Here is a 114,382-nt window from a genome sequence, read left to right as displayed (position 1 = left end):
CTAAAACCACCGGGTTACCCCATTCTCCCCAAAACCTCTGCAATCAGCCAGATCGCCCGATATTCTCCGCGCACAGAAACCGGGCACGCCCGAAGCGAACAGAAGAAAAGCGCTCGTGATCCGGCAGTGGTAGGCGGCATGAACGACCGGAAACGAACTCCCATCACACTTGCCATATACCGTGACCTACGGGTCGGCATGGTGATCATTACGCTGATGCTCGGGGTAGCCATCTTGATCGAACAGTTATCGGCAACCTGCTGGCAATTCGCCATCAGCGCTTACTATTACACCTCCGCGCACAGCATCATGATCGCCGCGCTACTGGCGCTGGGCACGCTACTCATCATGTACAAGGGCAGCAGCGACACCGAGGATGTGTCCTTGACTCTGGCCGGCGTCTCCGCGTTGATGATCGCGATGGTGCCGCAGGGTCGACCCACGAACTTGTGTGGGCGAAATGATCTGCCGCCCCAATTCGAGCCCGCGATTGAGCCCAATGTCTGGGCGGTCGTGGTCGCGCTGATCGTGGGCTGGTTGGCGATGACCGTGCTGCACTGGCGCAACCACACTCGGCATAAGAGAAGCCTGCTGGGAACGCTGGGGCTGTGGATTTTCTGGCCGATAATGGCGCTCGGCTTTATCGCCCTTGTCTTTTTCCCGGGCTGGTTCAATGCGCATGTCCACGGCATTGCCGGTTTCCTGTTGCTCGCGTCCTTCATCATCACCGTGTTCTGCGCCGCATACGTCGTCGGGCGAGAGGATATTGTGAAGTCACCGCATCGGGACCGCTATAAGTGGTGGTACCGGGTGATTGCCTGGGCGATGGTGGGCACGTTAATTGCAGTTGTCGCACTGCATCTGAGGCATCCCGGGTGGGAGCTCTGGGTCCTTTTGATGGAAGGGCTGGTGATCATCGAGTTCGCGCTTTATTGGGCGGTTCAAACCGTCGAACTGTGGGACTCACCAGACCGCAAGGAGCGGCTACCCGACGACGTCCAACGGTGGATCGAGGAAGAGCGGACTGCGGGTGGCGGATTCGCCAGGATGAGATCCGAGCTGTCCGAACGACACGATGATCGTCAAGGTGGAAGGCTGCTGCCGCTTCTGTAGTGCGGGCCGGTCGCGGATGCGGCCAAGGAGCGCGCCAATCATCCACTCACGCAAGCACGGTCGTGAGGAGCGCCAATCGGCGGGGCCGGCAACCCAGCCCGGCGATGCACCCGTGGCGAAGATGCATCGTTTCGCAACCACGCAGGCGCTAGGGTCAATCATGCCGAAACTCGCCAAGGGACGGTTGGCCCACCGATTCATCGCTGCAGCCGCGGCCGGCCTGACAATCGCCGCCCTACCCGCGTGCGACAAGCACAGTCCGACGCAGCCCGGAGCCAACCCCCGCCAGGTCACGGTTGTGGGAACCGGCCAGGTTCAAGGCGTCCCGGACACCCTGACCGCCGACGTCGGCATCGAATTCACCGCACCCGACGTGACCTCGGCGATGAACCAGACCAACGACCGGCAACAGGCGGTCATCAACGCGCTGACCGGCGCCGGCATCGACCGTAAGGACATCAGCACCACCGAGGTCACGCTGTCGCCGGAATACAACAACCCCGCGCCCAGCGGCACGGCCGCCATCACCGCGTACCGCGCCACCAACGCCGTCGCGGTCAAGATCCACCCGACCGATGCCGCGTCGCGGCTGCTGGCCCTCATCGTCGGCACGGGCGGCGACGCCACCCGGATCAAGTCCGTCCGCTACTCGATCGCCGACGATTCACAACTGGTGAAGGACGCCCGATCGCGGGCGTTCAACGACGCCAAGAGCCGCGCCGAGCAGTACGCCCAGCTGTCCGGGCTCCGGCTGGGCCGGGTGCTGTCCATTTCGGAGGCCACCGGCAACACCCCGCCGCCGGTCGGGGCGCCGCGAGCCATGCCGTCCATGGTCCCGCTGGAACCCGGCCAGCAGACCGTGAACTTCTCGGTGACCGCGGTATGGGAGCTGGACTGAGCCCGACGACTCGGGGCCCAAACTATTGCTGGTAGACCCTGGGGTCCAGGGTGCCGATGTAGGACAGGTCGCGGTAGCGCTCGTCGTAATCGAGGCCGTAACCGACGACGAAGTCGTTGGGGATGTCGAAGCCCACGTAGGCGATCTCGACGTGGGCGCCCTGCGCGTCGGGCTTGCGCAGCAGCGTGCACACCCGCAGCGAACGCGGGTGCCGCGTGGTGAGGTTTCGCAGCAGCCAGGACAGGGTCAGACCCGAGTCGACCACGTCCTCGACGATCAGCACATCGCGGCCCTGAATATCGCGGTCCAGGTCCTTGAGGATCCGCACCACGCCGGATGAGGACGTCGATGACCCGTAGGAGCTGACGGCCATGAATTCGAACTGGGTGGGCACCGGAATCGCGCGGGCCAGATCGGTGACGAAGATCACAGCGCCCTTGAGCACGGTGATCAGCAGTAGGTCCTGTCCGGTTTCGGTCGCGACGTCGCGGTAGTGCTGCCCGATTTCGCGGCCGAGTTCGGCGATTCGCGCCTGAATTTGCGCAGACGTCAGCAGGACAGACTTGATATCCCCGGGATACAGCTCCGCGGGTTGGGCTGGGGTGATCGCCGAGGAGATCTGGGCCACGCCCACAGAGTGCCACGACGGCGGGCGAATAACCAACGGCAGCCCCGAAATTGCGGCTACCCGCCCGGCTTGCCGACCGGCTCACGCCACAGCGTGAGCACACCGTCGCGGCGGCCCGCGAACAATCGTTCGTCCGGCACCGAGGAACCCACCGCCACCCCGCCCTGCCCGTGCCAGCCGGTGACCAGGGTGTCCACCCCCCGGATCTGCTTGTCGGTCAGGCCCGTCGCGCCGCCCGCCAGCAGCCAGGCCCGAATGACCCTGCGCCGGACGGGCGCGTCCAGCACCTCCAACGCCGGCACCCGTAGGCCGGAGTCCGCCGCGGCCCCGGGCAGCGCCCGGGCGGCCAGCGTGTCGATCAATTCGGAGTCCTCACGCAACGCGGTCGCGGTACGGGCCAGCGCCTCGGCCACGCCGCCGCCGAGCACGTCCTCCAGCAATGGCAGCACTTCGGTGCGCAGCCGGGTGCGGGTGAACCGCCGGTCGGCGTTGTGCGGATCCTGCCAGGGCGTCAGGCCCAGCTCCCGACAGGCGGCGTGCGTCACGGCGCGCCGCACCTCCAGCAGCGGCCGGCACCACGGCGGATCGTAGGGACGCATCCCGGCGATCGAGCGCACTCCGGACCCCCGGCCCAGCCCCAGCAGCACCGTCTCGGCCTGGTCATCGAGCGTGTGGCCCAGCAAAACCGGGCCGCTGTGATAGGCGCTCAACGCGGCGTAACGGGCGGAGCGCGCCGCCGCCTCCGGTCCGCCCCGGTTGCCCACCTGAACCCGAACTACTTGAGCCGCAACGCATCCCAATGATATGGCCTGCGCCCGGGCGGTGTCGGCGGCGGCAGCCGAGTCGGGTTGCAGGCCATGGTCAACGACCACGGCGGTGGTGGGCCGCAGTTGGGCCGCCACCGCGGTGAGCGCCAGGGAATCCGGGCCGCCGGACAGCGCCACGCACCACTGTTCGACGGTCGCGAGGTGGGTCCTGATGAACGCCTCGACGGCCGCACGCAGCTGGCCTACAGCACCCTGTCGATCCATCGCTGGGGTTCTTCGATCTCGCTGGGCAGCGGCAGCGTTTCGGGGCCCGTCCAGATGGCGTTGAACCGCGCCATGCCCACTTGGCCGACCACGTGGTCGACGAACGCCTTGCCGCGGGTGTATTGGCTGAGCTTGGCGTCGAGCCCAAGCAGCGCGCGCAACAACCGCTGCACCGGCGGCTGCTTGCGGTGGCGGCGCTCGTCGAACCGGCGGCGGATGGTGGCCACCGACGGCACCGCTATCGGCCCGACGGCGTCCATGACGTGGTCGGCGTGGCCCTCCAGCAGGGTGCCCAGCACCAGCAGTTGGTCCAGCGCCCGTCGCTGCGGTTCGGACTGCACCGCGCGCACCAGACCGAGAATCCCCGAGCTGTTGGCGTCGGGTTCCGGCCCCCCGCGGTTGCGCGCGTATTCGGCGAGCCGGCCGATCACCTGTCCCATGTCCTCACCGGTGTCGCGGGTCAACAGGCCCAGCGCCTGCGACATGTAGCCGGGCAGCCACGGGTTGGCGGTGAACTGCACGCGATGGGTGACCTCGTGCAGGCACACCCACAGCCGGAAATCCGACGGCTCGACCCGAAGCTGCCGCTCGACGGCGATGACATTCGGATACACCAGCAGCAGGCAGCCCGTCTTGGCGCCGTTGGCAGTGGCGAACGGGTCGTACTGGCCGAGAATCGCCGCTGACACGTAGGCCAGGACCGCGCCCGTCTGCGCCCCGGTGACGCGACCGGTGAGAAATCCGCGCGGCTTCTCGGCGCCGTTCATCATCACCCGCATCGACTCGGTGGCCGCGCCGATCCAATCCGGGCGGTCAACGATGCGGGCGGCCGGCACCGCGCCGTCGGTGACCAGGCCGGTGACGTCGCGCACCAACGGCTCGGCTTTGGTCGAGGCACTGGCCAGCTCGTCGATCACCTGGCGCTGGGTGTACTCGCTGGACGGCGGTCCCGGCCGAGCGAGCCGCCGACCGACCGTGGCCGCGAACTGCCAGTCGACGGCGGTACCGAGCGTCAGGTCCGGCGTCGACGTCATGAGCACCCGCAGGACCACAGCCGGGTCGCCAGCGCGTCCATCACGTTCCGGCCGTTCGGCCCGGCGTTGTTGGACAGGAACGCGAAGGTGAGCACCCGGCCGCTACGGTCGGTGAGCACCCCCGCCAGGGCGTTGATGCCGGTCAGCGAGCCGGTTTTGGCCCGCAACCAGCCGGCGGGGCCCTGGGCCGTCGAGGCGTCGGTGAAGCGGTCGGCCAGCGTCCCGCTGCCGGCGGCGATCGGGAGCAGATCCAGCAGCGCCCGCAGCGACGGCTGGTCGGGCCCCGCCGCGGCCTGCAGCACGCCGTCAAGCGTCTTGGCGGTCAGCCGGTCGTCGACCGAGAGCCCACTGGAATCCAGCAGCGCCACCCCCGCGGTGTCGACGTGGGCGGTGGTCAACCGGTTGCTCACCGCGTCGGCGGCGCCGGCGAAGCTGCGCGGCCGGTTGATCGCGGCCGCCACCTCGCGGGCGATGCTTTCGGCCAGCACGTTGTCGGAGTGGTCCATCATCTCGGACAGCCGCTGGACCAAGGGCGCCGACTGCACGACCGCCAGCTGCCGGGCCCCCGACGGGGCGTTGGCGATCGTCACCGCGTTCGGGTCCAGGCCCAGCGCCTTGGCCAGCTCCCGGCCGGCGTCCAGCGCCGGGGTGTGGGACCGCCGCGAGTTGACCGTGCTGGGCTGGATGCGGCCGGCGTCGATCATCACCGATTCGATCGGCGCGATGTCGCCGTTGTCGATGTCGGCCAGGTCCCAGCCCTGCGCGATCGTCGGCCCGCTGAACGCCGAGGTGTCCACCTGCACCCCGGTGGGCGTCACGCCGCTGCGGCGGATCTGTTCGACGAGATCGCTGATCCGCGCCGACCCCCGGTACCAGGTGTCCACGCCGGGCGGCGCCGCCGACAGCGCCGGATCCCCCGCCCCGACCAGCACGACGGGTCCCTGGGCGTTCTGGCTGCCGGCCACCACGCGCGTGCTGATCCGGGCCTGACGGTCCAGGGTCAGCAACGCCGCGGCCGCCGTGAGCACCTTGTTGGTCGACGCCGGCACCAGCGGCATGTCGTCCGCCACCTGCCACAGCTCTTTCCCGGTGATGGCGTCGGTGACCCGACCGCCCAACCGGCCCAGGTTGGGGTCGCCCGCCACCGCCGCCAGCATCGCGCCGACGCCGGGTCCGCTGGGTAGCTCGGCGGTATCGCTCACCGGGACCATCCCCGGCTTCACGGTCGGGGCGTGCGGGGGCGGGATCGGGGCATGCGCGCTGTTGGCGCCGTGGCCGCTCGTGGTGAAAAACGTTGCCGCCACCACTACCGCGGCGACAAACGCCAGCACGCCCAACCCGATGAACACGGGGGTGGATTTTTGCCAGCGAGTACCGGCCATCACTCTCCTGACTGTCTCCAGCCCATTCTGCCGAATCGGCGGCGATGCCCTCGACTAGGGTGTAGCAGAGCAAAATTGGCCTGCCCAAACAGCGCCTTCCTCAACAGACAAGGAGCCGACGCGGTGGAATTCGACGTGACCATCGAGATCCAAAAGGGCCAGCGGAACAAGTACGAGGTCGACCACGAGACCGGGCGGCTGCGTCTGGACCGCTACCTGTACACCGCGATGGCCTACCCGACCGACTACGGCTTCATCGAGGACACGCTCGGCGAGGACGGCGACCCACTGGACGCGATGGTGCTATTGCCGCAATCGGTGTTTCCCGGCGTGATCGTGGAGGCCCGTCCGGTGGGCATGTTCCGGATGACCGACGAAAAGGGCGGCGACGACAAGGTCCTGTGCGTGCCGGCCGGCGACCACCGCTGGGACCACGTCCAGGACATCGGGGACGTCCCGGAGTTCGAGCTAGACGTGATCAAGCACTTCTTCGTTCACTACAAGGACCTGGAACCGGGCAAGTTCGTCAAGGCCGCGGACTGGGTCGGCCGCGACGAGGCCGAGGCGGAGATCCAGCGTTCGATCGAGCGGTTCAAGGCCCAGGGGCACTGACGCTTAGGGTGTAACCGCGCCGGCGCCGCCGCGGGATTCTCGGTGGCATCCTGGCGATGTGAACCCGGTGCTGCATTTCGCCGCCAATTTCTGGTGGTTGGTGTTTCCGCTGGGCGGTGCGATCGGCGGCGGCCTTCGGGCCATCGCCGCGGCCAACGAGCGTCGCGCCGAGCGCCGGATGGAGCGGTACCGGTTGAAGCAGCAGGCCAAGATCGCGGTGGCCGAGGCAACCGGGCGCGGGCGGGCCAACGAGGAACACGACCGCCGAGAACTCACCAAGCTCGTTGCCGCGCATGACCGTACCGACGCCCGGTGGTTCGACTACGAAGTCGACATCGCCAAGCTGCTGGACTTCCCGATGATGACGAACATGCGCGACCCGCTCACCATCGCCTTCCACAAGGCGAAGCGGCACGCCGATCTGCTGCGGCCGGAACCGCCCGACGCCCTGGTGGGCAACCGGGATGCGCTACTGGACTACCGCGATGCCGTCCACGAGTACCTCAACGCGTTCGAGATCGCCGAGGCCGAGGCGATCCGCCGGCGACGCAGCGACTTCTCGGCGGACGATCAGCAGCGGCTGGCGCGCGCCCAGCACCTGCTGCACTTGGCGCACGACGATGCGGCCACGCGTGAGGAACGCCAGAACGCCTACGCGCGGGCGACCAAAGAGCTCGACGGCCTGATCGTGCTTCCCGCGCCCGCCCGGGCCGCGATCGAACGGCGCATCGCCGGGCAGATCGAGGCCTAGCGAGGTCGTGTCACGCCCCGGCGCGCGTCGCGGCGGTTGCGCAGGACGCTCCAGCCCAGCGCCGCCGCGATGAACACCACCCCGACCGAGGCGGTGACCGGCTCGGGAACGTCGAATCGCGGCTCGATGGAGAACAGCATGATCACGGCCAGCGCCCCGATCGCCCAGTGCGCCCCGTGTTCCAGATACACGTACCGGCCCAGCGCGTCCTGGCGGACCAGGTAGATGGTGATGGACCGGACGAACATCGAACCCACCAGCCCCAGCCCCAGCGCGATCACGATGGGGTCCGAGGTGATGGCGAACGCGCCGGTGACGCCGTCGAACGAGAACGCGGCGTCGAGAACTTCGAGATAGAGGAACAGGGTCAGGCCGGCCCAGCCGGTCGCCGCGCCGGCTCCGGATTCGACGTCGGCTTCGGTGTCGGATGGCCGAAACGCCCGGCTCAATCCGTTGACCACGAGATAGGTGACCAAGCCCAGCAGTCCGGCGGTCAGCACCGTGGCTGCCTCGTCGGCCGAGTGCGTCAACCGCGTGCCCACCAGGACCAGCACCACACCAGTCACCACCAGCGACACCTGCCCCAGCCGGCCGATGCGGGCGAACGGGATCTCAATCCACTTGAGCCACTTGATGTCTCGGTCATAGAAAACGAAATCTAGAAACAGCATCAAGAGGAAGATCCCCCCGAACGCCGCGATCTGGGGGTGGGCCACGATGACGAGCTTTTCGTAGCTGGGCGAGCCGTCGGGAAACTCCAGCGCGCCGTGCGGCGGCGGATGCAGCGCCAGCTCCATCGCCCGCACCGGGTCGAGGCCCGCGGTCGCCCACACGATGAGCAGCGGAAAGAGCAACCGCATGCCGAACACGGCGACGAGGATCCCGATGGTCAGGAACATCCGCTGCCAGAACCGGCTCATCCGTTTCAGGACCGCCGCGTTGATGATGGCGTTGTCGAACGACAACGACACCTCGAGGGCGGCCAGCACCACCAACAGATAGAGGTCTTTGAAACCGCCGTAGGAATATCCGAGGGCGAGCGCCGCCGCGGTGACCACGAGCGAGATCGCGAAGGTACGCAAAGCGGACATGGATCCTTCCCGACGGCCAGCTCACACTAGCGAACCGCGTCGCCGCCGGGGACGCCCGCCGCGGGCCGCATAGAATTTTCAAATTGTGGCGATACATCGGGGAAGCGGGCCGAAAGCGTCGCCGCCCCGATGACCGAGATCAGTGCCTCACAGGGGCCGGTGGCGCGCGGCAGCATGGCCCGGGTCGGCACCGCCACCGCCGTGACGGCGCTGTGTGGCTACGCCGTCATCTACCTGGCCGCTCGTGACCTGGCGCCGAGCGGCTTTTCGGTATTCGGGGTGTTCTGGGGGGCCTTCGGTCTGGTCACCGGCGCGGCCAACGGCCTGCTGCAGGAAACCACCCGGGAAGTCCGCTCGACGCCTTACATCAGCGACCTGGCCGCGCTGCCGGTGCCCGGCGAGCCGCGTACCCACCCGATGCGCGTCGCCATGCTGGTCGGGGTGGCCGCGGCCGTGCTGATCGCGGGCAGCTCGCCGTTGTGGAGCGGGCGGGTGTTCGTCGAGGCGCGCCTGTTGTCGGTGGTTCTGCTCAGCGTCGGGCTGGCCGGCTTCTGCCTGCACGCCACCCTGCTGGGCATGCTGGCAGGCACCAACCAGTGGACCCGCTACGGCGCGCTGATGGTGACCGACGCCGTCATCCGGGTGACGGTGGCCGCGGCGACCGTCACGCTCGGCTGGCGCCTGGTCGGATTTCTGTGGGCGACGGTGGCGGGCGCGGTCGCCTGGCTGATCCTGCTGGTGGCCTCGCCGGCGACCCGGGCGACTGCCCGCCTGCTGACCCCGGGCGGGACCGCGACCTTCCTGCGGGGCGCGGCGCATTCGATCACCGCGGCCGGTGCCAGCGCCATACTGGTGATGGGATTTCCGGTGCTGTTGAAGCTGACCAGCGCCGAGCTCGGCGCACAGGGCGGGGTGATCATCCTGGCCGTCACGCTGACCCGCGCGCCGCTGCTGGTGCCGCTGACGGCCATGCAGGGCAACCTGATTGCTCATTTTGTCGACGAGCGCAGCAATCGGATTCGCGCGCTGCTCGCCCCGGCGGGCATCGTCGGGGCGATCGGCGCGGTCGGCGTGCTGGCCGCGGGCGTGATAGGCCCGTGGCTGTTGCGGGTCGCCTTCGGGCCGCAGTACCACGCCAGCAGCGCGCTGTTGGCGTGGCTGACCGCGGCCGCGGTGGCGATCGCGATGCTGACGCTGACCGGCGCCGCGGCGGTGGCCGCGGCGCTGCACCGGGCCTACTCGCTGGGTTGGGTGAGCGCCACGGTCGCGTCGGGATTGCTGCTGCTGTTGCCGCTGTCCCTGCAGACCCGGACCGTGGTCGGGTTGCTGTGCGGCCCGGTCGTGGGGATCGGCGTCCATCTGCTCGCGCTGTCCCGCGCCACGCGCTCTACCGGCTGATATGACCTGCACAGGCGTGTACCTTGTGGGCTTAGATGGGTACTGAAACGCATTATTCGGTCGTCTGGGTCGTCATTCCCGCCTTCAACGAAGCAGCTGTCATCGGTGAGGTGGTCGCCGATGTGCGCTCGGTGTTCGACCATGTCGTCTGCGTGGACGACGGCAGCGCCGACGACACCGGGGAGATCGCCCGGCGGGCCGGGGCTCACCTGGTGCGGCATCCGATCAACCTCGGGCAGGGCGCGGCCATCCAGACCGGCGTGGAGTACGCCCGCAAGCAGCCCGGGGCCGAGGTTTTCGCCACGTTCGACGCCGACGGGCAGCACCGCGTCAAAGACCTGGTGACGATGGTCGACCGGTTGCGCGCCGGCGACGTCGACGTGGTGATCGGCACCCGCTTCGGCGCACAGCACGGTGCCCGGCCACCGTTCGTGAAACGGATCGTGTTGCAGACCGCCGCGCGGTTGAGCCGGCGCGGCCGCCGACTCGGCCTGACCGACACCAACAATGGGCTGCGGGTGTTCAACAAGAAGGTCGCCGACGGGCTGGACATCACCATGAGCGGCATGAGCCACGCCAACGAGTTCATCATGTTGATCGACGAAAACCATTGGCGCGTCGCCGAAGAACCCATCGAGGTGCTCTACACCGCGTACTCGAGGTCGAAGGGGCAACCCCTGCTCAACGGCGTCAACATCATTTTCGACGGATTCCTGCGAGGGCGGATTCCGAGATGAAAAGGGTTGGAATATGAACTGGATTCAGGTACTGCTGATCGGATCGATAGTCGCGCTACTGGTGTATCTGCTGCGGTCGCGCCGCAACGCGCGATCCCGGGCCTGGGTCAAGGTCGGCTACGTGGTGTTCGTGCTGGGCGGTATCTATGCCGTGCTGCGGCCCGACGACACCACGGTGGTGGCGCAGTGGTTCGGGGTGCGCCGCGGCACCGACCTGATGCTCTACGCGCTGATCATGGCGTTCTGTTTCACCACGCTGAGCACCTACATGCGGTTCAAGGATCTGGAGCTGCGCTACGCGAGACTGGCCCGGGCGGTGGCGATGGAATCCGCACAGGCGCCCGTCACCGAAATCGACGCTGGCGCGGGAAGGTTCGAGTAGGCCGCACGCTGACGTCGATCTCGACGCCCGGTCAGCCGGCCTGCGCCTGACGGAAGTATTCCACCGTGCGGGCCACCCCGTCACTGAGTTCAACCCTGGGCTTCCAGCCCAAAACCTCTGCGGCCAAACCGATGTCGAGGCAGGAACGTTTGAGGTCGCCCAACCGCGGCGGCGCAAACTCCGGGTCGTCGGGTCCCCCGACCGCGGCGGCCACGGCCGAATGCAGTTGGCGGTCCGAGGTTTCGATTCCGGTGCCGATGTTGAAACGCTGCCCGCCGCCGTCGTCACCGGATGCCTTGACGAAGGCGTCCACGACGTCGTCGACGAAGACGTAGTCGCGGGTGTTGCCGCCGTCCCCGAATACCTTGGTGGGCTTGCCCGAGAGCAGGGCGCGGGCGAAGATCGCCACTACCCCGGCCTCACCATGCGGGTCCTGACGGGGGCCATAGACATTCGCCGGAGCGATGTGCGAGCAGTCCAGCCCGTACAGGTGGCGGAAGGTGTTCAGGTAGATCTCGCCCGCCACCTTGCCCGCCGCATACGGCGACGCGGGGTCGGTCGGCACGGTCTCGGGCGTGGGGTACCGCGGTGGGGTGCCGTAGATGGATCCGCCCGAGGAGGTGTGCACGATCTTGCGGACCTGCGCCTTGCGGGCCGCCTCGGCCAAGCGCACCGTGCCGATGACGTTGACCGAAGCGTCGAACTGCGGGTCGGCCACCGAGTGCCGCACGTCGATCTGGGCGGCCAAGTGGAACACCACCTCCGGGCGGTGCTCGTCGAGGATGGCCTCCAGGTCCGCGGTCACGATGTCGGCCTCGACGAAGACATGCGCCGGATTGTCGGCCAGATGCTCGAGGTTGGTCGCGCGGCCCGACGCGAAGTTGTCCAGCCCCACCACCGCATGACCGTCGGCTAACAGACGGTCGACTAGCGTCGAGCCGATGAATCCGGCTGCCCCGGTGACCAGTGCGCGCACCGGCCCACCATACATAGCGGTCGCGGCCGCCGCGCTCATCGCGGTGCAGCTGGCGGTGCGCGGGGTGCTGGCGTTCGGTGGCTACTTCTATTGGGACGACCTGATCCTCATCGGCAAGGCCGGCACCCACAACCTGCTCGCGCCGTCGTATCTGTTCGACGACCACGACGGGCACGTCATGCCCGGGGCATTTTTGGTCGCGGGCACCATCATCCGGCTGGCGCCACTGGACTGGACTTGGCCGGCGGTCAGCCTGCTGGTGCTGCAACTGCTGGCGTCGCTGGCCTTGTTGCGCGCGCTGTACGTCATCCTCGGCTGGCGGCCGGTGCTGCTGATCCCGTTCACGTTCGCGTTGTTCACGCCGTTGGGGGTGCCCGGCTTCGCGTGGTGGGCGGCGGCGCTGAACTCGCTGCCTATGCTGGCCGCGCTGGCCTGGGTGTGCGCCGACGCCATCCTGCTGGTGCGCACCGGCAAACGTCGCTACGCGGTGACCGGGGTGCTGGTCTACTTCGGCGGGCTGCTGTTCTTCGAGAAGGCCGCGGTGATCCCGTTCGTCGCGTTCGCGGTGGCCGCGCTGCTGAGCCACGTGACCGGCGATCGGAGCCTGGGGTCGTCGCTGGCGACGGTGTGGCGGGCCGGCCTGCGATTGTGGATCGGCGCCCTAGCCCTGACCGCCGCCTGGATCGCGCTGTATCTGGCGGTGGTCAATCAGCAGCGGTGGAGTTCCGACCTGGCGATGACATGCCGGCTGCTGGTGCGCTCGATCACGCACGGCATCGTGCCGGGTCTGGCGGGCGGGCCGTGGCACTGGGACCGGTGGGCGCCGGCCTCCCCCTGGGCGACGCCCCCGCCGGCGGTGATGGCGCTGGGCTGGCTCGTGCTGGTCGGGATCCTGGCGGTGTCACTGGTTCGCAAGGAGCGCATCGGGCCGGTGTGGCTCGTCACCGTCGGCTATGCCGTGGCCTGCCAGGTGCCGATCTATCTGATGCGGTCGTCGAACCAGACCGCACTGGAGCTCGCGCAGACCCTACGCTACCTGCCCGATCTCGTCGTGGTGCTGGCGCTGCTGGCCGCCGTGGCACTGAGCGCCCCCAATCGGCGGGCCGGCCCGCAATGGCTGGACGCTTCGCCGAAACGCACCGCGGTGACCGCGGGTGTGGCAGTGCTGTTCGCGGCCAGCAGCCTGTATTCGACGGCCACGTTCTTGACCAGCTGGCGCGACAACCCCGCCCAGCCCTATCTGCAGAACGCCCGGGCCGCCCTGGCCGAGGCCCACACGGCCTCGGATGCGCCGCTGCTGGATCAGGAGGTCGACCCGTTCGTGCTGCAACGGGTGGCCGCCCCGGAGAACCTGGCCAGTCACCTGTTCGCCCTGCTGCGGGATCGACCCGAATTCGCGCCTGCGACAACGCAATTGCGCATGTTCGACAACTCGGGCCGGCTGGTCAAGGCGCGCGTCACCTGGGTACGGACCATCGCGCCCGGGCCGATTCCGCGGTGCGGCTACTTCGCCCAGCCGGACAATCCGGCGCGCCTGGTCCTCGACGGCCCGCTGCTGCCCGCCGACTGGACCGTCGAGCTGAACTACCTGGCCAACAGCGACGGTTCGATGACGTTGTCGATGACGCAAGGACCCGAGGTCAAGGTGCCGGTGCATCCCGGGCTCAACCGGGTCTATGCCCGGTTACCGGGTGCCGGGGACGCGATCACCGTGCGGGCCAATACCACCGCGCTGGCGTTGTGCCTCGCATCGGGCCCGGTGGGGTTCGTCGCGTCCGCCTAAAACTATGGAGCCGCCTGGGGGAATCGAACCCCCGACCTATTCATTACGAGTGAATCGCTCTACCGACTGAGCTAAGGCGGCATACCCGCACGCCGGGCGGCACGAGTCTACGGCAGGCGGCCCGACACCACGAAATCAGGATTGCGCCCGCTCCTCCTCACACGGCAACGCCGTCTGCATCGTCGCCGGGCGATCAATCGCGCAGTTCCTGGCCGATGGTGGCGACCATGGCGTCGACGGCGAACTTCGGCTTGACGTTGATCGCCAGCGCCTCGCGGCACTCAAGCACCGCCTCGATGCAGCGCAGCAGCCGCGCGGGTGGGGCGTGGGCGGCCAGCGCCGCGACCCGCTCGGCCATATCGGGATGGTTGGCCCGCACCGCCCCGGCATTCGCGGAGACCATCAGCGCGTCCCGGAAATACGTCGCCAAGTCGATCAGCGCGCGGTCCAGCGCGTCGCGCGAGGCCCGTGTCTGACGCGACTTCTGCCGTCGCTCAAGGTCCTTCATCGCCCCGGCCGCGCCGCGCATCGCGCCCGCGGTGCCCTTGCCGGTGCCGCCGGCGCCCAGGGCCGTGCGCAGCTCTTCGGTCTCGGCCTCGGCGCGGTCCGCGGTCAGCACCACGGCCTCGGCTTCGGCCGCGGCCACCAGCTCCTCGGCGGCGGCGTAGGCCCGCGACGGGGTCGCGGCGTCGCGCACCAGCGTCAGCGACCGCTCCCGGCGCGACCGGGCCTCGGGGTCGGTCGCCAGCCGCCGGGCCCGGCCCACATGGCCGCCGCTGACCGACGCGGCCCAGTTCGCCGTGTCGGGGGTCAGGCCGTCGCTGTCGACCAGCACGCGTGCGATCGCCTCGGTCGGCGGGGTCACCAACGCCACGTGCCGGCACCGCGACCGCAACGTGATGGCGATGTCCTCGGGGTCCACCGACGGCGCGCACAGCAGGAACACCGTCGACGGCGGCGGTTCCTCCACCACCTTCAGCAGCGCATTGGCGGCGCCCTCGGTCAGCCGGTCGGCATCTTCGATCACCACGATCTGCCGGTGCCCGGTGGCCGGGCGCCGCGACGCGATCTGGACGATCGAACGCATCTCGTCGACACCGATGGACAGGCCTTCGGGAATCACGCGCCGCACGTCGGCGTGGGTGCCGCCCATGGTCGTCGTGCACGCGTGGCAGCGTCCGCAGCCCGGCTCTCCGTCGGACGTGCACTGCAAGGCGGCGGCGAAGCACAACGCCGCCACCGAGCGGCCCGAACCCGGAGGCCCTGTGATCAGCCATGCATGTGTCATAGTCCCGGCGCCGGCCCCGCTGTGGCCTGAGTCACCACGGGCGGCTCTGGCGGCGGCCAGCAGCTCGGCCGTCACCGCGTCCTGGCCTACCAGCCGCGTAAACACCCCGGACATCACCGGTAACAGTAGTGGCGCCGCCGACAGATACCGAACGGCCACCGTACCGCGACCATTCCGTTATCTTCGGCGCGCTCGACGCGCCCTGAGCGACCTGCCGAGATCGATATTAAGTTTCCGAGACGTCACTGCCGACCGATACGGTGGGTTAGTGACAACGGCGGCGGCACTACCGGGGCGGATCAGCGCATTCGTCCGCTGGGTGATGCGCACGCCGTGGCCGTTGTTCTCGCTCAGCATGCTGCAGGCCGACATCATCGGCGCGCTCTTCGTGCTCGGCTTCCTTCGCTACGCCCTGCCGCCCGAGGACCGCATCCAGTTGCAGGACCTACCGGTCCTGAACCTGGCGATCTTCGCCACCGCGCTGGTCGTCGTGTTCCTCACCGGTTTGGCCGTGACACTGCGGCTGCTGATGCCGGTATTCCGGTGGCAGCGCCGCGACAACATGCTCGCCGAGGCCGACCCGGCCGCCACCGAACTGGCCCGCAGCCGCGCGTTGCGAATGCCGTTCTACCGCACCCTGATCAGCATCGTGGCCTGGGCCATCGGCAGCGTGGTGTTCATCATCGCCAGCTGGTCGGTGGCCCGCTTCGCCGCGCCCGTGGTGGCGGTGGCCACCGGGCTCGGCGCCGCGGCCACCTCGATCATCGGCTACCTGCAGTCCGAGCGGGTGCTGCGGCCGGTGGCGGTGGCCGCCCTGCGCAGCGGGGTGCCCGAGAACGTCAAGGCGCCCGGCGTCATCCTGCGGCAGATCCTGACCTGGATGCTGTCCACCGCCGTGCCGGTGCTGGCGATCGTGCTGGCGGTAGTGGCCGACAAGACCTCGCTGCTGCATGCCACGCCGGAGAAGTTGTTCACCCCGATCCTGTTGCTGGCGGTGGCGGCGCTGGGTATCGGTCTGATCAGCACGCTGCTGGTGGCCATGTCGATCGCCGATCCGCTGCGCCAGCTGCGCTGGGCGCTGTCGGAGGTGCAGCGCGGAAACTACAACGCGCACATGCAGATCTACGACGCCAGCGAGCTCGGCCTGCTGCAGGCGGGCTTCAACGACATGGTGCGTGACCTGTCCGAGCGGCAGCGGCTGCGTGACCTGTTCGGCCGCTACGTCGGTGAAGACGTGGCCCGCCGGGCGCTGGAGCGCGGAACCGAATTGGGCGGCCAGGAGCGCGATGTCGCGGTGCTGTTCGTGGACCTGGTCGGCTCCACGCAGCTTGCCTCGACCCGGCCGCCCGCCGAGGTGGTCCACCTGCTCAACGAGTTCTTCCGGGTGGTCGTGGACACGGTCGGCAAGCATGGTGGTTTCGTCAACAAGTTCCAGGGTGACGCCGCGCTGGCTATTTTCGGCGCGCCGATCGAACACCCCGACTCGCCCGGCGGGGCGCTGGCCGCCGCCCGGGAACTGCACGACGCGCTGCTGCCGGTGATCGGGTCGGCGGAGTTCGGCATCGGGGTGTCATCCGGGCGGGCCATCGCCGGCCACATCGGCGCGCAGGCCCGCTTCGAGTACACCGTGATCGGCGACCCGGTCAACGAGGCCGCCCGGCTGACCGAGCTGGCCAAGCTGGAACCCGGCCACGTGCTCGCGTCGGCTATCGCGGTCAGCGGCGCGCTCGACGCCGAAGCCCTGTGCTGGGATGTCGGCGAGGTGGTGGAGCTGCGCGGCCGCCGAGCGCCGACCCAGCTGGCCCGCCCGGTGCACCTGGCCGGAACCACCGATTCGCAGCCCAACCAGGCGCGGGCCGAAGAGATGTCCGGCGAGTCCATCGGCCCCGGCTACTGAACCCGGCTAGCTCCGCTTGGCGGCCTTTTTCGCCGCCGTCTTCCTGGCCGGCGCCTTGCGGGCGGCCTTCTTGGCGGGACGCTTCGCCGGACCACGCGCCCGGCGGTCGGCCAACAGTTCGGCGGCGCGCTCGTCGGTGATCGAGGCCACGTCGTCGCCCTTACGCAGGCTGGCGTTCGTCTCACCGTCGGTGACGTAGGGGCCGAACCGGCCGTCCTTGATCACCATCGGCTTGCCCGTCGCCGGATCGATGCCCAGCTCACGCAGCGGCGGCGCGGCGGCGCCCTGCCGGCCCCGGCGTTTGGGCTCGGCGTAGATCTTCAGCGCTTCCTCGAGGGTGATGTCGAACATCTGCTCCTCGGTCGCCAGTGACCGAGAATCGGTGCCGCGCTTCAGGTATGGGCCGTAGCGGCCGTTCTGCGCAGTGATCTCCTCACCGGAGGCGGGGTCGACACCGACCACTCGGGGCAGCGACAGCAGGCGCAGCGCATCCTCGAGCGTGACGGTCTGCAGGTCCATGGTGCGCAGCAGCGAGCCGGTGCGCGGTTTGGGACCGGTGGGCTTCTTGCCCTTCTTCGCGGGCGCGGCGCTGCCGTCGTCGTCGCCGGGTGGCGGCTCCGGCAGCACCTCGGAAACGTATGGCCCGTACCTGCCGTCCTTGGCGACGATCTCGTGCCCGGTTGCCGGGTCCACCCCCAGCACGCGGCCCTCTTGCGGGGTGGCGAACAGTTGCTCGGCCACCTCCAGCGTCAGCTCGTCAGGGGTCAGTGAGTCGTTGAGGTTGGCCCGCTGCGGCTTGGGCTCACCGTCGTCGCCGGTCACCATGCGTTCCAGGTAGGGCCCGTTCTTGCCCACCCGGACGTAGACCGGTCGGCCCTGCTCGTCGTCAAAGAGCTTGATGGAGTTGACTTCTCGAGCGTCGATGCCTTCCAGGTTGACGCCGACGAGTTTCTTCAGACCACCGGAGCGGGCCACCGAGTCGGCCACCCCGTGCTCGCCACCGAAGTAGAAGTTGTTGAGCCAGTCGGTGCGTCGCTCCTGACCCGAGGCGATCGCGTCGAGCTCGTCTTCCATCGCGGCGGTGAAGTCGTAGTCGACGAGGCGACCGAAATGCTGTTCCAGTAAACCGGTTACGGCGAACGCCACCCAGGAGGGCACCAGCGCGCTGCCCTTCTTGTGCACATAGCCACGGTCCTGGATGGTCTTGATGATCGACGAGTACGTCGACGGGCGGCCGATGCCCAGCTCCTCGAGCGCCTTGACCAGCGACGCCTCGGTGTAGCGCGCCGGCGGGTTGGTGGCGTGGCCGTCGGGCGTGAGCTCGATGGCGTCCAGCCGCTGGCCCTGGGTCAACTGCGGCAGCCGGCTCTCGGCGTCGTCGGCCTCGCCGCCGGCCAACTCGTCCACCGTCTCCACGTAGGCCTTCAGGAAGCCCGCGAACGTGATGGTGCGACCGCTGGCCGAGAACACGACTTCTCTTCGGGCCCCGGCCGCCGTTGATTGGCCGTTGATCCGCAGGCTCAGCGTGGTGCCGCGGGCATCGGCCATCTGCGAGGCCACCGTGCGTTGCCAGATCAACTCGTAGATGCGGAATTCGTCGCCGTCGAGTTCGCGGCGCACCGCGTCCGGGGTCGCAAACGTCTCCCCCGCGGGGCGGATCGCCTCGTGGGCCTCCTGGGCGTTCTTGACCTTGCGGGTGTACTGGCGCGGCGATGGGGAGACGTATTCGGCGCCGTAGAGCTGGCGGGCCTGGGTACGCGCAGCGTTGATCGCCGACTCCGACAGCGTGGTGGAGTCGGTACGCATATAGGTGATGTAGCCGTTTTCGTAGAGCCGCTGGGCGATGCTCATCGTGCGCTCGGAGGAGAACCGCAACTTGCGGCCGGCCTCCTGCTGCAGCGTCGAGGTCATGAACGGCGCATAGGGGCGCCGGGTGTAGGGCTTTTCCTCCACCGACGCGACGTTGAGCTGAGCGCCGCGCAGGCCCGCGGCCAGCTGGGTCGCACTCGCCTCGTCGAGGACGGTCACCTCGTCGGCCTTACGCAATTGCCCCAGCGAGTCGAAGTCGCGGCCGGCGGCCACGCGCAGGCCGTCGACGCCGGTCAGGCGGGCGGTGAAGGTGGGCGGCGAGGCTTGCGGGTCGGACACGCTCGCATCGAGCTGGGCCACGATGTCCCAGTAGGACGCGCTGCGGAACGCCATGCGGTCGCGTTCGCGCTGGACGATGATCCGGGTGGCCACCGACTGGACCCGGCCCGCGGACAACTTGGGCGCGACCTTCTTCCACAGCACGGGGCTGACCTCGTAGCCGTACAGCCGGTCCAGGATGCGCCGGGTCTCCTGCGCATCGACCAGGTCGATGTCCAGGTCGCGTGGATTCTCGGCGGCCTCCAGGATCGCCGGCTCGGTTATCTCGTGGAACACCATCCGCTTGACCGGAATGTTCGGCTTGAGGGTCTCCAGCAGATGCCAGGCGATGGCCTCGCCCTCGCGGTCACCATCCGTGGCCAGGTACAGCTCGTCGACGTCCTTGAGCAGGCCCTTGAGTTCGGTGACGGTGCTCTTCTTCTCGGGGCTGATGATGTAGAGCGGTTCGAAGTCGTGATCGACGTTGACCCCAAGCCGTGCCCAGGGCTCGGATTTGTACTTCGCGGGCACGTCGGCGGCGGCCCGAGGCAGGTCGCGGATGTGGCCGCGCGACGATTCGACGATGTACCTGGAGCCCAGGTAACCGGCCAGTTTGCGCGCCTTGGTGGGCGACTCGACAATCACGAGTCGCCGGCGGCTGCCATTCCCGCCGCTGCTGGTGTCCTTTAGTTTCGGGTCAGCCAACTGCCCTTACGCTCCATCCCTGATTGGTCCCCCCTGCGAGACCACCTGCAGGAAGAATGACAGGTCGGCTTCGAAAATTCCGGTGAAATTCAGGTACGCGACCGTTCCTTCGCCCTGCGGCATCTGACAATTTCGCACCCTTGGGCGGGCCTGCGCAAACTGACATTCGCGGAAACGGCGCAAAGCCGACGCGATTCCGGACGTTACCTCCTGGCTAAACTCGCGGCCACCGCGACAACGCCTCGGCGCCGTCGGGCGGTTCCCCGACGTTCTCTACCAGGCGCGATAGCCTCCGGCGTCCGGTGATCCGCAGCGCGGGCCGGCCGCCGCGGGTGCCGATCAGGGTGGGCGCGATCCCGACGCGCATCAACGCCGACGCCAGCGGCGAGTGGGTGTCCGGCGCGTGCGGGTCCAGCGCCAGCAGGTAATGCTCGCCCTCCGGGTTTCCGGCCGCCAGCGTCCAGGCCCGCAACTCGCGGGGCCCGGGCAGCCAGCGCGGCGGCACCGTCTTGACCGCCCCGCGCGTCCATTCGGTGGCCAGGGTGCTCAGGGAGGGGTCCACTGCCGTCCGCACCAGCGGGGTGTCCTCGTCGGTCCGGCTGATCTCGGCCACCAGACCCGCCTCCCGGATCATCTCCGCGAGCGCCGAGGCCCGCCAGGCATGATCCACGACCACCGACAGCCGGGCGCCGGCCACGCGACTTTCACCGGTAGCACCGACGGTGACGATCTGCCCGGACGCCGCCAGCACCCCGGAAAGATCGGTGGCCGCGGGCGGCACCGACTCCGCTGTAAAGAAGGAAAGCTGGCTCACGCCCCCGACAGTAGGCCAGGGGGGCCGCCCGCGTCTTGAGGTGACCGGCGCGGCGTCCGGGGCCGGCCGGGATGCAGACCTGGTGGCGGCAGTAAATGAGGAAACCCCCCGGCTCAACCCGCTGGGCGGGTTTGCACGGGGGGTTATCCGTTCAGGTCTGCTCTTCTTTACAGCGAGCGGACTCCGGTGGCCTGGGGGCCCTTAGGGCTATGGCCGATCTCAAACTCGACCTTCTGGTTCTCTTCGAGGGTGCGGAAGCCCGAACCCTGGATCTCCGTGTAGTGGACAAACACATCGGCGGAACCGTCTTCGGGGGCAATGAACCCGAAGCCCTTCTCCGCGTTGAACCACTTCACAGTTCCCTGTGGCATCTCTCGATCTTTCCTTTTCTTCTGGGTGCGGGGCATCGCCTTTCGATGCCCCGGGCCTGGTACGACCGCCATACCTCGCTGAGTCGCCGGAACTTCACCCGACCGATTAACCTCGCAGGAATTGCGGCCGCAACGTCGATCCTGCGAAAGTTTGACACGAACACAGAAGCTGCGACCGCAAATAGTCAACCATGTTCATCGCGTCGGCGACAGACTTGTGTCTTCGGCCGATTCGAAGGCTGATTCCGCGGCCGACGTGAAGGCCGATTCACAACGGATCCACCGAAGGGGTGAGATGGCGAGTTTCGGCAGTGACCTGCTTGCCGCCGCACTCGCCGGAACCGCGCCAGACGAGCGTCCGCTGCGTCATGTCGCCGAATTGCCACCGCGCAGCGGCCGGCCGCACGAGTGGCCGGCCTGGGCCGAGCCCGACATCGTCGGCGCGTTCGCCGGCCGCGGGATCACCGCACCGTGGTCGCATCAGTTCGCGGCCGCCGACCTGGCGCATTCGGGCCGTCACGTGGTGGTCAGCACCGGTACCGCGTCGGGCAAGTCACTGGCCTATCAGCTTCCGGTCCTCAACGCGTTGGCGACCGATCCGCGGGCACGCGTGCTGTACCTGTCGCCGACGAAAGCGTTGGGCCACGACCAATTGCGAGCCGCGCACGCACTGACCGCGGTCATCCCGCGGCTTCATGACGTCGCACCCACGGCGTACGACGGCGACAGCCCGACCGAGGTCCGACGATTCGCGCGGGAACGTTCGCGGTGGCTGTTCTCCAATCCCGACATGATCCATCTGTCGATATTGCGCAATCACGCCCGTTGGGCCGTCCTATTGCGCGGTCTGCGATTCGTGGTGGTCGACGAATGTCATTACTACCGTGGGGTATTCGGGTCCAACGTGGCGATGGTGCTGCGCCGGCTGCTGCGGTTGTGCGCCCGCTATTCCTCCTCGCCGACGGTGATCTTCGCCAGCGCGACAACGGATTCGCCGGGCGCGACGGCCGCCGAGCTCATCGGGTTGCCGGTCGAGGAGGTCAGCGAGGACGGTTCACCCCAGGGCGCCCGGACCGTGGCGTTGTGGGAGCCCGCGCTGCGGGCCGATCTGACCGGTGAGAACGGCGCGCCGGTGCGCCGCTCCGCCGGTGCGGAGGCGGCACGCGTCATGGCGGATCTGATCGCCGAGGGCGCCCAAACGTTGACGTTCGTGCGGTCGCGGCGGGCCGCGGAATTGACCGCGCTGGGCGCCCAGGCGAGGTTGGACGACGTCGCTCCGGAGTTGTCCCGCACGGTGGCGTCGTATCGTGCCGGTTACCTCGCGGAGGACCGCACCGCGCTGGAGCGTGCGCTGGCCGAGGGCCGGTTGCGGGGCCTGGCCACCACCAATGCGCTGGAGTTGGGGGTGGACATCGCCGGACTGGACGCGGTGGTGCTCGCCGGTTTCCCCGGCACGGTTGCGTCGTTCTGGCAGCAGGCCGGCCGGTCCGGGCGACGCGGCCAGGGCGCGCTGGTGGTACTGATCGCCCGCGACGATCCGCTGGACACGTATCTGGTGCACAACCCGGCCGCGTTGCTGGACAAGCCGGTCGAGCGGGTCGTCATCGACCCGGCCAATCCCTACATCCTGGGTCCGCAGCTGTTGTGCGCGGCAACCGAACTGCCGCTGGACGAGGCCGAGGTGCGCACCCTCGGCGCCACCGAGGTGGCGGACGGCCTGGTCGACGACGGCCTACTGCGGCGACGTGCCGGCAAGTACTTTCCGGTGCCCGGACTGGAACCGCATGCCGCCGTGGACATCCGGGGCTCGGCGGGCGGCCAGATCGTCATCGTGGAGGCCGACACCGGCAGGTTGCTGGGCAGCGCCGGCGCCGGTCAGGCACCGGCCACCGTCCACCCCGGCGCGGTGTACCTGCATCAGGGCGACAGCTACGTGGTGGACTCGCTGGACACCGAGGAAGGCATCGCGTTCGTACACGCCGAGGACCCGGGCTACGCGACGTTCGCGCGGGAGATCACCGATATCGCCGTCACCGGCGCGGGCGAGCGCCTGGCGTTCGGGCCGGTCACGTTGGGCCTGGTGCCGGTCAGGGTCACCCACCAGGTGGTGGGCTTCCTGCGCCGCCGGCTCTCCGGGGAGGTGATCGACTTCATCGAATTGGACATGCCGGAACACACGCTGGCCACCACGGCGGTGATGTACACCATCACCGAGGATGCGTTGCAGCGCAAGGGCATTGAGGCGACGCAGATCCCGGGAGCGTTGCACGCCGCCGAGCATGCGGCGATCGGCCTGCTGCCGCTGGTGGCCAGTTGCGATCGCGGGGACATCGGCGGCCTGTCCACCGCGGTCGGGCCCGATCCGCGTGGGCTGCCCAGCGTCTTCGTCTACGACGGCTATCCGGGCGGCGCGGGATTCGCCGAGCGGGGCTTTCGCCGGGCCCGCACCTGGCTGGGTGCGACGGCCGCCGCCATCGAGGCGTGCGAGTGTCCCTGGGGGTGCCCGTCGTGCGTGCAGTCCCCCAAGTGCGGCAACGGCAACGACCCGCTTGACAAGGCGGGCGCCGTGCTGGTGCTCAAGCTGGTTCTCGCAGAGTTGGCGCAGGGGCCGCGGGAGAACGATCCGCGTGGATGACGACCCGTCGATCCACCGCCACCGGCGGTGAGGGTGTCGACGACCCGTCCTCTCACCGTAAAATCGGCCCCATGGCCCACGACTGGTTGCTCGTGGAGACACTCGGCGGAGACCCCACCGTTGTGTCGCAGGGCCGCCAGCTCAAAAATCTCGTCCCTATCACCACGTTCCTGCGCCGCAGCCCCTATCTCGCCGCTGTTCGCACGGCCATCGCCGAGTCGGTGCAGACCGGCCAGGCGTTAACCAGCATCACGCCCAAACGCGACCGCATCATTCGCACCGAGCCGGTGGTGATGTCCGACGGCTTCATCCACGGCGTGCATGTCTGGACCGGCCCCGCGGACACCGACCCGCCCGAGCGGCCGATCCCGGGGCCACTGAAGTGGGACCTGACCCTCGGGGTGGCCACCGACACCCGCGAATCGCTGATCAACAGCGGCAAGAACCCCGAAGTCGAAGTCACCTTCGGCAGGGCCTTCGCCGAGGACCTCCCGTCCCGTGAACTCAACCCGAACGAAACCAAAGTGCTGGCCATGGCGGTCAAGGCCAAGCCCGACCAAACGCTGTGCAGCACTTGGGATCTCACCGACTGGCGCGGAGAGTCGATCCGGATCGGTTTTGTCGCGCGCACGATCCTGGAACCGGGACCCGACGGCCGGGAGCACTTGGTGGCGCGGGCCATCAACTGGCAGTCCGAATTGAAGGGCCCAGAGGTGTCGACCGACGATCTGGCGCAGCGGATCCTCAGCGGCCTCGCCCAGGCCGGGGTTCATCGCGCGCTGATCGACCTCAACACCTGGACCCTGCTGAAATGGCTCGACGAGCCCTGCACCTTTTACGACTGGCGCACCATCGAGGCGGGCAAGCCCCGGGTTCACCCCGATGACCAGGACTTGATGTCCACCATGACAAGGGAATTCAGCGGGGGCGCCACCAGTCGCGTGTTGCGGTTGCCCGGGCACGACGGAGATTGGGTGCCAGTGCACGTCACCGTCAACCGCATCGAGCTGGAAACGGACACGTACGCCGGGCTGGTATCGCTGCGCTTACCCACCGACGAGGAACTGGCCACCGCGGGTTTGTCGCCACCCCCCGACGCAGCGCCCTAATCCGATGCCCCGGTCGCCGGGCCCGCCCGCGCGGCGGCCCTGGCCGCGCCGCCGAAAGCGACCGCCACCCGCGCCGTGATGACGACATCGAGACCGTCGACCACGCAACGGATATCGTCGACCCGCATCCGGCGGGCCACGCCCGCGGCGACCGCGCAGGCCGCCGCCCCCCCGGAGCTCAGCCGGGCGGCGGCGGCCAAGGCGGCCAGGTCGGCCACCGCCTGCGCGCGGTGGCGTGCCACCACCGCCGAGCCCAGGTACGCGCCGGCCCCGGTCGCCGTCAGCAGCACCACGACCATCCAGGCGGCGACCAGAGTGGCGGAGCCTCGATCATCGCGACGGTTCGGCCGCCGAGACGGCTTTGGCCGCAATATCGATGGTGGGCAATAACTTCGAATGCGCGACGACGGTAGCCACCAGGAAATCCCCGTCGCGGCGCAGGTCGACCCGCGCACGGGCGGGCGCGAGCCGGCGGGCGGCGGACACCGCGGAGCGCTCGTCGCCGCGGGCCGCCAGCCGGGCAGCTTCGCGGGCGGCGTCGACACAGCGCACCTGCATCGATATCGCGGTGATCCCGGCCAGGCACAACACCAGCACCACGACGAGCGCGGCGATGCCCAGTGCCGCCTCGACGGTGCTGGCACCGGCTACACCTTGGTGTTGAGCGCACGACCGATGATGTTGGTCAGCGCCGAGACGATGGAATCGCCGGTGACGACGGTGTAGAGCACCGCGCCGAAGGCGGCCGCCGCGATGGTGCCGATGGCGTACTCGACCGTCGACATGCCCGACTCGTCGGCGGCCAGCAAGGCGACCCGCGCAGAGAATTCGCGAAACATGTTGATCATCAATGGCTTCCTTTCGTTTCACAGCAGGCCCGACTGCAGGACATCACCGGCCAGGCCGGCTACGACCGGGACGATGCCCAGGCAGACGAACGCCGGCAGAAAGCACAGGCCCAGCGGCCCGGCGATTAGTACGCCGGCCCGTTCGGCGGCCGCCGTCGCCGCGTGCGCGGTGTCCTGCCGAGATTCCTCCGCCAAGTCGGCGACGCCACCGGCCAGCGCCGCACCCGAGGACGCCGATCGCCGGGCCAGCCTCAGCAACGCATCGATCTGCGGGTCGGCCGGATTTTGCGGTCCGGACGGAATGGACCATGCGACAGCGGGATCGGCGCCCAGTGCGAGCAGGTCGGCGGCGCGGCGCAACACCCTGGCCAGGTTCGGCGGTGCGGACGGCGCGGCGGCCGCCGCGGCGGCAGACACGGCCATGCCCGCCTCCAGACACACGGCCAGCACGTCGAGACAGGAGGCGACCGCCAGCGGGTCAAGGCCGCGCGCCGGCGCCGCGCGCCGCCGCAGCCGGCCGCCACGCGCCGGCATCCCTGCGCGGCTTCGCACCAGCGCAGGACCGGGACCGATCCACAGCGCCACGGCCAGGAGCGCCGCCGCGCTTTGCATCGTCGCCGCCGCACTCACGACGCCACCCGATCGGCGATGCGGTCGGACCACAGCAGACCGACGCAGGCCAACGTCGAGCCGATGAGCAACAGCCACCCGCCCGCGTGCCCGCTCAGCAAGAAGCCCAGCGGCCGGGCCCCGATCAGTTGCCCCAGCAACACGCCGAGCAGCGGCAGCGCGGCCAGTATCGCCGCGGTTGCGCGCGCGCCGGCCATGCTCGAGGACACCTGAGCCGAGAACCGTTGCCGCGCAGCGATATCGCGCTGGGCGGCGCGCATCAGGGTGGCTATTCCCAGCCCGTTGTCGCTGGCCAGTCGCCAGCACAGCGCGAGCCGCTCCCAATGGGTGGGCAGCGCCGAGGAGCGGCCCGCCGCGGCCAGGCCGGCCGCGACGTCGGCACCCAGCCGGGCCCGCGCCGCCACCGAACGCAGCGATACCGCTACCGCGCCGCCGGTGTCGTCGGCGGCGACGCAGAACGCGCGCACCGGATGCGAGCCGGCCCGCAATTCACCGACAAGCACCTCGAGCGCGGTGTGCAGTGCGTGACCCTCGGTGGCCGCGCGCCGGATACGTCGGCGCCGCCGGTAACGCAGGCCCACGGTCGCGCCCACGACCGCGACGCACAGGACAGCGGTCAGCGGCAGCGCGATGGCGGTGGCGCAGCCGATGCCCGCGGCGACGCAGGCCGCCCCACGAGCCCCGGTGGCCGGTGAGAACCGGCGCCGTCGTGACGCCGATAATCGTCGTCGCGGCGAGGGCCGAACGACGACGAGCGCGAGCGACAACAGCAGCGCCCCGGCTAGCGGGCCGTTCACGCCGGCATCCGGCTGTTCAGCAGATTCCGCAGCCGCGGCGCGGCGTCCGTCATCCCGCGATCCGCATGCCATACGGTGACCGCCCGCACCCGGCCTTGATCATGTTGCAGCGCAGCGATTTCGCTGAGTCGCCGCCGCCCGGCGCGGTCACGCTCGACGTGCAGCAGCACCTGCACGGCGGCGGCGAGTTGGCTGTGCAGTGCGGCCCCATCGAGGCCGCCGAGTGCACCCAAGGCCTCCAGGCGGGCGGGAACCTCCCCGGGGCTATTGGCGTGCACGGTGCCCGCGCCGCCGTCGTGCCCGGTGTTCAGGGCGGCCAGCAGATCCACCACTTCGGCGCCCCTGACCTCGCCGACCACGATGCGGTCGGGCCGCATCCGCAGCGCCTGCCGGACCAGCTGGCGCACCGGAACCTCGCCGACGCCTTCGACGTTGGCGCACCGCGCGACCAGCTTCACCAGATGCGGGTGCCGCGGCGCGAGCTCCGCGGCATCCTCCACGCAGACGATCCGTTCGGCCGGCGATACGGCACCCAGCATCGCGGCGAGCAGTGTCGTCTTGCCGGCGCCGGTGCCGCCGCTGACCAGGAACGCCAATCGCGCGCCGATGATGTCGGTGACCAGCGCGGCGGCCGCCGGCTCGATCGCACCGGCGGCGGTCAGGGCCGACAGATCCTGGCTGGCGGGCCGTAGGACACGCAGCGACACGCAGGTGCCCGCGGCCGCCACGGGCGGCAACACCGCATGCAGCCGCACCGCGGACCCGCCGGGGCCGATGCCGGTCAGCTCGCCGTCCACCCAGGGCTGCGCGTCATCGAGGCGCCGTCCGGCGGCCAGCGCCAGCCGCTGCGCCAACCGCCGCACCGACGCCTCGTCGGGAAAACGAACCTCGGTGCGCCGCAGACCGGTGCCGTCGTCAACCCACACCGCATCCGGTGCGGTGACCAAGACGTCGGTCGTCCCGTCGGCGCAGAGCAGCGGATCGAGGATGCCGGCGCCGGTGAGTTCGGTCTGCAGCACCCGGAGATTGGCCAGCACCTCGGTGTCGCCGAGCATCCCGCCGGACTCCGCCCGGATCGCGGCGGCCACCACCGAAGCCGCCAACGGGGCCCCCGGCGGGCCGGCTTCGCCGGCCAGTCGCTCGCGGACACGTTCGATCAGCGAACCGCTCACGCCGCCCGGCCGTTCTGCCCCGCCCGCCGCCGCGCCGCGCCGGGTGGCAACACGGCAAGCACCTGCCGGGCCGCCACCCCGAGCGCCGTGCGCCGCCCCAACCGCAGGCCGCCCCGGTCGGCCTGCTCCGCCAGTTGCGGCTGGGCTTTGATGGTGGCCAGCAATGACAATCCGGCGATCTCGGCGATCTCGGCGGCCCGCAAGCCGCCCGGCGAGGGGCCCCGCACCACCAGGCCGACATTGGGATTGAGGGACGCCAAGGCCGGCGCCAGTGCCCCGGTCGCCGCGCACGCGCGCACATCGCAGCGACTGACGACGACGACCAGATCCGCCGCGCTCAGCGCCGCCTGGGTCGCGTCGGTGAGTCGGCGGGGGAGGTCGCAGACGACGGTGACCGCCCCGCGGCGGCCGGCGTCGATGACGGCGTGCACCGGCCCGGCGTCCAACTCGTATCCGCGCCGGGTGCCGGACAGCACGCTGACTCCGCGGTGGCGCGGCAGCGCATCGCGTACCGCCGACCAGTTGAGCCGCCCGCCCTGCAACGCAAGGTCCGGCCAGCGCAGCCCCGGAGTGGATTCGCCGCCCAGCAACAAGTCGAGCCCGCCGCCCCACGGGTCGAGGTCCACCAGCAGCGCGTTGGTTGCGCCCTGGGCCAGGGCGACCGCGAGCAGGGAGGCGCCGGCTCCGCCGCATCCCCCGATGACGGCGACCGCGTGGCCACGGGACCCGTCGTCGCGCGCCGATTCGGCCGCTTCGGCCAGGGCGCCGACCAAGTCCGCTTCCTGCCCCGGCAGTTGCAACACATGCTCGGCGCCGACCCCGACGGCAGCCGCCCACGTTGCCGTCTCGGGTTCGGTGACGGTCAGGACGGTCACGTGATCACGGCGCGGCAGCGCCCATCGCCCGCACCGGGCCGCGGCCCGCGCGTCGAGCACGACGGCCGCGGCCGCCGCCCAACTCTTGCGGCTGACCGGAGCCACATCGCTGGCATGGACCACCCGCACGCCGGCGGCGGCCGCCACCCGGTCCAACTCGGCGCGCATGTCGGACTCCGCCAGCACCGCCAACACACCAGCCGAACCCGTCGCGTCAACTCCGGAGCCGCTTGTCATCCGACCACTGTGCGGGGCCGTGACCTTGGCACAACAGTCCCAAATGCGGATTTGTGGATAGAGACGCGAGTGTGCACAAACGCGTCGCGGGACCACGCCGCCAGCGACGACGGACACAGTTTCCCGCAACGCATCGGGAGCCGAGCCCGGTGCCGGGAGGCGAGGAAAACCCGCCGTAGAAAAGGGACGACCCCCGCCAGGGGGGGAGGAGGCGAGGGTCGTCGTGTATCAGCCCCGGGGGGTCGGGCTGATACACCCTCGGCTCAGGCCGAGTAATGCTTACTATACACATGACAAGCCGGAGTAACGCAAGAAGATCTTTTACTGAAAAAACAGCTTGAGCCGCGTAAACACTCTTCCATCCGGACCCCGAACCGCCCTGAGCGGCCATTTTCGGTGCGGGATCACGGCCTCGCGAGACACCCGACCTATGCTGGGTCGGTGACCGTCTTCGACCCCACCGCGGAGCAGTCAGCCCCGGAGCAATCAGCGGCAACCACCAGTCCTCACGCCCGCACGGCGGCCTTCTTCGACCTGGACAAGACCATCATCGCCAAGTCCAGCACCCTGGCGTTCAGCAAACCGTTTTTCAACCAGGGCCTGCTCAACCGCCGCGCCGTGCTCAAGTCCAGCTACGCGCAGTTCATCTATCTGCTCTCCGGTGCTGATCATGACCAGATGGATCGGATGCGCGCCCACATGGCCAACATGTGCACCGGTTGGGACGTCGAGCAGGTCAAGTCGATCGTCAACGAGACGCTGCACGACATCGTCACGCCGTTGGTGTTCGCCGAGGCCGCCGACCTGATCGCGGCCCACAAGTTGTGCGGGCGTGACGTCGTGGTGGTGTCGGCATCCGGGGAAGAGATCGTCGCCCCCATCGCCCGGGCCTTGGGCGCCACCCACGCGATGGCAACCCGGATGGTCGTCGAGGACGGTCGGTACACCGGCGAGATCGCGTTCTACTGCTACGGCGAGGGCAAGGTGCAAGCGATCCGGGAGCTGGCCGCGCGCGAGGGCTACCCGCTGGAACACTGCTACGCCTACTCCGACTCGATCACCGATCTGCCGATGCTCGAGTCCGTCGGCCACCCCAGCGTGGTGAATCCCGACCGCGGGTTGCGCCGGGAAGCCCTGGAGCGCGGGTGGCCCGTGATGTCGTTCTCCCGGCCGGTGTCCTTGCGCGACCGCATCCCGGCACCCTCGGGTGCCGCGATCGCCACGACGGCCGCGGTGAGCATCAGCGCGCTGGCGGCCGGCGCGGTCACCTATTCGTTGATACGCCGCTACGCATTCTGAGCCCAGCGGCGCGCGGCAGCAAACTCCTTAAACGCGTAATCCGAACCGGATTCGGGACTACTCGCGAATTGACCCTTGCTGTGCTAGGGGTCTAGTAGTACAAAGGAACCACGGAAGCCTGGTGAGGCCTAGATCGATCCGGAAGAGAAGGTTCGTTCTCCCGACCCGGGCGCCCAGCATGGTGCTCGGCACCCACGCGGAGTCATAGCCGCGAAGATGGCAGAAGTGTTGCGGGCCTGCGAAATTGCGAAAATGCGGAAGGTATCGACGACCCTTTGGGTGGGGTTGCAACCACAAGCGTCGTGAGATCGCCGAGGCCAACCCACGCAACCCCGAAATGCACGCTTGGTAACCGAGTACCGTGCTAGCGGGCGGCGGACCGAACATTCGGAACGTCGCCCGCTCTACATTTTTGCGGCCCATTTCCGGTGACATTTTACGGGCCTGTGGCTACCGCTTCAGCTATCGGTTCGACATCGAGTCGGCGATCGACACAGCCTCTTGCGCACCGGCTTTCATTGCGCGGCAACACAGCACCAGCCAGGCTCCCACGCCCTCCGGCGTACCTTCGGCGAATCCCTGCGCCGCGTCGCGGTACGCGGCGGGTTGACGCATCCAGCTGACCTCGGGGACACCCAGCCCGTGCGGGTCCAGCCCGCTGGCGATGGTCACCAACCTCGACACCGCCCGCGCCACCACACCGTCGGAGCTGCCGAACGGCTTCAGCGTCAGCAGCTCGCCGTGGGCGACCGCGGCAAGCACCGGCGCCGGCACCCGGGTGCGCCCGTTCACCAGGTCCGCCAACAATTCCAGTCGCGGCCCCACCCCGGCATCGGCCCGCGGGCGACCCAACCGCTCGTCGTCGACCCGTTCCGCCGCGGCCAGCACGTGCAGACGGGCCAGCGCCTGCAGCGGTGCCCGTCGCCAAATGGCGACGACGGGGCCCTCGCCGCCCTCCAGCGCCTGGGCCACCCGAAGCGCGCCCGCAAACACCGGATCACTGATCTGCCCGGCATCGGCGAGATCCTCCAGCCGCACGGGGCCACCGTCCAGGACCGACGACGCGCGCGCGGCCCGCAGCGCCGCCTCGGCGGCGGTCACGGGCCAGCCCCGCAGGTTGGCGCGGTGGCGGTGGGCACGACCCAGCGCGTCGCGGGCGCGGTCACTGGCCTCGGCGACGCCGGGCAGTTCCATCAGGGGGGCCAGCGGATCAGCCGTCACAACCTCACAACCTATCCCCGCCGGATTCCAGCGGGTGCGGGATGGCGTCCAGCAACTGCCGGGTGTATTCGTGCCCGGGGTCGCTGAACAGCTGCCCGGTGGGCCCGTGCTCGACCACCCGGCCCGCCCGCATCACCAGGACGTCGTCGGCGATCTGCCGGATCACCGCCAGGTCATGGCTGATGAACAGGTAGGCCAAGCCCAGTTCGGCCTGCAGCTCGGCCAGCAGGTCAAGGATCTGCGCCTGCACCAACACGTCGAGCGCCGACACCGCCTCGTCGCAGACCAGCACCTCGGGCCGCAACGCCAGCGCTCGAGCGATCGCCACCCGTTGCCGTTGCCCACCCGAGAGCTCGCGCGGCAACCGGTCCAGCACCGACGACGGCAGCGCCACCTGCTCGATGAGGTCGTGCACCGCTTGTGCGCGCTGCCCGCGGTCCCCGACGCGGTGAATGCGCAGCGGCTCCTCGATGGCACGAAACACCGAGTACATGGGATCGAGGCTGCTGTAGGGGTTTTGGAACACCGGCTGTACCCGGCGGCGGAATGCCAGTTGCTTGTCCCGGGGCATCGCGCCGTCGATCCGGACGCCGTCGAATTCCACCGTGCCCGAGGTGGGCGGTAGGAGTCCGAGCACCATCCGCGCCACGGTGGATTTCCCGGACCCCGACTCCCCGACAATCGCCAACGTGCTCGCGCGGCGCAGCCGAAACGACACCGCGTCGACCGCTCGGAATTCGGTGCGCCGCCACGGCGCCCCGTGCGCTTCCCGGTAGACCTTGGTCAGCGCGGCGGCGACGAGGATGCCCTCGGGGTGTTCGGTTTCCGCAGTCGCGCGGGGCCGCGCAGGGCCTCGGATCGTCAGCGCCGGCGCCGCGGCCACCAGCCGTCGCGTGTACTCGTGTTGCGGGCTGCACAAAATCGACCGTGCCGCACCGGATTCCACCACGACCCCGCGATGGACGACGACCACGGACTCGGCGCGTTCGGCGGCCAGCGCGAGATCGTGGGTGATCAGCAGCAGCGCGGTGCCGAGTTCGGCGGTGAGCCGCTGCAGATGGTCGAGGACCTGCCGCTGCACGGTGACGTCCAGCGCGGACGTCGGTTCGTCGGCGATCAGCAGCCGCGGGCGGCCCGCCAGCCCGATCGCGATCAGCGCACGCTGACACATGCCGCCGGACAACTGGTGGGGGTAACGGCCGGCTTGCCTTGCCGGATCCGGCATGCCCGCCGCGGCGAGCAGTTCCACCGCCCGCTGGCGGGTGCCTCGATCGGTTGTGTTGGCCCGCAAGGCTTCCCGGATCTGAAAGCCGACCTTCCACACCGGGTTGAGGTTGGTCATCGGGTCCTGCGGGATGTAGCCGATCTCGCGCCCCCTGATCGAGCGAAGCGCCCGGCGATCAGCGGCCGAGATGTCGACGCCGTCGAACATGATGCGCCCGGCCGTGATTCGCCCGCCGGGTGGAAGGAGCCCGAGTATCGCGGCGGCGGTGGTGGACTTGCCCGAACCCGATTCACCCACCACCGCGACGGTCTGGCCGGGCAGCACGCTCAGATCCAGCCCGCGCACCGCGGCGTGGTCGCCGAAGCCGACCTCCAGACCCTCGACCGACAGCAGCGGCGAAACCGTACCGCTCATGCCCGCCACGCCCTCGACGCCGGATCCAGGGCATCGCGGAGCGCGTCACCCATCATCATGAACGCCAGCACTGTCGTGGCCAAGGCGCCGGCGGGATAGAACAGGATGGGTGAGCCCGCCCGCAGCCGCGTCTGGGCGAGGTTGATGTCGCCGCCCCACGACACCACCGACGGCGGCAGCCCGACACCGAGGTAGGACAGGGTGGCCTCGGTGACGATGAAGGCCCCCAATGCGATCGTCGACATCGCGATCACCGGCCCCACCGCGTTCGGCAAGGCGTGCCGCAGCAGCGTTTGAAACCTGCTCATCCCCAACGCTTTGGCGGCAAGCACATAGTCGCTGCCGCGCACCTCCAGCACGGCGCCGCGAGCGATCCTGGCGATCTGCGGCCAGCCGAAGATGGCCAGGATGGCGATCACGGTCCACACCGTGCGATGGTGCAGAACCTGCATGAGCACGATCGCGGCCAGCAGCAGCGGCAGCCCGAAAAAGATGTCGGCGACACGAGAGACGACGGCGTCGAGCCACCCGCCGTAGAAGCCGGCCAGCGCGCCCCACATCCCGCCGACGACGAACACCAGCAGCGTGGCGCCCAACCCGACCGTCACCGACGCCCGCGCCCCGTAGATGGTGCGGGTGTAGATGTCGTGGCCCTGCAGGTCGGTGCCGAACCAGTGCGCCGCCGACGGGCCGCGCAGGCTTTGGCCGGGATCGGCGTAGCCGGGGTCGGCGTGGGTGAACAACGCGGGAAACAGTGCGACGAGAAGGATGAGGACGATCAGCACGCCGGCGACGACGAACTTCGGGCGGCGGTGCAGTTTTCGCCAGGTTTCGCCCCAAAATCCTGAGTGCTCAGGCATAGCGGATCCTTGGGTCCAGGGCGGCGTAGAGCAGGTCCACCATCAGATTGGTGACGAGATAGATCAGCACCAGCACCGTCACGACCGACACCACGGTCGGCGCTTCCTGCCGGGTGACCGCCTGGTAGAGCACGCCGCCGACACCATGGATGTTGAAGATGCCTTCGGTCACGATGGCCCCGCCCATCAGCGCTCCCAGGTCGGCGCCCAGAAAAGTCACGACCGGGATCAGCGAGTTGCGCAGGATGTGCACGGTCACCACCCGGGGCCGCGCCAATCCCTTGGCGGTGGCGGTGCGGACGTAGTCGGCGTGCGCGTTGGCGGCCACCGCCGATCTGGTCAGCCGGACGATATACGCGAATGAGACTGAGCCCAGGACGATTCCGGGAAGCAGCAGGCGCGCGAAGGTCGCCCGTTCGCCGACGGTGACCGGCGCGATGCCCAGCTTGACCCCGAACAGGAATTGGGCCAGGAAGCCCAGCACGAAGATGGGGGTCGCGATGATGATGAGTCCGGTGATCAGCACCGTGGCATCGAATAGTCCCCCTTGGCGCAGACCGGACATCACGCCGAACCCGATGCCCAGCACCGCCTCGACGACCAGGGCGATCAACGCGAGCCGGATCGTGACCGGAAACGCGTGTGCGAGAACGGCACTGACCGGCAAACCGGAGTAGGCACGGCCAAGGTCGCCGCGCACGACGCCGCCCAGGTAACGCAGGTACTGCACAATGAACGGGTCGTCGAGGTGGTAGCGGGCGCGCAGCGCGGCGGCCACGGCCGGGGTCAGCGGCCGATCGCCGGCGATCGCGGCCAGCGGGTCTCCAGGCAACAGGAAGACCATGCCGTAGATCAGCAACGTGGCGCCCAGGAAGACGGGCACCATGACGGCGATCCGTCGCGCGATATACCAGCCCATGTCCTAGCCCTTGACCAGATTCTCGTAGTCGGGCAGCCCGTTCCAGGTGACCTTGACGGCGCCGACTTGCGGTGACCATCCGATCACGGCGATGTAATACCACAGCGGTACGGCGGGCATGTCGTGCAAAAGGATTCGTTGCGCGACGTTGACCAGGACGTCGGCCTGCCGTAAGTCGGGAGCCGCCTCGGCGGCGGCCAGGCCGGCGTCGAACTCGTGACTGGAGTATCCGACGTCATTGGAGCCCGCACCGGTGGCGTACAGCGGGGCGAGGAACTCGATCATCGACGGGTAGTCGCCGATCCAGCCGGCCCGGAACGCGGTGTCGATCGTCCGGTTGGTGATCTGGGTGCGAAACCCGGCGAAGGTGGGCTGCGGCGCACCGACGGCATCGATGCCCAGCACGTTCTTGATGCTGTTGGCCACCGCGTCCACCCACTCCTGATGGCCGCTGTCCGCGTTGTAGGCGATGGCGTACCGGCCGCTCCACGGCGATATCGCGTTTGCTTGGGTCCAAAGTTGGCGTGCCCGTTCGGGGTTGAAGTCCAACGCGTCACTGCCGACGATGTTGGGGTCGAATCCCGGCAAGGAACTGGCGGTGAAGTCGCGGGCCGGGCTGCGGGTGTTGTTGAAGATCTGCTGACAGATCTGCGGACGGTTGATGGCCGCCGACAACGCCGACCGCCGCAGTCGACCTTCCTCACCCCCGAAGTGCGGCAACCGCAGCGGCGTGTCGAGTGATTGGCTGACGGCGACGGGTCCGCTGGCGGCGTTGCCGCCCAGGTCGCGCTGGAAGACCGTCAACGCGCTGGACGGAATCGTGTCCAGCACATCGAGGTTGCCGGACAGCAGGTCGGCGTAGGCGGTGTCCAGGTTGGAGTAGAACTCGAACCTCAGCCCCTTGTTGTGCGGCTTGCGGTTGCCGTGATAATTGGGGTTGGGCCGCAAGTCAATTCGGACGTTGTGCTCCCACGCGGGCCCGTCGGGGCCGTCCGCAAGTGTGTACGGGCCGTTGCCGATCGGGTGCTGACCGAAAGCGTTCATGTCCCGAAAGGCCGCCTGCGGCAAGGGATAGAACGCGCTGTGCCCCAGTCGCAACGTGAAGTCGATGGTGGGTGCCTTCAGCCGGACGGTGAACTCCCGGTCGTTGATCACCTGCAGGCCGGACATGGTGGTGGCGGTCGGCTTGCCGCCGCCGGTCAGCCCGGCGACGGCTTCGAAGCCGTCGATGGGACTGAAAAAGCTCTGCTGCAGTTGGGCATTGGTGCTCAGCGCCCCAAAGTTCCAGGCGTCGACGAAGGAATGGGCGGTAACCGGCGACCCGTCGGTGAACGTCCAGCCGGGTTTGAGGGTGATCCGGTAGTTGACGTTGTCGGTGGTGTCGACCGACTGGGCGACCTCGGGCGACGGATTGCCGGCGGCGTCGTAGGACATCAACCCGGCGAAGAGCCTATCCAGGATCCGCCCGCCGAGGCTGTCGTTGGTGCCGGTGGGGATCAACGGGTTGGGCGGTTCCCCGCCGTTGACCACCACCAGGTCTGGGCTGAGGACGCCGCCACCGCAACCGGCCAGCGAGGCGACCATCAGCATCGCGGCGGCAACCGGGGCCAGCAAGGCCACCGGGGTCCGCATCCGACGCATGACACCCGACCCTAGGGCCTGCAGCCGCGCGGCGGTGAAGTGCCCGGTACGGGTTCCCAATTTAGAATCCGGTCGTGACCGTGGCGTATCTGGCCTCGCATGAATCGGGTGTGCGAGCAGGCTATTTGATGTTCTGGCTCGGTGTGCCCGCAATTGGATTGGTCTGCCTGGTCATTGGGCTGGTGGAGCGCTCGCGCAGCCGTCGACGGGCTCCCGGCTACCCGCCGCAGTACCCCCCGGGCTTTCCGGTCCACCCCGGTTACCCCTACCCGCCACCGCCGGGCTATGCCGCTGCGCCGTATCCCGGCTACGCACCCGGCCATCCGCCGCGGCCGCGGGCGCCGAAGTCGGCTACCGCGCTCATCACCATGGGCGCCGTGCTGCTGACGTTGGGCGGGCTGGGCATCCTGGGCAACGCGGCGCGCGTCCTGGCCGGGCTCGGCGCCAGCGCGATCGGCGACACGTCCCTGCGGGTGGGCGATTGCATCAGCGAAAGCGACTACAAGGCACAGCATTTCAATTCAAGCTCGAGCGGCGGCTGCACCGACCCGGCGGCGACCTACGAACTCGCTTCCAGGAGCGGCGCCGGCGACACGTGCCCCGACGGAAAACGAGAGCACTCCGTCTATGACCGCTTCACCAACGACTCGACGATCCTGTGCTTTGCGGTCAACCTGAAAGAGGGCCAGTGCTATCAGATGATTAGTGATGGCGACGCGATGACGCTCAGGTTGGGCGACTGCGACAAGCCGGGTCGGGCGCAAGTCAAGGTCAGTCAGCGCATCGACGGCAGCTCGGACAAGTCCCAGTGCCCGTCCGACAGCAGGGGCATCGCCTACCCCATCCCCGCCCGGGTCTACTGCCTGGTCAGGGCCGACTGACGCCGGTCAGACCGCGGTGATCGGGTGCACCTGCAGCGCGCAGGCGTCGATGGTCGCCGCTACGGTGAGCACGATTTCGGTGTCGGGCGGGTTGACGCTCAGCTCGGTGTAGGTGGGGCACGGGGCACCGTCGGCGTCCACGGCCATCCCCTCCACGATGGCCTGCCCCTGCGTCGATATCGACAGCAGGACGGCGGGCGGGACATCGACGCCGTCCGGCAGCCCACCCATGTAACCGCGCAGCGTCGGCAGGGCATGAATCAACGGCCCACCGGCGCCCGAGTCGACCCCGGCGTATCCGGTGAGCGTGCACGGGTCGGCCCCGCCGGCGAGGCTGAACATCAGGGCCAGCCCGCGGTGCCCCACCGCGCCTTGTGCCGGGGAGACGTTCACGGCGACCTGCTCCGACCGGCACGGTGTGGCCTGGTCGCCCTCAATCGGCACGGCCGATACCGGCCACCCCAGCGCGGTGGCCGCCGCGTAAATCGTTGCGGCCGCGGCAAAGCTGGGGATTAGTCGGCGGAGGCCCCGCCCATGTCCCGGCACACCGGTGATTATCCGGCATGCGGGCACGCTTTGACCTCGATTTCACGCGTCGCATTTCACCTTGTAGGGCTAGGCTCTCTGACGGTTGACGAGCCTCGACACAGGAGAGAACCCAGTGACAGCCACCAACACCGCAGGCCCCTCGTCGTATCCGCCGCCGGCGCAGTTCACCGAGCAAGCCAACGCCGGCGAGGAGGTGTACCGCGAGGCCGAGCAGGACCGGCTGGCGTTCTGGGCCAAGCAGGCCAATCGTCTGACGTGGGCGACGCCGTTCACCGAGGTGCTGGACTGGTCGGAGGCTCCGTTCGCCAAGTGGTTCGCCGACGGCAAGCTCAACGTCGCCTACAACTGCGTCGACCGTCACGTGGAGGCCGGCCTGGGGGATCGGGTCGCCATCCATTGGGAGGGCGAACCCGTCAGCGATCACCGCAGCCTGACCTATTCCGATCTGCAGGCCGAGGTGTGCAAGGCGGCCAACGCGCTGACCGACCTCGGTCTGGTCGCCGGCGACCGGGTCGCGATCTATCTGCCGCTGATCCCGGAGGCGGTGATCGCGATGCTGGCCTGCGCACGGCTGGGGCTGATGCACAGCGTGGTGTTCGCCGGCTTCACCGCCAAGGCCCTGCAGGCGCGCATCGCCGACGCGCAGGCCAAGCTGCTGATCACCAGCGACGGCCAGTTCCGCCGCGGCAAGCCCGCGCCGTTGAAGGACGCGGCCGACGAGGCCGTCAACGGCGACAGCCCCGTCGAGCACGTACTTGTGGTGCGGCGCACCGGGATTGACGTGTCCTGGAACGACGACCGCGACCTGTGGTGGCACGATGTCGTCGACGCCGCGTCGCCCGAACACACCCCGGAGCCCTTCGCCGCCGAGCAGCCGTTGTTCCTGCTGTACACCTCGGGAACCACCGGCAAGCCCAAGGGCATCGTGCACACCAGCGGCGGCTATCTGACCCATGCGGCCTACACGCATTACTACGTCTTCGACATCAAGGCCGAATCCGACGTGTTCTGGTGTACCGCCGACATCGGCTGGGTCACCGGGCACACCTACGGGGTGTACGGTCCGCTGGCCAACGGGGTCACCGAGGTCCTCTACGAGGGAACGCCCGACTCGCCCAGCCAGCACCGGCATTTCGAAATCATCGAAAAGTACGGCGTCACAATCTATTACACCGCCCCGACGCTGATTCGCACGTTCATGAAGTGGGGACGCGAGATCCCCGACGCGCACGACCTGTCCAGCCTGAGGCTGTTGGGGTCTGTCGGCGAACCGATCAATCCCGAAGCGTGGCGCTGGTACCGCAAGGTTATCGGCGCGGACCGCCTTCCGATCGTCGACACCTGGTGGCAGACCGAGACGGGCGCCACGATGATCTCCCCGCTGCCGGGAGTGGCTGCGGCCAAACCGGGTTCGGCGATGCGGCCGCTACCGGGTATCTCGGCCAAGGTCGTCGACGACCACGGTGACCAGCTGCCGCCGGGCAACGACGAGGGTGAGCACGTGGCCGGTTACCTGGTGCTGGATCAGCCGTGGCCTTCGATGCTGCGCGGCATCTGGGGCGATCCGGAACGATTCGTCGAGACCTACTGGTCGCGGTTCGCCGAGCACGGCTGGTATTTCGCGGGCGACAGCGCCTATTACGACGCCGACGGCGACATCTGGGTGGTGGGCCGCATCGACGACGTCATGAACGTGTCGGGGCACCGCCTGTCCACCGCCGAGGTGGAGTCGGCGCTGGTCGGCCACGTCGCGGTCGCCGAGGCGGCGGTGGTCGGGGCGACCGACGAGACAACGGGCCAGGCCATCTGCGCGTTCGTGGTGCTGTGCGCCGATTTCCACGTGCACGACGGGATCGTCGACGAGTTGCGCGTTGAGGTGGCCCGGGAGATCTCCCCTATCGCCCGCCCGCGGGAGGTGCACGTGGTGCCCGAGCTACCCAAGACCCGCAGCGGCAAGATCATGCGCAGGCTGTTGCGTGACATCGCCGAAAACCGCGAATTGGGTGACACGTCGACGCTGCTCGATCCCGGCGTCTTCGACGCGATCAAGGCGGCGAAGTAGCCGGTGCCGTCAGCCCGGCAGCGGGCTGAACCCCGCACCGGGCCGATGTTTGGTGTTGATGTCGGCCAGGACCGCGTTGAACGACACCACCACCGCCGGCGTGTGCAGCGGGATGTATTTGATGACGCAGGTCGGCAGGTTGTCGCTGAACGCTCCGTGGATCATCCCGACCAGCTGATTGTTGACCGTGACCGGCGCGCCGGAGTCGCCCGGTTGGCCGCAGACCTGCATCACGATGGTGCCCGGATTCTGCCCGGGCCCCCAGGTGACGCCGCACGAGTTGCCGGTGGTGCGGCCCTGCTTGCAGGCGATCTCACCGAAGGCCGGTTCCGGCCCGATGCCGCTGATCAAAAAGCCGTTGAAGTTGGCCACCGGTGTCACCTTGGCGGGATCGAACTTGATCACCGCGTAGTCCAGGTTGTCGTTGCCGGCCACCATGGTGCCCAATACGCCCGCGTTCTCGGCACCTTCGGCGGCGACCTGCGCGCCCGGACCCCCGCAATGCGCCGACGTGAAACCGATCAGCTCGCCGGCGGCGTCGCCGCCGATGGTGGTCAGGGTGCACATGGTGTCGCCGTTGATGACGATGCCCGCACCACCGCCGATCGGGATCCGGACGTCGGCCGCGGCGGCGCGGGCAAGCGAACCCATCGCGGTCACGAGCAGGGCGACCATCGCCACCAAGAAGCACCGGTGCGCTCTCCGCACAGCCCCACTCCCATCGGTCGGCCGGACATCGAGACCGGCTTGGCCGAGTGTAATCGGCCGGGGTGCGATGTACGCGCCGCAGAGCCCGCTCGCCCCGCGGCGTCACCGACCGCCTGCCGTTCCGAACCGAACTGCCCGTCGGGCGAAACGACCCGGTGCTCGAACCCGGCGGCGCGGGCTCGGCTGGCCTCGTCTGGCTTCTTCTATCCGGGCGCCACATGGCAACATAAACCGCGACGACAAGCGAGCCGGGTGACGACGAAAGAGGACCGTCTGTGAGCAAAGCCGATGGCAAGAACGGTGTGCCCAGCACCCTGACCACGATTCCGTTGACCGACCCGCACGCCAAACCCGCCGAGCCGTCGATCGGTGATCTGATCAAAGATGCGACCACCCAGGTCTCCACGCTGGTCCGTGCCGAAGTCGAATTGGCTCGCGCCGAGATCACCCGGGACGTCAAGAAGGGTCTCACCGGCAGCGTCTTCTTCATTGCCGCGCTGGTGGTGCTGTTCTACTCGACCTTCTTTTTCTTCTTCTTCGTCGCCGAGCTGCTCGATACCTGGCTGTGGCGCTGGGTGGCGTACCTGATCGTGTTCGGGATCATGGTGGTGGTCGGCGCCTTGCTGGCGCTGCTGGGCTTCCTCAAGGTGCGCCGGATCCGGGGGCCGCGGCAGACCATCGAATCGGTCAAGGAGACGCGTACCGCGCTGACACCGGGCCACGTCAAGGCCCCCGGCCCCGCCGCGCAGCTCCCCGAGCACCACGGCAGGCACGCGAAGCCCGGCAACGGCGGTGCCGCCGATCCATCGGGTTGGTAGATGGCGCCGCCCGATCCGTCGGTAACCCGCATCGACGGGCCGTGGCGCCATCTCGATGTGCACGCCAACGGCATCCGCTTCCACGTCGTCGAGGCCCTGGGCGATGTCGACGGCCCGCCTCCGACGGCACGCCCACTGGTGATGCTGCTGCACGGTTTCGGATCGTTCTGGTGGTCCTGGCGGCATCAGCTGCGCGGACTGCGCGGGGCGCGGGTGGTGGCCGTCGACCTGCGCGGCTACGGCGGCAGCGATAAGCCGCCCCGCGGCTACGACGGCTGGACGATGGCCGGCGACACGGCCGGACTCATCCGGGCGCTGGGGCACTCCACGGCGACCCTGGTGGGCCACGCCGACGGAGGCCTGGGATGCTGGGCGACGGCCTTGCTTCATCCGCGGCTGGTGTCCGCAATCGCGCTGATCAGCTCGCCGCACCCGGCGGCGTTGCGGCGATCCACGTTGACGCGACGCGACCAGGGTTATGCCCTTTTGCCGACGCTGCTGCAATACCAGATTCCGTTGTGGCCCGAGCGCTTGTTGACCCGGGACGACGCCGCCGAGATCGAGCGACTGGTCCGCAGCCGTAGCTGCGGCAAATGGCTTGCCTCCGAAGACTTTTCCGAGGCCATCAGCTATCTGCGCACGGCGATCCAGATCCCGGCGGCCGCGCACAGCGCATTGGAATACCAGCGTTGGGCCGTGCGCAGCCAACTGCGTGATGAAGGCCGACGCTTCATGAGGTCGATGAGCCAGCAGCTCAGCGTGCCGCTGCTACACCTGCGCGGCGAGGCGGATCCCTATGTGCTGGCCGACCCGGTCGACCGTACGCAGCGCTATGCGCCGCAAGGACGCTACGTATCCATCGCGGGCGCAGGGCATTTCAGCCACGAAGAGGCGCCCGAAGAAATCAACAGGCACCTGACTAAATTTCTCGAGCAGGTGCACCTGACCCGAGCGAGGTGAGCCCGGCGGCTCAGCCGACGCAGGACCCGGTGCCCACGAGTTGGCTGTCTCCAACCCTGGCGAGCTGACTGGCGACCTCGTCGGCGGTTAACACGAACCCGGTGTCTGGATCGTCGACCGCTGCGCCGAACACCACACCGAGCACGTGACCGTCGAGATCAATCAGCGGTCCACCCGAATTGCCTTGCTCCACACTGGCTCTGATCGTGTAGACGTCACGCGTGACCGGAGCCGGATCCCGATAGATGTCAGGTCCGCTCAACTTGATGAAGCATCCCGGGTTTCATGCACCCTCGGGGTTCTGTGAGCCGGCCGGTTGGTCGGTCACGTGTTGGGAATAGTACTGGGCTTCGGCTTCGGCGGGTGGGACTCGGCCGAGGCGGTGCATGAGGCGCTGCTGGTTGTACCAGGCGACGTAGTCGGCGGTGATGTACTCGACGTCACCGACCGTGGTGAGCGGCCCGCGACGGAACGGGGAATCAGGCCGGATGCACTCAGTCTTGTAGAGTCCGATCGTGGTCTCGGCCAGAGCATTGTCATAGGCATCGCCGACACTGCCGACCGAGGGTCGGATGCCCGAAAGGGCAAGTGTTTCACCGAATCTCACGCTGGTGTACTGCGATCCTGCGTCGCTGTGGTGGATGGCGTCCTCGATCGGGTGACCCTGACGCGACCGCAATGCGACGGCCTGACGGATCGCCGATTCGACGAACTGGGTCTGCTTGGAGGCGCAGGCCTCCCATCCCACGATCGCCCCGGCGTAGGCGTCGATGACGAATGCGACGTAGACGAACACCCCCGTGACGAGCTTGACGTAGGTGAAGTCCGCAACGAGCAGCTGGTTGGGTGCGCCCACCCCGAACTGGCGATCCACCAGATCCGGTGGCCTCACCGCCGCCGGGTCGGCGATCGTGGTGCGCACGGCCTTCTGGCGGCGTACGCCCTGCCACCCGTTTCGGCGCATCAGGCGTTCCACCGTGGACTTCGCCACCGGGATGCCTTTGCGCTGCAGATGTGCCCACATCTTCACCGACCCGTACAGCGACTCGGGCTTGCGCCGGCCGTGCTCATCGGGTTCGTAGTAGCCGGCCAAGACCTCGCTGATGGTGGCGTCCCACAGGGCTCGCTTCGACGGTGCCCGCTTGACCCAGGCGTAGAAGGTGCGTGGGGCGATCGGCACACCGTGCTCGGTGAGCACGCGGCAGATCGGAGCGACCCCGAAGCGGTGCCTGTGTTTGGCGATGAACTCGCAGACCGAACTGGTCAGCGGCGGTTGCGCGGGTCGCTCTCCCGCACGAAGAAAGACGTTGCCGCCTTGAGGATTTCGATCGTCTGCTCGAGCTCGGCGTTGCGCCGCTTGAGGGCGCGGATCTCAGCGGCCGCCGCCGAGGAGACACCGTCACGATCACCGTCGTCGACCTGCTGCTGACGGATCCAACTACGCAGCGTCTCGGCCGTCATCCCCAACCGCTTGGACACCGCCGTGATCGCCGCCCACTCACTTGGGTAGTCAGCACGGTGCTCCAACACCAGACGGACCGCCTTGGCCCGCGTCTGCGGGTCGTACTTGCTCGGCATGACATGCACCTTCCCAAGGAAGGAGGTGCGCATCAAACGCGGGATGGTTCATGATGAGTTCGCGGATCCTGGCCGGGGTCGCGGTGAAGTTCCCGCCGCCCGGATAACCCAGAACCACAACGCTCGCACCGGTTTTCGCGTCGGCCTGGGCAAAAGTCAAAGGGGGCGGAGGCAAGTTGGGGACGGCCAGGATCGCGATGTCGACCGCCGGATCGTAGGACACCACGGTGGCGTCGAGGGGATTGCCGCTGGCGTAGATCTGCACACTGTTGGAACCGGCCACCACGTGCGCATTGGTCATCACCCGGTCCGGTGCGATCACGAATCCGCTGCCCTCCAACACTTTCTGGCAGCTGGGGGCCAGGCTGCGGACCTTGACCACACTGGGCGCGGTGGACTGCACCACCGGATTGGCGGCCAGCTCGGGATCGGGAGAGGCGACCGGAATGACCGGGGTGCGGCTGAACGGCTCCAGCACCGCGGGCAGACCGGAGGTGTTCAGCAGCGCGGAAAGTCGCTTGGGCACCGTCTTGAGCCAGGGCGGCGCCAGCTCGTTGACCTGGGCCAACACTCGCGAACCGCGGACCGCGGCGGCAAGTTCGGGCTGGTCCTTGGACTGGGTCAGCGGCGTCGCCAACAGCCACGCCGCGGTAAGCACCACGACCAGCTGGACCGCCACCCCGATGACAGAGTCGACCGTCCGGATGGAACGGCTGCGGATCGCGCCGCGGACGGCGCGTCCCAGCACCACACCGGCGACCTCGCCGATGACGACCAGCGCGAGGATCAAGAACAGTGCGGCAAACAATTTCGCGCGCGGCGCGGCGATGTGGCTGACCAGGTGGGGTGCCAGCAGCACCCCGGCGATCGCGCCGAGCAGCACGCCGACGAACGACAGCAACGAGCCCAGCGCGCCCGAGCGCCAGCCCGAGATCGCCGCGATGAAGGCGACCGCCAGGACGGCGACATCCAGCCACTGCGACGGGGTCATGGAATTCATCGAGACCCGCCTTCGCCGACCAGCGCCATCGCCGCGTCCAATTCCCGCTCGTCGGTGGTGTCCCACGGCTGGGCCCAGCCGGCGACGTCGAGCAGCGCGGAGATCACCTGGCCAGTGAATCCCCAGACCAGCATCTCGTTGAGCAGAAACGCCGGGCCGGCCCACCGGCGCCCAAGGTCGCCGCGGTAGACCATCAGCCGGTTGGCCGGGTTGATGAAGGCGCGCACCGGAACTCGGGCCACGATCGCCGTTTCGGCCTCATTGACGACGGCCACCGGGCCGGGATCCGGCGAGTAGGCCAGCACCGGGACGACGTGAAACTGCGACGGCGCGATGAACATCCGCTCCATCGTGGCCAGCGGATGCAGCCTGCTGACGTCGATCCCGGTTTCCTCGCGGGCTTCGCGCAGCGCGGTGCCCACCGGTCCGTCGTCGGTGGGATCGGAGGCGCCGCCGGGAAACGCCGCCTGACCGGCGTGGTGGCGAAGGGTCGACGCCCGCACAGTGACCAGCAGGTCGGCGTCGTTGGGGATACCGCCATCGGGTGGCCCGGACTGCGGACCGGAGAACAGCACCAGGACGGCGGCTTCGCGGCCGCCGCCGCGCAGCGTCGTGACCGCCGATGCGGCCGTGCCGGTGATCATCGCCAGCACGTCGGCCGGCAGGCGGCGCCGGGCCGCGTCGGGAACGTCATCGACGTTGTCGACCAGCGGACGCAGCCAGGGTGGGCTGGCGTCAGGCCTCAGCGGAACGGTCCCGCGCGCGGGGGCGGGGTCCCCATTCCGCAGGGGTGAACCCCCAGCACTCACGGCCCCTCCAGTCGGTTCAATTTTTCCGCTTATCCCCTGTCGTTGCCGATCGCAGCCGCGATCTCATCGGCAGTGTTGAAAGCTCGTGGCAGCGTCTGGGCAACGCTACCGTCCGGCCGGAGAACCACCGTCGCGGGCATCACATTTGCCACCCGCAGCGCGGCCGCGACCCGGCGACGACCGTCCTGCAGGGTCGGCAGGCGCACGCCGAGCTCGGCCAGCCGCAGCAGGGCGGCCGTCTCGTTCTCGTCTTGATGCACCGTCACCACCGTCACGTCCGAACCGGCCCGACGTTGATACTCGGCCATGGCGGGCAGTTCGGCGGCGCACGGCGCGCACCAATACGCCCACAGGTTGAGGACGACCCGGCGCCCGGCCACCGCGCGGGCGACGTCGACAACCGAACCGTCGGCGGCGCAATCCGCCGTCACACCGCGCAGCGCCTCGGGGCCCGGACCGCTTCCGGCGCCAGGGCACGGCGGCAGGTTGGCGCGTTGCCGCGGACCCGCCAACGCGGCGGGCGTGTCGGCGTCGCGGTGGTCCCGGCCGGCCGCCGGCCGGCCGCTCGCGGGCGACCCCGTGGTGCTTGAGTCATCGCGCAGCTGGGCGACCAGCGCCGCGATCAGCGTCGCCACCACCGCCAGAATCGCAATGTGCCACCGAGCCTTCCGGGTCAGCGTCGGCATTGCGGTCCCTGTGCGCGTCGGTCGCGGGCTGGCTTACAGGCCGGCCAGGGCGAGCAGGTGCTCGGTTTCCGGGCCCTTCACCAGCGGCGCGGCCAGCGCCGCTTCGGTGGGGCCCAGGCCGAAGGAGGGGCAGTCCTTGGCGATCAGGCAGACACCGCAAGCCGGTTTGCGCGCGTGGCACACCCGGCGGCCGTGGAAGATCACCCGGTGGCTCAACATGGTCCACTCCCCGCGTTCGATGAGCTCACCGACGGAGTGCTCGATCTTGACCGGATCCTTGTCCGCGGTCCAACGCCACCTGTGCACCAGCCGCGCGAAGTGAGTGTCGACGGTGATGCCGGGGATCCCGAACGCGTTGCCCAGGATGACGTTGGCCGTCTTGCGTCCCACTCCGGGCAGCGTGACCAGTTCGGCCATGGTCGACGGCACCTCGCCGTCGAACCGTTCGACGAGGGCCTGCCCCAGGCCGATCAGCGAGGACGCCTTATTGCGGAAAAATCCGGTCGGACGGATGAGGTTTTCCAGCTCGTCGCGGTTGGCCTGCGCGTAATCCAGCGCCGACGGATACCGCTTGAACAGTGCCGGCGTCGTCAGATTGACCCTCTTGTCGGTGCTCTGCGCCGAAAGGATCGTGGCGACGGTCAGTTCCAGCGGCGTGGTGAAGTCCAGCTCGCAGTGTGCGTCCGGAAACGCCTGTGCCAGTGCACGATTCATCCGCCGCGCCCGTCGCACCAAGCCGACTCGGGTTTCTTCGGACCAGCGCCGGGCATCACCGCCGCCGGGCGGGGCCGGAGTCGATTTCGAACGCCCGGACGACTTAGCCGCTGTCACCTACGACAGAGTACTGATTTCGTGATCTCGCTGAGACCCGGTGTTGATTCAAGGCCATGTTTACTCTTCTGGTGTCGTGGTTGCTGGTGGCCGGTGTTCCGGCGCTGCTGATGCTGGCGGCGCTGGGTCTTGGGCGGATCGAGTCCGAGCTGGCCCCGGACACCTTGGCGGTGGCCGACGTCGATGAGTTCCTCGAACGTGCCGGCGGTGTGGACATGCACACGCTGGCGTCCGAAGGCATGCCGGAGGCGCTGGAATACCTGCATCGGCGCGAGATTCAGCAGCTGGCCGAGGCCCCGGCGAACGGGCGCGGCGGCGGGCCGCGTCACGCCGCGCCGTCGTTTGCGATCGGCTTCGTTGACCGCGACGAGCTGACATTGCCAACCCGGATACACGGCCATTCGCACGTCAATCCGCAGTTTAAGGCACCTCGACACGCCAATCGTGTGTAGCGTTGGCACGTTAGACACACTGGCGTACCTCTAGACTCGTCACGCGAGCAAGGGGTTAGCCTGCCCGTATCACACTAATTTTTCTGGGAAAGTTGAAGAGGCAACGTGGACGAGATCCTGGCAAGGGCAGGAATCTTCCAAGGGGTTGAACCCGGCGCAGTCACAGCGCTGACCAAGCAGCTGCAACCCGTCGACTTCCCCCGTGGACACACGGTCTTCGCCGAGGGTGAACCCGGCGATCGGCTGTACATCATCGTCTCGGGGAAGGTGAAGATCGGTCGCCGTTCGCCCGATGGACGCGAGAACCTGCTGACGATCATGGGCCCGTCGGACATGTTCGGCGAATTGTCGATCTTCGACCCGGGCCCGCGGACGTCGAGCGCCACCACCATCACCGAGGTGCGCGCGGTGTCGATGGACCGCGACGCGCTACGGGCCTGGATCGCCGATCGTCCCGAGATCGCCGAGCAGCTGTTGCGGGTGCTGGCCCGACGCCTGCGCCGCACCAACAACAACTTGGCCGACCTCATCTTCACCGACGTGCCCGGCCGGGTGGCCAAGCAGCTGCTGCAGCTTGCGCAGCGGTTCGGCACCCAGGAGGGCGGCGCGATGCGGGTCACCCACGACCTGACGCAGGAAGAAATCGCGCAGCTGGTCGGGGCGTCCCGGGAGACGGTGAACAAGGCGTTGGCCGACTTCGCCCACCGCGGCTGGATCCGCCTGGAGGGCAAGAGCGTGCTGATCTCGGACTCCGAGCGGCTGGCCCGCCGAGCGAGGTAGCTTGACGACGATGCGGGCCGCGTAGCGGACCGAAGAGGAGTCGAGCAATCCGCTCAAGCGCGCGCGAAGCACGGGCGGTCAACTGGTTAGCCCCGTGCCACACCTGTCACATGGGCACCGTCAGGGAACCAATAGGCGACTTCACGACGTGCTAGCGCCGGCGTTAGCGCATTTCAGAAGGACCATGCGTCTCCCGAGCCGGGACTCTTGGGGCAGGAGCGGCCCGCGCGACCAGAGTTACGCCGGCGATGAGCGCAGGTGATTCAGCTGCACCTGCACCGACCACTCGGCGGCATCCCAGAGCTTCTCGTCGACATCGACATAGACGTGTTCAACGATGCGGCGCGCGCCGGCGTCCTCCCCCAGCTCGCGTAACGCCGAACGCACCTGGCCCAGGCGCTCCCGCCGGTGCGCGAGATAGCCCTGCGCGACGCTTTCCAGATCGGGCAGGTCCGGGCCGTGCCCGGGCAACACCGTCCGCCGGCCCAGGCCGCGCAGCCGCCGCAACGATTCCAGGTAGTCGGTCAGGCTGCCGTCCTCCTTGTCGAGGACGGCCGTGCCGCGGCCCAGCACAGTATCGGCGGTCAACACGGCATCGTCGAGCAGGAAGGACAGCGAGTCGGCGGTGTGCCCTGGGGTGGCCATGACCTTGATCTCGAGGCCCGCGGCATGGATCACCTCGCCGTCGGTCAGCTCACCGCCGAGGCCGCGCAGAAAACCACTGCCCGCCGAGCGGACGGTCGCGCCGGTCAGCTCGACCAGCTTGTCGATGCCGTCGGTGTGATCGCTGTGCCGGTGGCTGATCAGGACCAGGGCAATACGGCCCAGCGCGGCGATCCGCGCGATGTGCTCGTCGTCGTCGGGTCCGGGGTCCACGATGACCAGCTCGTCGCTGCGCGGGCCGCGCAACACCCAGGTGTTGGTGCCCTCCAGCGTCAGCAATCCGGGGTTATCGGCCAACAGGACCGACGCGGTCTCGGTGACCGCCCGCAACTTGGCGTATGCGGGATGGGTCAGCGGCTCGGCGGCCTGGGTCACGGGCGTCAGCCGACCTCGACGATCAGCTCCACTTCCACCGGCGCATCCAGTGGCAGCTCGGAAACCCCGACCGCCGAACGCGCGTGCGCGCCCTGCTCGCCGAACACCTCGGCGAACAGCTCGGAGGCCCCGTTGATGACTCCTGGCTGACCGTTGAAACCGGGCGCCGACGCGACGAACCCGACGACCTTCACCACCCGCGTCACCGCGTCGATACCGACCAGCGAGTTGACGGCAGCCAACGCGTTGAGCGCGCAGGTCCGCGCCATCGCCTTGCCCTGGTCCGGGCTGACGTCGGCCCCGACCTTGCCGGTAGCCAACAGCTTTCCGGCCTCCATCGGGAGCTGGCCCGCGGTGTAGACCAGATTGCCGGTGCGCACCGCCGGCACATAGGCGGCCAGCGGCGCAACCACCTCCGGAAGCGCGAGGCCGAGCTGCCCGAGCCGGGCCGAAGCACTCATCGGACCCGACCCCTTACTTGGGGCGCTTCAGATACGCGACGTGCTGCTCGCCGGTCGGACCCTGCAGCACGGACACCAGCTCCCAGCCGTCGGCGCCCCATTGGTCGAGGATCTGTTTGGTGGCATGCGTCAGCAGCGGGACCGTGACGTACTCCCATGCGGTCGGTTGGCTCATGCCGCGAGCTTATCGCTCGCAGGTGAACCGCTCCGGCCAGCCCGAGTCCCGGTCGGGCTAGCATGCGAAGGTGGCAACCACATCGAGCGGCGGAGCTGCCGTCGGCTGGCCGGCGCGCTTGACGAAGGCCCGTTTACATATTGTGACCGGCAAAGGCGGAACGGGGAAGTCGACCATCGCGGCCGCGCTGGCCCTGACCCTGGCCGCCGGGGGCCGCAAGGTCTTGCTCGTGGAAGTCGAGGGCCGCCAAGGGATTGCGCAACTCTTCGATGTGCCCCCCCTGCCGTATCAGGAGGTGAAGATCGCGACCGCCGAACGCGGCGGTCAGGTCAATGCCCTGGCGATCGACATCGAGGCCGCCTTCCTGGAATACCTCGACATGTTCTACAACCTGGGCATCGCGGGCCGGGCGATGCGCCGGATCGGCGCGATCGAGTTCGCGACGACGATCGCGCCGGGTCTTCGTGACGTGCTGCTGACCGGCAAGATCAAGGAGACGGTGATCCGCGTCGACAAGAATCGGCTTCCGGTCTATGACGCGATCGTGGTGGACGCCCCGCCCACCGGGCGGATCGCGCGTTTTCTCGATGTCACCAAAGCCGTGTCCGATCTGGCCAAGGGCGGCCCGGTGCATTCGCAGGCCGACGGCGTGGTGAAGCTGCTGCATTCCGAGCAGACGGCCATTCACTTGGTCACCCTGCTCGAGGCGTTGCCGGTCCAGGAAACGCTGGAAGCGATCGAGGAGCTTGCCGAGATGCAGCTGCCGATCGGCAGTGTGATCGTCAACCGCAACATTCCCTCGTACCTGCAGCCGGCCGATCTGGCGAAGGCCGCGGAGGGAGACGTCGACGCGGATTCGGTGCGAGCCGGACTGGAAAAGTCCGGAATCACCCTGAACGACAAGGACTTCGCGGGCCTGCTGACGGAGACCATCGAGCATGCGACGGTCGTCGCCACGCGCGCCGATATCGCCCAACAGCTCGATGCGCTGAAGGTGTCGCGACTGGAACTACCAGCGATTTCCGACGGGGTCGACCTCGGCAGCCTCTATGAGCTGTCGGAATCACTTGCCCAGCAGGGGGTTCGATGAGCACCACGCCCACACCGCTTGATATGGCCGCGATCCTGGCCGACACAACCAATCGTGTGGTGGTGTGCTGCGGCGCGGGCGGGGTGGGCAAGACCACTACCGCGGCCGCGATCGCGCTGCGCGCCGCCGAATACGGGCGCAATGTCTGCGTGTTGACCATCGACCCGGCCAAGCGGCTGGCCCAGGCACTGGGCGTCAGCGACCTCGGTAACACGCCGCAACGGGTCCCGCTGGCCGCGGAGGTTCCCGGCGAGCTGCACGCGATGATGCTCGACATGCGCCGCACCTTCGACGAGATGGTGGTCCAGTACTCGGGACCCGGTCGCGCACAAGCGATTCTGGACAACCAGTTCTATCAGACCGTCGCCAGTTCACTCGCCGGTACGCAGGAGTACATGGCGATGGAGAAGCTGGGCCAGCTGCTGGCCGAGGATCGCTGGGACCTGGTGGTCGTCGACACCCCGCCGTCGCGCAACGCACTGGACTTTTTGGACGCGCCGAAGCGGCTGGGCAGCTTCATGGACAGCCGATTGTGGCGGCTATTGCTGGCGCCGGGCCGGGGCATCGGCCGGTTGGTCACCGGCGCAATGGGTTTGGCGATGAAGGCGATGTCCACGATCCTGGGTTCACAGATGCTCGGCGATGCCGCAGCGTTCGTGCAGTCGCTGGACGCCACCTTCGGCGGGTTTCGCGAAAAAGCCGATCGCACCTATGCGCTGCTGAAAAGGCGTGGGACGCAGTTCGTTGTGGTGTCGGCGGCCGAGCCCGACGCGCTGCGCGAGGCGGCCTTTTTCGTCGACCGGCTGTCGCAGGAGGGGATGCCGCTCGCGGGGCTGGTTCTGAACCGCACCCATCCGCCGCTGTGCTCCCTGCCGGCCGAGCGCGCGATCGACGGCAGCGAAATGCTGGATCATGATGCCGACTCCGAAGCGGCGTCGCTGGCCTCGGCGGTGTTGAAGATTCACGCCGACCGTGCGCAGACCGCCAAGCGGGAGATCAGATTGCTTTCCCGGTTCACCGGAGCCCATCCGCATGTGCCGGTCATCGGCGTTCCGTCGCTGCCGTTCGATGTCTCGGACTTGGAGGCGCTGCGGGCGCTCGCCGATCAAATCACTTCGGTCGGTGACGAGGCGGGCCGGGCAACGGCCCGCTGAGGAACCGGCCCGTCTGGCCACCTCGGTGACGAGGCGGGCCGGGCAACGGCCCGCTGAGGAACTGGCCCGTCTGGCCACCTCGGTGACGAGGCGACGGGCCCTTGTGCCAGGGGCCCGGTCGAACCGCTGGATCAGCTGACGCTGCGGCCACGCTTCTTGTCGAAGAAGTCCGCCCAGGACACCACCTCGGGGTGCTGCTTGAGCAGGGCGCGGCGCTGCCGCTCGGTCATGCCGCCCCACACCCCGAACTCGACCTTGTTGTCCAGCGCGTCTGCTCCGCATTCCTGCATCACCGGGCAATGCCGGCAGATCACTGCCGCCTTACGCTGGGCCGCTCCGCGGACAAACAGTTCGTCGGGATCGGTGGTCCGGCATAGCGCCCTGGAGACCCAAGCGATCCGTTCTTCGGCATCGACACTGCGAAGTATCCCTTGTGCGGCTGCAATGTTTGTCCTGCGCGCCGCCGGCCGTATTGGTGACACGAACTGTTCCCTTCCCTACCGGCCGCCCGTCACGGCCGCCCTCCTGGGGTGCAGATCCTCACCTAGCGATCTACGCCACACTATGTACATCGGTGTTACCTGAATCTCACCGTGTGTCTAAGTTAGGTGGTCAGGTGCCAATTGCGCAACAGTCCGATAACGCTTTTTTTGGGACGGGCGTGCCGTCTCGTACCGGACGATAGCCGAAAAGTGATCTTGCACACTCCGCTGCACTTCTGACCTGTGACGCGACTGCAAATTCGGGCGGGCCGCCCCCGATCGCGAAACGACGCAATTTTTGAGCGAACGCGCAGCGTGGCGACGTGACTGAGGGCCGCTACTGTAGTAGCCATGTCAGACCGCCCCCCGGCCGCGCTCACGATCCTCAAGCTTGCGGGGCTCTGTTTGTTGGCCAGTGTGGTCGCCACAGCCCTGCTGTTTCCCTTCGCCGGCGGAATAGGCCTGGTGTCCAATCGGGCCTCGGAAGTGGTCACCAACGGCTCGGCCCAGCTGCTCGAGGGCGAGGTGCCGGCCGTGTCGACGATGGTCGACGCCAAGGGCAACACCATCGCCTGGCTGTATTCGCAGCGCCGCTTCGAGGTGCCCAGCGACAAGATCGCCAACACGATGAAGCTGGCGATCGTGTCCATCGAGGACAAGCGGTTCGCCGAACACAACGGGGTCGACTGGAAAGGCACCCTGACCGGGCTGGCCGGCTACGCGCGCGGTGACGTGGACACCCGCGGTGGCTCGACCATCGAGCAGCAGTACATCAAGAACTACCAACTGCTGGTGACCGCGAAAACCGACGCCGAGAAGCGCGCGGCGGTGGAGACCACCCCGGCCCGCAAGCTGCGCGAGATCCGCATGGCGCTGACGCTGGACAAAACCTTCACCAAGCCCGAAATCCTGACCCGGTATCTGAACCTGGTCTCGTTCGGCAACGGGTCGTTCGGCGTGCAGGACGCCGCCCAAACCTACTTCGGCATCAACGCGTCCGACCTGAACTGGCAGCAGGCGGCGCTGCTGGCGGGCATGGTGCAGTCGACCAGTGCGCTCAACCCGTACATCAATCCCGACGGTGCGCTGGCGCGGCGAAACTTGGTGCTGGACACCATGATCGAGAACATCCCGCAGGAGGCCGATGCGCTGCGCGCGGCCAAGGCCACGCCCCTGGGAATCCTGCCGCAGCCCAACGAGCTCCCCCGCGGCTGCATCGCGGCGGGCGATCGCGCCTTCTTCTGCGACTACGTCCAGGAGTACCTCTCCCGGGCCGGGATCAGCAAGGAACAGGTGGCCCGGGGCGGCTACCTGATCAAGACGACGCTGGACCCCGACGTGCAGATCCCGGTCAAGACGGCCATCGACAAATTCGCCAGCCCGACGCTCCCGGGGATCTCGAGCGTGATGAGCGTGATCCAGCCCGGCAAGACGTCGCACAAGGTGATGGCGATGGCCAGCAACCGCACCTACGGGCTCGACGTCGACGCCGGTCAAACCATGCGCCCACAGCCGTTCTCGCTGGTCGGCGACGGTGCGGGGTCCGTCTTCAAGATCTTCACCACGGCCGCGGCCCTGGACATGGGGATGGGCACCAACGCCATCCTCGAGGTGCCCGGCCGCTTCCAGGCGAAGGGCATGGGTAGCGGCGGGGCCAAGGGCTGCCCGAAGGACAACTGGTGCGTGGTCAACGCCGGTAATTACCGCGGGTCGATGAACGTCACCGACGCGTTGGCCACCTCGCCAAACACCGCGTTCGCCAAGCTGATCCAACAGGTCGGCGTGACACGCACGGTCGACATGGCGATCAAGCTCGGGCTGCGGTCCTACGCCGACCCCGGCACGGCCCGCGACTACAACCCCGACAGCAACGAGAGCCTGGCCGACTTCGTCAAACGGCAGAACATCGGCTCGTTCACGTTGGGCCCGATCGAGGTGAACGCGCTGGAGCTGTCCAACGTCGCGGCCACCCTCGCCTCGGGGGGCACCTGGTGCCCACCCAACCCGATCGACAAGCTGGTCGACCGCAAGGGCAACGAGGTCGCCGTGACCACCGAGACCTGCGACCAGGTGGTGCCCGACGGTCTGGCGAACACGCTGGCCAACGCGATGAGCAAGGACGCGTTGGGCGGCGGCACGGCGGCGGGTTCGGCCAGCGCGGCGGGCTGGGACCTGCCGGTGTCCGGCAAGACGGGCACCACCGAGGCGCACCGCTCGTCGGGCTTCGTGGGCTTCACCAACCATTACGCGGCGGCCAACTACATCTACGACGACTCCCCCAACCCCACCGATCTGTGCTCTTCTCCGCTGCGCCACTGCGGCGAGGGCGACCTGTACGGCGGTAATGAACCCGCGCGCACGTGGTTTACCGCGATGAAGCCGATCGCCACCAATTTCGGGCCGGTGCAGTTGCCGCCCACCGACCCTCGCTATGTCGACGGGGCACCCGGGTCCAGGGTGCCCAGCGTGGCCGGCCTGGACATCGACGCGGCACGGCAGCGCATCAAGGAGGCGGGCTTCCAGGTCGCCGACCAGAACAGCTTCGTCAACAGCAGCGCAAAGCAGGGCGAGGTGGTCGGGACAACCCCCAGCGGCGCAACGATTCCGGGGTCGATCATCACCATCCAGGTCAGTAACGGCATCCCGCCCGCGCCGCCGCCGCCACCGGAAGGGGCACCGCCGCCAGTCGGCTCGCAGGTCGTCGAGATTCCAGGGCTGCCGCCGATCACGATTCCGCTGCTGGCGCCCCCGCCGCCCGCGCCCGGTCAGCCACCTCCGTAGACGCCGTAATCCAAGAGATACGCTGCCGGTCCGCGGCCGGCAGTAGGCTGCCAGCATGGCTGATGTTTTGCCCGTCCTGATACGTGCCGGCGCCGCCGCGCTCGGTACGAGCGTCGCCGGCCTCGGTTACGCCGCGGTCATCGAGCGGAACGCGTTCGTCCTGCGCGAGATCACCATGCCCGTGTTGACCCCGGGCTCGACACCGCTGCGCGTGCTGCATATCAGCGATCTCCACATGACGCCCGGCCAACGCCGCAAACAGGCGTGGCTGCGCGAGTTGGCCGGCTGGGAACCGGACCTGGTGGTCAACACCGGCGACAACCTGGCCCACCCGAAGGCCGTGCCGTCGGTCATCCAGGCCCTGGGCGATCTGCTGTCGCGGCCGGGTGTGTTCGTGTTCGGTAGCAACGACTACTTCGCGCCGCGCCTGAAGAACCCGCTGAACTACGTGACCAACCCGTCGCACCGGGTCCGCGGCGAGCCGCTGCCCTGGCAGGACCTGCGGGCGGCGTTCACCGAGCGCGGCTGGCTCGACCTCACCCACACCCGGCGCGAGTTCGAGGTGGCGGGCCTGCACGTCGCCGCCGCGGGCGTGGACGACCCGCACATCGACCGGGACCGCTACGAAACCATCGCGGGCCCGGCGAGCCCGGCGGCGAATCTGCGGCTGGGACTGACACATTCGCCCGAGCCCCGGGTGCTGGACCGCTTCGCCGCCGACGGCTATCAGCTGGTGATGGCCGGTCACACCCACGGCGGTCAGGTGTGCCTGCCGTTCTACGGCGCACTGGTCACCAACTGCGGGCTGGACCGCTCTCGCGCCAAGGGGCCGTCCCGCTGGGGCGCGCACATGCGGTTGCATGTCTCCGCCGGGATGGGAACCTCGCCGTTCGCGCCGGTGCGATTCTGCTGCCGGCCGGAGGCGACCCTGTTGACCTTGATCGCGACCCCGATGGGCGACCGTGACGCGGCCAGTGACCTGAGCCGTTCGCAGCCAACAGCTTCGGTGCGTTGACCGGCCAGACCCGGATTGCGGTGCGCAGCCGCTCACGGTGCTGGACAGACAACGCGATCCGGCTGATTCAGGCCGACGCCCGCCGTAGCGCCGACACGCATCTGCTTCGCTATCCGCTGCCCGCGGCGTGGTGCGCGGGCGGCCCCGACGCTCAGGTCGCGCTGTACCTCAAGGACGAGACCACGCACATCACCGGCAGTCTCAAACACCGGTTGGCCCGGTCGTTGTTCCTCTACGCGCTGTGCAACGGCTGGATCGACGAGGGCACGACGGTGGTCGAGGCGTCGTCGGGTTCGACGGCGGTGTCGGAGGCCTATTTCGCGGCCCTGCTGGGCCTGCCGTTCGTCGCCGTGATGCCGGCGGCGACGAGCACGTCGAAGGTGGCGCTGATCGAAGCCCACGGCGGCCGTTGCCATTTCGTGCAAAGCTCCAGCGAGGTCTACGCCGAGGCCGAGCGGGTCGCCCGCGAAACCGGGGGGCACTACCTGGACCAGTTCACCAACGCCGAACGAGCGACCGACTGGCGGGGCAACAACAACATCGCCGAGTCGATCTTCGAGCAGATGGGCGACGAGGAACACCCCGTCCCGGAATGGATCGTGGTCGGGGCGGGCACCGGCGGAACCAGCGCCACGATCGGGCGCTACATCCGCTATCGGCGGCACGCCACCCGGTTATGCGTCGTCGACCCGGAGAACTCCGCGTTCTTCCCCGCCTACGCCGAGGACCGCGACGACATCGTGATGCCCACCTCGTCGCGCATCGAGGGCATCGGCCGGCCGCGGGTGGAGCCGTCGTTCCTGCCCGGCGTGGTCGACCGGATGGTGGCGGTGCCGGACGCGGCGTCGATCGCGGCCGCCCGGCATGTCAGCGCGGTGCTGGGACGGCGGGTGGGGCCGTCGACGGGCACCAACCTGTGGGGCGCTTTCGGCCTGCTCGCCGAGATGGTCGCCGAGGGCCGCAGCGGCTCGGTGGTCACGCTGCTCGCCGACAGCGGCGACCGCTACCGGGACACCTACTTCAGCGACGAGTGGGTCGCCGCGCAGGGGCTCGATCCGGCCGGCCCGGCCGAGGCGCTGGTGGAGTTCGAGCGATCCTGCTCCTGGAAGTGACCCGGCGCACCGCGGTTTGGCCACCCCATGCCCCGGTGCGATAGGCTGTCGAAGCTTCAAGCGGGGTGTGGCGCAGCTTGGTAGCGCGCTTCGTTCGGGACGAAGAGGCCGTGGGTTCGAATCCCGCCACCCCGACTCGTAGAGCCTGGTAACAGGCTCACGGAAGACATTAGGCAGTTTGCGGCAGCGTACTCGGTACGTTTTTCCCATCAGTTTCACTGTCGTTGTTGGCAGTTGAGGGTTCCAGCGCCGCCGTGCGGTGCTGGTCCAGCACATCAGCCAGTGCATCCAGGTCGGAGTCAAACAGGTCAGCGTATGTCCGCAGTGTAAGGCTCGGGTCTTCGTGACCGAGCATCCTCGCGAGCGCAAGAACGTTCCCACCCGCCGACACCGCCAAGCTGGCGGCTGTGAACCGCCCCGGAATGTCCGGAGACTGAAGCATCCCGGGTTTCATGCACCCTCGGGGTTCTGTGAGCCGGCCGGTTGGTCGGTCACGTGTTGGGAATAGTACTGGGCTTCGGCTTCGGCGGGTGGGACTCGGCCGAGGCGGTGCATGAGGCGCTGCTGGTTGTACCAGGCGACGTAGTCGGCGGTGATGTACTCGACGTCACCGACCGTGGTGAGCGGCCCGCGACGGAACGGGGAATCAGGCCGGATGCACTCAGTCTTGTAGAGTCCGATCGTGGTCTCGGCCAGAGCATTGTCATAGGCATCGCCGACACTGCCGACCGAGGGTCGGATGCCCGAAAGGGCAAGTGTTTCACCGAATCTCACGCTGGTGTACTGCGATCCTGCGTCGCTGTGGTGGATGGCGTCCTCGATCGGGTGACCCTGACGCGACCGCAATGCGACGGCCTGACGGATCGCCGATTCGACGAACTGGGTCTGCTTGGAGGCGCAGGCCTCCCATCCCACGATCGCCCCGGCGTAGGCGTCGATGACGAATGCGACGTAGACGAACACCCCCGTGACGAGCTTGACGTAGGTGAAGTCCGCAACGAGCAGCTGGTTGGGTGCGCCCACCCCGAACTGGCGATCCACCAGATCCGGTGGCCTCACCGCCGCCGGGTCGGCGATCGTGGTGCGCACGGCCTTCTGGCGGCGTACGCCCTGCCACCCGTTTCGGCGCATCAGGCGTTCCACCGTGGACTTCGCCACCGGGATGCCTTTGCGCTGCAGATGTGCCCACATCTTCACCGACCCGTACAGCGACTCGGGCTTGCGCCGGCCGTGCTCATCGGGTTCGTAGTAGCCGGCCAAGACCTCGCTGATGGTGGCGTCCCACAGGGCTCGCTTCGACGGTGCCCGCTTGACCCAGGCGTAGAAGGTGCGTGGGGCGATCGGCACACCGTGCTCGGTGAGCACGCGGCAGATCGGAGCGACCCCGAAGCGGTGCCTGTGTTTGGCGATGAACTCGCAGACCGAACTGGTCAGCGGCGGTTGCGCGGGTCGCTCTCCCGCACGAAGAAAGACGTTGCCGCCTTGAGGATTTCGATCGTCTGCTCGAGCTCGGCGTTGCGCCGCTTGAGGGCGCGGATCTCAGCGGCCGCCGCCGAGGAGACACCGTCACGATCACCGTCGTCGACCTGCTGCTGACGGATCCAACTACGCAGCGTCTCGGCCGTCATCCCCAACCGCTTGGACACCGCCGTGATCGCCGCCCACTCACTTGGGTAGTCAGCACGGTGCTCCAACACCAGACGGACCGCCTTGGCCCGCGTCTGCGGGTCGTACTTGCTCGGCATGACATGCACCTTCCCAAGGAAGGAGGTGCGCATCAAACGCGGGATGGTTCAGACTCCACTTCTTGGGAAGGTTGGAGTCATGTCAGAGAGGACGTCGAGACGTTACCCCCCAGAGCTGCGGGAGCGGGCTGTGCGGATGGTCGTCGAGATCAGTGATCAGCACGATTCGGAGTGGGCGGCGATCTGTGAGGTCGCCCGGCTGCTCGGGGTTGGCACGGCCGAGACGGTGCGCAAGTGGGTGCGCCAGGCCCAGATTAATGCCGGCTCACGACCTGGTACGACAAGCGAGGAGTCCGCTGAGCTGAAGAAGCTCAGGCGGGAAGTCGCCGAATTGCGAAGGGCCAACGCGATTTTGAAGACCGCGTCGGCTTTCTTCGCGGCCGAACTCGACCGGCCAGCGCACTAATCACCCGGTTCATCGCCGAGCATCAGGGCCACCGAGACGGTCCTGACGGTCTGCGGTGGGGTGTCGAGTCGATCTGCGCACAGTTGACCAAGCTGGGTGTGCCGGTCGCCCCATCGACCTTCTACGACCAGGTCCATCGCGAGCCCAGTCGCCGCCAGGGCCGTGACGAGGTCCTCAAGCGCGAGATCGTGCGGGTTCACACCGCCAATTACGGCGTCTACGGTGCCCGCAAGGTGTGGCTGGCCCTGAACCGCGAGGGGATCCCGGTGGCCCGCTGCACCGTGGAACGGCTGATGGCCGAACTCGACCTGGCCGGGGCGGTGCGCGGCAAGACCAAGAAGACCACGATCGCCGACCCAACCGAGGCCCGGCCAGCTGATCTTGTCCAGCGCCGGTTCGGTCCGCCGACCCCGAACCGACTGTGGGTGGCAGACCTCACCTACGTGTCGACGTGGTCGGGGTTCGCTTACGTCGCGTTCGTCACCGACGCCTATGCCCGCCGGATCCTGGGCTGGCGAGTCGCCGCTACGATGACCACCTCGATGGTCCTCGACTCCATCGAGCAATCCATCTGGACCCGCCAGCAAGGAGGTGTGCTGGATCTGAAAGATGTTGTCCACCATACGGATAGAGGGTCTCAGTATACGCCGATCCGGTTCAGCGAGCGGCTTGCCGAGGCTGGCATCCAGCCCTCGGTCGGGGCGGTCGGCAGCTCTTATGACAACGCGCTCGCCGAGACAATCAACGGCCTGTACAAGACCGAGCTGATCAAACCCGGCAAACCCTGGCGCACCATCGACGACGTCGAACTGGCCACCGCCCGGTGGGTCCACTGGTTCAACCACAGCCGCCTCTACCAATACTGCGGCGACATCCCACCAGTCGAACTGGAGACGGCCTACTACGCTCAACAACGAAGACCAGTCGCCGGCTGAGTCCTCAAATCAGAAAGTCTCCGAACTCACCGGGGCGGTTCATAGGGATGTCGAAGCCTTCATGCAGGAAGTGTCCCTACTTGGGGAACCAGACCAGTTGTTCGTGTGCCTGGGTGACAAGACCTACAAGGCGCTTTCCGGGTCATTACCCGCGGATTCGCGAGTTGTGAAAGTTCCGCACTACAGCGCCTCCAATGCGCGTGTCCACAAGGGACGGCCAGAGGTGTATCGAGCAAAATGCCAGCAAGCGTTGGCTGAATACCTCTGATCCGCCGCTCCGGGCCTACTCCTGGCCGCTGCCCCACACCAGGAGCGCCATGATGGCCGATGCTAGGTGGGAGTGCGTCTGTCACGTACACGCGCGTGGTGGCGATGATTCGCGCAACTTGCTGAGTTCCTTCAATTGCTGATGAGTTTCCCTATCGGCGTGTCTGAGGACGGGCGACCGGGCACCACATGAGCGTCGCCACTGGCAGCGACGGCGATGCGTTCGAATGCATCAGCAAGCACGTCGAGGTCAACGCCGTCGAGATGATCGAATAGATGGCGGCGCAGGCTGTCGACGTGGCCGGGAGTGGCTTGCTGCAGCCGGGTGAGCCCGGCATCAGTGAGGGTAGCGTTGTAGGCCCGCGCGTCGTGGTCTGACTTTTCGCGCCGGACCAAACCTTGAGCCTCCATCCGACCAACGGTGCGACTGATCGCGCTTAACGATTGCTGGCAGCGGTGCGCCAATTCGCTTAGCCCTAAGGTGCGGTTGGGCGCCTCGGATAAGAACATCAGCGCGATATATTCCGCGTGCGACATGTGATGCTCGCGTTGCAGGTCGGTATCGATCCGCCTCATCATGGCCACGAACGCAGGGTGAAGCGCGCGAATCACCTTGAACTCGCCCACGTTAATCGGGGTGCCCCCGTCCGCCATCGTGGACGGCGGCTTCTTCCCCGCCTTGCTAGCCGCCATGAGCCAAAGATACGCAGTGCATGTTCGCGCGAGCAACTATACGGTTTGTGTTCCCTTTCACATTGCTTGAGCGCGCAAGCAACTATAAACTTGCTCACGCAAGCAACTAATCCTGAGGCGCACGAGACACGCACCGGGTCACATCACCGAGAGGAACACCATGACAACCTTGCTGCCGACCCACCGTCGTGACGCCGACGAGGTGCAGACTTTCCGAGCGTCGGACCGCTTGGCGCAGAGCCTGCAGAAAGTACTCGTTGACTTGATCGAACTGCACCTGCAGGGCAAGCAAGCGCACTGGAACCTGGTGGGGACCAACTTCCGAGACCTGCACCTACAGCTCGACGATATCGTCGACATCGCGCGCGAAGCCGCAGACACAATCGCCGAGCGCATGCGGGCCCTTGACGCAATTCCCGATGGACGCTCCGACACGGTGGCAGCGACCACGTCCGTCCCCACTATCGCACCGGGTCTGCTCAGCACCATCGAAATCGTCGATGCGATCACTACGCTGATCTACGCCACAGTGGACACTGTGCGGGCGGTTCACGATGACGTCGACGCCGCCGACCCGTCGACCGCCGATCTACTCCACTCGATCATTGCTGATTTGGAGAAGCAGGCGTGGATGGTCAAGTCGGAAAACGCTAAAGCCTGAGACGGTTGCCACCCGAACTAGTTCTCGATCATTGGTTGACATTCGAGACACGTTGTAAGACAGCTGGATGTCATTAAGTCCAACGCGATAAAGCCAGGCCGGCGCGACGGCTCTGCTACACGTTCGGTGGCAACCTCGGCCCGCTCTACTCGGGGTGGGTGTTGCACGACAACACCTCTGACACACGCTGGCTGCGCCAGGCCGTGCGCGGGACGGCAAACCATCAAAAGCATGAATCACAGTGTGGGTCGCCATCGCCCAGGTGGGCAGTGCTCACCGCACTCAGAAATTTCACCAGGAAATAAAAGGAGAGTCACAATGTCCATCACGAATCTGATCACCAAAACGCTGATCAGCGGAGCTATCGTTCTCGGCCCGTGGGTTGTGGGAGCAGCACCGGCCATCGCCGATGCGAACTCATTCAGCACCAACCCGGTCCGCCCCAACCCCGGCCCGTTCAGCGTTTTGCACTACGACTGCCCACCGACCGCACCGGCCAACAGCCCAGATCGGATGATCCGCCAGGGGCTCCGCGACGGCCTCACCGCCCCGCTGCAAGGCTTACCGGCCGCGCGTCAATGAAGCGGATACTCCGGCAGTGGCGCCGTCCCGCGTCCGTGGTGATGCAGAGGACGCGATCCGCGCGATGTGCTCGGCAAGGCGACCTACGAATCGCTTGCCCGCAAGGGTGAGACGATGACCACCAACGCGATGGTCACGTACGCATACGACCAAATCGACCAGGCCCAAACCGAACTCGAACACCCTAGTTGAGTTGCGCGAGTCGCGTGTCCGACGCGAGAGCGGCGCAGCATCCTCTCAATCGCCCTCAGCCCTCTGTTCAGCCAAGACGCGGTATACCGTCGCCCGGCTCACACCGAGGGCGTTGGCAATCGTGCTCGCCGACTCACCATTAGCGTGCATCCGCTGCGCCAGGGCGGCTAAGTGCTCGAAGACCTGCCAGGGCGACCGCGCGCTGGGTACCGGGTGCTCAGGAAGCGGGGATCACCGTTACCAGCCGACAGAACGAGGTCGGCACTCCGTCGGTCACGCACGACTGCGCCGGGTTGCTCGACGAATTCCAGCAGCGCCACCTCGAAGGGCCCTGCGTGCATGCCGCGTGGACCACCCGCGGGCCTTCTCCGAGGACTCGCGCCGGATCGCCGCCATCTTCGCGACGCTCGGCGCCCTGGCGTGGAGCAACGTCGTGCGCAACCAACAGTTCCGGGAAGCCCTGAGCACCCGCGACACGATCGGACAGGCCAAAGGCATCCTCATCGAGCGCTACGACCTCGACGACCAGACGGCCTTCAACACCCTGATCAAACTGTCGCAGAGCATGAACACCCCGCTGCGCGACGTCGCGCGCCGGGTGATCGAGGGCGCAACACGGCGGTGACGTCACGGGGCTCGGGCCGAACATGCCGCGGCCCAGGGCATCTCGCTAGCTTTCCCACTCCGCTTCCAGCCGCCGTGGCCCGGTATGGGGCGCGACCCCGTGGGTGCGCCGCGGACCCCGCACGGGAATGGGCGCGATGCGCGCCCAGCTCTGCAACTGCGTGCGCCCCACCAGACGGCAGTGGTGGGTGACCGCCAATTGGCGAGCCGCCTTGGTGAAGGTCTGGTTGGTCACCACGACCGTGCGGTTACAGCCATGCTGCAGCGCCCCGGCTACGACCTGCTGGACCGCGGCCACGCCCACGGCCTTCGCCAGCCGCTTGCATTGAACGGCCATGCGGGCACCGTCTTTTCTGGCGATCAGATCCACGCCGTAGTCGCCGGTGCTGGCCGTGGGTGTCACGGTGTAGCCCGCGATGCGTAGCTGTGCCGCAACGAATTCCTCGAATTCGATGCCGGACATCCGATCGATGGCCCGCAGCCCGGATTTCGCGCATTTGAGGTCGCGTCGTCGCTGGGAGTCGGCCTGGTAGCGATCCCGTTGCACCGAAAGCCACCACAGAATGGCCACCGCGGCGGCGAGCCCGCCCAGTCCCGCCGCGCATCCCGCCGGCAGGCTGCCGGTGCTCTTTTGCGTGAAATACCAAGGGAGCGCCAACCCCAGCACGAGGAGCGACCCGAGTACCTTCTCCATGGCTCCTCAACGTGCCGACGCCGACTTGTTCGATGAACCTAGTGGACGCCACCGACAATCCAGCGCAGGTGCACGGCCGCGCCGCGGGACGCGGGGCGGCGCACCGGTGTCAGGCGCAGTCGGCGCACACCGGGAGGCCGGAGCTCGGGCCGCGCATCCGGCTACGGTGCTGCACCAAAAAGCAGCTCGAGCAGGTGAACTCGTCGGCCCGCTGGGGAATCACCGTCACCGACAGCTCTTCCCCGGACAGGTCGGCGCCCGGTAGTTCGAAGAAGTGCACATCGTTGGGGTCCTCGTCGACCACGGTGGTGGCAGACCCCTGCAGGGTCGGGGCCAGTTCAGGAAGGGAGGACTTGTCCTGGGTGTCGGTCTCGGATACACGGCGTGCGTCGTAGTCAGTGGTGGTCGCCATCGGGGTTCCTTCCTGCTATGGAACGGGTTGACGCACCTTGCTGTACTCACCCGTGGCGCTGGCAGTACCCCGTTCGGGGGCGCGCTACACCGAAGCAGCCCAAAAAAATTGCGGCGAACCAGGTCGCAACACCAGGCCGGCAGGCATCAGCGGCCCGTCAACGGCACCGGTGCGGTGCCGACGGTCGTGGGCTCGGCGGCGGTGTGCTGCGCGACCGGCAAACTATGGGCACTCAGCTGCTGGGCGGCGGCGCGGGGTGGTCGGAATACACGGCGTGCCAGCGCAGTTCGGCATCGCGAACTCTGCGGTGGGCACGCAGCAGCCAGGCCGCGCTCAGCGCCCCCAGTGCGGCGGACACGACCAGTGCAATGGCGCCTCCCACCAGATGTCCGGCCGCCACGGCGAACAGGCCCACGGTCATGGCGATAACCGCGGCGGCCGAGCCGAGGAGGCCGGGGGCGTTGGCACCGTTCCTGATGGATTCGCCGGCGTGCTGGCGAGTGGTACGGGCATGGTCGACTGGAGCGTTCTTGCGGAAATCCAACGTCATCCTTCGTCGAAACGTATTGTGTACCAGTATTATTCGTTGCGGCGAAATTCCACTGACGGGCACGGCGAAACCGCCCCGATCTTGCGGAACACCACCCACGGGTACCCGTCATCCCGGGGCGCAAACGACACCGCGGACTGTGTCAGCCGTGCCCGGCGTGGGTATGAAGCACACATGATTTCACGAGCACACGCGGGCGTACGCCCCGCCACCGACGCCGGGAGCCGGCCCTGACGGCGCATGGCGGTACGCCCGCCGTGTTGTTCGACGTCGATGGAACCCTGGTGGATTCCAACTACCTGCACGTCCATGCGTGGCAGCGCGCCTTCGACGCCGAGGGCATCGCGGTGGCGTCCTGGCAAATCCATCGCTGCATCGGCATGGACGGCACCAGGCTGGTGCGAACGCTCTCCGATGACGCCCCGGCCGACGTGCAGGAGCGGCTCAGCGACAAACACAGCCAGTACTACCGGGAGATCACGCCGCTGCTGCAACCTTTGCCCGGCGCCCAAGCGCTGCTGCGCCGCGTCGCCGAGCTGGGTCTACAGGTCGTGCTGGCCAGCTCGGCGCCCGAAGACGAGCTGGAGATCCTGCGCAGAGTGCTCGATTGCGACGACGTCATCTCCGAGACGACGTCATCGCGCGACGTCGACACCGCCAAACCCGAGCCCGGCATCGTGCGGGTGGCGCTTGACCGCGCCGGCGCGGATGCCGAGCACGCCGTGTTCGTCGGGGACGCCGTGTGGGACGCCCACGCCGCTGCCGGCGCGGAATTGCCGTGCATCGGACTGCTGAGCGGCGGCATCGCCCGCGCGGAATTGCAGGAGGCGGGCGCCGAACCCGTCTTCGCCGATCCCCGCGACCTGCTCGAACACCTGGAATCCTCCCGCATCGCGGCGCTCGCCTCTGGGCGTTGACCGACGGGGTCGCGGCTATTCGCCGTGGCTCCGCAGCAGCAGCGGCAGCACCCACCAGAAGAAGGCGAACAGCGGCAGGGCACACGCCCCGGCTATGAGGCCCACACTTCGTCCGGCCACCGCGGCGAAAATGATCGTGGTCAGGCCGATCAGCGCCAGACCGAGCAAGCCCAGCCCGGCATAGGCGCACCGGTGCGCGGCCGACACGAGGACTTGAAGGCGATGGCGCCGGAACAGTATCCGGTGCATCGCGACCGGGGCGATCAGCAAAACGGTCGCACACACCGCGGACACCACGGTGGCCAGATAGACGACGCGCATATGCGGCCCCAACACGTCGAAGCGCTGCTGGAACGGCAGTGTCAGCAGAAAACCGGTCAGCAACTGCACCCCGGTCTGAACCACCCGCAGCTCCTGCAGCAGGCTGTTCCAATTGCGGTCCAGCCGTTGAACTTCGGTTTCGCCCCGCTCTTGGCGATCCCACCGCTGGTCCGATTGCGGATGGTCGACGTCCATAGCCCTGATCATCGCACCCGGGGTACGTGTGGACCCAGCTTCGATGGCAATGAGCAATCAGACTCGCCGCGATCGCGCCAAAGGTGTTGCCGGCCAACTACACCTGTCGGCAGTCTGCTCACCGGCATGGGTGTGGTGCAGCAAGGTGCGGCGCGCTACTGCGCGCCGGGGCAGCGAATCGCTAGTTGAGTTTGCCGTCCCGCACCCCGGTCAACGCATCGTCGAGCGTCGGGTACAGCGGGAAGGTCTTGTCCAGGCCGGTCAGGTGGATCGGCCTGCGGGTGGCCGGGCCCCGTGCGACCACGCCGAACCCCGTCTCCCTGCCCAGCTTCTCGTAGGTCGCCGCCAGAATCTTCAGGCCGACCGAGCCGAGAAATTCCACCGCGGACAGATCGATGACCAGCGCCGCCGGACCCTCGGAGACGACCGCGCCGATCGCTTGTTCCAGGGCGGGAGCCGTGACCAAATCGATTTCGCCGCTGACACTGACCACGGAAACCCCGTCGTGGTCCTCAACCAACGTGGTAATCGAATCAGGAGCTGACAATGGCAATCCTTTGTCCTGGGCCGTGGCGTGCTTCAACCCTAGCCTGCGTTCCGAACTGCGGGAAGAATATGCCCTCTACACGTGCCCCGCGACTAGCCAGGCTAGTCTCGCAACAGGAACTACAGACCGCAGGGCGCGACGTGTACTCGGGAGGCCCGAGGAGGCCATATGTCAGATTCGCCGTCGGAGTTCAACAGTACTGGCACCGCAGCGCAGACCGTCGGCATTTCCAGTGAGGGGCTGCTTCCCCAGCTAGTTCAGCATCTCCGGCAGAACCGAACCGTTCTCCGGGAGGAATGGGCCCGCCGCATCACCGAGGCCGAGCTGCTCACCGCGATGACGCCGGAGGAGCTCTTCTCCGAAGCCACGGCGGTCTATGACAACTACGTCGAGGTGCTCGAGACCGGTAGCGTCGAGGCGCTGCAGGCCTACGCCCGTGACCTGTCCGAACGCATCATTCCGCGAGGCGTGGAGACCGACGAGGTGCTCGGCATCGTCTTGCTGCTGCGTGACGTGCTCGCCCGCTCGCTGTTCGAGAAGTATCAGACCGAGTTCGAGATGCTCAACCGGGTGCTGGACGCCTACGAACCGGCGGCCAACCGCATCGCCAACACCGTGGGTGTCAGCTTCGTGCAGGAACGCGAGCGCATCATCCGCCAGCAGCAGGAGGCCATCCGAGAGCTGTCGACGCCGGTGCTGCAGGTGCGTGAGCAACTGCTGATCCTGCCGATCATCGGCGTGCTGGACAGCCAGCGCGCCCGCCAGGTCACCGAACAGCTGCTGCGGGCCATCCGCGCGAACCGCGCCAAAGTGGTGGTCATCGACATCACCGGTGTGCCGACCATCGACTCGACGGTGGCCAACCACCTGGTGCAGACGGTCGACGCGTCCGGCCTGATGGGCGCCAGCGTGATCATCACCGGCCTGTCCTCCGAGATCGCGCTGACGCTGGTGACGATCGGGCTGGACCTGTCGAAGATGAACGCCGTCGGTGACCTGCAGGGCGGCATCGAGGAAGCCGAACGCCTGCTGGGTTACGAGGTGACCCGCACCGGCGAGCAGACCGGATAAGCACCATCGATACGAGCACCCCATGCCAGTACCGATCCTGAAACAGGGCTCGATCCTCATCGCGTCGGTACAGGCCGCCCTCACCGACTCCGACGCCGAACGCCTGCGCTACGACCTGATGGAACGGGTCAGCCAGTTCCGCGCGCAGGGCATCATCGTCGACGTCACCGCCATCGATGTGATGGATTCCTTCGCCGCCCGGTCGCTGCGGACGATTGCGCACATGACCCGGCTGCGCGGCGCGGACACCGTGATCGTCGGTTTGCAGCCGGAGGTCGCCTTCGCAATGGTCCAGCTTGGTCTGGCGTTCGACGACATGAACACCGCGCTGGATCTCGAAGAGGGCCTCGCGCTGCTGAATCGCCAAGGCGCAGCGGGGAAGTCAACGATCGGGTTCGACGGCGGTGGCTGATATCGTCGTCGCCATCGACCACCCCGACGACATCGTCGAAGCCCGCAAAGCCGGACACGAGCTCGCCCTTGATTTGGGATTCTCCCTCACCGACGTCACAATGATCGCCACGGCGATCTCCGAGATCGCCCGGAATATCACCAGCTACGCCGGCCGCGGCGCCGTCCGGGTCGCCATCGCCGACCGCGAGGGGCGTAAGGCCCTGGTGGTACGCGCCGAGGACCAGGGCCCCGGCATCGCCGACATCGAACGGGCGATGGAAGACGGTTACACGACCGGACGAGGGCTGGGCTTGGGTTTGCCGGGCGCCCGCCGCCTGATGGACCGGTTGGTCGTCGAATCCACACTGGGACAGGGAACCGTCATCGAAATGTGGAAATGGGTTCCCCCTCGTGCATGAGAGCGGTCGCTTCGGACCTATCGAATGGGCAAGGGCGGGTCGGCCTTTGCCCAGCGAACACACCTCCGGTGACCGGGGGATCGCCGTCGATGTCGGCGGTGAGGCCGCGCTGTTCGGGATGGTCGACGGCCTCGGCCATGGGCCCGCCGCCGCGGAGGCCGCGCTGCGCGCCGTCGACGTGGTCACGCGCGCCAGCACAGAGCGTGTCGAGGTGCTGATCCAGCTCTGCCACCGCGTGTTGGTCGGCACCCGCGGAGTCGCAATGACGTTGGCGCGGATGGATTTCGCCGCCAACACGCTCACCTGGGCCGGCGTCGGCAATGTCACCGCCGAGCTGGTGGCCAAGGCGCCAACCGGTATCCAGATTCGGTCCAGCGCAAGGCTTATCGGAGGCATCGTCGGCTACCGAATACCGGAAATCATTCCAGCACAAGTGGTTTCGATCCGCCCCGGCGATCTGCTTGTGATGAGCACCGACGGAATCGCCGAAGACTACCTGGACCACATCGACTTCTCGGCCACCGCTGTCGCTATCGCCGAGGGACTCCTCGGCAAGGATGCAAAAGAGACCGACGATGCGATGGTGCTGGCGGCGCGTCACAGGGGAGTAAAAAGAACTTGAGCGCTGACAACGACTTTCACGAGCAGTACGAGGCCGCGCTCCGCGCCTATCTGGACTCGCACGACGAGGCCAGCCTGTCGATCGGCAATGAGCTCGGACGCAGGGCCCTGCAGGAACAAGTCAGCCTGCTCGAAATCATCGAGCAGCACGTCCGCCTGGTCTTCGAAATCTCGCAAGACGTGCGCATCGATGCGCCGATCGCGCTGGAATTCCTCCTGCAGCTGCTGGTTCCGCTTGATGTCGCAACACGCGGCTTCATCGACGGCAACAGGCGCTACGCCGAACAGCGGGCCCGCGCCGAGGGGCTGGAAGACCGCGACAAGTTCCGCACCGCACTGGTGAATTCGCTGCAGGAAGGCTTCTTCGTCGCCGATCACGACGGCTCCGTGGTCGAGATGAACAGTGCCTTCATCGATATCCTCGGATTTCCCAACGAGGGCCTGCCGTACAAGTGGCCGCACCCCTGGCTGGTCGACACGAAGACGGCGGCCGAACAGATATCGCTGGTGCTGACCCACGGCCGGGCCGACTACGAAACACCGATCCGCCATGCCGACGGCCACCTGGCGTGGGTGAAGGTGAGCATCAACGCGGTCAAGGAAACCGGCAGCGATCGAGACGCCTACGTCGGAACGATCCGCGACATCACCGCCGAGCGTGCCTTCGCGGCCCGGGAAAGTGCGGTGCTGCGGCTTGCCACTGCCGTGGCGGTGGCCAAGAGCGTCGACGAGCTGCTGTCGATCACACTCGACGAGTGCAGCGCGGCGATCGATGTGCAACGGGTGATCGCGGTCTCGTGGCCCAACGGCGACAGCGACCCGACGGTGCAGGTGGCGGGCGAGCCGTCGGCCTCGTCGTGGCGGCAGCTGGATCCGTGGTTGCGTAATACCTTCCAGGACGCGCGTCACCAACTGCCGCTGACAGCGAAAACGATTGAGGCGCCGGACAATCCCGGCAAGGTGCAGGGCCTGGTCGCGGTGCTCTCCGGTACCGGCGACCTGGCGTTGTGGCTGGAGCTGCACACGCCACGCTGGGTCAGCGGGGAGGATCGGCTGCTGGTCACCGTGCTGATCGGCCACCTGAGCCTGGCCATGCAGCACGTGCGTCAGTTCGAGAGCGCGCGAGAGACGTCGCTGACGTTGCAGCGTGCCATGCTGCCACCGGTTCAGCCGCCGCCGGGCTTCGCGGTCCGCTACGAGCCCGCGGTGCCACCGTTGGAGATCGGCGGTGACTGGTATGACGTGTTGCCGATCGGTGAGCACCACATCGGCATCGTCGTCGGAGACTGCGTGGGTCGCGGCCTGCCGGCGGCAGCGATCATGGGGCAGCTGCGGAGTTCCGCGCGGGCGCTGCTGATCAACGGTGCCGAGCCGGCCGTGCTGCTCGATCAACTCGACTCGGCGGCATCGCTGATTCCGAATGCGTACTGCACGACGGTGTTTCTGGCGATTCTCGACACCGAGACCGGGGTGCTGCAGTACAGCAATGCCGGGCACATGCCGGCCGTCCTGGTTGGCCCGGAGCCCCGCGCCACGACGCTGTTGACCGACGCCGCATCGGTGCCACTCGCGGTCCGGCGGCATGAACCGCGCCCGCAAACCACCCAGGTGCTGCCACCCGGATCGACGCTAATGCTGTTCACCGATGGGCTCGTCGAACGCAAACACGAGTCGATTGACGACGGGATCGAGCGTGCCGCAGGCGTTCTGGCGCAGACCATGACATCACCGTTGGACACCGTCGCCGATGTGGTGCTCCGTGAACTGGCCCCGGCAGCGGGGTACGACGACGACGTCGCGATGGTGATCTACCGGCACCAACAGTCACCCTTGCGGATCGAAACCGGCGCCACCGCAGACCAATTGGTCCTCATCCGGCATCGACTGGCGAATTGGCTGCGCGCCGGTGGCGTAACGGACGAGCTGGCCGCCGACATCGTGCTGGTCGTCAGCGAAGCGTGCACCAACTGCGTCGAGCACGCATACCGCGGATTCGCCGCCGGCACCATGCTGGTCGACGTCAGTCTTGTTGACGGGCAAGTACGCACCCGGATCACCGATTACGGCTCGTGGAAGGCGCCGGCCACCCCACCGGGCAACGGCGGGCGGGGCCTGCCGCTGATGGGGGTGCTCAGCGACTCGATGAACCTCGACACCACCGCCACCGGCACCACCGCCGACTTCACCTTCCGGCTGCCGGCCGGCTGAGCCGGATTTGAGGGCGGTACGCAACCGCGTGCCGTTTGCCCGCCCCGCGCAGCGGGTAGACATCGGCGTGACCCGCACATCGACCATGACCGAACCCGTCCTGCCCGCGGCACACGGGCCGCTGTCGACGGCCGTGCGCTGCGCGCTGGCAGGTCCACCTTCCGTCGACCACCTGGCCCGCATCGGCGCATCCGTGCGTGATTCCGATCCTTACGGTCTGGATCTGCAACTGGCGCTGTCCATGTGTTACGAACTGCACTACCGCGGTCTGGCCGGCGTCGATCCCGCATGGGAGTGGAATCCCGCGCTGCTGGGCCTGCGCGCCGAACTAGAGCGGGTATTTCTGGCCGGCGTGCACCGCGACGTCGGGCACATCGATCCCGACCAGACCGCGGCCGCCGAGATGGAAGCGATCACGGTCGAACCCGTCGACGGCACCGGTCCGTCGTACTTTTTGCGCGATACCGGAACCTGGCAGCAGATGTGCGAATACTTCGTGCACCGCTCGCTGTATCACCTCAAAGAGGGTGATCCGCACGCGTGGGCCATCCCGCGTCTGACGGGAATGGCCAAGGCGGCATTCGTGGCAGTCGAATTCGACGAGTACGGCGCCGGACGGGGCTCGCGGCTGCACCAGCAGCTGTTCGCCGACCTGCTGGCGGCGGCCGGTCTGGACGCGACCTACTGGGGTTACGTCGACGCGGTGCCCGCCGAATCCCTGGCGGTGGTCAACCTGATGTCGCTGTTCGGACTGCACCGCTCGTTGCGCGGCGCGGCGATCGGGCACTTCGCCTCGACGGAGATCACCTCACCGCCGGGGTCGCAGCGCATGGTCAAAGCCCTGCGGCGCCTGCAGGCCCCGGAGGCGTGCGTCGAGTTCTACAGCGAGCACGTCGAGGCCGACGCGGTACACGAACACGTGGTGCGTATCGACGTGGTGGGCGATCTCGTCGCGCAGGAGCCGAAGCTCGAGCACGATGTGATCTTCGGAATCCGTGCCCATGCCGCGGTCGAAAACCGCTTGGCGGAACGGATTATGACGTCGTGGCAGCAGAATCGGACGTCGTTGCGGAGCCCGCTGGAGCATCCGACGTTTTGAGGCGCCGGCACCGGCGATGGCTGGTGTCGCACAACGGGTAGCGGCCGCTGCGGCGGCAGGTACAGATCGCCACCATGAACCGGTCGGACTCGACGACCTCGCCGCCGGGCATCTCGATTCGCACCGGACCCGAGACCAGCACGGGCCCGTTGGGCACCACCTGCACCCGGGTGGCGGTCACCGTTTCTCCGCCCGGATCACGATCAGCTCCTCTTCGCGCCGCCCGCGCGGTATCAGGCCGACCTCTTCCAGCCACTTCGCCCGGGACGACAGCACCGGGCCGAACGGGATCCATTTGGAGGCAATCACTTTCGCGTCCATGCCGGCCCACTTCAGGGAATCCAGCGACTGTTGGACACCGGCGAGCGCCGAATGCACCAGTAGCAGGGATCCGCCGTCGCGCAACAGCTTTGGCGCCGACTCGCACAGCGGGTCGAGGACCATCCGGCCATCGACGCCGGCGTTCCACGCCCATGACGGTCCGGCCGTCGGGCAGATCTCCTGCAGCTCGGCACCGGGCGGTGTGGGCACATAAGGCGGGTTGGACACCACCACATCGAACGGCGCGCAATCCACCGCGGCGATCCACGATCCTTCGCGGACGTCGACCTCCACCCCGGCAACCGCAGCGTTCTCCCGAGCACAACGCACCGCGTGCGGGCAGATGTCGAAGGCCGTCGCACCGGCGCAACCCATCGCCGCGGCCGCGATAGCGACGAACCCGCTACCGGTGCACAGATCGAGAACCCTGCGCCCCGGGATGAGGCCGGTGTCGTGCATCACGTCCACCAGCAAACGAGAGTCTTGTTGCGGCTGATACACGTTGGGAGCGGGCGAGACAGCGGGCTCGAGATACGTGGTCGTCACTGTTGGCCTTTCGAGAACCCTACGGAAATTGCCGCTGAACACGGCTTGGCGGGATAATGCCCGCAAACCGGTGGATTCAAACGGAGCAGCCGAAAAGTCATTGCGGCTAACCCGCTGTCCCATGGGCGAACTGCTTGAGGATGGTCGCGCAGAACGCCGGGAGGTCCGACGGCGAGCGGCTGGTGATCAGATTGCCGTCGACGACGACTTCCTCGTCGACGACGTGGGCGCCCGCGTTGCGCAGATCGGTGCGGATACTGGGATACGACGTCAACGTCCGGCCCACCGCCACGCCGGCTTCCACCAGCGTCCAGGGACCATGACAGATGGCCGCCACCGGCTTTCCCGACCCGACGAAATCGCGGACGAAGGACACGGCGGAGTCGTCCATGCGCAGCTTGTCCGGGTTCACGGTGCCGCCCGGCAGCAGCAGACCGTCGAATTCATCCACCGAGGCCTCGGATACCTTCCGGTCCACAGGGAACGCTCCGGCCGGTTCGAGATCGTGGTTACGCGCCTGAATTTCGCCGTCCTTCAAAGACAGCAGCTGCACCTGTGCGCCGGCCTCCTGCAGCGCCGCACGCGGCTGTTCGAGCTCCACCTTTTCCACGCCGTCAGCGGCGAGGATCGCTATTTTCTTGCCCTGCAATTCGTTTGACATCGTCGCTTCCCTTCCGCGATCGCCGATTTCCCCTCGGATCAAGAGCGCGTAGCTACGGAGCGCCCCGCCCAGCCCCGTTGCCGGTGGTTCGCAGCGCCGTGTAGAGGTCGAGCCCGGCGATACCGGAGAGGAGGGTGGCCGAGATCACGCCCTGGCGCCGTCGCCCGGGGCCGCGGGCGGCCACACCGGCGATCAACAGCGCCATGTCCAGCACGTCGCCGGCCACCCGGGTCCACACCAACTTGGCGGGCCCGCCCAGCAGTGCCGCGCCATGACCGCATTCACGCACCCCGAGCGCGCGGATCACCCGCCGCGAGCGGCTGGTGTCGTCCACACCGGCGATGGCGGCGACCTTCCCCGGGGCCACCAGCTCGCTCACCCCCAGGCCGAAGCTGGCGCCGCTGAGGGCCTTTACGAGTGTTCCTGTTGTGTCACCGGTTCGATCGGTCATCATTGACTCCCCCTGCTTTGCCGGATTGCGGATACCTGCGGGCCCGGCTGTGCGGCAGCAGCGCGGGGCCAACGCCCGCCGGCACGCCCGTTCACGGTCCCAGCACTATCGACGTCCCGACATCTGGCTGGCCGCGCCCGACTGCGACCCGGATACCCGGGCGAGTTGCGGTCAAACCCGCGATCAGTTTGCTGCGTCGCGCAGGGCAGCCAGCAAAGGCTCCGCGGCGTCGGAGAGAAACCTTTCCTGGGTTTCTCCGCCGATCTGCACGAGCGCGATATCGGTGAACCCGGCTTCCCAGTAGGGCCGCACGCTCTCGACGATCGCGTCGAGGTCAGGACCGCACGGAATCGTCTCGGCGACGTCTTCGGGCCGCACGAACTGGGTCGCGCCGGCGAAGCCGGCCGGCGTCGGCAGGTCGGCATTGACCTTCCAGCCGCCGGCAAACCACCGGAACTGGTCGTGCGCACGCTTGACGGCGGTGTCCCGATCGGGATCCCAGGACACCGGTATCTGGCCGACCACCCGTCCGCCGCCGGCGAGATTGGCGGCTTGCCGGGCGCCGTGCCAGGCGTCGACCAGTTCCTTCTTGGGTTCCGTCGCGATCAGGTGGTCGGCCAGCTTGGCGAATTTGTCGACCGCTCTGGTGCCCCCGACCGCCACCCCGATGCCGACCGGAACGTCGGGGACGTCCCACAGCCGCGCCGAATCGACCTGAAAGTAATCGCCGGTGAAGTCCACCAATTGCCCGCCGAACAACTCCCGGATGATTTTGATGGCCTCGCGCAGCATGTCCTGCCGCCGCCCGACGGCCGGCCAGCCCTTGCCGACGACGTGTTCGTTCAGGTTTTCACCGCTGCCCAGCCCCAGGGTGAACCTGCCGTCGGACAGGATCTGCACGGTGGCCGCCTGCTGGGCCACGATGGCGGGGTGATACCGCATCGTCGGGCACGTCACATAGGTGTAGAGGTCGACCCGTTCGGTGGCCTGCGCGACCGCACCCAGCACCGCCCAGGCGTTGGGCGCGTGCCCTTGTGAGGTGAGCCACGGCGAGAAGTGGTCACTGCACACGTGAAAGTCGAAGCCGCGCTCTTCAGCCGAAACCGCGTACCGGACAAGGTCTTTGGGTCCACTCTGCTCGGTCATCAAAGTGTAGCCAAAATTCGTCATGCGTGACGGAGTACCCGGCTGCACCGAGCGCAAACGAGCAGCGCTTACTACTCCGCGGTGGTGATAGAGTCCCCGGTGACGCCTGCCGCCCGGCGGGCGGCCAGCCTGCGCTTCTGCGGCTCGATCGTGTAGCGGGGATCGCCGGCCGATTCCTTGCCCGCCTCGAAGAATCCGAACCTCAGCATCGCCGAGGCCGTCAGCAACGTCAGGCCGGACAACGCGGCGACGCCGCGGTGACGCCCGCCCAGCAGCGCGCCCAAACCGCCTGCGGCGGCGAGCCATTCACTGGCGGCCAGGAGCCGACCGGGCGTGCCGTGGTGCAGCGGTTCCCTGGTCACCGGGTCCATCCGGTACTCGGTGAACCTGGCGGAGATCAGGTCGCCGATCGCGCCGATGACGGCCAGCTTGCGGGCGGGCCCGGCCTCGGCGACCGGGGTGGTGATCAGCGCCAAGCCCGAGCCGGCCAGGCTCGCCGAGCTGACGAACACGAACGGGAGATCTCGATACGCGGCGTTCCACGTCGGCGTCGCGGTGTCGGTGAGCAGCACCGCCGTGTAGACGGCCAGCGGCGCCGCGAAGACAGCGGCTTCCAATCCGGCCGGTCCCTCCACGGCTCGCAGCACGGGGCGCAACGGGCCCAACGGAATTCGCTCGCCGGTCATCCGGTCGACCTCGGACGCCGCGGCAACCCCGATGCCGGCGGAAAAGAAGCTGAGGATCCACGAGCCGATGCTCATCGGCGAGGTCGGCTTGACCGTCCTAAGCATGTTCACGAACCGCTCGGGCCGGCCCAGGTCCTTCACCAGCGCGACCGCGCCGAGGGCCACCGCGATCAGGGCGGACAGTCTGGCGTTGCGGCGCAACGTGTTTCGCCCGGTGAGCTGGGCCCCGGCGGCTAGCAGACCCGACCCACCGGCGACGCCGCCCAGGAACAGGTATGCCGCGACCTCGTGTCCCCACGGCGCGGGCTTGACCACCGGACGTCCGTAATAGGACGTGAACTCGGCTTCGGGGACCATCGGCATCTCGCGTGAGCCGTCGCCGCCGCCCCGGCGGCCCGCGCGCTTGCCTTTGCGGCGCCGGCCGCCCGTGGGCTCGGGCGGACGGAAGCTGTCGAATTCCGACGTGCTCATCGGCTGCTCCAGAAAGCCCACGCGGCGGCACCGACCATGCCCGCCGCGGCCATGCTCGCCCGCTTGAACATGGTCTTCAGGTCGGCCGTGCACACCCGCGGATCGGGCGGCAGGCCATAGACCTCCGGCTCGTCGAGCAGCAGGAACACCGAACCCGTGCCGCCGACACCGTCGTGCTCGTTGGCGCCGTAAAGCCTTGCCTCGGTGCGCCCCTCGGCGTGCAGCTGCGCGACTCGCTCGCGCGCCTGGTCCACCAGCTCGTCGTGATTGCCGAACTTGATCGACGTGGTCGGGCAGGTCTGGGCGCACGCCGGTACCTGATCCTCGACCAGGCGGTCGTAGCAGAGCGTGCACTTCTGGGCGACGCCGGTGACGAATTCCTCCTTCGGCCGGCCCGGGCGTTCCACCGGCGTCGCATACGTGCCGTCGCTGCGGCGTTCGACGACGCCGAACGGGCAACCCGCCACACACGTTCCGCAGCCGTTGCAGACGTCGTGCTGGACGACCACGGTGCCGAACTCGGTGCGGAACAGCGCGCCCGTCGGGCAGACGTCCAGGCAGCCGGCGTGCGTGCAGTGCTTGCACACGTCCGACGACATCAGCCAGCGGAACTCCGGGGTGTGCAGCGGTTGCGAAACCGGTTCCGGATCAGCATGTTTCGCGGCCCCGGGCAGGGCGGGCATGCCGAGATCGATCAGCGCACGCCCGGATTCACGGGCCTCTTCGATGCGGTCGCGGCCCTGCTCGATGAAGGCCACGTGCCGCCAGGTGCTGGCGCCCAGCGACCCGGTGTTGTCGTACGACGAGCCCAGCAGCTCGAGGTCGCCGTCGCGCGGATTGCGGTTCCACTCCTTGCAGGCGACTTCACAAGCCTTGCAACCGATGCAGATCGAGGTATCGGTGAAAAAACCCTTGCGTGGCTTGGCATCTGCCCAGCCGGCGGCCATGGCCGGGTCGGTCGGACCGGTCAGCTGTCCCATCAGCTCTCCTCGCGAGGCTCGGTGATCCGGTTATTGCCCGTCTCCACGGTTATCCCCGCGCGGGACTGGTACTCGTCGATCAGCCGCAGCAGCGCCTCGCCCTGCGGGCGGCGGCCCGGACGGATGTCGCACGACCCGGCCTTGGACTCCTGGATCTGCACGTTCGGGTCCAGGGTCACACCGAGCAGATCGTTGGCCGCATCGCCGCTCACCAACGCATCGCTGCCGACGCCCCAGTGGTAGGGCAACCCGATCTGGTGCACCGTGTGGCCGCCGACCACCAGCGGGGTCATCCGTTCGGTGACCAGCACCCGCGCCTCGATCGCGGCCCGCGGCGAGATGATCGTGGCCCACCCGTAGGGCTCGAGCCCGCGTTCGGCGGCCAGCTCCGGGGACACCTCGCAAAACATCTCGGGCTGCAGTTCGGACAGGTAGGGCAGCCATCGGCTCATCCCGCCGGCAGTGTGGTGCTCGGTGAGCCGGTAGGTGGTGAACACATACGGGTAGACGTCCACGCCGGGATCACCCGCGCTCGGCGCCCAGAGATTGTCCTTGCGCGGAAACATGATTCGTGACGGATTCTGCTGCTGAGGATACAGCGCGTTGGCGACCGGTGACTCCTGCGGCTCGTAGTGCGTGGGCAGCGGACCGTCCACCATGCCCCTGGGCGCAAACAGCCAAGCCTTGCCGTCGGCCTGCATGATGAACGGGTCGTCACCCGCCAGCGCATCCGGGCCGCCGACGTCCGGGTCCGGTCGGACGTGTGGGGCGCGATCGACGGGAAAGTCGGGCACGTCGTCGCCGACCCAACGGGCCTGTTGCTCGTCCCACCAGATGTACTTCTTGCGCTCGCTCCAAGGCTTGCCGTCCGGGTCGGCCGAGGCGCGGTTGTACAGAATCCGTCGGTCGGCCGGCCACGCCCAACCCCATTCGGACTGGCTGGGCGACGGGCCGCCGAGCGGTGCCCGGCGGGCGGCTTGGTTGACGCCGTCGGCGTACACGCCGGAGTAGATCCAGCAGCCGCATGACGTCGATCCGTCGGCACCCAATTCGGTGTATCCGGGAACGGGTTTGCCGGCTTCGGGCCCGGTCAGATAGCAGCCGCTGATCTCGGCCAGCACCGCTGTGGGATCGGGCTCGCCGTGCTCGTCGATGGGATAGTCCCAAGTCAGGTCCAGGAGCGGGCGGTCGCGTGGATCGGTCGACCCGGCCAGCCGTTGCCTGATTCGCTTGCCCAACTCGACGAAGAACTGCAGTTCGCTTTGGCAGTCGCCGGGCGGCTCGACGGCCTTGTGCCGCCACTGCACCAGGCGTTGGGTCTGGGTGAACGAGCCGGCCTTCTCGACGTGCGTCGCCGCCGGGAAGAAGAACACCTCGGTCTCGATCTCTTCGGTCTTCAGCTCGCCGGAGGCGATCTCGGGGCCGTCCTTCCAGAAGGTGGCCGACTCGATGAGGTTGAGGTCGCGCACCACCAACCACTTCAGGTGCGACATGCCCATGCGTTGCATCCGGCCGTGTGCCGATCCGACGGCCGGGTTCTGGCCGAGCAGGAAGTACCCGTCGACCTCGTCGTCGAGCATGGACATCACCGTCTGATACGTGCCGTGCGGCCCGGACAGCCGAGGCAGGTAGTCGTAGGCCCAGTCGTTGTCCGCGCGGGCGGCATCTCCCCACCATGCCTTGAGCAGGCTGACCATGTAGGTGTCCGCATCTGCCCAGAAACCCTTCTGGTTCTTCGGCCCGACCCTTTCGATGTAGTCACCGAACGTGTCGTGCACACCAGCCTTCGGCATCGACAGGTAGCCGGGAAGCAGGTTGAACAACGTCGGGATATCGGTGGAGCCCTGGATGGTGGCGTGTCCGCGCAGCGCCATGATGCCGCTGCCCGGGCGCCCCACGTTGCCCAAAAGCAGCTGCAAAATCGTTGCGGTGCGGATGAATTGGGCCCCCAACGTGTGCTGCGTCCAGCCGACGGCGTAGGCGAAACAGGTGGTGCGCTCGCGACCGGAGTTTTCGACGATGGTGCGGGCGAGGTAGTTGAAATCCTCGAGGCTGATGCCGCAGACGTCCTTCACCATCTCCGGCGTATAGCGGGCGTAATGGCGCTTGACGATCTGGAACACCGAGCGCGGATGCTGCAACGACTCGTCGCGCTGCACGCGAGCATGCGGTAACGGCGGGCCACCGCTGCCGTGCACATCGCCGGCAGCCCGGGCCGAAGCACTGGACCCATGCTCGATGTCGGCCTGTTCTTCCTCCTGGCCCGCGTACGCCCAGGTGGACAGATCATACTGTCCAGTCTCGGTATCGAAGCCCGAGAATAATCCGCCCAAATCCTCTGAATCACGGTACTTTTCGTTGATCAGGGTGGCCGCGTTGGTGTACGCGACGACGTATTCCTTGAACCACAGGTCGTTGCTGATGACGTGATTGATGAGCGCGCCCAACAGCACCACGTCGGAGCCTGCCCGGATCGCCACGTGCTTGTCGCACACCGCCGAGGTGCGGGTGAAACGCGGGTCGACGTGAATCACCTTGGCGCCGCGCGCTTTCGCCTCCTCGACCCATTGGAATCCCACCGGGTGGCACTCGGCCATGTTGGAGCCCTGGATGATGATGCAGTCGGCGTTGGCCATGTCTTGCAGTGATTGGGTGGCGCCACCGCGCCCGAAGGAGGTTCCCAGACCGGGAACCGTGGAGCTGTGTCAAATACGAGCTTGGTTCTCGATCTGGATGGCGCCGGCGGCGGTGAAGAGCTTCTTGATGATGTAGTTCTCTTCGTTGTCCAGCGTGGCGCCGCCGAGCGCGGCGATCTTCATCGTGCGGCGCAGTGGGTGGCCCTTCTTGTCGATGTCCTGCCAGGCGTGGCGGCGGGCCTCGACGAAGCGATCGGCCACCATGTCAATGGCGGTGTCCAGCTCGAGCGGCCGCCATTCGGTCGCCCGCGGCGCGCGGTAGAGCACCTGCAGCTGCCGGCCCGGCGAGTTGACCAGCTGTTCGCTCGCAGCGCCCTTGGGGCACAACCGCCCCCGCGAGATCGGCGAATCGGGGTCGCCCTCGATCTGCACGACCCGCTCGTCCTTGACGTATACCCGCTGCCCACAACCGACGGCGCAGTAGGGACAGATGCTCTGCACGACGCGGTCGGCGGTGGTGGTGCGCGGCGCAAGCGTGCGGGTGTGCTCGGAGGTGACGGCCGACCCGCGGCCGAGCTTGTCCGTCGACCGCAGCTGACGCAGGACGGGCCACTCCAGGAAAAGCCTGCGCATCGCGTTTTTTGGGGCCATGCCCCTAAGCCTAGTGCGTTCGGCCGAAACCCCGCCGGTTCAGCGCACCACGATGGTGTGCTCACCGCGCGGTACCAGCTCGCCGATGACCGGCGCCCCCGGGATCTCGCCGGCGATCAGCAGGCCACCGGAGGTCTGCGCGTCGGCGAGCAACAGGGCATCGTCGGAGCCCACGGCGGACAGGTCGACGTGCGGCGCCACCCAGTCCAGGTTCCGCCGGGTGCCGCCGCTGAGGTAGCCGGCGGCCAGCGCCGCACGCGCGCCGTCCAGGTAGGGCACCGCCGCCGAGTCGATCACCGCCGTCACGCCACTGGCCCGCGCCAGCTTGTGCAGATGTCCGAGCAACCCGAAACCCGTTACGTCGGTGGCACATTCGATGCCGGCCGCCAGCGCCGCCGTGGCCGCGGCGGCGTTGAGCGTGGTCATCACCGCGACCGCCTCTTCGAAGCGCTCCCCCGTGGCCTTATGCCTGTTGTTCAGCACTCCGACACCGAGTGGCTTGGTCAGCGACAGCGGCGTCCCGGGCTTACCGGAATCATTGCGTAGCAAGCGGTTTGGGTCGGCGATCCCGGTGACCGCCAGCCCGTACTTGGGTTCGGGATCGTCGACGCTGTGCCCGCCGGCCAAATGGCAGCCGGCCAGGGCGCACACGTCGCGTCCGCCGCGCAGCGTCTCGGCGGCCAGCTCGAATGGCAACACGTCGCGCGGCCATCCCAGCAGGTTCACCGCGACCACCGGGCGCCCGCCCATCGCGTAGACATCGGACAACGCGTTGGTCGCCGCGATCCGGCCCCAGTCGTAGGCGTCGTCCACCACCGGGGTGAAGAAGTCGGTCGTCGCGATCAGGGCCGTGCCGTCCTGAATCCGCACCACCGCCGCGTCATCGCCGTTGTCCAGCCCCACCAGCAGCTCCCCGACCGCGTCGCGCGGCGGGTTCGATCCCAGCCCGCGAACCACCTCCTCGAGCTCGCCGGGCGGGATCTTGCAGGCGCAGCCACCCCCGTGGGCGTATTGAGTCAGTCGGTACGTCACGGCGTCCATGGTGCCCGCGCCGCGGCGGCTGCGACAATTGGCACCATGGCTCAAGGAGGCGTGTCCGGTCTGGTGACCGGCGCGGTCTTCAAAACCGTGGAACGGCAGACGCTGCCGTTGGCGGGTTCAATTCCCGTCCGCCTCCGCCATGATCTTTTGGGCCCGACATGAGCGACCCGCGCCGACGGGTGCCCGGCACCGACACGCTGCTCACCGACCCCCGGCTGGTCGCCGCGCAGCGGGTGCTGGGCCGCGACCTGGTGAAGTCGGTGATCTCCGCGGCCCAGCGGCGGGCGCGTGCCGGAGAGATCGCCCCCGAGCAGGTCGCCGAGCACGCCGTCGCCGCACTGCCCGCCACCGCCTCGAGCCTGCGGCCGGTCATCAACGCCACCGGCGTGGTGGTGCACACCAATTTGGGCCGCGCCCCGCTGTCGCGGGCCGCGCTGGACGCGGTGGTCGCCGCGGGTGGCGCCACGGACGTCGAGTTCGACCTGGCGACCGGGCGGCGCGCGCGGCGCGGCCGGGGCGCGCTGGCCGCGCTGGCGGGCGCGGCTCCGACCGCTGGCGGCGTGCACGTCGTCAACAACAACGCGGCCGCGCTGCTGTTGACCGCGATGACGCTGGCCCCCGGCAAGGAGATCGTGCTCAGCCGCGGCGAACTCGTGGAAATCGGTGACGGGTTCCGCATCCCCGAGCTACTGGAATCGACCGGATCGCGGCTGCGCGAAGTCGGCACCACCAACCGCACCGGCCTGCGAGACTACGCCGGGGCGCTCGGGCCGCAGACCGGTTTTGTGCTGAAGGTGCATCCGTCCAACTTTCACGTCAGCGGGTTCACCTCGGCGGTCGAGGTCGCCACGCTGGCGCCGGAACTGCGCAAGCTCGGCGTCCCGCTGGTGGTCGACATCGGTTCCGGCCTGTTGTCGCCGCATCCGGTGCTGCCCGACGAGCCGGACGCGACCTCGATGCTGGCCGACGGCGCCGACGTGGTCACCGCGAGCGGGGACAAACTGCTGGGCGGGCCGCAGGCCGGGCTGCTTCTCGGCCGGGCGGACCTCATCGAGCGGATTCGCCGCCACCCCGCGGCCCGCGCCCTGCGGGTGGACAAGCTGACACTGGCCGCGCTGGAGGCAACGCTGCTCGGGCCGCCCCCGCCGGTCGCGCAGGCGCTGGCCGCCGACGCCACCCGGCTGCGCGCCCGGGCCGAGGCGCTGGCCGCCGGGCTGCCCGCGAACACCGGCGCCGTGGCGGTGGACTGCGTTGCGGCCGTCGGCGGCGGCGGGGCGCCCGGCGTCGAACTGCCCAGCGCCGCGGTGAGCCTGCCCGAGCCCTATGCGGCCGCGCTGCGTCTCGGCAACCCGCCGGTCGTCGGACGCCTGGAGAGCGGCCGGTGCCTGCTCGACCTGTGCACGGTGCCGCCCGAGGACGACGAGCTGGTGGCCGCGGCGGTGCGGGCGTGTTCGTCCTAGCCACCGCCGGGCACGTCGATCACGGTAAATCGACTCTGCTGCAACGAATTACGGGTATGTGGCCGGATCGGCTGGCCGAGGAACAGCGCCGCGGCCTGACCATCGATCTGGGCTTCGCCTGGACCGAGCTCGAGGGGCGCCAGGTCGTGTTCGTCGACGTGCCCGGCCATGAGCGGTTCGTGGCCAACATGCTGGCCGGCGTCGGCGCGGCCCCCGGAGTGGTGTTCGTCGTCGCCGCCACCGAGGGCTGGATGCCCCAGTCGGAGGAACATCTGGCTGCGCTCGACGCGCTCGGGGTCCGCCACGGGCTGCTGGTGATCAGCAAGGCCGATCTCGCCGATCCGGGTCCGGCCATCACGCAGGCGTCGGAAAGGCTTGGCGCCACTTCACTTGCCGGCTTGCCCGTCGCGATCGGCACCGACCTCGACCGGGTGCGCGCCGAGCTGGTGGCGCTGACCGACCGGCTGCCCGCGCCGGACCCCGGCGCCGACGTGCGGCTGTGGATCGACCGCAGCTTCACCGTCCGGGGCGCGGGCACCGTCGTCACCGGCACGCTGGCCGCCGGCACGGTGCGGGTGGGCGACGAACTCGAGCACGCCGGGCGGCGCGTCACCGTGCGCGGGCTGCAAGCCTTGGGCCGCAACCATTCCGAGGTCGGTGCGGTCGCCAGGGTCGCGCTGAACCTGCGGGGCGTCGACCGGCACGACATCGGACGCGGGGACACCGTGCGCACGCCCGGGGCCTGGCTGGACACCGCGGAGATCGACGTCGCCCTGCGCGCGGCGGAGACTTTGCACCGCCAGCTCGTGCTGCACATCGGGTCGGCGGCCGTGCCGGTGCAGGTGCGCCGGCTGGGGACCGCCGCGGCGCGGCTGCGGCTGGTCCGGCCGCTGCCGTTGCGGGTGGGAGACGTCGGGTTGCTGCGCGACCCCGGACAGCACCGGATCGCGGCGGGAATCGAAGTGCTCGACGTCCGCCCGCCCGGGCTGCGGCGGCGCGGCGCGGCGCGGGCCCGCGCCGCGGAACTGGCGACCGGCCAGGTGCGGGCGCCGGACTTCGCGCGCGCCGCCGACCTGCGCGCCATGGGTCTGCCGCCGCGCGGGCAGCGGGTGGGCGACTGGGTGGTGGACCCGCAGTGGTGGGCGGCGCGGCGCGAGGACGCGACCGCGGCGGTGCGCCGCTGGGCGGGCGATCACGACATCGCGGCGGGCATGCCGCAGGAAACGCTGCGCCAGCAGGTCGGGTTGCCCGCCGCCGAACTCGTGCCGACGTTGCTCGAGGGCGCCGGTCTGGTGCTGGCCGACGGGCTGGTCCGCCCGCCCGATGCGGGCCTGCCGGCCCGCGTCGACAAGGCCGTGGCCACGGTCGAGGAGTGGCTGGCCGCCGAGCCGTTCCGGGCGCCCGAGGCCGACGAGCTCGCCGAGCTGGGGCTGGGTCCCCGGGAGGTGGCCGCGGCGGTGCGGGCCGGGCGCCTGACGCGGATCGCCGACGGGGTGGTGCTAGGGCCCGACGCGCTGGACCGAGCCGCCGGCGTGCTGGCGACGCTGCCGCAACCGTTCACGGTCAGCGAGGCACGCCGCGCGCTGGACACCACCCGGCGGGTGGCGGTGCCGCTGCTGGAACAGCTCGATGCCCGGCGCGTGACGCGCCGCGGCGGCGACGGAACCCGGGTCCTGGTCTGAGCGGGGCGGCTACAGCCGCTCTTTGACGGCGGCCGAGAGGCGAGCGCCGTCGGCCTTGCCGGCGGCGATCGCGGTGGCGGCCTTCATCACCATACCCATCTGCTTCACGCCCGGCCGCTCGCCGATTTCCTCGGCGACCTGGGCGATCGCGGTATCGGCGACGTCGGCCACCTCCGCCTCGGTGAGCGGGGTGGGCAGGTACTCGTCAATGATCCGCCCCTCGGCGTGCTCGTTGGCGGCGAGCTCCCCGCGCCCGTTCTGGGTGTAGATCTCCGCGGATTCGCTCCGCTTGCGCGATTCCTTGGCCAGCACCTTGATGACTTCCTCGTCGGTGAGGTCTTTGGCCTGCTTACCGGAAACTTCCTCGGTTTGGATCGCGGCCAACAGCATGCGCAGGGTGGCCGTTCGCAACTTGTCCTGGGCCTTCATCGCCGCGGTCAGGTCCGCCCGGAGCCGGGATTTGAGTTCCGCCATGGGTGAGACGCTACGCGCCGGGCGCGGAGTCAAGATTGTGAAATGCCCCGACCGTCGACAGGATGGAGCCCATGACGAACGACGCGCCCGGCCGCAGGGCTGGTTTGACGGGCCGCTGCACTCGGTGAGCGCGCCGCCGCCTGGTTATCCGGCCGGTCCGCCACCGGCATACGGCCCACAACCTGAATACGGTCCACCCGCGGCGTATGGCCCGCCGCCGGCCTACGGCACGCCACCGGCATATGGCCCGCCGCCCGGTTATCAGCCCCCGTCCGGCTATGGACCCCCGCCGGGCTACGGGCCTCCACCCGGCTATGCGCCTCCACCCGGCTATGGGTCACCACCGGGGTATGGGCCTCCGCCGGGTTACGGGTCGCCGCCGGCGTTCGGCACACCGCCGCGCTACGGAGCCGTCAAACCCGGGATCATCCCGTTGCGGCCGCTGACCCTCGGCGACATCTTCAACGGCGCGGTCGGCTACGTGCGGGCGAACCCGAAAGCGACGCTGGGGCTGACCGCCATCGTCGTCGTGATCATGCAGATCGTCACCAAGGTCGCGTTCTTCGGTCCGCTGGCCGCGGCCGACAGGTTCACCTCCGATCGGCCCGGCGAACTGAGCTCGGGCGTACTGGGCGCCTGGACCGCATCGGTGGGCGGCGGCATCCTGGTCGGCTGGCTGGGCGGCATGCTGCTGTCCGGGATGCTCACCGTCATCGTCGGGCGGGCGGTGTTCGGAACCCCGATCACCATCGGCGAAACCTGGCAAAAGATCCGCGGGCGACTGCTGGCCCTGCTCGGTCTGGCCCTGCTGGAAGCCGTCGTGGTGGCGGCCCTCGCGGGGCTGGTCGCGGTGATCATCGGGGCGCTGGCGGCGATCGGCAGTGCGGCCGCGGCCGTGGTCCTTGGCATCCCGCTGGTGCTGGTCGTCCTCGCGTTGCTGGTGTACCTGTACACGGTGGTGTTGTTCGCACCGGTGCTGATCGTGCTGGAGCGGCTGCCCGTCATGGACGCGGTCACCCGGTCGTTCAAGCTGGTGCGCAACGGCTTCTGGCGAGTGCTGGGCATCCGGGTGCTCGCGTTTCTGGTGACTTCCGTCGTCGCCAACGCGGTCGCGGTGCCGTTCAGCATCGTCGGCCAGTTCTTCCAGATCACCTCGTCCGGCACGGCGTTCCTGGTCAGCACGGCGGTCCTCTCGGTGGGGGCGGCGATCGGCGAGATCATCACCGCGCCGTTCAACGCGGGAGTCATCGTCTTGCTCTACACCGACCGCCGGATGCGTGCCGAGGCATTCGATCTGGTGCTGCAGAGCGGAGCGGCCCAGGGGCCCTACGCGGCCACGTCCACCGACAACCTCTGGCTGACCCGGCCCCTGTAGGCCGAGCGAGGACTGGCTGAGGAATGCCCTCCATCGACATCGACCGCGATGCCGCACACCGCGCCGCGCAGGACGAGCTCGACAAACCGATCTACTCCAAGGGCTCGGCGCGGGAACATTTCGTCGACTGGCTCAACGACCTGATCTACCGGCTGCTCCAGAAGACCTCCTCGATACCGGGCGGATGGCTCACCGCCACCGTGCTTTTCATCCTGCTCGTGATCGCGGTGATCGCCGGCGTCTATCTCCTGCGGCGCACCATGCGCACCCGCCGCGGCGGCGACTACTCGTTGTTCGAAGCCGCCCAACTGACCGCCGCCCAGCATCGTGCGACCGCCGAAAACTATGCGGCCGAAGGTGATTGGGACGCGGCGATTCGCCACCGGCTGCGCGCCGTCGCCCGCCAGCTCGAAGAGACCGGTGTACTGACTGCGGCCCCCGGCCGGACGGCCAACGAGCTGGCCCGCGACGCCGGCGCCGCTCTACCACACCTGGCCAGCGAATTAACCCAAGCGGCAACGGCTTTCAACGACGTCACGTACGGCGAGCAACCCGGCACCCAGGCCGCCTACCAGATGATCGCCGACCTGGACGACCACCTGCGCTCGCGCTGGCAGGGCGGTCCGTCGGAACCCGGCCAACCCGCAGCGCACGAGTCGTGGGCGCAGGTGCGGTGATGGCGACGACCACCGGTGCCCGCCCCGAAACCACGCCGCGCCGCCGGCGCTCCTGGCGTTGGGTGCTGGTCACGCTGTTGGTGCTCGCCGTCATCGCCGGCGTCGACGCGTATCTGACCGCGCCGCGGCCCGGCGCCCGCATGGACCCGGCGTCGACCGGTCCCGACGGTGCCCACGCGCTGGTGGAGCTGCTGCGCGACGCCGGGGTCGACGTCGTCGTGGCCAACAACATGGCCGACGTCGAACACGCGGCGCGCCCGGATGCGCTGATCCTGGTGGCCCAGAACCAGTACCTCACCGACACGCTGCTGGACCGGTTGGGCAGCGTCGGATCGGACCTGCTGCTGGTGGAGCCGACCACCCGGACGCGCGAGGCGCTGCTGCCGGGCGTACGGGTCTCCGGGGCCAGCGGTTTTGACCTCGACCCGAATTGCACTCTGCGCGAAGCCGTTCGCGCCGGGTCAGTCCGGTTCGGGGCGAGCAACACCTACGAGTCCGAAGACGGCCGCGCGATGACCCGCTGCTATGACGGCGCGCTGATCCGCTTCCGCAACGGCGGACGCACCATCACGGCCGTCGGCAGCACCGACTTTATGACCAATGGCAGCCTGCTGCTGGCGGGCAACGCCGCGCTGGCGATGAACCTCGCCGGCGATCGGCCGCGGCTCATCTGGTACGCACCGCACCGTGTCGAGGATGAATCCTCAGCCAAGGCAACGCTTTTCCAACTGATTCCGCCGAACGTCATCTGGATCCTCGGACAGCTGGCGCTGGTGGTGCTGCTGGTCGCCGTGTGGAAGGGCCGCCGGCCCGGACCACTGGTGGCCGAAGAGTTGCCGGTCGTGGTACGCGCCTCGGAGACCGTCGAGGGCCGCGGCCGGCTGTACCGGTCCCGGCGGGCACGCGATCGCGCGGCGGCGGCGTTGCGCACCGCCACGCTGCACCGGCTGCTGCCGCGGCTCGGCCTGGGCGCGGGGGCTTCGCCGGTGGCGGTGGTGACCACCACGGCCCAGCGCATCGGATCCGATCCGGCGTTCGTCTCCTACCATCTGTTCGGTCCGCCCCCGACGACCGACCACGACCTGTTACAACTTGCCCGTGCGCTCGACGACATCGAAAGGCAGGTCGCACACCCGTGACACAACCCTCTACCGCCCAGTCCCCCACCGCCGAATCGGCACGCGAGGCGCTGCTGGCGTTGCGCAGCGAGCTTGCCAAGGCTGTCGTCGGACAGGAGGGCGTGGTCAGCGGCCTGGTGATCGCGCTGCTGTGCCGCGGCCATGTGCTGCTGGAAGGCGTTCCGGGAGTGGCGAAGACGCTACTGGTCCGGGCACTGGCCGCGGCGCTGCAGCTGGAATTCAAGCGGGTGCAGTTCACTCCCGACCTGATGCCCGGTGACGTGACGGGTTCACTGGTGTACGACGCGCGCACCGCCGCGTTCGTGTTCCGTCCGGGTCCGGTGTTCACCAACCTGCTGCTGGCCGACGAGATCAACCGGACCCCGCCCAAGACCCAGGCCGCGCTGCTGGAGGCGATGGAAGAGCGACAGGTCAGCGTAGACGGCGAACCGCAGCCGCTGCCCGACCCGTTCATCGTGGCCGCGACCCAGAACCCGGTCGAATACGAGGGCACCTACCAGTTACCCGAGGCCCAGCTGGACCGCTTTCTGCTCAAACTGAATGTGTCGCTGCCGCCGCGGGACGCCGAGATCGCCATCCTGCACCGGCACGCGCACGGCTTCGACCCGCGCGACCTGTCGGCGATCAAGCCGGTGGCCGGGGCCGCCGACCTGGCCGCCGGCCGCGACGCCGTACAACACGTGCTGGTTGCCGACGAGGTACTGGGCTACATCGTCGACATCGTCGGGGCCACCCGCTCCTCGCCCGCGCTGCAACTGGGGGTGTCTCCCCGTGGGGCGACCGCGCTGCTGGCGACGGCGCGCTCCTGGTCCTGGCTGTCCGGGCGCAACTACGTCACTCCCGATGACGTGAAGGCCATGGCCCGCCCGACGCTGCGGCACCGGGTGATGCTGCGGCCCGAGGCCGAACTCGAAGGGGCCACACCCGACGGTGTGCTCGACGGGATCCTGGCCTCGGTTCCGGTGCCACGCTAGTGGTCCTGACCGGACGCACCGGGCTGGTCGCACTCATCTGCGTCCTGCCCATCGCGCTGTCGCCTTCGCCGGCAACGACTTTCGCGGCTCTGCTGATAACACTGACGATCGCGGTCCTCCTCGACGTCGTGCTGGCGGCCAGCACCGCCAAATTGCGCTACGTGCGTGCCCCGGACCGCTCCGCCCGGCTGGGACAGCAGGTGGATTGCGGGCTGCTGATCCACAACGACGGGCCGCGCCGGCTCCGCGGCCAGATCCGCGATGCCTGGCCGCCCAGCGCGGGAGCGCGGCCGCGCATCCATCCCATCGACATCCCCGCCGGGCAACACCAGCACGTCCAGACCCAACTACAGCCGGTCCGCCGCGGCGACCAGCGAGCGACGGTGGTGACCGCCCGATCGATCGGCCCGCTGGGGTTGGCGGGACGGCAAGGTTCGCGACCGGTGCCCGGCCAGCTGCGGGTGCTGCCCCCATTTCTGGCCCGCAAGCACCTGCCGTCGCGGCTGGCCAAGCTGCGGGAGATCGACGGCCTGCTGCCCACGCTGGTACGCGGGCAGGGAACCGAATTCGATTCGCTGCGCGAGTATGTCGTCGGGGACGACGTGCGCTCGATCGACTGGCGCGCCACCGCGCGTCGCGCCGATGTGGTGGTGCGCACCTGGCGGCCCGAACGCGACCGGCGGGTGGTGATCGTGCTCGACACGGGCCGCACCGCGGCGGGGCGGGTGGGCGTGGACCCGACCGCGTCCGATCCGGCGGGCTGGCCGCGGCTGGATTGGTCGATGGACGCCGCACTGCTGCTGGCGGCCCTCGCGTCGCGGGCCGGCGACCACGTCGAGTTCCTCGCGCACGACCGGGTGAGCCGCGCCGGCGTGTTCGGTGCCTCGCGCACCGAACTGCTTGCCCAACTGGTCGACGCGATGGCGCCCCTTCAGCCGGCCCTTCTCGAATCCGATTGGGGGGCAATGGTTTCCGCCATCACACGGCGCGCCCGCCGGCGGTCCCTGGTGGTGCTGCTGACCGACCTCAACGCGCCCGCCCTCGCCGAGGGCCTGCTGCCCGTGCTGCCGCAGCTGTCGGCCAGACATCACCTGCTGCTGGCCGCGGTCTCCGACCCCCGCGTCGACCAGATGGCGGCCGGGCGGTCGGATGCCGCGGCGGTATACGACGCGGCGGCCGCCGAACGCTCCCGCAATGACCGCGGCGCGATCGCCGCCCGGCTGCGCAGCAGCGGCGTGGAGGTCGTCGACGCCCCGCCCGCCGAACTGGCACCCGCCCTTGCGGATCGCTATCTGGCAATGAAGGCGACGGGCCGGCTGTAGTTCGCACCGCGAGACTGCAACTGCCGACGCATTTCCCGAGTACGACCGTCGGTACTTGCAGTCTCGCGCCACTCAGCCCGTTGGAACCACGTCCGGCGCCTCTGCCATGTCACCGCTTTCGCCGGCCTTCACACCGCGCCGGCCGAAGTGGACGATGTAGGACAGGAACGCCACCTCAGCGAGTACACCGATGGCGACCCGCACGAACGTCGGCAACTGCGAAGGCGTCACCAGCGCTTCGATCAACCCGGACACCAGCAGCACCGCAACCAGACCCACGGCAACCGAGACGACGGCGCGGCCCTGTTCGGCCAGCACCTGCCCCCGGGGACGGTCTCCGGGCGAGATCACCGACCACCCCAGCCTCATTCCCGTTGCGCCCGAGAGGAATACCGCCGTGAGCTCCAGCAGTCCGTGCGGGAGAAGCAGCCCGAGCAGCAGGCCACCCTTGCCGGCCGGAAACATCAGGCCGGCAATGACTCCCAGGTTGGCGGCATTCTGAAACAACACGAAGGGGATCGGCAGTCCCAGCACCACCGACAGTGCGATGCATTGAGCCGACACCCAGGAGTTGTTGACCCAGATCTGCAACGCGAACGCCGCGGCGGGATGTTCGCTGTAGTACGACTCGACATCGTAATTGACCAATTGCTGGATTTCACTGGGTGTTCCGATGGCGGACTGCACGTCGGGGCTGCCGGCGACCCATAGCGCGACGATCACGACCACGGCGAAGAACGCCGCCGCCGTGGCCAGCCACCACCGCCAGGTGCGGTACGCCACGACCGGAAAAGACACCGTCCAGAACCGGGTGAACGCACTACTGAGCGGCGCGTGCGCGCCGGTTACCGCCGAACGCGCCCGCGCCACCAGACTCGAGAGCCGACCGATCAACACCGAATCCGACGAGGCCGAGCGCAGCATCGACAAATGGGTGGAGACCCGCTGGTAGAGCTCGACAAGCTCATCGATTTCCGCGCCGGACAGCGACCGGCGCTTCCCGATCAACCGGTCGAGCCGGTCCCAGGTCGGACGATGGGCCAGCACGAATGCATCGACATCCACCCTGGGCAGCCTAATCGCAACCCCGGCCCGGCAAAGTGTGGCCGGCCACACGCGCCCAACCTGTACCGTTCGGAGTTATGTCGGAGGTGGTGACCGGGGACGCTGTGGTGCTCGACGTGCAGATCGCCCAGCTGCCGGTGCGGACGTTGAGCGCGCTGATCGACATCACGGTCATGGTCATCGGTTACCTGCTCGGCCTGATGCTGTGGGCTGCCACCCTGACCCAATTCGATACCGCACTGAGTAACGCGATCCTGCTGATATTCACGGTACTGGTGATCGTGGGCTATCCCCTGGTCCTCGAAACGACCACGCGGGGCCGCTCGGTGGGCAAGATCGCGATGGGCCTGCGGGTGGTGTCCGACGACGGCGGCCCAGAACGCTTCCGCCAGGCGCTGTTTCGCGCCCTGGCCGCCCTGGTGGAAATCTGGATGCTGTTCGGGAGCCCGGCCGTGATTTGCAGCATCCTGTCTCCCAAGGCCAAACGGATCGGCGACATATTCGCCGGCACGGTGGTGGTCAACGAGCGCGGGCCCCGACTCGGGCCCCCGCCGATGATGCCGCCCGCATTGGCGTGGTGGGCGTCGTCGCTGCAGCTGTCGGGCCTCTCCGCCGGTCAGGCCGAGGTTGCGCGTCAATTCCTTTCCAGGGCAACACAGCTCGACCGTCAGCTGCGTCTGCAGATGGGATACCGGATCGCCGGTGACGTGGTGGCCCGCATCGCGCCGCCACCGCCGCCCGGCGCCCCGCCGGAACTGGTGCTCGCCGCGGTCCTTGCCGAGCGACACCGCCGCGAACTGGCCCGGCTGCGACCGGCCATGCCCGTGCCGGGGCAACCACCGATGGGACCGGCGCCGTGGCCACCGCCCGGCGCGACGTACCAGGGCCCCCCGGGCTGGAGCCCACCGCCGGGCGCGGTACAGCAGCCGCCGTCCGTCGGGTGGCCGGACCCGCAATCGAGGCGGCCCGGCCCGGGCGACACCGGCACACCGGAGGGTTTTTCGCTACCCCACTAGCGACCGGCGCTAGCCGGCCACGCTCGCCGCCATGAGGGCGACGTCGGCGATCAACAGTCCCCAACCGCACAGCGGAACAGCGATGCCGCCGCGGCGTTTGGCGGTGAAAAACGAGATGATGATGACGACGACGGCGACCGCGGGGGCGCCGTAGAACGCGACACCGAAATCGATTCCGCCGTGGCCCAGGTTGGGGCAGCTGCGGTCGCTGCAGCCGTCGGTGCTCATCACGGCGCCAAGCGCGAAGAGCATGACAATCGCGGCGGCGGGCACCGTCGCCAGCGCCAGCCCCCAATTAAGCCACATCCAGGTGTTGCGGGGCCGGCCACCATCGGGTCGCCCGGACGCGGCCGCTCCGGCGCTATCGACCTTCAGGTTGTTGTCAGAATCCATCTCCGTAGCTCGTACCCGCCGTTTGGCGCAGGCAAACCGCGCCGCCGGCCGGCCTCGTGGGCGCGGCGTGCCGGGATTTCCGCAGCTCACGGCCTCTCACAAGTAATATTTCAACATATCTCGTTGCATCGCGTTAGTTTCCGATATATCGTGATGTTTCGTAGCGCACCACGGGTGTGCGACCCACAAACGTAAGGACAGAAAATGAGCAACCCATTCATTCCCCCCGAAGGACCATTCGCCGGCCGGCCCGGCTTCGGATTCGGCTTTGGCTCCGACCCGGTCGACCGGCTGGCCCTGCACCAGGCGCGGCGCCAGGCCCGACGGGACTTTCGCGAGCATCTCCGCGATCACGCCGCCCGTCACGACGGCCCGCTCGGCTTCGGACCCGGGTTCGGTCCGGGCTTCGGACCCGGCTTTGGCCCGGGCTTCGGTTTCGGCCCCGGCGGTCGGCGCGGCGGATGGCGCCGTGGCGGCACGGGTCGCGGCAAGCGCGGTGACGTGCGCGCGGCCATTCTGACGCTGCTGGCCGAGCGGCCGATGCACGGCTACGAGATGATCCAGCAGATCGCCGAACGCAGCAACGGGCTCTGGAAGCCGAGCCCCGGTTCGGTGTACCCGACGTTGCAGCTGCTCGACGACGAAGGCTTGATCACCGCGAGCGAAACAGAAGGCAGCAAGAAGCTTTTCGAGCTGACCGAACCGGGCCGGGCGGCGGCCGAGAAGATCGAGATTCCACCGTGGGACGAGATCACCGAAGGCGCCGACCCGGGTCACATGAATCTGCGGGCGGCCGTGGGCCAATTGTTCGGCGCGGTCGGGCAATCCGCCCATACCGCCTCCGCCGAGCAGCAGCAGCGCATCGTCGACATCCTCAACAACGCGCGGCGCGAGATCTACGGCATCCTCGGCGAGGACTGAGTGGGTCCGGCGGGTCCTGGATCAGGTCAAGTCAAGTTACCGAGACCCAATCCAGGGTCCGCTGCACGGCTTTGCGCCAGCCCGCGTAACCCGCGGCACGCTGTTCTTCGCTCCAGGCCGGCACCCAGCGCTTGCCCTCCTGCCAGTTGGCACGCAGGTCGGTCGGATCGGCCCAGAACCCGACCGCCAGACCGGCCGCGTAAGCGGCGCCCAGCGCGGTCGTCTCGGCGACCACCGGCCTTACCACATCCACCCCCAGCACATCGGCCTGAATCTGCATGCACAGGTCGTTACCGGTGATACCGCCGTCGACCTTCAAGACCTCAAGGTGCACACCGGAATCCGCCGCCATGGCGTCGACGACGTCGCGACTCTGGTAGCAGATCGCCTCCAATGTTGCGCGCGCCAGGTGCGCGTTGGTGTTGAATCGCGACAGCCCGACGATCGCGCCGCGCGCATCGGATCGCCAATAGGGTGCGAACAACCCGGAAAACGCGGGAACGAAATAGACTCCGCCGTTGTCGTCGACCTGCCGCGCCAGTGATTCGCTTTGCGCGGCACCGCTGATGATGCCCAGCTGATCGCGCAGCCACTGCACGGCCGCACCGGTCACCGCGATCGAACCTTCAAGCGCGTACATGGGTTTGGCGTCCCCGAGCTGATAGCAGACGGTGGTCAGCAGCCCGTTGTCAGACCGCACGATCGTCTCGCCGGTGTTGAGCAACAGGAAATTGCCGGTGCCGTAGGTGTTTTTGGCTTCCCCCTCGGACAGACAGACCTGGCCCACCATCGCCGCATGCTGATCGCCGAGCATCCCGGTGATCGGCACCTCGCCGCCGGCCGGCCCGGCCTCCGACGTCACACCGAAGGGCCGCGGCGACGACGACGGCCCGATCTTCGGCAGCATCGCACGAGGGACGGAGAAGAACGACAGCAGCTCGTCGTCCCAGTCCAGCGTCTCCAGGTTCATCAGCATGGTCCGGCTGGCGTTGGTCACATCGGTGGCGTGCACGCCGCCCCGCGTCCCCCCGGTCAGGTTCCACAACAACCAGGAGTCGGCGGTGCCGAACAACGCGTCACCGCTTTCGGCCGCCTCGCGCACCCCGTCGACGTTCTCCAGGATCCATTGCAGCTTGGCGCCGGAAAAGTAGGTGGCCGGGGGCAGGCCGGCCTTGCGGCGAATCACGTCGCCGCGGCCGTCGCGGTCCAGCGCCGACGCAATCCGGTCGGTTCGGGTGTCTTGCCACACGATCGCGTTGTAATAGGGCCGTCCGGTCTTGCGGTTCCACACCAGCGTCGTTTCGCGCTGATTCGTGATACCCAGCGCGGCAAGGTTTTTCGGTCCCAAGTTGGCCCGGTTCAACACCGACATCAGCACCGAGGAGGTACGCTCCCAGATCTCGACCGGGTCGTGCTCCACCCAGCCGGCCCGGGGCAGCACCTGTTCGTGCTCGAGTTGATGGCGAGCCACTTCGGCACCCTGGTGATCGAAGATCATGCAGCGAGTGCTGGTGGTCCCCTGGTCGATGGCGGCGACGAATTCGGCGAACTCGGCCAACTGCTCTCCTCCACCCGTGAGCTCGGACACGTTTGCGTCAAAAGTCCATCATGGTCTACCCGCCGCAGCGACGAGGCGGGAACCACGACTCGTGGGAGCTTGCGTTACGGGCGGTAACCCTGTTGCATCTGCGTTGTGGGCGAAGAGGTCAAGCGCACCACGTACGACAGCGCACATCGGCGGGAATACCGCCGCAAGGTACAGCTGTGCCTGGACGTCTTCGAGACGATGCTGGCCCGGTCGTGCTTCGATTCCGAGCAGCCGCTGACGGGCATGGAGATCGAGTGCAACCTCGTCGACGCCGCCTACCAGCCGGCCATGTCCAATCGCCACGTGCTGGACGCCATCGGCGATCCGGCGTATCAGACTGAATTGGGCGCGTACAACATTGAATTCAATGTTCCGCCGCACGCGCTGCCCGGGCACTCCGTGCTCGACCTCGAGGCCGAGGTGCGGACCAGCCTGAACGACGCCGAAACCAAGGCCGGCGCCGCCGGCGGTGCACACATCGTGATGATCGGCATCCTGCCCACCCTGATGCCCGAACACCTGGACCACGGCTGGATGAGCGAATCGACGCGATATGCCGCCCTGAATGACTCGATCTTCACCGCCCGCGGCGAAGACATTCCCATCGACATCTCCGGCCCCGAGCCACTGAGCTGGCACACCGCGACGATCGCACCCGAATCCGCCTGCACCAGCATGCAATTGCACCTGCAGTTGGCGCCGGAGACGTTCGCCGCCAATTGGAATGCGGCGCAGATCGTGGCCGGCCCGCAATTGGCGCTGGGTGCCAACTCGCCGTTCTTCTTCGGGCACCAGTTGTGGGCGGAAACCCGTATCGAGCTGTTCACCCAATCCACGGACGCCAGGCCCGAGGAGCTGAAAAGCCAAGGCGTGCGCCCGCGAGTATGGTTCGGCGAACAGTGGATCGGCTCGGTGGTCGACCTCTACCGGGAGAACATCCGCTACTTCCCGTCCCTGCTGCCCGAGGTGTCCGACGAAGACCCGGTAGCCGAGCTGGCCGCCGGGCACGCCCCGCACCTCTCCGAACTGCGCCTGCACAACGGGACGGTCTACCGGTGGAACCGTCCGGTGTACGACGTGGTCGACGGGCGTCCCCACCTGCGACTGGAGAACCGGGTGTTGCCGGCCGGGCCGACGGTGGTCGACATGCTGGCGAACTCAGCCTTCTTCTACGGCGTGCTGCGTAGCCTGTCCGAAGCCGACAAGCCGTTGTGGGGCGGCACGGATTTCGCTGTGGCAGAAGCCAACTTCCTGGCGGCGGCGCGCTATGGCATCGACGCCCGGCAGCGCTGGCCCGGGGTGGGTGAGGTGACCGCACGCCAACTGGTGCTCGACACGCTGCTGCCGATTGCCGACGAAGGCTTGCGGCGGTGGGGCGTCGACACCGAGGTCCGCGATCGGTTCCTCGGGGTCATCGAGGGCCGGGCCCGCACGGGACGCAACGGTGCCAGCTGGCAGGTGTCCACGGTGCGCACCCTGCAGGACGGCGGCATGAGCAGGCCCGCGGCACTGGCCGAGATGCTACACCGGTATTGCGAGCAGATGCACGCCAACACGCCGGTGCACACCTGGGAGTAGGTTGGAAAGCATGTCGGCTAACCAAGCGATGGACTGGGACGGCGCGTACCGCGAGCAGGCTCACTTCGAAGGTCCGCCGCCATGGAATATCGGTGAGCCACAACCCGAACTGGCCGCCCTGATCGAGGCCGGCAAGTTTCGCAGCGACGTGTTGGACGCCGGCTGCGGAGTCGCCGAGCTGTCGTTGACGCTGGCTGCGCAGGGCTACACCGTGGTGGGCATCGACCTCACCCCCACCGCCGTCGCGGCGGCCACCAAGGCGGCGGCCGACCGCGGCCTGACGACGGCCACCTTTGTGCAGGCGGACATCACCTCGTTCGGGGGCTACGACGGCCGCTTCTCCACCGTCGCCGACAGCACGCTGTTTCACTCTCTGCCGGTCGAGGGCCGCGACGGCTACCTGAGCTCGGTGCACCGCGCGGCGGCCCAGGGGGCCAGCTTCTTCGTGCTGGTCTTCGCCAAGGGCGCCTTCCCCAGCGAATGGGAAGCCAAGCCCAACGAAGTCGACGAGGACGAGCTCCGCGACGCGGTGAGTAAGTACTGGGAGATCGACGAGATCCGGCCGGCCTTCATCCACGCCAACATTCCGCCGATCCCCGACGGCCCGCAGCACGATCGCGACGAGAAGGGCCGGATGAAGATGCCGGCCTACCTGTTGACCGCGCACAAGGCGGGCTAGCCGGCCGAGGTCGCCGCGGTCGCGGCGATGAGCGCTTCGGCGAAGGTCTCCAGGTCTTCGGCCGTGGTATCCACATGCGGCGAGATCCGCAGCACGGGTCCGGTCAGCTCCAGGGGTGCGCGCTGCACCCCGGCGACGGTGGTCAGGATCCGCCGCTCGGCGAGCAGCCAGGCCCGCACCCCCTGCGGGTCGGCGCCGTCGTTCGGCGCCAAAGTGGTGATGGCACTGGGTTCTTCGACCTCTTCGACCACCGTCCACCCTGCCACATCGGCCAGCACCGTGCGGCTCAGACCGCCCAGCTCGGCCAGGCGTGCGTGCACGGCCTGAGGCCCGTACGCAAGGTGCTCGCCGAGCGCCAGCGAAAAACCCACCCGCGCGGCGACATTGGCTTCGCCGAATTCCAGCTGTTCGGCCACCGTCGGCGAGCCGTCTTTCCTGGCCCAGTCCGGCGCGGCCAGCCTCGGGTGCAGGCTTTCCATCAGCTCGCGGCGCACCCCGAGCATCCCCACACCGCGCGGGCCGGCCATCCACTTGCGCGACGACGAATACGTGACATCGGCGCCCACCGCGCAGTCCGCCTGACCCAGCGCCTGTGCCGCGTCGACAACGAGCGGCAGCTCCAGTTCCCGGCATAGCTGGGCGATCATCGAAACCGGTTGCACCACACCACAATGGCTGGCCACCGCTGTCAGGTGCACCAGATCCGGCGGGTCGGTATCCAGGGCCAGTGCCGCGTCGTCCAGCGCGACCCGGCCGTCTTCCAGGGTCGGCAGCAGCTGCCGGTCGAACCCATGCGCGGCCATCAGGGCCAGGTTGGGTCCGTATTCGCCGGGCAGGCACGCCAACCTTTTTCGGCCCGCCGGCCAGCTGCCCAGCAGAAGGTCCAGGGCATTCAGCGAGCCAGTGGTGAAAACCATTTCGGCATCGGACATTCCGGTCAGCGCGGCGAATGCGACGCGGCCGGCGTCGAGCACCGGTGTGGCGGCCTCCGCCGCGACGTATCCGCCGACTTCGGACTCGTTGCGGGCGTGCTGCGCGGTGGCCTCGATCACCGCCAGGCTCTGCCGTGAACAGGCGGCGTTGTCCAGGTGCATTCCGGCCATCGGCGGGCGGGCCGACCGCCATTGGTCGGCCAGCGCGTTACCGACGGTCACTTCACGGCCAACGACAACCCGAAGTCGCCCGCCTCGTCGGTCCACCACCGGGTGCGACGCAATCCCGCGGCGGCCAACTCGCAGGTCACCTTGTCGGAGTGGAACTTGCACGACACCTCGGTCAGCATCTCCTCGCCGGCCTCGAAGTCGACGGTCAGCTCGAGCGCGCCGACCTGCACCCGCTGGCGCCGGTCGGATCGCAGCCACATCTCGATGCGTTCTTCGGCCGCGTTCCACCGGGCGACGTGCCGGTAGGCGTCGACGTCGAAATCCGCGTCGAGTTCGCGGTTGACCACCGCGAGCACATTGCGGTTGAACGCTGCCGTCACCCCGGCGGCGTCGTCGTAGGCGCGCACCAGCCGCTCGGTGTCCTTGACCAGGTCCGTGCCCAGCAGCAGGCTGTCCCCGGGCCGCATCTGCGCGGACAGCGCGGCGAGGAATTCCGCGCGCGGTCCGGGCGTCAGATTGCCGATCGTCGAACCCAGAAACACGAACAGCCGTCGCCCGCCTTCCGGGATCTCGGTCAGGTGCTCTTCGAAATCGCCGCAGACAGCCTTGATTTCGACGCCCTCGTATTCCTGCTGGATTGCCGCGGCGGCACTCGACAGGATGCTGGCGTCGACGTCGAACGGGACGAACCTGCGCAGCGAACCCCGTGCGCGCAGGGCGTCGAGCAACAGCCGGGTCTTCTCTGAAGTTCCGCTGCCCAATTCCACCAGGGTATCCGCGCCGCTGACCGATGCGACTTCGGCCGCACGCGCGCGCAAGATCTCGGCCTCCGCGCGGGTCGGATAGTACTCGGGCAACCGGGTGATCTGGTCGAACAGATCGCTGCCCACGGAGTCGTAGAACCATTTGGGTGGCAACGTCTTTGGAGTCTTCTGTAGGCCCTCGAGCACGTCGCGGCGCAACGCGTGGTGCGCCGAGTCGGCGGCCAAGTGGTTCGACAGCGACAGCGTCATCAAGATCCTCTCGACTGATCCAGCGGCGTCAGCGTGACACCATTCGCAGTGACTTCGACAAGGTGGCGGTCCGGCACGTCCTCCCACTCGGAGTCGTTGTCGTAGGGTTCGCTGGCCAGCACCACACCGTCCGGGCGGCGCAGGATGGACAGCGTGTCCCCCCAGGCAGTCGCCAGCATGCGGGAACCGTCGGCCGCCAAGATGTTCAACCGGGCGTTGGCGTCGGCCGCCCCTATCTCGGCGACGGTGTCCCCCAGCGCGTCGAGGCCGCGCTCGAAGACAACGGACGCCAATATGGCGCTGTCACAGACTGATTCGGCCCGCGATGTCGTCGGCAACAGGGCTCGGTCGACTACTCCGTTGTGCGACAACAGCCATTGCCCATCGGTGAAAGGTGCAGTGGCGCTGATTTCGATCGGCATGCCGACGGTGGCCGAGCGCACCGCGGCCACCACGCAGTGGCTGCGCAGCGCGGGCGCGACGGAATCGATCGACACATCTCCCCACAGTGGCGCCTGGCTGCGCCAGCGGCGCGGCACCCCACCCTCGGCGGAGCTTGGCGAGGAGGCGTCGAAAAACCCGACGCCCCAACCGTCGGCGTTGAGCAGGCAATGCTTTTGCCGCCGCGGCGCATACGACTGCACCCGCAGCCCGAACGGCGGGTCGAGCACCAGCGAGGAGATGGTGACATCAGTCCCCAGCCAACCCAGGTGCCGGCACATCAGGCGGAATCCCCGGGGACGTCCCACGCCAACCGGACGCCGGAGAAGATCTGGCGCCGGTACGGGTGATCCCAGTTGCGGAAACTCGGCCGCATGATGCCCGGCTCCACGGCCCACGAACCGCCGCGCAGCACCCGGTAATCGCCGTCAAAGAACGGTTGCGAATACCGCTCGTACAGCATCGGGACGAATCCCGGCCAGGGCCGCAGCGCGGAGATGGTCCACTCCCACACCTCGCCGAGCATCTGCTCGGCCCCGTAGGCCGAAGCGCCGGCGGCGTAGGCGCCGACGGGCGCCGGCCGCAAGGCACTGCCACCCAGGTTGGCCCGCGATTCGTCCGGTCGGCGCTCTCCCCAGGGATACCTTCGCCGGGTGTTGGTGGACGGGTCCCAGGTGCAGGCCTTCTCCCATTCCATCTCGGTGGGCAGCCGGGCACCGGCCCAGGCGGCGTAGGCCTCGGCCTCGAAATAGCTGACGTGCTGGACGGGTTCGTCGGCCGGGATGTCCTCGATGTGGCCGAACCGGGTGCGGGTCGCCCCGTCGGAACTCCAGAACTGCGGCGCGGTCAGACCCGCGCCCCGGCGGTGCTGCCAGCCGCGCTCCGACCACCAGCGCGGCTGGTCGTAGCCGCCGTCATCGACGAACTGCCGCCATTCGCCGTTGGTGACCGGAACCCTCCCAATCCGGAACGCCGGCAGGTCGACGACGTGGGCCGGCCGCTCGTTGTCCAACGAATACGGTTCGCTCGCCGCGTCCACACCGAGCACGAACTCACCGGCGGGCACCAGCACCGACGTGCCGGCCAGGCCGTCCCGACCGGACGGCAGCACCGACGATTCATGCAGAAGCGGTGGGCCGCCGCGCAAGTTCAAGGCCTGCAGCATGGTTTCGTCGTGCTGGTTTTCATGACTGACCACCATCGCGTACACGAAGACCGCCTCGTCGCCGGCGGGGTCGGGCAGCGCGTCGAGCGCGTCGAGCACGGCGGACCGCACGGTCCGGCAATATGCGCGTGCCTTGTCCGGCGACAGCAGCGGCAGGTCGACGCGGCTGGCGCGGGAATGCACGAAGGCGTCGTAGAGACCCTCGACCGCCGCCGGCAACATACCGGGCCGGGTGGCGTCCCCACCCCGCAGCAGCCACAGCTCTTCCTGCTGACCGATGTGCGCCAGATCCCACACCAACGGGCTCATCAACGGGTCGTACTGCCGGCAGAGTTCGGCGTCGTCAAACTCGACCAGACGCAACGTCCGCTCTCGCGTCCGCGCCAAGTCCTCGGCGATCCCGTCCCGCGCCGTCACGGCTCCCCTTGCGAGCAACGCGCCGCCTCCGAGACCGCAGCCGCGAGGCCCCGCTCGACCACCCGGTCGGAAAAATCGTCGCCGGGACAGCGTCCCTGTTCGACCAGGCGGACCAATCGCTGCATCGAATCGCGGATTCCGGCGGGCGCTTTCGCGGCGGCGATGGCCACGCACGCGTTGGCCGCCGCGTACAGGCGCCGGTCCCGTAGCCCCACCCGGGCCGCGACGTCCCAGGCGGTGGCCACGGGCTCGACGGCCTCGGCCGCGAGGTCGGCCGCGATCGGGTCGTCGAGCAGCGCCGCCAAAGTGAACGCCACGGCGGGCCACAGCGCGTCGGGCACGCTGTCCAGGTAACGGATCTCCAGCCACTGCCTGGGGCGCACCGGCGGGAACAGCGTGGTCAGGTGGTACTCCAAGTCGGCGACGCTGGGACGACGATCCCCGAGCAGTTCCCGGCCGTCGACCCAATCGGCGAAGGGCACCCAATGCGTGACGGCCTCGGCGTCGGGGTTGTGCACCAGCATCACCGGCGCCTTGAGCGCATACCGTGCCCAGTCAGTGCCCGGGTCGACGCCGCTGGCGCCCAGGATGGGGCCGCAGCGCGCCGAATCCATCCTGCCCCACACCCGCTGCCGGCTGGACACCCAGCCGGTGAAGTCGCCGACCAGCATCGGCGAGTTGGCGGTGATGGCGATCATGGTGGGTCCCAAGGCATGTGCCAGGCGCACTCGCGCCGCCCAGCCGTCTCGCGGCCCGGCGTCGAGGTTGACCTGAATCGAGGCGGTGGACGTCATCATCGCCGCGCCCGCTTCTCCGGAGTCGCTGGTGGCGAAGAACCGCTCCATGGCCCGGTACCGGGCGCCGGGGTTGATGCGTTTGGGCGGGCGCAGCGGGTCGGCGCCCAGGAAGACCAGGCCCAACCCGGCCGCGGTGAACGCCGGCTGCAGGACGGCCTGATCCCGGCGCATGGCGTCGATGGCGGGAACCACCCCGTCGGCGGGCGGCCCGGACAACTCCACGGCGCCGCCCGGTTCCACGGTGATCCTGCTGCCACCGGGCAACGCGGGGAGCGCGTCGAGCACACCGGCGATTTCGTCCCAGCTGGGTCTGCGGTGCGGGTCGGCCGGGTCGTGGCAATGAGCCTCCAACTCCAGGCCGATACGGCCGAGCGGCGCGTCGACCAGACATCCCTCGGCGATGTATTGCGCGACGGCCGCCGAGTCGGGCAGCTCGGCGATGTTCAGCTCCGGGGTGGGGTCGGCGCCGGCCGCCCGCGACTCCGAGCGCGAGGCCGCAGCAGTGATCGGCGCGAACGTCATATCACGATCCCTTCGGGCCCGGGCACGCCTGAACGTGCACCTGCGGACCGCTTCCCTGCGCAGCTAATCGAACGATATTCGGCACTACTTCGTCTAGTGCTTCATCTATCAGACGCCCCCGACATATTCCCCTCCCCGCACTTTCAACTGCACGGGAAGGCGGGTACCCGATCGCTCGATTATTGACCCAGCGCGTTCTGCATCGCCCCAGCTAGCACGTTCACCGCGGGTCCGGCGTTGCCGGATTGGCACACTTTCGCCTGCAGCAACACGTTTTCACGCAGCCTGGTTTGATTGAAACAGCGCCGGTCGGTGCCCGCCTCCTGCTTGGTCCAGTTCGCGTCGGCCGGGCCGGCCGGTGCGCCATCGAACGACCACACCTGCGTGCTGCCGTTGTCCAGGTGGATCGCGGTCGTCTGTCCCGAGCAGCCGACCGTTCGATCCACCACCCGATGAAAGGCCCGACCGGCGGCCTCGTTGGTGGCGAACACCCCGACGGCCTGTTTGACCAGATGTGTCTGGTCGGTGGCCGACGTCTGGGCGAGGGCTCCGTTGAAGGAGGCCAGGTCGGGATCGCTGTACACCTCGGGTAGGCCGATGTCGGCCCAGTTGTTGCACTCCGGCAGGTCCACCCAGTCACCCTGCCCGGGCTGGGTGAACACCGACTCCCACCCCATCGGCCCGCCGACGATGTTGCCGACCGACCCCTTGCCCAGGACGGCATAGTTGACCACGCCCGGCTCCGAGGGGTGCGCGGCCGCGACCGGAGTCGCGACCGTACCCACCACGGCCAAGCCGACGGCCATCGCGGCCCCACGCATCTGGGCAACCCGCGTAACCCGCATGGTCATGCAGCGATCATGCCAAACGCCGAGAGGTGCGGTCAGCCCCCGTCGCCCCGGACGCCGTCCTCGACCTTCTTTCCGAGATCGGGATCGACGTTGCGCCAGTACTCGAACACCCGAGACAGCACCGGCTCCTTAACACCTTTGGAGACATGGCCGATGATGTTGTGCGCCAGCCGATCCCGAGCCGCGTCATCGAGGACTTCGCGGACCATGGTGCCCGCCTGACCCCAGTCGTCGTCCTCGGCATGCAACGTGTACGCCGAGCGAACCATCTCGCCATCGGCATGCCAGCGGATCTCGGCGGCGCGCGCCGGATCGGCGTGCGGGCCGCCGTAGGAGTTGGGCGCGTAGACGGGGTCGGACACGTTCTTCATCCGCATGGCCCCGTCCTTGGAGTAGCTGTTCACCTCGACCTTCGGCTCGTTGACCGGGATCTGCCGATAGTTGGCCCCGAGCCGCGCGCGATGCGCGTCGGAGTAGGAGAAGCCACGGGCCTGCAGCATCTTGTCCGGGCTCAACCCGGTGCCGGGCACCGTGTTGTTCGGCTCGAACGCGGCCTGCTCGATCTCGGTGTGGTAGTCGGTGACGTTGCGGTTCAGCGTCATCTTGCCGACGTCGATCAGCGGGTAGTCGCTGTGCGGCCACACCTTGGTGAGATCGAACGGGTTGAAGCGGTAGGTCTTTGCCTCCTCGTAGGGCATGATTTGCATCTTCAGCGTCCAGCTCGGGTGATCCCCGCCCTCGATCGCCTCGTACAGGTCGCGCTGGTGATAGTCCCCGTCCTCGCCCGCGAGCTGGTCGGCGTCCTCCTGGGTTAAAAACTCGATGCCCTGATCGGTGATGAAGTGGTACTTCACCCAGAAGATCTCGCCGGCGGCGTTGATCCAGCTGTAGGTGTGGCTGCTGTAGCCGTTCATGTTGCGCCAGGTCTTGGGGATCCCGCGGTCACCCATCAACCAGGTCACCTGATGCGCCGACTCGGGCGAAAGACTCCAGAAGTCCCACTGCATGTTGTGGTCGCGCAAATTCGTTGCCTGCATACGCTTTTGGGACCGGATGAAGTGCTGGAACTTCAGCGGGTCGCGCATGAAGAAGACCGGCGTGTTATTTCCGACCATGTCGAAGTTGCCTTCGCTGGTATAGAACTTCAGCGCGAAGCCACGCGGGTCCCGCCAGGTGTCTGGGCTGCCCCGCTCGCCGGCGACGGTGGAAAACCTTGCCAGCATGTCGGTTTTGGTGCCGGGCTGGAACACCGCGGCCCTGGTGTATTTGCTTACATCATTGGTCACCTCGAAGTGCCCGAAGGCGCCGCCACCCTTGGCGTGTGGCTGCCGCTCCGGGATGCGTTCCCGGTTGAACTGGGCCATCTGCTCGATCAGGTAGTGGTCCTGCAGCAGGATGGGGCCGTCCGGGCCGATCGTCAGCGACTGATCGTCGCTCGGCGCGGCGATACCGGCGTCAGTGGTCGTGAAACGCTCCGTCATTAGCTCTCTCCTCGTCACCGGGCTGAGGCCCGCACCACCCGAGGTCACACACCGCGGTACCGAATCTGCTTACGCATCAAGCATTTTCAGTACGGCAGTGAGCGTCCCCGGATCGTCCGGCCTGCAATCGAGTATTCCCCTTATCTTGATTTGGTCAAGAAATTTGGGCAACACCATGTCCTAGTACCCATTTCGAGCGTGACTTAGGCCGGCGCTGTCAGGGGCGTGGCGCGGGCGCGCTGGGGGCCGGGCTGATACCCGGCGGCGGCTGCCCGGGACCGCTGACTCCCGGACCGGCAACCGGTCCACCGGGACTGCCCGGGCCGCCGGGGGGCATCGGAACGATCAAGCCCGGACCGCCGGGCCCGTATCCCCATGGCCCGTTGTCGGATCCCGGACCACCGGGTCCGCCGTACCACGGTCCATAGCCACCGGGACCGCCGTACGCCCCGGGCCCGTTCCCCGGCCCGGGGCCACCCGGGCCTCCCCATGGCCCATTACCCGGTCCGGGTCCGCCGGGGCGGAACATGCCGTGGTGGTGATGGTGGCAGTAGTAGTTGTGCTTCCAGATGAAGGCGCCGACGAAGAACACCGACGTAAGGATGAAGACGATGCCCGCGACGATCACCACCCAGGCCGCGGCCGTGTACAGCCGCGGCGGCTTCACCCGGTGCGGGGGTGGCGGTGGTGGCGCGGCGACGGGCGCGGCCGGGGTCGCCTCGGTGGTCGGCTCAACTCGTGGTTCGGGTGTCTCGCTCATGTCTTGCCATACTGCCCCGCACTTCTGGTCCCCAACAGACCTGGGCGACAAAATTGTTGTGAATCGAGATGCGGCGGTTAGAGGCCGGTGATGCCAAAAGACAGGTGGCCCGGCGCTCGCGTGGAGCGCCGGGCCACTGGTTGGTAACGGTTTTTCAGTTGGTCAGCACGATGACGCTCGGGGCGTGTCCCGGTGCGCCGTGCGACGTGGCCGCGGAGTGGAACACCGACGCCGGGAGCTGGCCGGGGGCCATGCCGCTGGGACGCACGCTCGACGGGGCCGGAGGAGCTGTGGTGGCTCCCGGACCGGTCTGTCCGCCCTGCCCGCCCGGTGCACCCGGGCCGCCGAAGTTACCCGGGCCGCCAGGACCGCGGTGGTGCACCATCGCGTGGTGGTGCTTGTGGTGGTGCCCGTGATGGCCACCGCGGTGGCCGAGGATGAAGCCGGTGAAGAAGATGACCGCGACGATGAACACGATCCCGGCGACGATGGCGACCCACGCGGCGAGTTGGAAGACCCGCGGGGCCCGGTAGGCCGCCGCCGCTTCCGCGGCGACCGGTGCAGTTGCGGTGGAGTGCCGCACAGTGGGGGTTTCAGATGTTTCACTCATGAGACAAATGATGAAGCCGTTAACAGTAGTGATGGCTATGCGCTACTTATGTAGCAGCTGTGAACTAAAGCCCCCGCTCAGCGCACAAAAACGCCGCTCTGGAGCCGCTGAATCCCTCCCCGCCGGGACCATTCGATCCCGACGCGTCTGAACGCGAGCCGAAAGCCCGGCCCTCACTCGGGCCGCAGCGGGTTGACCGCGAACTGAATCACCCGGTATGGCGCGGCCACCCGTGCGCGAGTGTCCCACTGGCTCACGAAGATTCGCAGCTCGTCGAGCGTAGAACCGGGTGAGATGTAGCCGCCATAGGGTTGCGCGAGCCGGTTGTCGTAGGGCGGCGGCAGGCTTTCCGCCGGCTCAGGCCACTCGTCGTGCTGCACCACCGTGGTGACCGGCGCGTCGCCCAGCGTCGTCGGGTCGTCGGCCACCCGGACCTCCATGTTGCCCGTGACGGCGTTGAAATAGGACAGCACCGCCTTGCCGTCGATCTGCCGGATGCACATCTCGCCCACCGCGTCCGGCCACAGCGGCGTCGGCGGCTTGCCCCAGCCGCCTTGCGGGCCGGCCGCCCAGCCCTGCCACCGCGACCGGTCGGTGAACGTCTGCGGAGTGGCCCGGTACAGCACCACCGGGTCGCGGCGGGTGAAGCTGTCGGCGACGATGTACACCCACCCGGCGGGCGAATCCGGGGTGGGAATCGGGTCGTAGTAGCCGCTGATCTGCGTCTGCGAGCCGCCCTGATAGGAGGCGGGGCGTTTTGATCCCGGGATGGTCTGCCAGCCCGCGCGCGCCGGTTCGGCGGTCACCAGTCGGGAGGTCTGCGGCTCGAGGTTTTTCGTCGTCGTCACCAGCAGGTAGTTGCGCCGGTTGATCTGCACCACCCCGGCGGGTAGCTGCGAGGTCCCCGGCGGGGCGGCGTCGGCCAGCAGCGGATTGCTGATCCCGGTGACCCCGGTGTAGCGCACCCCGGCGGGGTCGTCGACGGAGGAGGTGTCCACGCGCAACGCGACGGGTGCGTACCATCCGCCGAATCCGACTCCCTGGCCCGCGAAGCTGTCGCCGCAGACTTGGAGCAGCTCGGCGGGGAACTCGACGAACTCGCACAGGTCGGTCGCGCCGATGCCGTAGTCCCCGGTCGGGGTGCCGGTTCCGGCGGTCGGGCCGATCCGCAGCACCTGCCCGGGCGCCAGCGGCTGCAGCACGGGCTCGGGGGCGGGCGCCGCCGGGTCGGCGTGGGCGGACCAAAACCCTTGCGGCGCAAGCAAAATCAGAGCAAGCGAGCACCGCGCGACCAGTCGGGTGTGGGCGGTGCTCACCCGCCTATTACAGCTGGGCGGCCAGCAGCTCGGCAATCTGGATGGTGTTCAGCGCCGCCCCCTTGCGCAGGTTGTCTCCCGACACGAACAAGGCCAGGCCGCGCCCGTCGGGCACCCCGGGGTCGTTCCGGAAACGGCCGACCAGGGATTCGTCGACGCCGGCGGCGGCCAACGGGGTCGGCACGTCCACCACCTTGACTCCGGGCGCGCCGTCGAGCAGCTGCCGGGCGCGCTCGGGCGACAGCGGCCGCGCGAATTCGGCGTTGATCGACAGCGAGTGCCCGGTGAACACCGGCACCCGCACGCAGGTGCCGCTGACGGCCAGGTCCGGGATGCCGAGGATCTTGCGGCTCTCATGTCGCAGCTTCTGGTCCTCGTCGGTCTCGCCGGAGTCGTCGTCCACGAGCGAGCCGGCCAATGGCACCACGTTGAACGCGATCGGTGCCACGTAGGTCTTGGGCGCCGGAAACTCGACCGCGGAACCGTCCTGCACCAGCTGCTCAGCGTCGTCGATGACGGCGCGTGCCTGCGTCGCCAGCTCCTCGACGCCGGCCAGCCCGCTGCCGGACACCGCCTGATAGCTCGACACCACCAGGCGCACCAGCTCGGCGTCGTCGTGCAGCACCTTGAGCACCGGCATCGCGGCCATCGTGGTGCAGTTCGGGTTGGCGATGATGCCTTTCGGCCTGCGGTGCGCATCCCTGTCGAAGTTCACCTCGGACACCACCAGCGGCACGTCCGGGTCCTTGCGCCACGCCGACGAGTTGTCGATCACCGTCACACCGGCCGCGGCGAACCGCGGCGCCTGCACCAGCGACATCGCCTTGCCCGCGGAGAACAATGCGATATCCAGGCCGGTCGGGTCGGCCGTCGCGGCGTCCTCGACCTCGATCTCCTGGCCGCGGAATTCCAGCTTGCGTCCCTGCGAGCGGGACGACGCGAAAAACCGCACCGACGTCGCGGGGAAGTCCCGCTCGTCGAGCAACCTGCGCATCACCTGGCCCACCTGGCCGGTGGCGCCCACTACGCCCATTGACAGCCGATTGGCGCCCATATTTATCTGCCCGTCCCCGCATACACCGTCGCCGACTCCTCGCCGCCGAGCCCGAACGCCTCGTGCAACGCCACGACGGCCTTATCTAGTTCGGTGTCGCGGCACAGCACCGAGATGCGGATCTCGGAGGTGGAGATCAGCTCGATGTTGACGCCCACCTCGGCCAGGGCCTCACAGAAGGTGGCGGTGACCCCGGGGTGGCTGCGCATGCCGGCCCCGATCAGCGACACCTTGCCGATGTGGTCGTCGTAGAGCAGTTGGCTGAACCCGATCTCGTCTTTGAGCGCGTCCAGCTTGGCCACCGCGGTGGGCCCGCTGTCCCGCGCGCAGGTGAAGGTGATGTCGGTCTTGCCGTCCTCGACCTTGGAGACGTTCTGCAGCACCATGTCGATGTTCACCTCGGCATCGGCGATCGCCCGGAAGACGCGAGCGGCATAACCGGGGATGTCGGGAATGCCGACGACGGTGACCTTGGCCTCGCTGCGGTCGTGCGCGACTCCGGTCAGGATGGGGTCTTCCATGGCTATGTCCTTGATCGATCCGACGACGACGGTGCCCGGGTTCTCCGAATACGAGGATCGGACGTGCACCGGAATGTTGTAGCGGCGTGCGTATTCCACGCAGCGCAGCATCAAAACCTTGGCGCCGCAAGCCGCCATCTCGAGCATCTCTTCGAAGGTGACCGTGTTCAGCTTGCGGGCGTTGTGCACGATCCTCGGGTCGGCGCTGAAGATGCCGTCGACGTCGGTGTAGATCTCGCAGACGTCGGCTTTCAGCGCCGCGGCGAGGGCCACCGCCGTGGTGTCCGACCCGCCGCGGCCCAGCGTGGTGACGTCCCGGGTGTCCTGGCTGACCCCTTGGAATCCGGCCACCAGCACGATGCGCCCCTCGTCGAGCGCGGTCTGCAGCCGCCCCGGCGTGACGTCGATGATCTTGGCGTTGCCGTGCGTGCCGGTGGTGATGACGCCGGCCTGCGAACCCGTGAACGAGCGCGCCTGCGCACCCAGCGATTCGATCGCCATGGCAACCAGCGCATTGGAGATTCGCTCACCGGCGGTCAGCAGCATGTCCAGTTCCCGCGGCGGCGGGGCCGGACACACCTGCTGGGCCAGGTCCATCAGGTCGTCGGTGGTGTCGCCCATCGCGGATACGACGACGACCACATCGTTCCCCTGCTTCTTGGTAGCGACGATGCGCTCGGCCACCCGCCGGATCCGATCGGCGTTCGCCACGGAGGATCCGCCGTACTTTTGCACGACGAGCGCCACGCTTTCCCCGCCTTTCCGGCCCTGGACACTTCAAATTCGGAAATAAGTCCACAACAGAATACGTGCCACCGCATGGTGATTTACGTCGCGATACCTGGTAGCCCGGCCTGCGGATTCGCTACGGTCTCGGCGGCATTTTTACCCAGGCGCCATAAGCGGTAAAGTGCAGGACGTGCAGCGGGTGGTCCTCCTCGGACGCCGCGACGGGGTCTGAATCCAGACCGGCTTCCCGTCGCGGCTGTTCGCGATGCGCCGGTCTTGAAGATCCCCTTCTCACCCCGGAGCAATCACCGTGACTTCCAATCCCGACGCGTTCAGCTCAATAAGAACCATCGTCCCGCCCGCGGGCCCACCGGGGCGCGGGCAACCCGCATGGAACCCGCAGCGCGGCTCGTCGATGCCGGTCAACCGATACCGGCCCTTCACCGAAGAAGTCGAGCTCATCCGGCTGCCCGACCGCACCTGGCCCGACCGCATCATCGACAAAGCGCCGCTGTGGTGCGCCGTCGACCTGCGTGACGGCAACCAGGCGCTGATCGACCCGATGAGCCCGGCACGCAAACGCCGCATGTTCGACCTGCTGGTCCGCATGGGCTACAAGGAAATCGAAGTGGGATTCCCGTCGGCCAGCCAAACCGACTTCGACTTCGTCCGCGAGATCATCACCGAGGGCGCCGTCCCCGATGACGTCACCATCCAGGTGCTGACCCAATGCCGGCCCGAACTGATCGAGCGCACCTTCGAGGCGTGCCGGGGCGTGCACCGGGCGATCGTGCACTTCTACAACTCGACGTCAATCCTGCAGCGCCGCGTTGTTTTTCGCGCCGACCGGGCCGCGGTGCAGGCCATCGCGACCGAGGGCGCCCGCAAATGTGTCGAGGAAGCGGCCAAATACCCTGATACACAATGGCGTTTCGAATATTCGCCGGAGTCCTACACGGGCACGGAACTGGAATACGCCAAGCAGGTCTGCGACGCCGTCGGCGAAATCATCGCGCCGACGCCGGACAACCCGATCATCTTCAACCTGCCCGCGACGGTGGAGATGGCCACCCCCAACGTCTACGCCGACTCGATCGAGTGGATGAGCCGCAACCTGACCAACCGGGAATCGGTCATCTTGAGCCTGCATCCGCACAACGACCGCGGAACCGCCGTTGCCGCAGCGGAATTGGGCTACCAGGCCGGTGCCGACCGCATCGAGGGCTGCCTGTTCGGCAACGGCGAGCGCACCGGCAACGTCTGCCTGGTGACGTTGGGGCTGAACCAGTTCTCGCGCGGCGTTGACCCGCAGATCGACTTTTCCAACATCGACGAGATCCGCCGCACGGTGGAGTACTGCAACCAGTTGCCGGTGCACGAGCGTCACCCCTACGGCGGGGACCTGGTTTATACCGCGTTCTCCGGCAGCCATCAGGACGCCATCAACAAGGGCCTGGACCAGATGAAGTTCGACGCGGACGCCGCGGACAGCGACGTCGCGGACATGCTCTGGCAGGTGCCGTATCTGCCGATCGACCCCAAGGACGTCGGGCGCACCTACGAGGCGGTGATCCGAGTCAACTCGCAGTCCGGCAAGGGTGGAGTGGCCTACATCATGAAGGCCGATCACGGCCTGGCACTGCCGCGACGGCTGCAGATCGAGTTTTCCCAGGTGGTGCAGAAGATCACCGACGGCGAGGGCGGCGAGATCTCGCCGAAGGAGATGTGGGACGCCTTCTCGGAGGAGTACCTGGCGCCGATCCTGCCGCTGGAGCGGATCAAGCAACGCGTCGAC

The 114,382-nt window shown here is 68.2% G+C and carries 110 protein-coding genes, 3 tRNA genes and 4 pseudogenes (2 of these 117 only partly in view); 49 read left to right on the top strand and 68 right to left on the bottom strand.

The window, feature by feature from the left end; translation table 11 throughout:
• From G6N50_RS23345 to G6N50_RS23335, 3 genes are all read left to right on the top strand, one after another.
• A protein-coding gene (locus G6N50_RS23345; RefSeq protein WP_083098990.1) for an HNH endonuclease signature motif containing protein crosses the window boundary here: on the top strand, positions 1–4 show its 3' portion. The gene continues 1,580 nt to the left of window position 1, outside the view; only the last 4 of its 1,584 coding nucleotides appear in the window; its start codon lies beyond the left edge, outside the window; its stop codon occupies positions 2–4.
• A gap of 194 nt (positions 5–198) precedes the next feature.
• A complete protein-coding gene (locus G6N50_RS23340) occupies positions 199–1,113 on the top strand; it encodes a hypothetical protein (RefSeq protein WP_083098989.1) in 915 nt (304 codons plus the stop codon).
• Positions 1,114–1,273: 160 nt separating this feature from the next.
• On the top strand, positions 1,274–2,011 hold the full coding sequence (locus G6N50_RS23335; protein ID WP_083098987.1) for an SIMPL domain-containing protein: 738 nt from the start codon (positions 1,274–1,276) through the stop codon (positions 2,009–2,011).
• 22 nt (positions 2,012–2,033) lie between these two features.
• Here the strand turns inward: G6N50_RS23335 and hpt are convergent, their stop codons facing one another.
• Genes hpt through dacB form a run of 4 tightly spaced genes read right to left on the bottom strand, consistent with a single transcriptional unit; the run spans position 2,034 to position 6,086 of the window.
• The gene (gene hpt / locus G6N50_RS23330) at positions 2,034–2,645 is read right to left on the bottom strand and encodes a hypoxanthine phosphoribosyltransferase (RefSeq protein ID WP_083098986.1); all 612 of its coding nucleotides are present in this window, start codon (positions 2,643–2,645) and stop codon (positions 2,034–2,036) included.
• Between the two features lie 50 nt (positions 2,646–2,695).
• A complete protein-coding gene (gene tilS / locus G6N50_RS23325) occupies positions 2,696–3,670 on the bottom strand; it encodes a tRNA lysidine(34) synthetase TilS (RefSeq protein WP_083098984.1) in 975 nt (324 codons plus the stop codon).
• Entirely contained in the window at positions 3,649–4,704 is a 1,056-nt protein-coding gene (locus G6N50_RS23320; protein WP_083099022.1) for a zinc-dependent metalloprotease, read from the bottom strand. Before G6N50_RS23320 ends, tilS begins: the two co-directional genes overlap by 22 nt.
• Positions 4,701–6,086 carry a D-alanyl-D-alanine carboxypeptidase/D-alanyl-D-alanine endopeptidase gene (gene dacB, locus G6N50_RS23315; RefSeq protein ID WP_142275761.1) on the bottom strand — a complete coding sequence of 462 codons (1,386 nt, stop codon included), beginning with the start codon at positions 6,084–6,086 and terminating at the stop codon, positions 4,701–4,703. Before dacB ends, G6N50_RS23320 begins: the two co-directional genes overlap by 4 nt.
• A gap of 123 nt (positions 6,087–6,209) precedes the next feature.
• Here dacB and G6N50_RS23310 point away from each other — a divergent pair, with 123 nt between their 5' ends.
• Both G6N50_RS23310 and G6N50_RS23305 read left to right on the top strand, forming a co-directional pair.
• On the top strand, positions 6,210–6,698 hold the full coding sequence (locus G6N50_RS23310) for an inorganic diphosphatase (RefSeq protein ID WP_083098983.1): 489 nt from the start codon (positions 6,210–6,212) through the stop codon (positions 6,696–6,698).
• Positions 6,699–6,756: 58 nt separating this feature from the next.
• Positions 6,757–7,449 (top strand): hypothetical protein, encoded by a 693-nt coding sequence (locus tag G6N50_RS23305; RefSeq protein ID WP_083098981.1) that lies wholly within the window; start codon positions 6,757–6,759, stop codon positions 7,447–7,449.
• Here G6N50_RS23305 and G6N50_RS23300 read toward each other — a convergent pair.
• Entirely contained in the window at positions 7,446–8,540 is a 1,095-nt protein-coding gene (locus G6N50_RS23300) for a DUF475 domain-containing protein (protein WP_083098980.1), read from the bottom strand. The two genes, G6N50_RS23305 and G6N50_RS23300, sit on opposite strands and share 4 nt — an antisense overlap.
• Positions 8,541–8,669: 129 nt before the next feature.
• Between G6N50_RS23300 and G6N50_RS23295 the strand changes: the two genes are divergently transcribed.
• The 3 genes from G6N50_RS23295 to G6N50_RS23285 are packed head-to-tail and all read left to right on the top strand — an operon-like array spanning position 8,670 to position 11,057.
• Positions 8,670–9,938: a hypothetical protein gene (locus G6N50_RS23295; protein ID WP_083098978.1), complete on the top strand. Its 1,269-nt coding sequence runs from the start codon at positions 8,670–8,672 to the stop codon at positions 9,936–9,938.
• Between the two features lie 35 nt (positions 9,939–9,973).
• Positions 9,974–10,675 carry a glycosyltransferase family 2 protein gene (locus G6N50_RS23290; RefSeq protein ID WP_083098976.1) on the top strand — a complete coding sequence of 234 codons (702 nt, stop codon included), beginning with the start codon at positions 9,974–9,976 and terminating at the stop codon, positions 10,673–10,675.
• Between the two features lie 13 nt (positions 10,676–10,688).
• Complete coding sequence (locus G6N50_RS23285) at positions 10,689–11,057, top strand: DUF2304 domain-containing protein (RefSeq protein WP_083098974.1); 369 nt, start codon at positions 10,689–10,691, stop codon at positions 11,055–11,057.
• A 31-nt stretch (positions 11,058–11,088) separates the two neighbouring features.
• On the opposite strand, the gene G6N50_RS23280 is transcribed toward G6N50_RS23285, so the two are convergent.
• On the bottom strand, positions 11,089–12,033 hold the full coding sequence (locus tag G6N50_RS23280; RefSeq protein ID WP_142275758.1) for an NAD-dependent epimerase/dehydratase family protein: 945 nt from the start codon (positions 12,031–12,033) through the stop codon (positions 11,089–11,091).
• Here G6N50_RS23280 and G6N50_RS23275 point away from each other — a divergent pair.
• Positions 11,999–13,816, top strand: coding sequence for a hypothetical protein (locus G6N50_RS23275; RefSeq protein WP_142275757.1), 1,818 nt, complete (start codon positions 11,999–12,001; stop codon positions 13,814–13,816). The genes G6N50_RS23280 and G6N50_RS23275 overlap by 35 nt on opposite strands.
• A 5-nt stretch (positions 13,817–13,821) precedes the next feature.
• Here the strand turns inward: G6N50_RS23275 and G6N50_RS23270 are convergent.
• Positions 13,822–13,897 (bottom strand) — tRNA-Thr (locus G6N50_RS23270).
• Positions 13,898–14,009: 112 nt separating this feature from the next.
• Positions 14,010–15,218: a DNA polymerase III subunit delta' gene (locus G6N50_RS23265; RefSeq protein ID WP_083098971.1), complete on the bottom strand. Its 1,209-nt coding sequence runs from the start codon at positions 15,216–15,218 to the stop codon at positions 14,010–14,012.
• A 154-nt stretch (positions 15,219–15,372) separates the two neighbouring features.
• Between G6N50_RS23265 and G6N50_RS23260 the strand changes: the two genes are divergently transcribed.
• Complete coding sequence (locus tag G6N50_RS23260; protein ID WP_142275756.1) at positions 15,373–17,001, top strand: adenylate/guanylate cyclase domain-containing protein; 1,629 nt, start codon at positions 15,373–15,375, stop codon at positions 16,999–17,001.
• Positions 17,002–17,007: 6 nt separating this feature from the next.
• Here G6N50_RS23260 and topA read toward each other — a convergent pair whose 3' ends face one another.
• From topA to cspA, 3 genes are all read right to left on the bottom strand, one after another.
• A complete protein-coding gene (gene topA / locus G6N50_RS23255; RefSeq protein WP_083098967.1) occupies positions 17,008–19,833 on the bottom strand; it encodes a type I DNA topoisomerase in 2,826 nt (941 codons plus the stop codon).
• A gap of 214 nt (positions 19,834–20,047) precedes the next feature.
• A complete protein-coding gene (locus tag G6N50_RS23250; RefSeq protein WP_083098965.1) occupies positions 20,048–20,647 on the bottom strand; it encodes a hypothetical protein in 600 nt (199 codons plus the stop codon).
• Positions 20,648–20,814: 167 nt separating this feature from the next.
• Complete coding sequence (gene cspA / locus G6N50_RS23245; RefSeq protein ID WP_007772268.1) at positions 20,815–21,018, bottom strand: cold shock protein CspA; 204 nt, start codon at positions 21,016–21,018, stop codon at positions 20,815–20,817.
• Positions 21,019–21,313: 295 nt separating this feature from the next.
• Between cspA and G6N50_RS23240 the strand changes: the two genes are divergently transcribed.
• Together G6N50_RS23240 and G6N50_RS23235 are read left to right on the top strand one after the other, a co-directional pair.
• Positions 21,314–23,653 carry a DEAD/DEAH box helicase gene (locus G6N50_RS23240; protein WP_083099018.1) on the top strand — a complete coding sequence of 780 codons (2,340 nt, stop codon included), beginning with the start codon at positions 21,314–21,316 and terminating at the stop codon, positions 23,651–23,653.
• 71 nt (positions 23,654–23,724) lie between these two features.
• Positions 23,725–24,762 carry a PAS domain-containing protein gene (locus G6N50_RS23235; RefSeq protein WP_083099017.1) on the top strand — a complete coding sequence of 346 codons (1,038 nt, stop codon included), beginning with the start codon at positions 23,725–23,727 and terminating at the stop codon, positions 24,760–24,762.
• On the opposite strand, the gene G6N50_RS23230 is transcribed toward G6N50_RS23235, so the two are convergent.
• From G6N50_RS23230 to ssd, 7 genes are read right to left on the bottom strand one after another with little or no spacing between them, the layout of a single operon-like run.
• Positions 24,759–25,061, bottom strand: coding sequence for an Rv3654c family TadE-like protein (locus G6N50_RS23230; RefSeq protein WP_308204206.1), 303 nt, complete (start codon positions 25,059–25,061; stop codon positions 24,759–24,761). The two genes, G6N50_RS23235 and G6N50_RS23230, sit on opposite strands and share 4 nt — an antisense overlap.
• Positions 25,062–25,092: 31 nt before the next feature.
• The gene (locus G6N50_RS23225) at positions 25,093–25,383 is read right to left on the bottom strand and encodes a TadE family type IV pilus minor pilin (RefSeq protein ID WP_179970183.1); all 291 of its coding nucleotides are present in this window, start codon (positions 25,381–25,383) and stop codon (positions 25,093–25,095) included.
• A 26-nt stretch (positions 25,384–25,409) separates the two neighbouring features.
• Positions 25,410–25,610, bottom strand: coding sequence for a DUF4244 domain-containing protein (locus tag G6N50_RS23220; protein ID WP_083098961.1), 201 nt, complete (start codon positions 25,608–25,610; stop codon positions 25,410–25,412).
• A gap of 18 nt (positions 25,611–25,628) precedes the next feature.
• Positions 25,629–26,222, bottom strand: a complete 594-nt coding sequence (locus G6N50_RS23215; protein WP_083099013.1) for a type II secretion system F family protein — start codon at positions 26,220–26,222, stop codon at positions 25,629–25,631.
• A 14-nt stretch (positions 26,223–26,236) separates the two neighbouring features.
• Complete coding sequence (locus tag G6N50_RS23210; protein WP_083098958.1) at positions 26,237–27,037, bottom strand: type II secretion system F family protein; 801 nt, start codon at positions 27,035–27,037, stop codon at positions 26,237–26,239.
• Positions 27,034–28,209 (bottom strand): TadA family conjugal transfer-associated ATPase, encoded by a 1,176-nt coding sequence (locus G6N50_RS23205; protein ID WP_083098956.1) that lies wholly within the window; start codon positions 28,207–28,209, stop codon positions 27,034–27,036. The genes G6N50_RS23210 and G6N50_RS23205 overlap by 4 nt, the downstream gene beginning before the upstream one ends.
• On the bottom strand, positions 28,206–29,321 hold the full coding sequence (ssd, locus tag G6N50_RS23200; protein ID WP_083098954.1) for a septum site-determining protein Ssd: 1,116 nt from the start codon (positions 29,319–29,321) through the stop codon (positions 28,206–28,208). Before ssd ends, G6N50_RS23205 begins: the two co-directional genes overlap by 4 nt.
• A gap of 441 nt (positions 29,322–29,762) precedes the next feature.
• Between ssd and G6N50_RS23195 the strand changes: the two genes are divergently transcribed.
• The gene (locus tag G6N50_RS23195; RefSeq protein WP_083098952.1) at positions 29,763–30,620 is read left to right on the top strand and encodes an HAD-IB family hydrolase; all 858 of its coding nucleotides are present in this window, start codon (positions 29,763–29,765) and stop codon (positions 30,618–30,620) included.
• A gap of 462 nt (positions 30,621–31,082) precedes the next feature.
• Here the strand turns inward: G6N50_RS23195 and G6N50_RS23190 are convergent, their stop codons facing one another.
• The 5 genes from G6N50_RS23190 to G6N50_RS23170 are packed head-to-tail and all read right to left on the bottom strand — an operon-like array spanning position 31,083 to position 36,891.
• Positions 31,083–31,841: a Fic family protein gene (locus tag G6N50_RS23190; protein WP_083098950.1), complete on the bottom strand. Its 759-nt coding sequence runs from the start codon at positions 31,839–31,841 to the stop codon at positions 31,083–31,085.
• A gap of 4 nt (positions 31,842–31,845) precedes the next feature.
• Positions 31,846–33,480 carry a dipeptide ABC transporter ATP-binding protein gene (locus G6N50_RS23185; RefSeq protein WP_083099011.1) on the bottom strand — a complete coding sequence of 545 codons (1,635 nt, stop codon included), beginning with the start codon at positions 33,478–33,480 and terminating at the stop codon, positions 31,846–31,848.
• The gene (locus G6N50_RS23180; RefSeq protein ID WP_083098948.1) at positions 33,477–34,340 is read right to left on the bottom strand and encodes an ABC transporter permease; all 864 of its coding nucleotides are present in this window, start codon (positions 34,338–34,340) and stop codon (positions 33,477–33,479) included. Before G6N50_RS23180 ends, G6N50_RS23185 begins: the two co-directional genes overlap by 4 nt.
• Positions 34,333–35,259 (bottom strand): ABC transporter permease, encoded by a 927-nt coding sequence (locus G6N50_RS23175; protein ID WP_083098946.1) that lies wholly within the window; start codon positions 35,257–35,259, stop codon positions 34,333–34,335. Before G6N50_RS23175 ends, G6N50_RS23180 begins: the two co-directional genes overlap by 8 nt.
• Positions 35,260–35,262: 3 nt before the next feature.
• A complete protein-coding gene (locus G6N50_RS23170; RefSeq protein WP_179970181.1) occupies positions 35,263–36,891 on the bottom strand; it encodes a peptide ABC transporter substrate-binding protein in 1,629 nt (542 codons plus the stop codon).
• Positions 36,892–36,974: 83 nt separating this feature from the next.
• On the opposite strand from G6N50_RS23170, the gene G6N50_RS23165 reads away from it, so the two are divergent.
• Positions 36,975–37,781 carry an LppU/SCO3897 family protein gene (locus tag G6N50_RS23165; protein ID WP_083098943.1) on the top strand — a complete coding sequence of 269 codons (807 nt, stop codon included), beginning with the start codon at positions 36,975–36,977 and terminating at the stop codon, positions 37,779–37,781.
• 6 nt (positions 37,782–37,787) lie between these two features.
• On the opposite strand, the gene G6N50_RS23160 is transcribed toward G6N50_RS23165, so the two are convergent.
• A complete protein-coding gene (locus G6N50_RS23160) occupies positions 37,788–38,327 on the bottom strand; it encodes a DUF4232 domain-containing protein (RefSeq protein ID WP_083098941.1) in 540 nt (179 codons plus the stop codon).
• Between the two features lie 115 nt (positions 38,328–38,442).
• On the opposite strand from G6N50_RS23160, the gene acs reads away from it, so the two are divergent.
• Positions 38,443–40,392, top strand: a complete 1,950-nt coding sequence (acs, locus tag G6N50_RS23155; RefSeq protein ID WP_083098940.1) for an acetate--CoA ligase — start codon at positions 38,443–38,445, stop codon at positions 40,390–40,392.
• A gap of 9 nt (positions 40,393–40,401) precedes the next feature.
• Here acs and G6N50_RS23150 read toward each other — a convergent pair whose 3' ends face one another.
• The gene (locus tag G6N50_RS23150) at positions 40,402–41,100 is read right to left on the bottom strand and encodes a S1 family peptidase (protein WP_142275755.1); all 699 of its coding nucleotides are present in this window, start codon (positions 41,098–41,100) and stop codon (positions 40,402–40,404) included.
• 275 nt (positions 41,101–41,375) lie between these two features.
• On the opposite strand from G6N50_RS23150, the gene G6N50_RS23145 reads away from it, so the two are divergent.
• Together G6N50_RS23145 and G6N50_RS23140 are read left to right on the top strand one after the other, a co-directional pair.
• Positions 41,376–41,918, top strand: a complete 543-nt coding sequence (locus tag G6N50_RS23145) for a phage holin family protein (RefSeq protein WP_083098936.1) — start codon at positions 41,376–41,378, stop codon at positions 41,916–41,918.
• The gene (locus G6N50_RS23140; RefSeq protein ID WP_083098931.1) at positions 41,919–42,878 is read left to right on the top strand and encodes an alpha/beta fold hydrolase; all 960 of its coding nucleotides are present in this window, start codon (positions 41,919–41,921) and stop codon (positions 42,876–42,878) included.
• Between the two features lie 10 nt (positions 42,879–42,888).
• On the opposite strand, the pseudogene G6N50_RS23135 reads toward G6N50_RS23140, so the two are convergent.
• From G6N50_RS23135 to nth, 6 genes and pseudogenes are all read right to left on the bottom strand, one after another.
• Positions 42,889–43,146, bottom strand: a pseudogene (locus tag G6N50_RS23135) (trypsin-like serine protease); the annotation flags it as partial.
• A gap of 15 nt (positions 43,147–43,161) precedes the next feature.
• Positions 43,162–44,456, bottom strand: a protein-coding gene (locus tag G6N50_RS23130) for an IS3 family transposase (RefSeq protein ID WP_163650845.1) whose coding sequence is annotated in 2 segments (ribosomal slippage) — positions 43,162–44,183 and positions 44,183–44,456 — 1,296 coding nt in all. Because the reading frame shifts where the segments join, the coding sequence is not laid out codon by codon here.
• A 52-nt stretch (positions 44,457–44,508) separates the two neighbouring features.
• Positions 44,509–45,447, bottom strand: a pseudogene (marP, locus tag G6N50_RS23125) (acid resistance serine protease MarP); the annotation flags it as partial.
• 5 nt (positions 45,448–45,452) lie between these two features.
• On the bottom strand, positions 45,453–46,265 hold the full coding sequence (locus tag G6N50_RS23120) for an NUDIX hydrolase (RefSeq protein ID WP_083100123.1): 813 nt from the start codon (positions 46,263–46,265) through the stop codon (positions 45,453–45,455).
• Between the two features lie 29 nt (positions 46,266–46,294).
• On the bottom strand, positions 46,295–46,951 hold the full coding sequence (locus G6N50_RS23115; RefSeq protein WP_083100121.1) for a TlpA family protein disulfide reductase: 657 nt from the start codon (positions 46,949–46,951) through the stop codon (positions 46,295–46,297).
• 33 nt (positions 46,952–46,984) lie between these two features.
• Complete coding sequence (nth, locus tag G6N50_RS23110) at positions 46,985–47,665, bottom strand: endonuclease III (RefSeq protein ID WP_083100119.1); 681 nt, start codon at positions 47,663–47,665, stop codon at positions 46,985–46,987.
• A gap of 173 nt (positions 47,666–47,838) precedes the next feature.
• On the opposite strand from nth, the gene G6N50_RS23105 reads away from it, so the two are divergent.
• Positions 47,839–48,234, top strand: a complete 396-nt coding sequence (locus G6N50_RS23105; RefSeq protein ID WP_232068823.1) for a hypothetical protein — start codon at positions 47,839–47,841, stop codon at positions 48,232–48,234.
• A 105-nt stretch (positions 48,235–48,339) separates the two neighbouring features.
• On the top strand, positions 48,340–49,014 hold the full coding sequence (gene crp / locus G6N50_RS23100; RefSeq protein ID WP_036465140.1) for a cAMP-activated global transcriptional regulator CRP: 675 nt from the start codon (positions 48,340–48,342) through the stop codon (positions 49,012–49,014).
• A gap of 237 nt (positions 49,015–49,251) precedes the next feature.
• Here crp and G6N50_RS23095 read toward each other — a convergent pair whose 3' ends face one another.
• From G6N50_RS23095 to G6N50_RS23085, 3 genes are read right to left on the bottom strand one after another with little or no spacing between them, the layout of a single operon-like run.
• A complete protein-coding gene (locus G6N50_RS23095; RefSeq protein WP_083100115.1) occupies positions 49,252–50,052 on the bottom strand; it encodes an MBL fold metallo-hydrolase in 801 nt (266 codons plus the stop codon).
• A 5-nt stretch (positions 50,053–50,057) separates the two neighbouring features.
• Complete coding sequence (locus tag G6N50_RS23090) at positions 50,058–50,513, bottom strand: RidA family protein (RefSeq protein WP_083100113.1); 456 nt, start codon at positions 50,511–50,513, stop codon at positions 50,058–50,060.
• Positions 50,514–50,526: 13 nt separating this feature from the next.
• The gene (locus G6N50_RS23085; protein ID WP_007772224.1) at positions 50,527–50,688 is read right to left on the bottom strand and encodes a DUF4177 domain-containing protein; all 162 of its coding nucleotides are present in this window, start codon (positions 50,686–50,688) and stop codon (positions 50,527–50,529) included.
• Between the two features lie 70 nt (positions 50,689–50,758).
• Here G6N50_RS23085 and G6N50_RS23080 point away from each other — a divergent pair, with 70 nt between their 5' ends.
• Together G6N50_RS23080 and G6N50_RS23075 are read left to right on the top strand one after the other, a co-directional pair.
• Positions 50,759–51,778 carry an ArsA-related P-loop ATPase gene (locus G6N50_RS23080; RefSeq protein ID WP_083100111.1) on the top strand — a complete coding sequence of 340 codons (1,020 nt, stop codon included), beginning with the start codon at positions 50,759–50,761 and terminating at the stop codon, positions 51,776–51,778.
• Complete coding sequence (locus G6N50_RS23075) at positions 51,775–52,932, top strand: ArsA family ATPase (RefSeq protein ID WP_083100109.1); 1,158 nt, start codon at positions 51,775–51,777, stop codon at positions 52,930–52,932. Before G6N50_RS23080 ends, G6N50_RS23075 begins: the two co-directional genes overlap by 4 nt.
• A gap of 131 nt (positions 52,933–53,063) precedes the next feature.
• Here G6N50_RS23075 and G6N50_RS23070 read toward each other — a convergent pair whose 3' ends face one another.
• Complete coding sequence (locus G6N50_RS23070) at positions 53,064–53,414, bottom strand: WhiB family transcriptional regulator (protein WP_083100105.1); 351 nt, start codon at positions 53,412–53,414, stop codon at positions 53,064–53,066.
• A 351-nt stretch (positions 53,415–53,765) separates the two neighbouring features.
• Between G6N50_RS23070 and ponA2 the strand changes: the two genes are divergently transcribed.
• From ponA2 to G6N50_RS23050, 4 genes are all read left to right on the top strand, one after another.
• Positions 53,766–56,195: a transglycosylase/D,D-transpeptidase PonA2 gene (gene ponA2 / locus G6N50_RS23065; protein ID WP_083100103.1), complete on the top strand. Its 2,430-nt coding sequence runs from the start codon at positions 53,766–53,768 to the stop codon at positions 56,193–56,195.
• 55 nt (positions 56,196–56,250) lie between these two features.
• The gene (locus tag G6N50_RS23060; RefSeq protein WP_083100101.1) at positions 56,251–57,210 is read left to right on the top strand and encodes a metallophosphoesterase; all 960 of its coding nucleotides are present in this window, start codon (positions 56,251–56,253) and stop codon (positions 57,208–57,210) included.
• Complete coding sequence (gene cds1, locus G6N50_RS23055; RefSeq protein WP_083100099.1) at positions 57,207–58,322, top strand: L-cysteine desulfhydrase Cds1; 1,116 nt, start codon at positions 57,207–57,209, stop codon at positions 58,320–58,322. Before G6N50_RS23060 ends, cds1 begins: the two co-directional genes overlap by 4 nt.
• A gap of 61 nt (positions 58,323–58,383) precedes the next feature.
• A tRNA-Pro gene (locus G6N50_RS23050) sits at positions 58,384–58,457 on the top strand.
• Between the two features lie 315 nt (positions 58,458–58,772).
• Here G6N50_RS23050 and G6N50_RS23045 read toward each other — a convergent pair.
• Positions 58,773–60,067, bottom strand: a protein-coding gene (locus tag G6N50_RS23045) for an IS3 family transposase (protein ID WP_163650845.1) whose coding sequence is annotated in 2 segments (ribosomal slippage) — positions 58,773–59,794 and positions 59,794–60,067 — 1,296 coding nt in all. Because the reading frame shifts where the segments join, the coding sequence is not laid out codon by codon here.
• A gap of 79 nt (positions 60,068–60,146) precedes the next feature.
• Here G6N50_RS23045 and G6N50_RS23040 point away from each other — a divergent pair.
• A protein-coding gene (locus G6N50_RS23040; RefSeq protein WP_142275582.1) for an IS3 family transposase occupies positions 60,147–61,408 on the top strand; the annotation gives its coding sequence in 2 pieces (ribosomal slippage) (positions 60,147–60,435 and positions 60,435–61,408; 1,263 coding nt in all).
• A gap of 399 nt (positions 61,409–61,807) precedes the next feature.
• Here the strand turns inward: G6N50_RS23040 and G6N50_RS23035 are convergent.
• Positions 61,808–62,368: a MarR family winged helix-turn-helix transcriptional regulator gene (locus tag G6N50_RS23035; RefSeq protein ID WP_232068822.1), complete on the bottom strand. Its 561-nt coding sequence runs from the start codon at positions 62,366–62,368 to the stop codon at positions 61,808–61,810.
• 160 nt (positions 62,369–62,528) lie between these two features.
• Between G6N50_RS23035 and G6N50_RS23030 the strand changes: the two genes are divergently transcribed.
• Positions 62,529–63,029, top strand: a complete 501-nt coding sequence (locus tag G6N50_RS23030; RefSeq protein ID WP_142275583.1) for a Dps family protein — start codon at positions 62,529–62,531, stop codon at positions 63,027–63,029.
• Positions 63,030–63,347: 318 nt separating this feature from the next.
• Positions 63,348–63,611 carry a hypothetical protein gene (locus tag G6N50_RS23025; RefSeq protein WP_083095517.1) on the top strand — a complete coding sequence of 88 codons (264 nt, stop codon included), beginning with the start codon at positions 63,348–63,350 and terminating at the stop codon, positions 63,609–63,611.
• A gap of 237 nt (positions 63,612–63,848) precedes the next feature.
• Here G6N50_RS23025 and G6N50_RS23020 read toward each other — a convergent pair.
• A pseudogene (locus tag G6N50_RS23020) lies at positions 63,849–63,968 on the bottom strand (helix-turn-helix domain-containing protein); the annotation flags it as partial.
• Between the two features lie 26 nt (positions 63,969–63,994).
• Here G6N50_RS23020 and G6N50_RS23015 point away from each other — a divergent pair.
• Positions 63,995–64,428: pseudogene (locus G6N50_RS23015) on the top strand (ANTAR domain-containing protein); the annotation flags it as partial.
• Between the two features lie 45 nt (positions 64,429–64,473).
• On the opposite strand, the gene G6N50_RS23010 reads toward G6N50_RS23015, so the two are convergent.
• The 3 genes from G6N50_RS23010 to G6N50_RS23000 all read right to left on the bottom strand — a co-directional run bounded on the left by G6N50_RS23010 (position 64,474) and on the right by G6N50_RS23000 (position 66,083).
• On the bottom strand, positions 64,474–65,121 hold the full coding sequence (locus tag G6N50_RS23010) for a restriction endonuclease (RefSeq protein WP_083095518.1): 648 nt from the start codon (positions 65,119–65,121) through the stop codon (positions 64,474–64,476).
• 109 nt (positions 65,122–65,230) lie between these two features.
• Positions 65,231–65,533, bottom strand: coding sequence for a DUF4193 domain-containing protein (locus G6N50_RS23005; RefSeq protein WP_083095519.1), 303 nt, complete (start codon positions 65,531–65,533; stop codon positions 65,231–65,233).
• Positions 65,534–65,765: 232 nt separating this feature from the next.
• A complete protein-coding gene (locus tag G6N50_RS23000; RefSeq protein WP_083095520.1) occupies positions 65,766–66,083 on the bottom strand; it encodes a hypothetical protein in 318 nt (105 codons plus the stop codon).
• 230 nt (positions 66,084–66,313) lie between these two features.
• Between G6N50_RS23000 and G6N50_RS22995 the strand changes: the two genes are divergently transcribed.
• Positions 66,314–67,000: an HAD family hydrolase gene (locus G6N50_RS22995; protein WP_083095521.1), complete on the top strand. Its 687-nt coding sequence runs from the start codon at positions 66,314–66,316 to the stop codon at positions 66,998–67,000.
• 15 nt (positions 67,001–67,015) lie between these two features.
• Here the strand turns inward: G6N50_RS22995 and G6N50_RS22990 are convergent, their stop codons facing one another.
• Together G6N50_RS22990 and G6N50_RS22985 are read right to left on the bottom strand one after the other, a co-directional pair.
• Positions 67,016–67,516: a DUF6328 family protein gene (locus G6N50_RS22990; RefSeq protein WP_083095623.1), complete on the bottom strand. Its 501-nt coding sequence runs from the start codon at positions 67,514–67,516 to the stop codon at positions 67,016–67,018.
• A gap of 181 nt (positions 67,517–67,697) precedes the next feature.
• A complete protein-coding gene (locus tag G6N50_RS22985) occupies positions 67,698–68,063 on the bottom strand; it encodes an STAS domain-containing protein (protein ID WP_232068821.1) in 366 nt (121 codons plus the stop codon).
• A 168-nt stretch (positions 68,064–68,231) separates the two neighbouring features.
• On the opposite strand from G6N50_RS22985, the gene G6N50_RS22980 reads away from it, so the two are divergent.
• The 6 genes from G6N50_RS22980 to G6N50_RS22955 all read left to right on the top strand — a co-directional run bounded on the left by G6N50_RS22980 (position 68,232) and on the right by G6N50_RS22955 (position 73,874).
• The gene (locus G6N50_RS22980; RefSeq protein ID WP_083095523.1) at positions 68,232–69,134 is read left to right on the top strand and encodes an STAS domain-containing protein; all 903 of its coding nucleotides are present in this window, start codon (positions 68,232–68,234) and stop codon (positions 69,132–69,134) included.
• A gap of 22 nt (positions 69,135–69,156) precedes the next feature.
• Positions 69,157–69,546: an STAS domain-containing protein gene (locus G6N50_RS22975; protein WP_083095524.1), complete on the top strand. Its 390-nt coding sequence runs from the start codon at positions 69,157–69,159 to the stop codon at positions 69,544–69,546.
• Positions 69,539–69,946 carry an ATP-binding protein gene (locus tag G6N50_RS22970; protein ID WP_083095525.1) on the top strand — a complete coding sequence of 136 codons (408 nt, stop codon included), beginning with the start codon at positions 69,539–69,541 and terminating at the stop codon, positions 69,944–69,946. Before G6N50_RS22975 ends, G6N50_RS22970 begins: the two co-directional genes overlap by 8 nt.
• 46 nt (positions 69,947–69,992) lie before the next feature.
• A complete protein-coding gene (locus tag G6N50_RS22965) occupies positions 69,993–70,568 on the top strand; it encodes a SpoIIE family protein phosphatase (RefSeq protein WP_179970054.1) in 576 nt (191 codons plus the stop codon).
• Positions 70,565–72,775: a SpoIIE family protein phosphatase gene (locus tag G6N50_RS22960; protein WP_083095527.1), complete on the top strand. Its 2,211-nt coding sequence runs from the start codon at positions 70,565–70,567 to the stop codon at positions 72,773–72,775. Before G6N50_RS22965 ends, G6N50_RS22960 begins: the two co-directional genes overlap by 4 nt.
• A gap of 85 nt (positions 72,776–72,860) precedes the next feature.
• A complete protein-coding gene (locus tag G6N50_RS22955; protein WP_083095624.1) occupies positions 72,861–73,874 on the top strand; it encodes an iron-containing redox enzyme family protein in 1,014 nt (337 codons plus the stop codon).
• Here G6N50_RS22955 and G6N50_RS22950 read toward each other — a convergent pair.
• The 9 genes from G6N50_RS22950 to selD all read right to left on the bottom strand — a co-directional run bounded on the left by G6N50_RS22950 (position 73,810) and on the right by selD (position 83,464).
• A complete protein-coding gene (locus G6N50_RS22950; protein WP_169926964.1) occupies positions 73,810–74,055 on the bottom strand; it encodes a CDGSH iron-sulfur domain-containing protein in 246 nt (81 codons plus the stop codon). The genes G6N50_RS22955 and G6N50_RS22950 overlap by 65 nt on opposite strands.
• The gene (locus tag G6N50_RS22945) at positions 74,052–74,741 is read right to left on the bottom strand and encodes a HemK2/MTQ2 family protein methyltransferase (RefSeq protein WP_083095528.1); all 690 of its coding nucleotides are present in this window, start codon (positions 74,739–74,741) and stop codon (positions 74,052–74,054) included. The genes G6N50_RS22950 and G6N50_RS22945 overlap by 4 nt, the downstream gene beginning before the upstream one ends.
• Positions 74,742–74,847: 106 nt before the next feature.
• A complete protein-coding gene (locus G6N50_RS22940; RefSeq protein ID WP_083095529.1) occupies positions 74,848–75,402 on the bottom strand; it encodes a type 1 glutamine amidotransferase domain-containing protein in 555 nt (184 codons plus the stop codon).
• Positions 75,403–75,454: 52 nt separating this feature from the next.
• Complete coding sequence (locus G6N50_RS22935) at positions 75,455–75,853, bottom strand: malate dehydrogenase (RefSeq protein WP_372509952.1); 399 nt, start codon at positions 75,851–75,853, stop codon at positions 75,455–75,457.
• Positions 75,854–76,036: 183 nt separating this feature from the next.
• The gene (locus G6N50_RS22930; protein WP_083095531.1) at positions 76,037–77,023 is read right to left on the bottom strand and encodes an LLM class F420-dependent oxidoreductase; all 987 of its coding nucleotides are present in this window, start codon (positions 77,021–77,023) and stop codon (positions 76,037–76,039) included.
• A 47-nt stretch (positions 77,024–77,070) separates the two neighbouring features.
• Positions 77,071–78,156: an NrfD/PsrC family molybdoenzyme membrane anchor subunit gene (gene nrfD / locus G6N50_RS22925; protein WP_083095532.1), complete on the bottom strand. Its 1,086-nt coding sequence runs from the start codon at positions 78,154–78,156 to the stop codon at positions 77,071–77,073.
• Positions 78,153–79,136: a 4Fe-4S dicluster domain-containing protein gene (locus G6N50_RS22920; protein WP_083095533.1), complete on the bottom strand. Its 984-nt coding sequence runs from the start codon at positions 79,134–79,136 to the stop codon at positions 78,153–78,155. Before G6N50_RS22920 ends, nrfD begins: the two co-directional genes overlap by 4 nt.
• Entirely contained in the window at positions 79,136–82,405 is a 3,270-nt protein-coding gene (fdh, locus tag G6N50_RS22915) for a formate dehydrogenase (protein ID WP_142275588.1), read from the bottom strand. Before fdh ends, G6N50_RS22920 begins: the two co-directional genes overlap by 1 nt.
• A 57-nt stretch (positions 82,406–82,462) precedes the next feature.
• Positions 82,463–83,464: a selenide, water dikinase SelD gene (selD, locus tag G6N50_RS22905; protein WP_163650882.1), complete on the bottom strand. Its 1,002-nt coding sequence runs from the start codon at positions 83,462–83,464 to the stop codon at positions 82,463–82,465.
• A 45-nt stretch (positions 83,465–83,509) separates the two neighbouring features.
• Between selD and G6N50_RS22900 the strand changes: the two genes are divergently transcribed.
• From G6N50_RS22900 to G6N50_RS22890, 3 genes are all read left to right on the top strand, one after another.
• Positions 83,510–83,604 (top strand) — tRNA-Sec (locus tag G6N50_RS22900).
• Positions 83,605–83,622: 18 nt separating this feature from the next.
• On the top strand, positions 83,623–84,924 hold the full coding sequence (gene selA, locus G6N50_RS22895) for an L-seryl-tRNA(Sec) selenium transferase (RefSeq protein ID WP_083095535.1): 1,302 nt from the start codon (positions 83,623–83,625) through the stop codon (positions 84,922–84,924).
• Positions 84,912–86,606 carry a selenocysteine-specific translation elongation factor gene (locus G6N50_RS22890; RefSeq protein WP_083095536.1) on the top strand — a complete coding sequence of 565 codons (1,695 nt, stop codon included), beginning with the start codon at positions 84,912–84,914 and terminating at the stop codon, positions 86,604–86,606. Before selA ends, G6N50_RS22890 begins: the two co-directional genes overlap by 13 nt.
• Positions 86,607–86,615: 9 nt before the next feature.
• On the opposite strand, the gene G6N50_RS22885 is transcribed toward G6N50_RS22890, so the two are convergent.
• The gene (locus G6N50_RS22885) at positions 86,616–87,080 is read right to left on the bottom strand and encodes a GatB/YqeY domain-containing protein (RefSeq protein ID WP_083095537.1); all 465 of its coding nucleotides are present in this window, start codon (positions 87,078–87,080) and stop codon (positions 86,616–86,618) included.
• Between G6N50_RS22885 and G6N50_RS22880 the strand changes: the two genes are divergently transcribed.
• Genes G6N50_RS22880 through G6N50_RS22860 form a run of 5 tightly spaced genes read left to right on the top strand, consistent with a single transcriptional unit; the run spans position 87,079 to position 92,567 of the window.
• Positions 87,079–88,455 carry a DUF7847 domain-containing protein gene (locus tag G6N50_RS22880; RefSeq protein WP_179970053.1) on the top strand — a complete coding sequence of 459 codons (1,377 nt, stop codon included), beginning with the start codon at positions 87,079–87,081 and terminating at the stop codon, positions 88,453–88,455. The two genes, G6N50_RS22885 and G6N50_RS22880, sit on opposite strands and share 2 nt — an antisense overlap.
• 23 nt (positions 88,456–88,478) lie before the next feature.
• Complete coding sequence (locus G6N50_RS22875; protein WP_083095539.1) at positions 88,479–89,132, top strand: DUF4129 domain-containing protein; 654 nt, start codon at positions 88,479–88,481, stop codon at positions 89,130–89,132.
• Positions 89,132–90,271: a DUF4350 domain-containing protein gene (locus G6N50_RS22870; RefSeq protein WP_083095628.1), complete on the top strand. Its 1,140-nt coding sequence runs from the start codon at positions 89,132–89,134 to the stop codon at positions 90,269–90,271. The genes G6N50_RS22875 and G6N50_RS22870 overlap by 1 nt, the downstream gene beginning before the upstream one ends.
• Positions 90,268–91,245 (top strand): AAA family ATPase, encoded by a 978-nt coding sequence (locus G6N50_RS22865; RefSeq protein WP_083095540.1) that lies wholly within the window; start codon positions 90,268–90,270, stop codon positions 91,243–91,245. Before G6N50_RS22870 ends, G6N50_RS22865 begins: the two co-directional genes overlap by 4 nt.
• Positions 91,245–92,567 carry a DUF58 domain-containing protein gene (locus tag G6N50_RS22860; protein ID WP_083095541.1) on the top strand — a complete coding sequence of 441 codons (1,323 nt, stop codon included), beginning with the start codon at positions 91,245–91,247 and terminating at the stop codon, positions 92,565–92,567. Before G6N50_RS22865 ends, G6N50_RS22860 begins: the two co-directional genes overlap by 1 nt.
• A 72-nt stretch (positions 92,568–92,639) precedes the next feature.
• Here G6N50_RS22860 and G6N50_RS22855 read toward each other — a convergent pair whose 3' ends face one another.
• Positions 92,640–93,632, bottom strand: coding sequence for a stage II sporulation protein M (locus tag G6N50_RS22855; protein ID WP_083095542.1), 993 nt, complete (start codon positions 93,630–93,632; stop codon positions 92,640–92,642).
• Positions 93,633–93,709: 77 nt separating this feature from the next.
• On the opposite strand from G6N50_RS22855, the gene G6N50_RS22850 reads away from it, so the two are divergent.
• Positions 93,710–94,648: an RDD family protein gene (locus tag G6N50_RS22850; protein ID WP_083095543.1), complete on the top strand. Its 939-nt coding sequence runs from the start codon at positions 93,710–93,712 to the stop codon at positions 94,646–94,648.
• A 9-nt stretch (positions 94,649–94,657) separates the two neighbouring features.
• Here the strand turns inward: G6N50_RS22850 and G6N50_RS22845 are convergent, their stop codons facing one another.
• Positions 94,658–95,041 (bottom strand): hypothetical protein, encoded by a 384-nt coding sequence (locus G6N50_RS22845; protein ID WP_083095544.1) that lies wholly within the window; start codon positions 95,039–95,041, stop codon positions 94,658–94,660.
• Positions 95,042–95,245: 204 nt separating this feature from the next.
• Between G6N50_RS22845 and G6N50_RS22840 the strand changes: the two genes are divergently transcribed.
• On the top strand, positions 95,246–95,962 hold the full coding sequence (locus G6N50_RS22840) for a PadR family transcriptional regulator (protein WP_083095545.1): 717 nt from the start codon (positions 95,246–95,248) through the stop codon (positions 95,960–95,962).
• Positions 95,963–95,993: 31 nt separating this feature from the next.
• Here G6N50_RS22840 and glpK read toward each other — a convergent pair whose 3' ends face one another.
• The gene (glpK, locus tag G6N50_RS22835; protein WP_083095629.1) at positions 95,994–97,520 is read right to left on the bottom strand and encodes a glycerol kinase GlpK; all 1,527 of its coding nucleotides are present in this window, start codon (positions 97,518–97,520) and stop codon (positions 95,994–95,996) included.
• A gap of 135 nt (positions 97,521–97,655) precedes the next feature.
• Between glpK and G6N50_RS22830 the strand changes: the two genes are divergently transcribed.
• The gene (locus G6N50_RS22830; protein ID WP_083095546.1) at positions 97,656–99,128 is read left to right on the top strand and encodes a glutamate--cysteine ligase; all 1,473 of its coding nucleotides are present in this window, start codon (positions 97,656–97,658) and stop codon (positions 99,126–99,128) included.
• A gap of 10 nt (positions 99,129–99,138) precedes the next feature.
• Positions 99,139–99,807: a class I SAM-dependent methyltransferase gene (locus G6N50_RS22825; protein ID WP_083095547.1), complete on the top strand. Its 669-nt coding sequence runs from the start codon at positions 99,139–99,141 to the stop codon at positions 99,805–99,807.
• Here the strand turns inward: G6N50_RS22825 and egtE are convergent.
• The 12 genes from egtE to G6N50_RS22765 form a co-directional block, all read right to left on the bottom strand.
• Entirely contained in the window at positions 99,804–100,910 is a 1,107-nt protein-coding gene (egtE, locus tag G6N50_RS22820) for an ergothioneine biosynthesis PLP-dependent enzyme EgtE (RefSeq protein ID WP_232069014.1), read from the bottom strand. The genes G6N50_RS22825 and egtE overlap by 4 nt on opposite strands.
• Positions 100,911–100,957: 47 nt before the next feature.
• A complete protein-coding gene (egtD, locus tag G6N50_RS22815; protein WP_083095549.1) occupies positions 100,958–101,923 on the bottom strand; it encodes an L-histidine N(alpha)-methyltransferase in 966 nt (321 codons plus the stop codon).
• On the bottom strand, positions 101,923–102,645 hold the full coding sequence (gene egtC / locus G6N50_RS22810) for an ergothioneine biosynthesis protein EgtC (protein WP_083095550.1): 723 nt from the start codon (positions 102,643–102,645) through the stop codon (positions 101,923–101,925). Before egtC ends, egtD begins: the two co-directional genes overlap by 1 nt.
• Positions 102,645–103,946 (bottom strand): ergothioneine biosynthesis protein EgtB, encoded by a 1,302-nt coding sequence (gene egtB, locus G6N50_RS22805; RefSeq protein WP_083095551.1) that lies wholly within the window; start codon positions 103,944–103,946, stop codon positions 102,645–102,647. Before egtB ends, egtC begins: the two co-directional genes overlap by 1 nt.
• Positions 103,943–105,265 (bottom strand): ergothioneine biosynthesis glutamate--cysteine ligase EgtA, encoded by a 1,323-nt coding sequence (gene egtA, locus G6N50_RS22800; RefSeq protein WP_083095552.1) that lies wholly within the window; start codon positions 105,263–105,265, stop codon positions 103,943–103,945. The genes egtB and egtA overlap by 4 nt, the downstream gene beginning before the upstream one ends.
• Before the next feature lie 179 nt (positions 105,266–105,444).
• Positions 105,445–106,116, bottom strand: a complete 672-nt coding sequence (locus G6N50_RS22795) for a sensor domain-containing protein (RefSeq protein ID WP_083095553.1) — start codon at positions 106,114–106,116, stop codon at positions 105,445–105,447.
• A 32-nt stretch (positions 106,117–106,148) separates the two neighbouring features.
• On the bottom strand, positions 106,149–107,597 hold the full coding sequence (locus G6N50_RS22790; protein WP_083095554.1) for a catalase: 1,449 nt from the start codon (positions 107,595–107,597) through the stop codon (positions 106,149–106,151).
• Positions 107,598–107,814: 217 nt separating this feature from the next.
• A complete protein-coding gene (locus G6N50_RS22785; protein ID WP_083095555.1) occupies positions 107,815–108,357 on the bottom strand; it encodes a hypothetical protein in 543 nt (180 codons plus the stop codon).
• Positions 108,358–108,511: 154 nt separating this feature from the next.
• Positions 108,512–108,940 (bottom strand): hypothetical protein, encoded by a 429-nt coding sequence (locus G6N50_RS22780; protein ID WP_179970180.1) that lies wholly within the window; start codon positions 108,938–108,940, stop codon positions 108,512–108,514.
• Positions 108,941–109,140: 200 nt separating this feature from the next.
• Positions 109,141–110,283: a DUF4185 domain-containing protein gene (locus G6N50_RS22775; RefSeq protein ID WP_083095557.1), complete on the bottom strand. Its 1,143-nt coding sequence runs from the start codon at positions 110,281–110,283 to the stop codon at positions 109,141–109,143.
• A 7-nt stretch (positions 110,284–110,290) separates the two neighbouring features.
• Positions 110,291–111,337, bottom strand: coding sequence for an aspartate-semialdehyde dehydrogenase (locus G6N50_RS22770; RefSeq protein WP_083095558.1), 1,047 nt, complete (start codon positions 111,335–111,337; stop codon positions 110,291–110,293).
• Positions 111,338–111,339: 2 nt separating this feature from the next.
• The gene (locus G6N50_RS22765; protein WP_083095559.1) at positions 111,340–112,605 is read right to left on the bottom strand and encodes an aspartate kinase; all 1,266 of its coding nucleotides are present in this window, start codon (positions 112,603–112,605) and stop codon (positions 111,340–111,342) included.
• 292 nt (positions 112,606–112,897) lie between these two features.
• Between G6N50_RS22765 and leuA the strand changes: the two genes are divergently transcribed.
• Positions 112,898–114,382, top strand: the 5' portion of a protein-coding gene (gene leuA / locus G6N50_RS22760) for a 2-isopropylmalate synthase (protein ID WP_083095560.1). Its footprint extends 315 nt past the window's final position; the window shows 1,485 of its 1,800 coding nt (coding positions 1–1,485); its start codon is at positions 112,898–112,900; the stop codon falls past the right edge of the window.

Source organism: Mycobacterium mantenii (genome assembly GCF_010731775.1).
Lineage (GTDB): Bacteria > Actinomycetota > Actinomycetes > Mycobacteriales > Mycobacteriaceae > Mycobacterium > Mycobacterium mantenii.
This window is presented reverse-complemented; position numbering and strand designations above follow the sequence as displayed.

Coding starts and splice junctions, on each gene's coding strand:
- G6N50_RS23340 (WP_083098989.1), top strand. CDS start 199: ATGGTGATCATTACGCTGATGCTCGGGGTAGCCATCTTGATCGAACAG.
- G6N50_RS23335 (WP_083098987.1), top strand. CDS start 1,274: ATGCCGAAACTCGCCAAGGGACGGTTGGCCCACCGATTCATCGCTGCA.
- tilS (WP_083098984.1), bottom strand. CDS start 3,670: ATGGATCGACAGGGTGCTGTAGGCCAGCTGCGTGCGGCCGTCGAGGCG.
- G6N50_RS23320 (WP_083099022.1), bottom strand. CDS start 4,704: ATGACGTCGACGCCGGACCTGACGCTCGGTACCGCCGTCGACTGGCAG.
- dacB (WP_142275761.1), bottom strand. CDS start 6,086: ATGGCCGGTACTCGCTGGCAAAAATCCACCCCCGTGTTCATCGGGTTG.
- G6N50_RS23300 (WP_083098980.1), bottom strand. CDS start 8,540: ATGTCCGCTTTGCGTACCTTCGCGATCTCGCTCGTGGTCACCGCGGCG.
- G6N50_RS23295 (WP_083098978.1), top strand. CDS start 8,670: ATGACCGAGATCAGTGCCTCACAGGGGCCGGTGGCGCGCGGCAGCATG.
- G6N50_RS23290 (WP_083098976.1), top strand. CDS start 9,974: ATGGGTACTGAAACGCATTATTCGGTCGTCTGGGTCGTCATTCCCGCC.
- G6N50_RS23285 (WP_083098974.1), top strand. CDS start 10,689: ATGAACTGGATTCAGGTACTGCTGATCGGATCGATAGTCGCGCTACTG.
- G6N50_RS23275 (WP_142275757.1), top strand. CDS start 11,999: ATGAATCCGGCTGCCCCGGTGACCAGTGCGCGCACCGGCCCACCATAC.
- G6N50_RS23265 (WP_083098971.1), bottom strand. CDS start 15,218: ATGTCCGGGGTGTTTACGCGGCTGGTAGGCCAGGACGCGGTGACGGCC.
- cspA (WP_007772268.1), bottom strand. CDS start 21,018: ATGCCACAGGGAACTGTGAAGTGGTTCAACGCGGAGAAGGGCTTCGGG.
- G6N50_RS23240 (WP_083099018.1), top strand. CDS start 21,314: ATGGCGAGTTTCGGCAGTGACCTGCTTGCCGCCGCACTCGCCGGAACC.
- G6N50_RS23235 (WP_083099017.1), top strand. CDS start 23,725: ATGGCCCACGACTGGTTGCTCGTGGAGACACTCGGCGGAGACCCCACC.
- G6N50_RS23230 (WP_308204206.1), bottom strand. CDS start 25,061: ATGGTCGTGGTGCTGCTGACGGCGACCGGGGCCGGCGCGTACCTGGGC.
- G6N50_RS23220 (WP_083098961.1), bottom strand. CDS start 25,610: ATGATCAACATGTTTCGCGAATTCTCTGCGCGGGTCGCCTTGCTGGCC.
- G6N50_RS23215 (WP_083099013.1), bottom strand. CDS start 26,222: ATGCAAAGCGCGGCGGCGCTCCTGGCCGTGGCGCTGTGGATCGGTCCC.
- ssd (WP_083098954.1), bottom strand. CDS start 29,321: ATGACAAGCGGCTCCGGAGTTGACGCGACGGGTTCGGCTGGTGTGTTG.
- G6N50_RS23185 (WP_083099011.1), bottom strand. CDS start 33,480: ATGAGCGGTACGGTTTCGCCGCTGCTGTCGGTCGAGGGTCTGGAGGTC.
- G6N50_RS23180 (WP_083098948.1), bottom strand. CDS start 34,340: ATGCCTGAGCACTCAGGATTTTGGGGCGAAACCTGGCGAAAACTGCAC.
- G6N50_RS23175 (WP_083098946.1), bottom strand. CDS start 35,259: ATGGGCTGGTATATCGCGCGACGGATCGCCGTCATGGTGCCCGTCTTC.
- G6N50_RS23170 (WP_179970181.1), bottom strand. CDS start 36,891: ATGCGGACCCCGGTGGCCTTGCTGGCCCCGGTTGCCGCCGCGATGCTG.
- G6N50_RS23140 (WP_083098931.1), top strand. CDS start 41,919: ATGGCGCCGCCCGATCCGTCGGTAACCCGCATCGACGGGCCGTGGCGC.
- G6N50_RS23115 (WP_083100121.1), bottom strand. CDS start 46,951: ATGCCGACGCTGACCCGGAAGGCTCGGTGGCACATTGCGATTCTGGCG.
- nth (WP_083100119.1), bottom strand. CDS start 47,665: ATGAATCGTGCACTGGCACAGGCGTTTCCGGACGCACACTGCGAGCTG.
- G6N50_RS23105 (WP_232068823.1), top strand. CDS start 47,839: ATGTTTACTCTTCTGGTGTCGTGGTTGCTGGTGGCCGGTGTTCCGGCG.
- G6N50_RS23090 (WP_083100113.1), bottom strand. CDS start 50,513: ATGAGTGCTTCGGCCCGGCTCGGGCAGCTCGGCCTCGCGCTTCCGGAG.
- G6N50_RS23085 (WP_007772224.1), bottom strand. CDS start 50,688: ATGAGCCAACCGACCGCATGGGAGTACGTCACGGTCCCGCTGCTGACG.
- G6N50_RS23075 (WP_083100109.1), top strand. CDS start 51,775: ATGAGCACCACGCCCACACCGCTTGATATGGCCGCGATCCTGGCCGAC.
- ponA2 (WP_083100103.1), top strand. CDS start 53,766: ATGTCAGACCGCCCCCCGGCCGCGCTCACGATCCTCAAGCTTGCGGGG.
- G6N50_RS23060 (WP_083100101.1), top strand. CDS start 56,251: ATGGCTGATGTTTTGCCCGTCCTGATACGTGCCGGCGCCGCCGCGCTC.
- G6N50_RS23035 (WP_232068822.1), bottom strand. CDS start 62,368: ATGGCGGCTAGCAAGGCGGGGAAGAAGCCGCCGTCCACGATGGCGGAC.
- G6N50_RS23030 (WP_142275583.1), top strand. CDS start 62,529: ATGACAACCTTGCTGCCGACCCACCGTCGTGACGCCGACGAGGTGCAG.
- G6N50_RS23025 (WP_083095517.1), top strand. CDS start 63,348: ATGTCCATCACGAATCTGATCACCAAAACGCTGATCAGCGGAGCTATC.
- G6N50_RS23010 (WP_083095518.1), bottom strand. CDS start 65,121: ATGGAGAAGGTACTCGGGTCGCTCCTCGTGCTGGGGTTGGCGCTCCCT.
- G6N50_RS23005 (WP_083095519.1), bottom strand. CDS start 65,533: ATGGCGACCACCACTGACTACGACGCACGCCGTGTATCCGAGACCGAC.
- G6N50_RS23000 (WP_083095520.1), bottom strand. CDS start 66,083: ATGACGTTGGATTTCCGCAAGAACGCTCCAGTCGACCATGCCCGTACC.
- G6N50_RS22990 (WP_083095623.1), bottom strand. CDS start 67,516: ATGGACGTCGACCATCCGCAATCGGACCAGCGGTGGGATCGCCAAGAG.
- G6N50_RS22980 (WP_083095523.1), top strand. CDS start 68,232: ATGTCAGATTCGCCGTCGGAGTTCAACAGTACTGGCACCGCAGCGCAG.
- G6N50_RS22975 (WP_083095524.1), top strand. CDS start 69,157: ATGCCAGTACCGATCCTGAAACAGGGCTCGATCCTCATCGCGTCGGTA.
- G6N50_RS22955 (WP_083095624.1), top strand. CDS start 72,861: ATGACCGAACCCGTCCTGCCCGCGGCACACGGGCCGCTGTCGACGGCC.
- G6N50_RS22940 (WP_083095529.1), bottom strand. CDS start 75,402: ATGTCAAACGAATTGCAGGGCAAGAAAATAGCGATCCTCGCCGCTGAC.
- G6N50_RS22935 (WP_372509952.1), bottom strand. CDS start 75,853: ATGACCGATCGAACCGGTGACACAACAGGAACACTCGTAAAGGCCCTC.
- G6N50_RS22930 (WP_083095531.1), bottom strand. CDS start 77,023: ATGACGAATTTTGGCTACACTTTGATGACCGAGCAGAGTGGACCCAAA.
- nrfD (WP_083095532.1), bottom strand. CDS start 78,156: ATGAGCACGTCGGAATTCGACAGCTTCCGTCCGCCCGAGCCCACGGGC.
- G6N50_RS22920 (WP_083095533.1), bottom strand. CDS start 79,136: ATGGGACAGCTGACCGGTCCGACCGACCCGGCCATGGCCGCCGGCTGG.
- selD (WP_163650882.1), bottom strand. CDS start 83,464: ATGGACGCCGTGACGTACCGACTGACTCAATACGCCCACGGGGGTGGC.
- selA (WP_083095535.1), top strand. CDS start 83,623: ATGAGCGACCCGCGCCGACGGGTGCCCGGCACCGACACGCTGCTCACC.
- G6N50_RS22880 (WP_179970053.1), top strand. CDS start 87,079: ATGGGTGAGACGCTACGCGCCGGGCGCGGAGTCAAGATTGTGAAATGC.
- G6N50_RS22885 (WP_083095537.1), bottom strand. CDS start 87,080: ATGGCGGAACTCAAATCCCGGCTCCGGGCGGACCTGACCGCGGCGATG.
- G6N50_RS22875 (WP_083095539.1), top strand. CDS start 88,479: ATGCCCTCCATCGACATCGACCGCGATGCCGCACACCGCGCCGCGCAG.
- G6N50_RS22870 (WP_083095628.1), top strand. CDS start 89,132: ATGGCGACGACCACCGGTGCCCGCCCCGAAACCACGCCGCGCCGCCGG.
- G6N50_RS22850 (WP_083095543.1), top strand. CDS start 93,710: ATGTCGGAGGTGGTGACCGGGGACGCTGTGGTGCTCGACGTGCAGATC.
- G6N50_RS22845 (WP_083095544.1), bottom strand. CDS start 95,041: ATGGATTCTGACAACAACCTGAAGGTCGATAGCGCCGGAGCGGCCGCG.
- G6N50_RS22840 (WP_083095545.1), top strand. CDS start 95,246: ATGAGCAACCCATTCATTCCCCCCGAAGGACCATTCGCCGGCCGGCCC.
- G6N50_RS22825 (WP_083095547.1), top strand. CDS start 99,139: ATGTCGGCTAACCAAGCGATGGACTGGGACGGCGCGTACCGCGAGCAG.
- egtE (WP_232069014.1), bottom strand. CDS start 100,910: ATGGCCGGAATGCACCTGGACAACGCCGCCTGTTCACGGCAGAGCCTG.
- egtD (WP_083095549.1), bottom strand. CDS start 101,923: ATGACGCTGTCGCTGTCGAACCACTTGGCCGCCGACTCGGCGCACCAC.
- egtC (WP_083095550.1), bottom strand. CDS start 102,645: ATGTGCCGGCACCTGGGTTGGCTGGGGACTGATGTCACCATCTCCTCG.
- egtA (WP_083095552.1), bottom strand. CDS start 105,265: ATGACGTTCGCGCCGATCACTGCTGCGGCCTCGCGCTCGGAGTCGCGG.
- G6N50_RS22795 (WP_083095553.1), bottom strand. CDS start 106,116: ATGACCATGCGGGTTACGCGGGTTGCCCAGATGCGTGGGGCCGCGATG.
- G6N50_RS22790 (WP_083095554.1), bottom strand. CDS start 107,597: ATGACGGAGCGTTTCACGACCACTGACGCCGGTATCGCCGCGCCGAGC.
- G6N50_RS22785 (WP_083095555.1), bottom strand. CDS start 108,357: ATGAGCGAGACACCCGAACCACGAGTTGAGCCGACCACCGAGGCGACC.
- G6N50_RS22770 (WP_083095558.1), bottom strand. CDS start 111,337: ATGGGCGCCAATCGGCTGTCAATGGGCGTAGTGGGCGCCACCGGCCAG.